The following is a 112,263-nucleotide window of genomic DNA, read 5'->3' on the forward strand; positions in this document are numbered from 1 at the left end:
TTGTTGGGGGTCTTCTTGCGTTTACGGGTATATCTCGCGAACCGAATTACTGCTGTTCGGTTCGCGGGCGAAGCGCATACGCCGGCACCAATTGATCCGGAACCCGAAGATCCGGCCGGCCATCGGCGTACTGCACGGTGAACGTCACCTTGCCCAACCAATCCCCGTCCACGGTCGGCACCCAATGCGTGAGCAACCCCGGGCGCTCACCACGCATGATCACCCCTGACCCATTGATGTGCCTGGGCGTGCCCGGATCGCGAATCACGATCGCGTCCAACCGAACCCACACCGGCTTCGGTTTCTCCACCGCCGTCCGGTAGTAGTGGCCCATCGCATTCGGATATGCCAACTCCGGCTCCGTGCCCTCGGTACGCTGCGGCTCATCACTCGAACCCATGTTCGAATCTTAGCGGATAGAGCATCCTTAAACCGACCGGCCGGTAGTGCGAGTTGGGGTTAGCCGAGCGAGCCACGAAGTTCTCGAGGACAAGGTCGCCGAGGATGTCGAGAACAGTCGGCGGGCTCCGTTCCTAGATGTAGAGCGGCCGTACGACCGCGCCTCACCCGACTGGAAAGGACCGCCGACATGGCCGTCGCCGAAGACCTCGACCGCGCTATCGACTCGCAATGGGACTGGGTCGCCGAACAGACCCGCACCTACATGGCCTCGGGCGGTACCGAGGGACACGAGAACAACGGTGTGCACATGCTCGTGCTCGCCACGACCGGCCGCAGAACCGGCCAGCCGCGCCGCAACGTCCTGATCTACGGCCGCTCAGGCGACGATCTCGTCGTCGTCGCCTCCAACGCCGGCGCCGACGACAACCCGGCCTGGTTCAAGAACCTCCTGACCGACCCGAGCGTCGGCGTCCAAGCCGGTACCCACCGTTTCACCGCTCACGCCCGAGTCGCATCCGCGGCCGAGCGCGCGACCCTCTGGCCCCAGATGGCACAGATCTTTCCCCTCTACGACGAGTACGCCCAGCAGACCGACCGCATCATCCCGATCGTCCTGCTCACCCCGGAAACCGAACCTCGCTCGGATGCCCGCCAGTGACGACGTCCCGAGCGCCAGCAGCTTTCCGCGGCGATGGCTCAACGGCGGTGGGATATCGAGCTCGGTGAGTAGTTCTCGGACGTGGTGTTCGATTCGGTCGCGGATGGGCCGGACGGCGTCGATGCCTTTGCCTGCGGGGTCGTCGAGTTTCCAGTCGCGGTAGGAGACGCCGGGGAAGTAGGGGCAGGTGTCCCCGCAGCCCATGGTGATCACGACGGTCGAGGTCTCGACGGTGTCGGGGGTGAGGATTTTCGGGGCTTGGTCGGCGATGTCGATGCCGATCTCGGCCATCGCTTCGACGGCGATCGGGTTGATGGTGTCGGCCGGCGCGGTTCCGGCGGAACGGACTTCGATCGCGTCCCCTGCGAGGTGGGTGAGCAGTCCGGCGGCCATTTGCGATCGTCCGGCGTTGTGGACGCAAACGAACAAGACACTGGGTCTGGATGACATTGGCGGACAGTGCCTTTCAGTCGGCAGCGAGGTGGTGCGGAATGACGACGTTATCGGCGGCAACGGCAGTCCGGGGGTAGAGGATCGCGATCAGGCCGAGCCCGATCAGCGCGCCGATCAGTTGAGCGGCGACGAAACCGGGCGCGGAAGCAGGCGCGATCCCGGCGAAGGTGTCGGTGAAAATCCGCCCGAGGGTGACTGCGGGGTTGGCGAAGGAAGTGCTGCTGGTGAACCAGTAGGCAGCGCCGATCCAGGCCGCGACCGCCACCGGAGCCAGGACGGCGCGACCGGTGCGGGCCAGGGCGAAGACGATGACGATCAACCCGGCGGTGGCGACGATTTCCCCGAGCAGGTGCCCGCCGGTGAGGCGATGGTGAGTCGAGATCTGAACGGCGGCCTGGTCGAACATGACGTTTGCGATGACCGCCCCGGTGATCGCTCCGAGGCTCTGCGCCGCGCAGTAGGCGGTGAGGTGTAGTCCGGTCAGCCCGGTGCGGGTGTGGCGTCCGGCGAGCCAATCGGCCAGGGAGACAACGGGGTTGAAGTGAGCGCCGGAGACCGGGCCGAGGATCAGGATCAGCACGCCCAGGTCGAAGACGGTGGTGGTGGAGTTCTCCAGCAGCTGCAACCCGGTGTCGTGCGGTGAGAGCTGCTGGGCGGCGATGCCGGAGCCGACGACGACCGCGACCAAGGTGGCGCTGCCGAGGGCTTCGGCGGCCAGCCGCCGCGTCAGCGGCGGTGTAGTGGTCTTCATGCCGGGGTTGCGGCCAGGCCGGTCGGGATCAAGGCGTCGGAAAGTCGTTGCAGTGCAGCGGGAACGACCCGGTAGTAGACCCAGGTGCCGCGCCGCTGTGAGGTCAGCAGGCCTGCCTCACGCAGCACCTTCAAATGGTGGGAGATGGTCGGCTGCGAGAGCTCGAAGGCCGGTGTCAGCTCACAGACGCAGACTTCTTCACCGCCCGCAGCCGCGACCAGCGACAGCAGCCGCAACCGGACGGGATCACCCAGCGCTTTGAACGTGGCTGCCAGATCGGCGGCGGCAGCGGGGTCGAGTCGTTCGGAGACGGTGGTGCAGCAGCCGGTCGTGGAGGCGATCACCGGAAGTTCTTGTTTCGACACTCATCAATATTGACAGATATCTATTCAGCGCGCCAGACTTGCATCGACAGTCATCGATACAACCCGGTCATTGGGGCATCAACCTCCGTTCCGGGTGTTCCGAAAGGGAGTGTTTCCATGTCCGAGCCGATCAACGAACTGCGCGAGACTGTGCGCGAACGGTATGCGGCCGCCGCGGTGGCGGTCGCCGACGGCGGGACCGCCGAGGACTGCTGTGGCGGCAGCGATTGCTGTGCGACCGGGGCGATCGAGGTCGATGAGAACTTCGGCGCGAGCCTGTATGAGGCCGGCGACCGGGATGCGCTGCCGATCCAGGCGGTCGCCGCGTCACTGGGTTGCGGGAACCCGACCGCGGTCGCGGACCTGCGCGAAGGCGAGACCGTGCTCGACCTCGGCTCCGGTGGCGGGATCGACGTGCTGCTGTCCGCGCGCCGGGTCGGGGCGAGCGGCAAGGCGTTCGGGGTCGACATGACCGATGAGATGCTCGCGCTCGCACGGGCGAATGCGGCCAAGGCCGGGGTCGGCAATGTCGAGTTCGTCAAGGGAACGATCGAAGCGATCCCGTTGCCCGACAACACGATCGACGTGGTGATCTCCAACTGCGTGATCAACCTCTCGACCGACAAACCCGCCGTATTCGCCGAGATGGCGCGCGTGCTCGCACCAGGTGGACGGATCGGAATCTCCGACGTCGTCGCCGAGGACACCCTGACCCCTGACCAGCGTGCCGAGCGCGGAGACTACGTCGGCTGCATCGCCGGAGCGCTGTCGTTCGCGGAATACCGCGCCGGCCTGGCCGAGGCCGGGTTCACCGATATCGAGATCATCCCGACCCATTCCGTCGCCGACGGCATGCACTCCGCGATCGTGAAAGCCGTGAAACCCATCGACCAACCAGCCTCCCCGGAACCTGCGGCCTGCTGCGGGCCGACCTGCTGTTCCTAGACCTGTTGCGGCGCCGGTTGTATCGCGGCCCGGCGCCGCATCGGCGACAGACGTTGTGCTCGGTCACGCGTGGCAGATAACGGTCGAAATGTGAGCTGATCGAAAATCCGCTGTCGGGATTTCGACCACCGCCCTCTGACCGGGGTGCGAGGGTCTCGATGATGTGTATTGCAGGTAACGGACCACTCGGCCTGCCTCTCGGCGGTTGCTGAAATGTCGGTGGCGCGGTTTTCTTGATCAGGCAATTCGATCGCGAGGGGGTTCGATGCAGCTGAAAATATCGTGGCGAAGAGCGCCGAGCATCTTCACCGATCCGCCCATTCCGCTCGCGACCGAGCAAAGGCGACGCGGCCTGGAGAGCGCGCGCCAAGCCGCCCGGGCGGCCCAGCAGTCGCTGACATTGACAAAGAAGAAGCAATACCGGCGATATCGCCGTGGCGCAGGCAACGCCTACCTCGACTGGCCGCGCTGGAAGGCGGCTTACCTCCGCGAATACAACCGGCGCATAACACTGCACCCCGCCCAGGCCCACCACTACATCGGCAGCAGCATGGGCGGCCCCTGAAGTCGAGCGATTCAGTCCTTGTCGCGCGCGCCGGGTTCGCAATGCAGCAGCACCTGGAAGCCTCTCGATGCAGGCGAAGTGACCCCCGTTTCCGTTGAAACCAGCCCTGATGGTTCAGCTAGTTCCTGGTCGCTGATCTCGTTTGGTGATGTTCATGCCCGCAGCGGGTGTGGATTTCGGGATCGTTGTCGTCGCCGTTCGACCAGGTCGAGTTCCGGACCGGGGCGATGGAGTTCCAGGTGATGGACAGGTCGGCGAACTTCTGATGAGTGATCTCGGCTTGTTCACCGTCGAAGTTCATCAGCACCGGGCAGTCGGCGAACCATTCGTCCGCATCTTGATCCCATGCCAGCCAGCCACCGGAGAAACGTCGCCCGACCAGCGCTACTAATCGTGGGCCATGAGCTGACTCGATAGCGGCGCGCCCGGTGACCCATTCTGGCTGGTACTGCTGGATTCCGAAGTAGGCCACCGCTCGATTATCGGCGAGCCGCGACTGTCAGCCGGTCGGCGCAGACGAAACGGGTGTGTCACGTAGTTGCCGAACAGTCTCGTCTCGCCTGGCTGCGGGCATCATCCCGCTACTGGCTGAGTTCGAGCAGGAGTTTGCTGAGTTCGACGGGCATCGTGATCATGCAGTCGTGGCCGGTGGGTAACTCGCGGATCTGGGCGGGTGAACCGTTGGGTTGGGTGGCGGGGACGGGGCGGCGGGTGATGCCGGCCGGGGTGGCGCCGACGCAGTGGATGTGGGTGCGTGGGATCGATTGTGCGGCAGGGTTGTTCAGGTGGACCGGTTGCTGGAGGCAGCGCACGGGTTGGTCGGAGAGCATGGTGCGCAGCCAGGCTACGTCGGCGGGGTCGGTGACTCCGAACAGGCCGAGGGGGAGTGGGTGTTCGGGGAGCGGCGGGATGCGCCAGCCGCTGCCGGAACTGGCGGCGAGGTCGATCAGGGTTTGGCTGATGGGTTGGACGTCGACGGCGGTTTCGCCGTCTTCCGGGACCATCGCGTCGAGGTAGACGAGGTGTCCGATGCGGTCCGGAACCTGGTTCGCCACAGACGAAATGACCAGCCCCGCATAGCTGTGGCCGACCAGAATCACCTCGCTGAGGTCCTGCTCGCCGATCAGCGTGACGATGTCGTCGACGTGCGTATCCAGGCCCACCTCGGGGCCGAGCAGGTGCGCTTTGTCGCCGTAGCCGGTCAGCGACGGCGCGAGCACCCGGTGCCCGTCCGACTCCAGCAGCGGAACCACCCGCTCCCAGCAGCGTCCGCTGTGCCAAGCGCCGTGTACCAGCAGAAATGTTGACATGGTTGGAACGATCTCCTTTGCCGAGTGCGCCAGCAGACTGGCGGTCACCATTCATAACTCGGTACTCTTTGAGAACCATGACCCATGGTGATCGCTCGACATGTCCCGGGCAATAAGGCACATTTTTGTGCTCGGGTTCCTTGGAGGTAACCGATGACCGAGCCGGACAACGCATGCCGGGCCCGGGTGGTGCTCGGCATCGTCGGCGACAAATGGTCGTTGCTGGTCGTGCGCAATCTTCGAAACGGTCCGCGCCGCTTCACCGAACTCAAACGCGAGATCGACGGCATCAGCCAGCGCATGCTCACCGTCACCCTGCGCAGCCTGGAACGCGACGGCATCCTGACCCGCACGGTCCACAACGTCATGCCACCGCACGTCAGCTACGAACTCACCCCGATGGGCCTGACCCTGCGCGAAGCCACCGCACCCCTGCTGGAGTGGAGCATCGCGCATCTGGAGCGCATCGACGCCGCCCGCGCCGAATACGACGGTCGCCCCGCGACCGGTTTCGAGTGAGACGGTCAGGAACTCTCGCGCGCCGTGGCGGCGAGGGATCCGAGCAAAGTCAACGCTTCGCGACTCGGTGAACCAGGGTCGGCGTGATAGACGACCAGTGCTTGCCCAGGGCTGGAGCGGACGTCGAACGTTTGCATTGTGAGGGTGATCGGACCGACCGCGTGATGGTCGAACCGTTTGCTCTCCAAGGCTTTTCCGCGGGCGTCGTGGGTGGTCCACAGTTCGGCGAATTCGGGACTTCGGTCGAGTAATTCGGTGAGGACCTGCTGGATGCGCGGATCGTTGGGCGCCTCGCCGTAGCCGAGGCGGAAGCCGGCCACGGAATTGCGGGCGACGATCTGCCAATCGACGTAGAAGGTTTTCGCGGCAGGGTCGGTGAAGACGACATGCATCAGATTGCGGGAATGGGTCCAGTCGTGGAAGAGCGCGTCGGCGATCTCGTTGGAGGCGAGGACGTCGTTGGCGCGGTTGTAGACGATGGCCGGGTTGTCCGGCCAGGCGTCCATGAGCTGGAGCAGGCTCGGATCGACGCGAACGGGAACGGCGGCCGCGAGGGCGCGCGGACTGAGCCCGGCCAGCCGGAACAGATGCCCGCGCCCGTCCTCGTCCAAGCGCAGCGCGGCGGCCAGTGCGTCGACGACCTGCGCCGACGGACCGCGTTCGCGTCCCTGCTCGAGCCGCACGTAATAGTCGACGCTGAGTCCGGCCAGCAGCGCGACCTCTTCGCGGCGCAGGCCCGGTACCCGCCGGAGCCCGGTGGTCGCGAGGTTCACCTCGGCGGGTCGTACCTGGGCGCGGCGGGCGCGCAGGTAGTCGCCCAGCTCGGTTGGTGCCATGTCCGCATCGTAGGCCGGATCGCGCCGCCGTCCCTGGGTGCGTTACTCCCACGAGAACGGCTGCCTGCCACCGCGACCACGTTCCGGACACGCTGGTCGACGTGGAGAACAAGCAAAGCGAAACCATGTCCATCCCGGCCGGCTGGGATCTGACCGGCCGCGTCGCCGTCGTCACCGGTGCGGCCCGCGGCATCGGCCAGGCCACCGCCACACTGTTGCGGGCCCGGGGCGCGCAGCTGGTCGTCACCGACCGCCTCGACGCGGTCGAGCAGCTCGCCCAGCACGATCCCGAGCACGTCGCCGCGCTCGTCGGCGACGTCTCCGACGAGGAATTGGCCCGCGCCACAATGCGATTGGCGGTCGAGCGGTTCGGTCGACTCGACATCCTGGTCAACAACGCGGGCCGCACGCTGAACAAGCCGATCACCGAAACCAGTGTCGAGGAGTTCGATTCGATCCTCCGGATCAACGCGCGCGGCAATTTCGTGCAGGCGCGCGAGGCCTTCCGAGTGATGGAGCAGGGGAGTGGCGGGTCGATCGTGTCGATCGCGTCGGTCTCCTCGGTAGTCGCCTTCGCGACCCAAACCGCCTACGCCGCCTCGAAGGGCGCACTGGCGCAGATCACCCGGGTGCTCGCAATCGAAGGCGGGCCCAAGGGAATTCGCTCCAACGCCGTGCTGCCCGGGGTGATCGATACCGACATCATGGAGGGCGTGGTCGACAACGGCCGCGAGATGCTCGCCTCGTTCGGCTCGGCGCATCCGATCGGCCGGATCGGCAAGCCCGAGGAGATCGCCGAGACCGTCGCGTTCCTCTGCTCCGACGCGGCGGGCTTCATCACCGGTGCGCTGCTGGCCGTCGACGGCGGCTGGACCGCGCAGTGACCGCGCCGCCCGGTCGGCTCGCGGGCAGGGTCGCGCTGATCACCGGCGCGACCGGCGGCATCGGTCTCGCCACCGCGGAACTGTTCGCCCGCGAGGACGCGCAGCTGGTCGTCACCGACATCGACAGTGCTGCGGTGGAGGCGCTCACCGAGCGTCTTCGCGCCGACGACGCCGATGTCATAGGCGCTGAGCTGGATGTTTCCTCGGCCGAGCAATGGGCGCGGGTCATCGAGTCGACCCGTCGGCGGTTCGGCGGTCTCGACATTCTGATCAATGTCGCCGGCGTCGTGGACTGGGCTGGGGTCGAGGCTGCCGAGCAGGAATCCTGGGACCGCGTGATCGCGGTCAACCAGACCGGGACCTGGCTCGGAATGAAAACAGCCATGCCCCTGCTGCGCGCGTCCGGCGCCGCCTCGATCGTCAACACGTCATCGGTACTCGGCCTGATCGGCAGTGGCGGAGCCGCCGCCTATCACGCGTCCAAGGGCGCGGTCCGGCTGCTGACCAAGACCGCCGCCGTCGAATACGCGACCCGCGGCATCCGGGTCAATTCCGTGCACCCGGGCGTAATCGCCACTCCCATGATTCAGGGAATCCTCGACGAACAAGGAGACCAGCAACCCGACATCGTGCGCACACCCATGCGCCGCGCCGGCCTCGCCAGTGAGATCGCGTCGGCCATGCTGTTCCTCGCCAGTGCCGAATCCTCTTACGTGACAGGCGCTGAACTCGTGGTGGACGGCGGACTCACCGCTCATTGACGGTGACCGACCCCGCCGAGTGCGCGGCGGGGTCCAGTCCTCCCGATGAACGCGAAACTACTTGTCGGCAATGAACTTTCCGCCGACCGCGTATCCGTCGGCCGGGTACTCCTCGATCCAGACGTGTACCGACTCGGCGGGCGACTTGTAGGCGTCGACGAAGGCGTCGGTGATCCGGCGGACCAGCTCGCGCTTGGCTTCGTCGGTCTTGGGCAGTTGCTGGACAATGACATTCGGCATTGCGATCCCTTTCTCGGTGCCTGCTCCTCGTGTGGGCGGGCCTACCGACAAATCTGCTGCACAGCGCGGCCTTGTCCAAGAGCCGGTTCGCGCACGCAGCGATCACCGATCGTGATCGTCGAATTCGCAGGCGGCGAGCAGGATCTCCAGCGCGGGTGGTGCTGCGGCGGCCCGCACGATGAGCGCGGTTTCCAGCGAAAGGCCCGGTGCGGCAAGCGAACTGAACACCACCCTGGTGCTGCGGAGTTGCCGCGCGTGGGCGGCGTAGACGACGGTCCAGCTGGTATCGGAGCCGATCAGGGCCAGGGTGTCCGACAGCGCGGAGCTGACCGGTCCGGGCACCGGCTCGAATCCGGCCTCGTGGCAGGCGTCGACGACGAGGTCGACCAGCGGTGCGTTGGCGCGACGTTCGGTGAGCCGCAACGGATATGGCGCGAGATCGGCCAACGCGAGTTCGGCGGCGCCGGCCAGCGGATGCCGCGCCGAGATCGCGACCAGCAGCGGATCGTCCCACACCGGGATGCGCCGCAGCGCGGGATGATCGATCCGGCCGCGGAGGAACGCGGCGTCGAGCCGCCCGTCCAGCACCTGTTCGACGCGCTGCCGGGTGGACGCGGACACCGTCTCGACCCGCACCTGCGGCACCAGGCGTTCCATGATGCGATCGAGATGATCGCCGAGTCCGGTGCTGGTGCCGAGCCGCAGCGTCGCGCCCGGGACGAACCCGGTGATCGACGCCTTCGCGCGGGCGGCCGCGGCCAGTGCGTCCCGCGCGCCGGGCAGGAATTGCGCGCCGGCCTCGGTCAGCACGACCCGGCGCGGCGACCGGTCGAACAGTTCGACGCCCAGCTCGCGTTCCAGCTGACGAACCTGCTGGCTGACCGCCGATTGCACGATGTGCAGCCGCTCGGCGGCTCGCCCGAAGTGCAGCTCCTCGGCCACGGTGACGAAGTACCGGAGTTGACGCAATTCCACCGGCCCGACCCTACGGGCCGGGATGACCGCGCCGCCGCCACGCCGCGGTCACCGGTTCGACGGATCCAGCGCGGTCGCCCGGATGGCGTCGGCGACGGCCCGGAAATCCTTGCGCAGAATGTGCGAGTGGTTGCTCGGCACCTTCGCGCTGACCTGGATGTTCGGGTTGCGATCGAGCACAGGATCGAGCGAGGCGCGCGCCGCTTCCATCTCTTCCTCGCCGCCGCCGAGGTTGGCACCGGTGGCCAGGACGTAGCGCATCGGGCAGGTCACCTCGTCGAGGACCGGGGCGAGCGCGGCGTGCAGCTCGTTGGCCTCGATGTTGATGTCGGCGTGCTGCTCGGCGGACATGCGCGCGGCCAGGCCGAACGGGCGGGCCAGCGGCAGCAGGAAACGCATCTTGTGGAACAGCTTCCGGATCCGCTCGCGGCCTTCCTCGCCGGTCAGGCCGTAGGGCAGCGCGCCGTCCACCGACACGACGCCCAGCACGCGGTCCGGATGGCGCTCGGCCCAGTGCGCCGCGAGCAGCGCGCCGTAGGACCAGCCCACGATGATCGGGCGCGCCACGCCGGTCGCCGCGAGGACGGCGTCGATATCGCGCAGGCAGGCTTCGAAGGAGTAGTCCGCGGACTGCTTGGACTTGCCGCGGGCGCGCTCGTCGAAGGTGATGTGGCGGTATTCGCCGCCGAGCTCGGCGATCACCGGCCGCCACGGGCGCTGGTCGGCGTAGGAGCCGTTGAGGTAGATGACGGCCTGGCCGGAGCCGCGGGTGTCGGTCACCGACAGTGCGGTGTCGTCGACCGCGACCATTCCGGTCCAGGTCGAGGCGGTCGAGGTGTTCGCTGTGTTGGTCATGGGAATACTGTCGCGAGCCCGGCTGATACCGACCTGACGCTGACCTGACACGGCGACTGACACCGATCGGGCCGGGTGGTCAGTACGGCGCGGGCACGTCGATGACGAGTTCGGACGGGCTGGGGTTCGTGCTCACCTGGACCGCGACCCGGCCCGAGCCGGGGAGGGTGAAGAAGGCTGCGTTCCAGCCGTAATGGCCGTCGTGCTCGGTGGTCTTGGTCTCGGTGATGCTCGCACCGGAATCCAGATTGCTCATCGTGACCGTGGTGGTGACCTGGCAGTCGTTTCCGCCACCCGGCGTGGCGGACAACGAGCCGAACGGATTGTTGGCGGCGTCGGGCGCGAAATTCACCGTCACCCTGGCCGAGCTATCGATGAAATCCGCGAACTCACGGGCTTGCTGACCTTGGCTGGCCGACACCTCGGCATTGACCGTGCCCGCGCAGCCGGGTCCGACGTCGGCGTGCGCCGCGTCGAAATGCACCGGGTCCGCGGACGCCGGACCAGCGGACATTGCGATCGTGACCATCGGCAGGATCGACATCGCCGCAACCTTCAGAATGCCTCGCATCATGACTCCCGTCCTCAGCAGTGGATCGATCGGATCGTGCACTCGATATATCCAGCAATCATCCAGCAACGTTTCACGCTAGCAGAGCCGATCCGACGCCATCAATTAGTCCGAAGTCCCGCAGGCGTCACGACGAGCTTGCCCGTGGCCTGATTGTTCTCCATGTATCGATGGGCCGCGACGATATCGTCCAGTTCGAAGACGCGGTCGATATTCGGCCGATAAACACCGGCCTCGACCTCGTCGATGATTCGCTGCAAAACCGTCGCGTTGCCCTTCAGGCTGTTGCTGTGGAATGCGGTGAGTTTGGTGGCGGACGGGATCATCGCGATCGGTTCGAAGTCCTGGATCGACCATCCGCTGAGCGAGCCTGCCACGCAGACCGTTCCGCCGGGACGGACCAGGTTCAACGAGTTCACCGCGGTGTGAGCGCCGACCAGGTCTAGGACGTAATCGGGGCCCTCCGACCAGATCGTGTGCAGATCGATGGCCAGTGACGTTCCGTCGTCGACGAGCGGGTGGTCGACGCTCAGTGCATCAATCCGGTCCGGTCGACGCGTCGTCGCGGCGGTTTCGACACCGTGCGCGGACGCGATCGACGCGGCCGCCAGCCCCACCGACGAGGTCCCGCCGCGAATCAGCAGCCGTCCGTTTCTCGCGATGCCCAGCGCGTCCAATGCGCCGTGCGCCGTCAGATATGTCTCGGGCAGTGCGGCCAGCACGTCCCAGGGCAATGTCGAATCGACCGGCATCAGTAGGGAATTCGGCAGCAACGCATACTCGGCGTAACCGCCGTCGAACGCCCGGCCCATTTCGCCCATCACCGCCGCGACTGTCGCCCCTTCCGGCAGCCGGGGGTCGGTGGAGGCGGCCACGGTGCCCACGCATTCGATCCCGAGCACGCGCGGGAACAGCACGGTCGGGGAATGTCCCTGCCGGGTCCGCAACTCCGAGCGGTTCAGGCCCGTGCCTTTCACCTGCACCAAGCTCCAACCCTCCCGAACCGCGGGCACCGGCAATTCGCGGAGTTCCAGTACCTCGGGGCCGCCGGCTCCGACACATACGGCGGCTTTCATCGTCATATCGCGCATGCCTTCACTCTCGCGACAAGGCGGTGCGGCGGGCCACCGATAGGATGCCAAGTTATGCCCGTTGGCCGCCAAGCTCCGTCGATGTCGCGGTTGTGGCCGTCGGGCGGCGCTCATCTGTGGCCGTCGGGCGGAACGAGTTCGGTGCATTCCCATCCGCGTGGGCATCTCGTTTATGCCGCTCGCGGCGTCATATCGGTGCACACCGAACGCAGTACGTCGATCGTTCCGGCCAATCGCGTCGCGTGGACTCCGGCCGGGATCACGCACTATCACCGTGCGCACGGCGACACCGATATGCGGATCGAATTCCTGCCCGGTTCGCTGGCCGCGTTCGTGCCGGACCGTCCCGTCGTGTTCCTGGCATCCGAGCTGGCCCGCGCAATGCTGCTGAATCTCACCGGCCCGCGCAATGACGACCGCGACGACGATCGCGCCGCCCGCGCCCGACTGCGCCGCGTGCTCGTCGACGAACTACGCGAGGCCGACGAGCAGCCGCTGCAACTACCGGAACCGCACGACGACCGATTGCGCGCCGTCGCCCAGCTGCTGTACGAAAACCCCTCGGACAACACATCATTGGCGGAACTCGGGCACACGATCGGGGCCAGCGGTCGCACCCTCAGCCGCCTCCTGCGCAACGAACTCGGCATGACCTTCTACGAGTGGCGCACTCAGCTGCGCATCTATCACGCACTCATCCTGCTCGCCGACGGCCACGACACGACCCGGGTCGCCCACGCGTGCGGGTGGGCGAACCCGAGCGGTTTCATTACCGCCTTCACCGGCATCATCGGCACCACGCCGGGTCGCTACCGTGCTGCGGGACTGAGCGGAAACCGTTGAGCCCTAACGGAACCCATCCACCCTCGGTAGGTCGAATTTCCCTCGCCCCGCAGTGAACAGCCGAGCCGGACTTCGCCGCCCAGCCGTCGGTGGTCAAGTCTCCAATGGCACAACGCAGTTGGTCGGCGCGAATCGTCACACGCGCTTCTGGAACCCGGCGGAGGAAAGGAAGTGTCCGGCGGCAACGAAACCGGAAGAGCGCCGCCGCTTTCGGCTCGCCGGACTGCCGAACCACTGGCCGGCGGCGTGCTCGAACTCGGCACGATCAGGGCCCTGATCGCCCACCCAGGCCACGATGCCGTCAGGTCGGATGAGTACGGCACCTGCCCCGAGATCGTCGTGCGCCGATCCGGCAACATATCGAATCCGATTCTCCCAGAGCATGACCGAATCGTGCAGCGACCGGTCGACAGTGAAATCGAGCACGACGCCGCGCCCGTCCTGCATCAGGTCGCCGAGCCGAGTGCCGTCCGCCGGCCGGAACTCCGGGGCGCTGCGGCCGACCAGCGGATGCTCGCTGCCGAGGTCGTAGCGGATCGATGAGCCAGACAACTTGCCGAACACGTAAGTCGTGCCATCCCGGGTTCCCAGCAGGTCGCGAACCACCTGCTGAACCGCCTGCCGATACGGATCCGGCCGCATGACCGCTGCCTGCGCGCGCGACCAGTCAAGTGCCCAGGCCCCGATCGGATAACGCTCGCCGGTGTAGGTGTCGAGCAGTCCGTCCGGCGCGGACCCGTGCACCGTCGCCGCCAACTTCCAGCCCAGGTTCATCGCGTCGCCGAGGCCGAGGTTGAGTCCCTGTGCGCCGAGCGGAGAGTGGATGTGCGCGGCGTCGCCCGCGAGCAGGACACGGCCCTGCCGGTAGGTCGTCGCCTGCATCGCTCGATCGGTGAACGTCGAGGTGAGGTGGACGTCGGTCAGCGTGACATCGGTGCCGGAAATCCGGCGCAGCACCGTCTGGAGATGGTCGAGCGACGGCTGTTGCGAGCGATCGAACGCGCCGCCGTCGAAGTCCATCATGCCGATATAGTCCGTCGCCGGGGTCCGGAGGTACATGCCGGTCGGCGTCGGGTTGAAGCCGAGGTTCAGCTTCTCCGGATCGGCAATAGTCGCGAGCGCTACGTAGCCGGTGAGCTGCGGCTCGGTGCCGACGAAGGCGAAACCGGCGAGCCCACGCACAGTGCTGCGACCGCCGTCGCAACCCACGACCCAGCGTGCCGCGTATTCGTCCGCGCCGGCCCGCACGACCACGCTCTCGTCGTCCTGCGCGAGGTCGGAAACCGTTGCGCCGCGTACGATCTCGACGCCGAGCCGCCCCGCCCGCTCGGACAGCACCGATTCGACTGCTTCGAGGCTCGTCAGTACACCGTGCAGCGCCGGGCTCGGCAGCCGGAACGGCAGCGCGGTGACGTCGACGTCGGCCGGGTCGAGCATCAGGCCGGCGAAGTGGCCGACGCTGCGCGGGGCCGCGGATTCGCCGGTGCCGGGATCGGCACCCGATGCCTCCAGCAGCGGGGACAGCATGCCGCGGCGATAGAACATCTCGACCGACGCGGCGGACAACCCGCGCACCCCAACGGGATTCGCTTTGAACGGGTTCCGCGTCTCTGTCTCCCGCTCGAGCACCAGGACCGAACAGCCCGCGCGGGCCAGTTCACCGGCGAGCAGCAGGCCGACCGGCCCGGCGCCCACGATCACCACGTCATGCACGCGAGTTCGCCGTTCCGGCATCATCGTTGAAGAAGTCGGTCATGCGCTGGGCCGGGTCGCCGCTGTCGAACAGGCCCTCGAAGAACTCGACGGCCTCGGTGGCGATCTCGGTGCTGCGCGCGAACATGGCCTGCTCGTACTCGGCGAGCGCGGTCTCGACGCTATCGGGATGTGCGGCAAGGGCTTTGCCGAGTTCGGCACCGTCGAGCATGGCCAGGTTGGCGCCTTCGCCGTTGGGGGCGCAGAGGTGGGCGGCGTCGCCGACCAGGGTCACGCCCGGCAGTCGATCCCATCGGTGGTCCAGCGGCAGCGCATAGTGCGGGCGGTGCACCGGGGCGGTGTCGGTCTCGGTGATCAAGGCGGTGAGTTCCGGTGCCCAGCCGTCGAATTCGCGCGCGATCCGGTCGGTGGCCGCAGCCGCGTCGGCGAAATCGATGGTGGCGAACCAGTCCAGCGGCCGGGCGAGCACCGCGTAAGTGTGTACGGTGTCGCCTTTTTCGTGGTGCGCATGGATCTCCGTGCCCGGGGTGGGCGCGAACATCCCGCCGCTGCCAACGGCTTTCGCGGCCGCCGGGTGGCGGGTGCCGGCCTCGAAAAGGTAGGTCTCGACGAAGGATGTGCCGGTGTATTCAGGTGTGGCGGGGGAGAGCAACGGCCGGACTCGTGACCATGCGCCGTCCGCGCCGACCAGCAGATCGGTGACGATGCTGCTGCCGTCGGCGAAGGTCACTTCGTAGCCGCCTTCGCCGAGCGCGCGGACATTGCCGACTTTGCGGCCCCACTCGACCGTGCCTGCGGGGAGCGAGTCGAGCAGCATCTGGCGAAGCTCGCCGCGCTGCACCTCGGGGCGCCCGCCCGTGCCGTCGTCGGGCTTGTCCAGCAAGACGGTCCCGTTCTGATCTAGGACCCGGATCGCCTGGCGACCCGCCAGGATGATGTCGCGGAACTCGTCCGTCAGCTCGGCCGCCTCGATCGCGATCTGGCCGTTGTAGTCGTGGATGTCGAGCATGCCGCCTTGCCGGCGCGTGGTCGGGGAGGCTTCGGCCTCGTAGACCGTGGCCGGAATGCCGTGGACGTGCAGGACGCGGGCCAGCGTTAGTCCGCCGAGCCCCGCCCCGATGATCGTGACCGGTGTCGTCATGGTGGATCCTTTCCGAAAGTCGCGATGGAACGCCGTTCCATGGGATCCATGTTGGAACAACATTCCAGACGTGTCAAGATGGACCTCGTGGCGACCAAGAAGCAGCGCACCGAACGACGCACCGACGCGCTCTCGAAAGAGCGGATCGTCGAGGTGGGCATCGAGCTGCTCGACGCGACCGGCGAGAGCGGTCTGACCTTCCGCGCGCTGACCGAGCGCCTCGCCACCGGACCCGGGGCGATCTACTGGCATGTCGCGAACAAAGGCGAACTGCTCGCCGCCGCCACCGAGGCCGTCGTCGCCACCGCGCTGGCCGCCGAACCCGCCGCGTCGCCGGACTCGCCGCCCGACGCGATCCGCGCCGTCGCCCTCGGCCTGTTCGACGCCATCGACGAACACCCTTGGCTGGCAACACAACTCGGCATGCAGCTGTCCCGCAGCCCCTCAGGTCCGGTGACGCCACAGATCCTCGAAAGCATCGGCCGCCAGGTCCGCGCCCTCGGCGTGCCAGAGGACAGCTGGTTCAGCACGGCAACCGCGTTGATGCACTACATCTTCGGCGCGGCAGGCCAGTACACGTCGAATGCCCGAGTCCTCGGCGCCGGCGTCGACCGCGCCGAATTCCTCACCGCCGTATCGAATGCCTGGGAAGAGCTAGATCCCGACACCTACCCGTTCACCCGGGCCGTCGCGAGACAAGCGCGCGACCACGACGACCGCGACCAGTTCCTCGCCGGAATCGACCTCATCCTCGCCGGCATCACCGCACTCCACCTGCCCGCCGCCCCCTGAGTCACCGGCGTCGCTACCCTTGGGAGGCGAGCCAATGCTGTTCCAGCACACCGAGTTCCGTGCGGGGCGGGTCGCCGTAAGCCCATTCCCGGGCGATGCGATGCCAATTGCCGCCCGCTCGGAGTTTGCCGAGGAGGGCGAGGGTGCCGTATTCGACGCGGCGGGCGAAGGCGTGTTCGGCGGGGGCGTATTCGCGGCGCCAGTTCTCGAAGTGGCCGCGGCGGGGGTCGATGAGGGCGAGGATGGAGGTTGCGGCGGTGTCTTCGGCGATCTTGATTTCGGCGTCGGTGAGCAACCAACCGGAGACTTCGTACAGCAGGCGCAGGCACTCGTCCGAGGTGGCGGGTGAATCATGTTCCAGCAGTCCGTATTCCACGAACAGGGCGCGCAGGTCCGCGCTGCGGTACTCGGTTGCCGCTCGGATGCAGGCGATTTCGAATTCCACCGCCGTCTCGTCCATGTGCTTGAACAGGCCGAAATCGAGGAAGATGACCTTGCCGTCGCGGGCGAGCAGGATATTGCCGGGGTGCGGATCGCCGGTGAAGCGGCGTTCGCGCACCATCGATCCCAGGTAGAAGCGAAGCAGGATTTCGCCGACGCGATTGCGCTCGCTGTCGGCCATCGCGACGATCTCGTCGAATCGGTGACCGTCGACCAGTTCGGTGACCAGCACACGGGCCGTGCACAGCTCCGGAAAGACTTCCGGGATGCGAATGAACGGATGGTCGCGATAGGTCTCCGCGACGACCCGGTGGTGTTCGGCTTCGATCCGATAGTCGATCTCATCGGCGAAATGGCCGGCGATTTCCCGATAGATGGCGTGATCGGCCAGCGCGGGGGCGACGGTGCGCACCATGCGCATCACCAGCGTGAGGTTCTTCAGATCGGCCCGGATCGCGATATCGATTCCCGGGTATTGGACCTTGACCGCCACCGCCCGGCCGTCCGCGAGGCGGGCGCGATAGACCTGACCGATCGATGCCGCGCCGATGGGCTGTTCGTCGAATTCCGCGAACACCGTATCCAGCGGGCGTTCGTAGTCGGCCTCGATGACCGCCCGCATCCGCGCGAACGGAACGTGCGGTGTCTGGTCGCAGAGCACAGCGAGTTTGCGCTGGAACCGTTCCCGCTGTCGCGGCGGCACCGCGTCGGTGCCGAATACGGCCAGCAGATCGAACATCGACAGCAACTGCCCCGCCTTCATGGCCAGACCCTTCATGCTGCCGAGCACGGTGACGATGTCCTCGGCCGCGTCGACCAGCGCGCGTTCGGTCCGGGCGAGATGCTCCTCGTCGCTATCGCGCACCATCGACAAGGTGACGCCGACGCCACGCACGGCCTGGTCAGCGACCAGTTTGCCCAGCTTCGCCCCGCGTCGAACCCTGGAGGTGGGGATGTCCTTCGCCACCGAGACCCCTTCCGCGACGGTCGCCCGACATCAGCAGACGTGGGCGTCGACTAATTGTGCTGTAGCCCAGGGGTGAGCACCGCCATCGCGGTCTCGATATAGCGCCGTCGCTCCGGTTCGCCCTCGCCCTGCAAGGTCCGCATGACCGGTGGGATGGTCAACGCCATCAGCATCCAGGCGACGTCGGCGGTATTCAGCTGGTCGCGCAGCACGCCGGAATCGACTGCGCGCGAAAGGAAACGGTCGACGGCGGCGGCGAGGATGCCGCCGAGCCCGAGCAGCCGGGCATTGAGTTCGTCGTCGATGCCGGGCAGTTCGAACAGCAGCGCCTGCATCAGCGCCGGGTCGGATTCGGCGATGCGGCACATCCGATCCACCGCTCCGGACCAGGTCTGCACCAGCCGGCCGACGGTGACCTCCTGCTCGACCGTGCCGGGTTCGAATACGTCGCCGGCGATCTCGGTGAGCAGCCGGTCGAGGCCGTAGTCGACGACATCGTCGAGGATTGCCCGCTTGCTGTCGAAGTATCGGTAGAAGGTGCCGTAACCGATGCCGACCTCGCTGGTGATGTCCGCGGTGGAGGCGGCCGCATAGCCCTTGGTCGTGAAGACCTGGTAGGCGGCCTCGATCAGCTCGCGTCGCCGCCGCTCGGTGTTCTGTTCGTCGCGTGGCCGGCCGGGACCGCGGACGCGCTTGGCTGGTTCGGTCATCCAGCACATCGTATGCGGCTGCGCACGCATTTCCCGCGACGCGGCGCTGGTTCCGCTACCCCTTGCGCCACCGTCTGAGACGGTTTAGTTTAGTGACGTACTTGTCGATTAATTGACCGCTGGTGAACCAGCCCAGCTGTACCGGTCCGACGCACGACAACGAGGGAGTCTCTCGATGGCCCAACCCTGCCGCCAGCAATTACGCGATGACTTCGTCAGCTGCCACCGGACTCGGAGATGGTCATGAGCATTGCTTCGTTCCTGCACACTCAGCACGCCCAGCCGCCGGTTGACGATTCCGTCTTCGACACCGCCGCGCTGGTTTTCACCATCGAGTCCGTGTTCGAGGCGCCGCGGCAAGCGGTGTGGACCGCGCTCGATGACGACCGCGCGTGGAGTTGGCTGCCGTTTCCGTGCGTCGGGGTGCGCTACCCGTCATCGGCACGCGGGGTCGGCGTGGTCCGGGAGATGGGATCGGTGTTCGCGCCCTTGCGTTTTCTGTGGGTGGAACACGAACGGTTCTGGCGCTACGAACCGAATCAGCGCATCACCTTCGGCGTCGTGAGCGGGAACTGGAGTCAGTATCTGCTGGTCCGGCAGTACGCCGAGAACATGACCTTCGCCGATATCGGCAGCGGCCGGACCAAGGTCGTCTGGACGGTCGCGGTCACCCCTCGGCTGCCGCTGCGATTCTCGACGTGGTTTCCGCCTATCTGGCGGGCGGCTTATCGAATCGGCGGGGTGGGCCCGCTGTTCCGGCGGCGTGTGGCCGCGGTCGCACGTACCGGCGGGGCATCGACGCTATCGATCACCACGAATGGAAAGACTTCGGCCGGGCCGAGTAGCCGACGGTCCGAGGAAGGTGCCAAATGAGCGAAAGCATGGAATTCACCCCGCAATACGAGGTGGTCGTGATCGGCGCGGGCCTCGGCGGCATCTGCGCCGGGGTGAAACTGCAAGAGATCGGCATCGACAACTTCCTCATCGTCGACCGCATCGCCGGTCTCGGCGGTACCTGGTACAGCCACAGTTATCCCGACGCCGGATGCGATATCCCCAGCACCACCTATCAGTTCTCGTTCGCGCGCAAACCCGACTGGGACCGGTTGTTCGCCAAACGCGACCAGATCCTGGCGTACCTGGAGCAGGTCGCGGCCGACTATGATCTGCCGCGCCGAATGCGGTTCCACACCACCATCGTTCGAGAAGAATGGGACGACGACCGCGCGCTGTGGCGGCTGCACACCGAATCCGGGGAGACGATCACCGCTCGCTTCGTGATCAGTGCCGTCGGCGCGTACATCAACCCGAAAACCACTCCGGACATCCCCGGACTCGCTTCCTACGCGGGTGTTTCCATGCATCCGGCGAACTGGAATCACGAATACGATTTCACCGGTAAGCGGGTCGCGATCATCGGCGTCGGCGCGAGCACCATGCAGATCGCGCCGAAGCTGGCGCAACAGGTTCAGCGGCTCGACATCTATCAGCGGACCCCGCAGGTCTATCTGCCGAAACCGGATTTCGTCCTGCGCCCGTGGATGCAGCGGTTGCTCGCGCTGCCCGGTGGTTCCGCGGTCGCCAACGGCATCGCCCAGGTCACGGTCGACGCGCTGTTGCGGGTCGCGGTCTTCACGCCCGCGCCGCTGTGGCGCGCCGCGTCCCGACTGGTCGACTTCGCCGGGCGCAACGCCTACGCCGGTTGGGTGCGAATCAAGGTGAAGGACAAGAAGATCCGACAGGAATTGCGCCCCGGATTCGGCATCGTCTGCATCCGCGGCGGTGCGGGCGGCGACTACCTGCCGACGCTCAATCGGGACAATGTCGAGCTGATCACCGCGGGCATCGCGGAAATCACACCGAACGGCATCCGCAGCGCCGACGACGCCGAACGCGAGATCGATGCCCTGGTGCTCGCCACCGGTTACGAGGTCTTCTCCGACCCGGAAAGCTACAAACCCGGAACGGTCATCGGGCGCGACGGATTCGATCTCGGCGTCTTCTACAACACCGAGGAACTCAAGGCGTATTACAGCACCTCGGTGGCCGGCATCCCGAACCGCTTCATCATGGTCGGTCCCTACTCCTGGACCGGGACCGCGTTCCACTATTTCGTCGAGAACGCCATGCGCCACATCGCCACCGTCATCGACGAAACCCGCAGCCGCGGCGCCACCACCGTCGAGGTTCGCCCCGAAGCCCAGGAGCGATTCCATCGAGAAATGCTCCGTAGCGGCCGAAATCTGTCTTTCTACCTCGAAAACCGGTGTGCGGGCTCCAACAGCTACTTCGTCAACTCCCAAGGAAAGTCTCCGTACATCCGCCCGTGGTCGTTGCTGAAGACCTATCGCAAGGCAGTCCGCTTCGATCGGGACGACTACAGCTACCGCCACGTCGTCGAATTCGACGATGCCACGGATGCACCGGCTGTTGAACTCGCCCGGGGCTGAAATGCGCTGGCGGGCATAGGTTCCCGCGAGGCGTGGTCAGCGCCAGCGGAATCGGAAGAAGTTTCCGAGGCCGTTGCGCCGCCAGTCGCGAATCATTCTCGGTGTCGGCAGCCAGAACGTGTCCACTCGAGGAAGCCCGCGCCGCGTCGTCTCGACGAGGCCGAAGCGACGCAGGTTGCGGGTTACCCGCAGAAGCGGGAATTCGGGCTGGTAGTCGTATTCCAGGCGTTTCCGGCCGAGGAGGTCGGTGATCAGGTGCGACATCTGTTCGGGTGCCCGGGTTGTGCCCTTGATCTCGGGATGCTCGCTGCGCCATTGGTCGGCGGCCTCCTCGGAGGCGAAGAAACTGTTGTAATCGCACCAGCCGACGACCCGGTGGGGCATCTCGCGCAGCGGGTATCCGAGGTGCACGCGAAGGGTTTTCGGTTCGTAGTCCAGCAATATTCCGTCGCGACCGATCAGGCGAACGGGTCGGCCGGTCTGCCGGCATACGGAGTCCACGATCACCTCCGATCCGGGGAACTGGCCGGATATCGCACAGGCCTCGACCGCGCATTCGGCGAACCAGCGCTGGACGCCGTCGACGGTTATCCGATAGTGGTTCGCGAAGGTGGCGAACGGGCGCGCGTAGACGAGTTCACCCGCCGGCGGCTGCGGGGTGGCCAGCGGTTCGTCCTGGAAGACGGGGCTGCCGGCATGTTCGTCGTCTTGTCGCGCGACGCAGATCGCGCCTTCCAGATCCCGCAGATCCGCAGCGAGTTGCTGGTCGGATACCGCGAACTGTGCACGCAGTTCGGCGATCGCCGGTGCGGTTCCGGTGCTCCGGACCTGGTCCATGATTCGATGCCGGATCGCTCGTGCGCGGGTACTGAGTTCTGCCATGGCGGCCTCCTCGATGGTCAGGATTGTTCGCGGAAACCCATGCCGTGCATGACGGTTCGTACGTGGCCGCGGAAGAGTTCGTCCGGGTCGGCGATCAGCGCGGCGATGCTGCCGAACGTTTCACCGGCGATGAAGCCGAGGACGGAGGCCCAGGCGTTGACCAGGATGCCGGGGACCGGGGTGGGCTCCATCGAGTCGCCGCCGAGTAGCGGGCCCGCCGCCAGCGCCGGAACCAGGGTGGCCGTGGGATCGGCGGCGCCTTGCGCGACCGCGGCCAGGTATGGCGTCGCGACCGCGGCCATGAGCCGGCCGGCGGCCGGACCGGTCTCCTCGGGGTGCGCTTGGTAGCCGGGGATCGGGGTTCCGTTGATCAGGGCGAACTCGGCGGGGTTGGCCAGCGCCCAGCGCCGGGCCGCCGCGCAGCCGGCGCTCCACTGTTCGGCGGGCCCGGTACCGATCTCCTGTGCGGCGGTCATCGCGGCCGTGAGCGCGTCGTATGAGTCGACGCACAGGGCGGTGATCAGCGTCGACTGGTTGTCGAAATAGCGGAACAGCGCGGCGGGGGACATGCGCATCTCCCTGGCGATGCCGCGCAGCGACAATCCGCCCGTGCCATCGGTCGCGAGTTGTTGCCGCGCATGGGATTTGATCTCGGCGATCGTCGCGGCCCGGCGTTGCGCCCGCCTGGTCGGCGGCGTGTGGTCGGCGGTGGTCTCCGGCACGGCCTGTTTCCTTCCCGCGGGTAGTTACCGCATGATTGCGCGTGTGTACAGTGATCACTGTACGCTATGTGATCACTGATCGCATTTATCGATCTACGGGAGGTATCACGCAGGTGGGAAGGGGTGCTGTGAAAGAAGATGTGCGCGCAATGGTGGCGCGGGAGCGGGCAGAGCTGGCGGACCTGCTGGGCACGCTCACCGACGAGCAGTGGAATACCGAGTCGCTGTGCGGCGGATGGCGGGTTCGCGATGTCGCCGCGCATCTGCTCTACGAGGTGACGCCGCCGCTGACCTATGCGCTGGAGACGCTGCGGGCCGGTGGATCCTTCGACCGGATCAATGCCCGCTATGTCGAGAGCTGGCGGGACAGGCCGATCGATGAACTGCTCGCGGCCTTCGAGACGACCCGCCGCGGCGGATTCCCGACCCGGGTTGCTCCTCGAATTGCCCTCGCCGACACGTTGATTCATCACCAGGACATCCGGCGGCCGCTGGGTCTGGCCCGGACAGTGCCGGCCCCGCGCCTGCTGACGTTGCTGCGTCATCCCGACCCGTTCTTGCGTCCGGGGGCGCGCATGCGCGGATTGCGTTTCGCCGCAACCGATGTGGACTGGAAGCACGGGAGTGGGCCCAGCGTCGAAGGTCCGGGTGAGGCCATCGTCTTGGTCGTGGCCGGTCGGCCGGCCGCGTTGGCCGACCTCCAGGGTACGGGCGTCGACATCTTGCGTGGGCGTCTCGGGTGACCTGTGCTGCCCGCCCGATGGTGGTGGTGCGCAGCGGGAATTGTCCGATCGACGTGCGGACTCGGTGTGTCAGAATTCGCGGATGGGTGGTCCCGTGATCGACGTCGCTGTAGGTAGTGACATCGGCAAGCGCTATTCGGCGAACTTCGATGTCACCTATCTGCGTGCGCAACCGCTGCTGGCGGTGGTGGCGGACGGTATGGGGGATGGGCCGGGTAGCGCGGCTGCGGGGCGGACTGCCGTCGAGATGTTCGTCGACCATGTCGCACGTGCGGAAGATCCCGGGCCGGACACGTACCGTGCTGCGGTCGCCGCAGCCGATGCTCAGGTGAACCGAATCGGCCAGGAGTTACGGAGTTTGGCGGGATGCACGCTGACCGCCATGGTGGCAACGCCGCATGGCTACAGCATCGTGCAGATCGGTGACTCGCGCGTGTACCGGTTGCGCGACGGCCTGCTCGAACTGTTGACGACGGATCACACGATGGCTTGGCTCGGTGCCGTGCACGGTTGGTATCCGTTCGATTCTCAGCAGGCCGCGGCGGCGCGGTATCACCTGACCCGGTACGTCGGACGCGGCGGCGCTCCGGAACCCGACGTGCTCAGCGTGACGCTGCGACCCGGCGACCGTTATCTCCTGTGCAGCGACGGTGTATCCGAGCAGGTCGGCTACGACGATCTCCGGATCTTCCTCGGCCGCAACGCGGCAGCGCAAGCGATCGTCACCGATCTGCTGAAAGCCTGCGACCGAGCGGGCGGAAACGACAACGCTTCGGTCATCGTGCTCCGCGTCGACTGATCGACCGAAATCGGTTACCGCTGAACAGTTCCGGGTTCGATCACGCGATCTCGGCGGGCGCGGCCAAAGCGGCCTGCATCGCGACACCGTCTACATAGGAATGCTTTTCGCGCACCGCGCCGTTCTCGACCAGCACCAGATCGGCGAGATCCACGTCGACGGCGGCGCCGGTGATCGAGGTCCCGGTCAACTTCCACTGCACGACCCAGAAGTCCTCGCCGACCCGCAGATTGATCTGCTGGAACGTGAGATCGGGTACCAGCGCGAAGGTTTGGGCCGCCGAGGCGCGAATCTCATCGCGCCCGCGCGCCGGTTCACTACCCGAGTGCAGATGGAAAATCGAGTCGGGAGTGTGCAATTCGACGATCCGGTCGGGATCGCGATCGGCCCAGCAGGCGTGGTAGCGCTCGAACAGATCTCTGATGGCTGCAGACATGAGCAGAAGTCCCTCGCAAGATACAAACAGGATGACTGTATGTAAAGGTAGAATCGGTCGCCCCGTGCCGTGCCGGGATCGATGACGAAATCCGGTGCTGCCCTAGACTTCAACGTCGCCATGAACGCAGACCGCCGAACCCAAGCCGAACGCTCGGCCTCGACTCGTGGCGCGGTCATCCGCGCGGCGCGCGAACTGTTCGGCCGGCACGGATATGGCGCGGTCAGCACGGTCGCCGTCGCCGAGGCCGCAGGTGTCAGCCGCGGCGCGCTCTACCACCAGTTCGGTGAGAAGCGCGACCTGTTCGAGGCGGTCTTCGAGGACCTCGAACGCAGCCTGGTCGAGGTGATCGGCACCGCCGTCGCCGAGGCCCGCGCCGCCGACCCGGTCGCCGGCCTGATCGTCGGCTGCCTGGCCTGGCTGCAAGCCTCGACCGCCCCGGAGGTGCAACGGATCGCCCTCCTCGACGGCCCCGCCGTCCTCGGCTGGCGCCTGTGGCGCGAGATCGAACTCCGCCACACCATCGGCCTGGTCGAAAACGCCCTGGCCGGCGCCATCGCCGCCGGCCGCATCCGCCCCCAACCCGTCCGCCCCCTGGCCCTGCTCATCGTCGGCGCCCTCGACGAAGCCGCCCAATACCTCGCCCACTCCGAAGACGTCCCCACCGACACCCGCGCCCTCCACGCAGTAATCGAACAACTCATCTCCGGCCTAGCCGTCGACCCCGAACCTCGACAGCGCGGCTGAGGCTGCGCCAGGGAACGCTCGACGTACTGCCAAGGAATGGGCCGATGACTGCCAACGTTCCGGATTTACTTTTTGCCGTAACACGCGAGGGATAAAGTCCGTTGTGTTACAACACATTTGCCGCAGAAGGCGCTGGAATTTCAGGTTGCCGCGGCCTATCGGGAGGGTTTATATGCATATCAAAGCTCGGCGGCTCGCGCTGTCGGCAATTGTCATTGCGGCGTCGGCGATCACCTTGGGTTTTCCCACTGCGACCGCGGCTGCCGATCCAGGACGCTGCGGAGTTTCCGTGTCGAGTGGGATCGATACGGGGAAGCAGGTCGCGAGTTTCATCTATCTCATGCGTAACGACTGCTCGGTGGGTGCGAATTTCCGGGTCTACCAGTACACGCTCGGTCGGGACGCGCAGGCCGGGAACGGTCAGACCTGCAAGTGGGTCAACGCCCACGACACGGCGACCTTCTGGGATCCGGTCGGTGACCAGACATGGCAACCGCTCAGCTGCTGAAAACTGATCCACCCCAGAAGGAATGACAGTGAAAAACATCAAGCGCGTAGCCGCGTCGGTTGCCGGGATTACGGCAATCGCTGGAATCTTCGTCATCGCCGCACCGACCATCGCCCAGGCGGATCCCGGTCGCTGCGGGGTCTCCGTAGAAGGTCCGGCCAACTCCGGATCCCAATGGGCATACTTCGTTCGGAACGATTGCTCCAGCAATATTCAGGTCAAGGTTCACCTTTACAACCTCGACAAAGACACCTCGTGCCACTGGATTGTGCCCGGTGAAACGGTCGCCTTGTTCTCGAACTATATCGATAATAACTGGCAAGCGGTCGCTTGCTGAGGCCGATCGACCGCTGAGGATGCGTCGAGCTCGTCTCCGGCCGGCTCGACGCATCGGAGCGCCATGTCCAAGCGCTGACGGAGTACATCAAGGGTTGGCAGCCGTGATCCTGGCATTGGCAATGTGAGGTGAGCTTGTGTCGCTCTCACCACGCCAGTAAACGAATCACGGTGAGCGGGACCGGTCCGCAATGCGGGGCGCGCTTCTATCGTGGGCCACGCCACATATAAGCCGCCACGCATGACTAGCGCAGGGGACCAACCGATGACTGTGACCGACGAGTACCTGCAGAACAACGCTACCTACGCGAGCACCTTCACCGGGCCGCTGCCCTTGCCGCCGGCCAAGCAGGTCGCGGTGGTCGCGTGCATGGACGCCAGACTGAATGTCTATGGCGCGCTGGGTATCAACGAGGGGGAGTCGCACGTCATCCGCAACGCGGGCGGCGTGATCACCGCGGACGAGATCCGGTCGCTCGCGATCAGCCAGCGCCTGCTCGGCACTCGCGAGATCATCCTGATCCACCACACCGACTGCGGCATGCTGACTTTCACCGACGACGACTTCAAGTCCTCGATCCAGCAGGACGTCGGGATCAAGCCGGAGTGGGCCGCCGAGGCGTTCTCCGATCTGGAAACCGATGTGCGGCAATCGATTGCCCGCATCGTCGCCAGCCCGTTCGTGCCGCACAAGGACTCCATCCGCGGCTTCATCTTCGACGTGGCCACCGGCAAGCTGAACGAGGTGCTCGCCGACTGATCCGCACGCACGTCACGAGATCCGGGTCCACGGACCCGGATCTCGTCGTTTCACCACCCGACACGCCGCCCGGACACGCGCTCCCGACATGTCGGCTGCGTGACACGCGGCTGAACATGTGCCGCACGGCACCGGCCGTGATCGGCCGAACTGTCGCCCAGAGCCCCCTGAGCTGCACGAACGCTACCGGCCGGTAGACAAATCGGGCACCGAATATGGTTGCTATTGCGCTCGGATGTCCCTATCCTCAAGCGCGTGTCGATTCCCGCCGCCCGCCTCAGCGCAGCGCTCAATGTCGCAGACCGCGACAGCGCTGGGCTAATTCCGCTTACCGCGATGGTGGCGGCGCGGCGACTTCTCCTCGTAGTAACCCGCCGTAGCGGGGTCTGATTCGGACCGGCCCCCTCGCTGCGGGCTGAACGACTTGTTAGTGCTGGTCCCCTCTGTCAACTGAGCCACGACATTCCTCGGGAAGACCTACTTTCAAATGACAATCCTCACTCTCGATACCCATGCCTTCCATGCTGCCGCGCCCAAGGGCCTCCGGCACGAAAGCGCCGAACTCACCCCGGCGCAATTCCACGACCGCTACTGCGAGCACACCGGGCCGATTCGGCTCGGCGACTGGTCGCCAGCGGGTAGCCGCACCGCCGATTTCGCGGTGACGCTGGAATTCGCCGACCACCTGCGCACGGTCGTCGCGTCCGGCAGCCTCGTGGCGGCGATGACCTCGGCCCTCTACGAGGAGGGCTACCACGTCGAAATCCTGCAGTTCCACCAGCGTCGCACCAGCGAAGGCACCGCGACCTTCGTGCAGTGCGAATGCAACGGCAGGCGGGGCTGGGGTGCGGCACTGGCCGACGACAGCTCCGAATCGACCGTTCGCGCGATGATTGCCGGCGTCAACAAGCTCGGTAGCTGACCGACAACAAAAGGGCCGTTCCGCTCGGTTGAGCGGGACGGCCCTTTTCGGTTCGGCGAGATTACTGCTCGGCGCCGGCCTGCTGCTCGGCGAGCTGCTTGCGCACCTCGTCCATGTCCAGCTCCTTCACCTGGGTGACCAGGTCTTCCAGCGCGGCGGGCGGCAGGGCGCCGGGCTGCGCGAACACCAGCACGCCCTCGCGGAAGGCCATGATGGTCGGGATGGAGCGGATGTTGGCGGCGGCCGCGAGCCCCTGCTCGGACTCGGTGTCGACCTTGCCGTGCACGACATCGGAGTGCTTCTCCGAAGAGGCCTCGAAGGTCGGCGCGAAGCTCTTGCACGGGCCGCACCACTCAGCCCAGAAATCGACGAGTACCACGTCGTTTCCGGTGACTACCTCATCAAAATTCTGCTGGGTCAGCGTCTGGGTGGCCATGACGTCCTCTCGTATACGGTGTGCCAGCTACAACGCCGACAGTTCCCTATATCTTCCACGGCCGAAGGCGCGCGGACATTACTCACCCGCGATCATCGACCGTCCTTACTAGGGTTCTTCCCCGGCAAGCGCCGCCTGACACCCCGGGATCCGATCTCCAGAAAATAGCCATCCGCGAACACGCGGTGGGCCGGTGCGCCGACCCGCTCAGCGCGGCGCGAAGATGAGGCAGTGAACGAGTGTGGCGTGCGACCCATGACAACAGGGCCGAAGTCGTGACCGAATCGGCATTGCGGCTCGGCCTCATCGACGGCGACGGCATCGGACCGGAAGTCGTCCGCGCCGCTCGGCAGGTCGTCGACGAGGCCGTCTCGGCGGCCGGCGGCGCGCCGATCGACTGGGTGCCGCTGCTCATGGGCCACCGGGCCATCGAGGAACACAGCGACCCGCTGCCGGAATCGACGCTGACCGCGCTCGACGGCGTGGACGCCTGGATCCTCGGCCCGCACGACAACGCCGCCTACCCGGCCGAACACCGCACCGCGGTCGCGCCGGGCGGCGCAATTCGCAAGCGGTTCGGGCTCTACGCCAACATCCGCCCGGCCCGCGCGTTCACCGGCATCCGGGCGACCGCGCCGAAAATCGACCTGGTCATCGTGCGAGAGAACAGCGAAGGCTTCTACGCCGATCGCAACATGTTCGCCGGATCGGGCGAGTTCCGCCCGACCGAGGACGTCGCCATGATGGTCGGCGTGGTGACCAGGCAGGCCTGCGAGCGGATCGCCCACGAAGCGTTCCGGCTCGCCTCGGCCCGGCGCAAACGGCTGACCATCGTGCACAAGGCCAACGTGCTGCCGATGACCATGGGCCTGTTCCGCGACGTCTGCTATGAAATTGCCCACGCCTATCCGGGCGTCGAGGTCACCGACGAACACGTCGACGCCACGGCCGCCCATCTGGTCCGCGCCGCCGCCGACTACGACGTCCTGGTGACCGAAAACCTCTTCGGCGACATCCTCTCCGACCTCGCCGGCGAACTGAGCGGTTCGCTCGGCCTGGCCGCCTCGCTCAACTGCTCGGCCACCCACGCCATGGCACAGGCCGTGCACGGCGCGGCGCCCACCATCGCGGGGCACAACCGGGCCAACCCCGCCGCGCTGCAACTGTCCTCGGCAATGCTGTTGCGTTGGTTGGGGACTCGCGATAGCAAAAGCACACTGCTGCACGCCGCGGAGCGGGTAGAACGAGCCGTCGCGGCCACGTTCGAAGCGGGCATCGCCACCGCGGACCTGGGCGGACTGGCGTCGACCAGCGAGTTCACCGAACAAGTTTGTGCTAGGGTCCACCGCCGGTAGTCAGAGTGTGCTAGCCCGGAGTGTTCAGCAAGGAACGGATGAAAGTTCCGTTACTGTCCAGCACGAAGCGTCTCGGTCGCTTAGATTGCCAACGGGTGGTGACACCCGGGTTTCTTGAATCCGAAATGTGGAGGGCTGCTGTGTCTGTTCGATCGGTTCTTGGCAGGCGCGCCCTGCAGGCGGTGTGCGTACTCGCCGTAGGCGCACTTGCCCTGACGGGCTGTAGTAATTCCGAAGACTCCGGACCAGCGGTCGAGAAGGTGAAGGTCGACAAGGTCGACTCCATCGCGGCGCAGCTCCCCGACAAGATCAAGCAGTCCGGCAAGCTCGTTGTCGGCGTCAACGTTCCGTACCAGCCCAACGAGTACAAGGACCCGAGCGGCAAGATCGTCGGCTATGACGTCGACTTGATGGATGCCGTCGCCGCCACCCTGGGTGTGAAGGCCGAGTACCTCGAGTCCGCCTTCGAGAAGATCATCCCGACGATCCAGGCCGGCACCTACGACGTGGGCATGTCCTCGATCACCGACACCAAGGAGCGCGAAGCGCAGGTCGATTTCGCGACCTACTTCAACGTGCGCACCCAGTGGGCGCAACAAAAGGGCAAGCCGATCGACCCGGACAACGCCTGCGGCAAGCGGGTGGCGGTGCAGGCCACCACCATCCAGGACACCGACGAGCTCCCGGACAAGAGCAAGAAGTGCGTCGCCGAAGGCAAGCCCGCCATCGACATCAAGTCGTTCGAGGAGCAGAGCGCCGCGACCAACGCGCTGGTGCTCGGCCAGGTCGACGGCATGGCCGCCGATCTGCCGGTGACCGTGTACGCGATCCAGAAGAGCGACGGCAAGATCGAGAAGTCCGGCGCGGCGTACGGTGCCGCCCTCTACGGCTGGGCCACGCCGAAGGGCTCGCCGCTGGCCGCCGTGTTGCAGAAGGCCGTGCAGAGCCTGATCGACAACGGCAAGTACCTGGAGATCGCCAAGAACTGGGGCGTCGAGGAAGGCGCACTCACCAAGTCGGTCGTCAACGGCGCAACGAGCTGATCGATGACGTCGAACGAAACCATGCCGGAGCCCGGTGACCCCGGGCCCGGCGGGGCAGACCTATCCCAGGAACCGGAACCGATCAAAGCGGTTCCGCTGCGCAGGCCCGGCCGGTGGATCGCCGCCGCGGTCATCCTGGTTCTCGTCGGACTCTTCATCTACGGCGCCGCGACGAACGACGCCTACCAGTGGTCGACCTACCGCAAGTACCTGTTCGACAGCAGGATCGTCAACGGTGCGGTGGTCACCCTCGAACTGACCGTGCTCGCCATGGCGATCGCCGTCTCGCTGGGCACGTTGCTCGCGGTCATGCGGTTGTCCCCGAACCCGGTGCTCCGCGCCGCGGCCTGGGTGTATCTCTGGATCTTCCGTGGCACACCGGTTTTCGTGCAGTTGGTGTTCTGGGGCCTGTTCCCCTCGCTGTACAAGCACATCGTGCTCGGCATCCCCTGGGGCCCGCACCTGATCGACCTGGACGTGCAGAGCATGCAGGCGGCGTTCACCTTCGCGGTGATCGGCCTCGGCCTCAACGAGGCCGCCTACATGGCCGAAATCGTCCGTGCCGGAATCAATTCCGTCGGTGAAGGGCAGCGCGAGGCGTCGACCGCGCTGGGCATGTCCTGGAGCCTGACCATGCGCAGGACCGTGCTGCCACAGGCCATGCGGGTGATCATCCCGCCGACCGGCAACGAGCTCATCGGCATGCTGAAGACCACCTCGCTGGTCACCGCACTCCCGCTGAGCACCGACCTCTACGGCCGCGCCCGCGAGATCTACGGGGTGAACTTCCAGCCGATTCCGCTGCTGCTGGTCACCGCGACGTGGTACCTCGCGATCACCAGCGTGCTGATGGTCGGGCAGTACTACCTGGAGCGCTACTACTCGCGCGGCCTGTCCCGGCAGCTGACCGGCAAGCAATTGCAGGACCTTGCCGACGCCCAGACGATTGTGAAGGCGAAATGAGCACGGACAGCGTCAAAGACGCTCAACCCATGATCCTCGCCGACCGGGTCTGCAAGAACTTCGGCGCATTGCAGGTACTCAAAGGCGTCTCGCTGGAGATCGGCCGCGGCGAGGTGCTGTGCGTGATCGGGCCTTCCGGCTCGGGCAAGTCCACCTTCCTGCGCTGCATCAACCACCTCGAAGAGGTCAACGCCGGCCGGCTCTACGTGGACGGCGAACTCGTCGGCTACGAGGAGAAGAACGGCAAGCTCTACGAGCTGCACCCGCGCGAGGCCGCCCGGCAGCGCCGCGAAATCGGCATGGTGTTCCAGCATTTCAATCTGTTCCCGCATCGCACGGTGCTGGAGAACGTGATCGAGGCGCCGACCCAGGTCAAGAAGGTGCCCAAGGCCGAAGCGGTGGCCAAGGCGCAGGAGCTGCTCGATCGAGTCGGCTTGGCGGAGAAGGCGAATGCCTATCCGGCGCAGCTGTCCGGCGGGCAGCAGCAGCGGGTCGCCATCGCCCGCGCGCTGGCCATGGACCCCAAGTTGATGCTGTTCGACGAGCCCACCTCGGCGCTCGACCCTGAACTGGTCGGCGAGGTGCTCCAGGTCATGCGCGAGCTGGCTCAGTCGGGTATGACCATGGTCGTGGTCACGCACGAAATGGGTTTCGCGCGTGAGGTTGCCGACAAGCTGGTCTTCATGGACGGCGGTGTGATCGTGGAGGCAGGTGCGCCGCGCGAGCTGCTGGCCAACCCGCAACACGAACGCACTCGAGCATTCCTGTCCCGGCTGCTCTAGGGCGGCCGTTCCAGGGGCCTGTACGTCTCACCGAGCGTCCATGCGGTCCGCGGGGTCCAATTTGCCCTTGCGAACCGCATGGGCGCTCTGTGCGTCTCACAGGGCGTTGCGAGCCATGTGACGGATTCAGGTGGTGGGGCGCGAAGTACTCGCTTTGCCGCCCAAGGCGATACGTAGTTGGCCCAGCAGCACTTTGGCGGCCGGCCCTGCCGGACGGTCGGTACGCCAGACCAGAGCGAGTCGCCCGCGCAGCTCGGGTTGCGTGATCCGGATCGTGCGGACGCCGAACGCTTTTGCCTCGTCCGGCGTGAGCCCGGGCACGACGGCGGTGCCGAGGCCTCGGGAAGCGAGTTGGAGCAGCAGCGGGGGAGCGGCGGCTTCGAACGCGACGTTCGGTACGAATCCCGCTGCCGCGCAGGAGCGTTCGAAGACGCCGCGGAGTCCGGTGCCGGGCGGCAGGCAGATCAGCGAGTGATCGCGGAGTTCGATCAACGGGATGTCCTCGCCGAGCGTCCGATCGCCGGCGGCGACCGCGGCCACCACCGCGGTTTCCAGCACCACATCCACTCCGATGCCGGAATCCATTGGTGCCCCGGTCATTCCGATCAACGCGACGTCCAACTCGCCTCGGCTCAGTGCGGCGAGCATCTGTTCCGAGGTGTCCTCGGTGAGGCTGATGCCGACCTCCGGATGGTCGTCGTAGAAGTCGGCGAGGACGGACGCGACGTCGAGCTCCTCGGTCGCGGCGCCGGAGATCAGCCCGACCCGCACATGCCCGCGCAGCAGCCCGGCGAACTCGTCCACGGTCTCGGTGATGCGCTCGGTCGCGTCGAGCGCGGCCCGTGCGTGCTTCAACACCGCCGCCCCGATCTCGGTCGGTGTCACCGTGCGCCCGCCGCGATCGAGCAGTTGCTGCCCGAGCTCGCGTTCCAGCTGACGGATCTGCGCGCTCAACCCGGGCTGCGCCAGGTGCAGGCGGGCGGCGGCCCGGGTGAAGTTGGCTTCCTCCGCCACGGTGACGAGATAGCGGAGCTGACGCAGTTCCATAACTGATGATTCTAGCTTCCAGAAGAACTATCTGTTGTACTTCTAGATCAGCGCGGAGCATCGTCGAAGGCATGGCAAACAACGCAGAAAACCTCACCGACACCTTCACCGGCCCCGTCTTCCGCCCGGGTGACGCCGGATATGACGAGGAGATCGCCGGCTTCCAGACCGCCTACGCGCACCGGCCCGCGCTGGTCGTCGGCGCGGTGCACGCTGAGGATGTCCGCGCCGCGGTGGAATACGCTGCGCGCCAGGGTCTTCCCGTCGCGGTGCAGGCGACCGGGCACGGGCTGTCGGTCGCGGCCGACGGCGGCGTGCTGATCAGCACCCGCCGCATGACCACCCTCGAGATCGACCCCGACACCCGCACCGCCCGCATCGGCGCCGGAGTCCGCGCCGGCGCCCTGGTCGAGGCGGCCGCGGCACACGGACTCGCGCCATTGAACGGCTCCTCGCCGTCGGTCGGCGTGATCGGCTACCTGCTCGGCGGCGGAATCGGCCTGCTGGCAAGGGAATTCGGCTACGCCGCCGAGCAGGTCCTGGCCGTCGAACTGGTCACCGCCGACGGCCGGGTGCGCAGGCTCGTCCCCGGCGACGAACTGTTCGGCGCGGTCCTCGGCAGCGGCGGCAACTTCGGCGTGGTCACCGCGCTCGAGCTGGGCCTGCTGCCGGTCACCGAGGTCTACGGCGGCCAGCTCATGTTCGACACCCCGCTGGTCGAGCAGGCGCTGGATGTCTGGAAGCAGTGGACCACAACGGTTCCCGACGAACTGACCTCAACCGTCGCCATGCTGGCTTTCCCTGACATCCCGCAGGTCCCCGCCCCGCTGCGCGGCCGCTACGTCGCCTCGTTCCGCATCGCGTTCAACGGTCCCGCCGCGGAAGGCGAGCGCCTGGTCGCTCCGCTGCGCGCGGTGGGCGATCGCCTGAAGGACGACCTGCGGACGATGCCCTACACCGAATCGCACACCATCCACAGCGACCCCGACCACCCGCACGCCTACGCCGCGACCAACGCGCTGCTCAGCGAGCTGAACGGAGAAACGTTGTCCGCCTTGCTCGCCGCCGCAGGCCCGAACTCCGGCGCCGACGCGGTCGTCGACATCCGCCACCTCGGCGGCGCACTGAGCCACCCGAGCCGGACCGGCACCGTCGTCGACCATCGCGACGCCGCCTACATCGTCCGCGTCATCACCGACCCCGACGACGACACCGCCGCCAAGGACAAGATCCGCACCGCCCTCGCCCCGTGGACCATCGGACACAGCCTCAACTTCCTCTACGGCGCGGGCGCCGACGCCGACGAGGCTCAGACCCGGGCCGGCTACACCGCCGACACCTACCCCCGCCTCGCGGAACTGAAGGCAAAGTACGACCCGCACAACATGTTCCGCTTCAACCGCAACATCCGCCCGGCCGCCCGCTGATCCGTCGCCCCGGGAACCTCTCCTCCAGCGAGGTTCCCGGGGGGTTTTTCGGTAGTGCCTCGGCCACCGCTCGTCTGCTATCTTCGTGATATCACTTTGATACTTGGAGGATGTCATGAAGCTTCGGCCCGCATTACACGTCAACGGCTTCTTGGTGCTGGTGACGTGGCTGGTGCTCACCCTCGTCTTCGGTGGCGCGGCCGCGCTCGGCTACGTCGCGATGGCGCAGAATCACAACGTGCCCGCGCTGGTCGGCGCGATCGTCGCCAGCTTCCTGGTGCTCGTGCTGCTGCTGTCCGCGACCGGCCTCATCGTGGTCAACCCGAACGAGGCCCAGGTCGTCCAGTTCTTCGGCCGGTACATCGGTTCGGTGAGCGAGCCCGGCTTCTTCTCCGTGCTGCCGCTGACCGACCGCAAGCGAATCTCGTTGCGCGTGCGTAACTTCGAGACACAGAAGCTGAAGGTCAACGACGCCGACGGCAACCCGGTCGAGATCGCCGCCGTCGTGGTCTACCGCGTGATCGACAGCTTCAAGGCCGCGTTCGCCGTCGACGACTACGAGGAGTACGTGCAGACCCAGTCCGAGGCCGCGGTCCGCCACCTCGCCACCACGCACCCCTACGACTCGCACGACAACACCCGCACCAGCCTGCGGGACGGCGCCGAGGTGGCCGAGGAACTCACCGTCGAACTGCGCGAGCGCACCCTGCTGGCCGGCATCGAGGTGCTGGAGGCCCGCATCACCCACCTCGCCTACGCGCCGGAGATCGCCCAGGCGATGCTCGTTCGTCAGCAGGCCGCCCAGGTGGTCGCCGCCCGCACCCAGATCGTCGAGGGCGCGGTCGGCATGGTCGGTCTCGCGCTGGACAAGCTGACCGAGCAGGGCGTGGTGGAACTGGACGAGGAGCGCCGCGCCACCATGGTCTCGAACCTGCTGGTCGTCCTCTGCGGTGATCGAGCCATCCAGCCCGTCGTGAACACCGGCTCCCTCTACAACTGAGCGGCGACGCCATGGCTGAGCGCAAGAAGCTCCTGCTACGGCTCGACCCGGCCATTCACGAGGCGATCGCCAAGTGGGCGGCCGACGACCTACGCAGCATCAACGCCCAGATCGAATACGCCCTGCGGCTGGCGCTCGAGCAGGCCGGCCGCAAACCGAAGTAGCCCTTGATCCATCGGCATCGAATTCGCACCCTCTCTCCGGATTCGCACTGACTTCAGCGCCTTGAAGCGAGTGCCGATCCAGAGAGAGGGTGCGGACTTTCCTGACCGGAGGGGGTGGATACGGTGGGGTGTGCCGATTTCGTTCGATACCACCGGGCTTCAGCCGATCGACAGCAACTCGTGGCGCGATCCGGGTACCGGGGACATCGTGACAATGAACTATTTCGACCTGGTTCCGGATCTGCCTGCGCCATTGGACGACGTGGACGTGTTGCGGCGCGGGCTCGCGGAACGGTCCGCCGAATCCGGGTGCCTGATCGAGGCTTTCGTCATCTGGGTCGACCACGAGCCCGCATTGCTGCGGATGGAGAAGTTCCCGCTGCCGAATCAGCAGCACGGTCTGGCATTCGTCGCGTCGATCATCGTGCCGAAGGACCGGTGCAGCGCGGTCTTCCAGATCCTCTGCCCGGAGACCGGCACCACCGGCGTCCGCGAGGCCGTACTGATGACCCAGATCGGCTACGAAAACATGTTCCCGCCGCACCCGTACGCGCCGGGCCTCAGCGGCCGGCTGCCTTACCACGCCGCCGACGAAATCCGCTGGGACGACCAATTCCCCGACCATCCTTTGACCCGAGCCCGCCGCTGGGTAACCCGCACGGTCCCCACCGCCCGCCTGGCCCCCGGCTTCGCCGCCCTACCCCCCTTCGCCGGCCCCCTGCGCACCTGACTTCCGAGCCGTCGTAAGTCGCCGCACGCCTTTTGATTTCCCGCACCGAAAATCGCATGCAAATTTCGGTGCGGGAAATCAGAAGCCGTGCGTCTGTTTGGCTATGCGGGCTTCTCGGTGATGAAGATGGCGGTGCCGGGGAAGATTTCGCCGCGTAGTGGGCTCCACTGGCCCCATTCGCGGTCGAGCCATTCCGGCCAGTCCGGTTCCACGATGTCCACCATCAGTAGCCCGGCTCCGACGATCTCGCGCACGCGGTCGCCGACTGTGCGGTGGTGTTCGACGTAGGTCGGTTCGCCTTCTGCGTCGACCTCTACATACGGCGTGCGATCGAAGTAGGGGATAGCGGCGGTCAGCCCGGCCGGACCGGGATCGTCGGGGAAGATCCACCGCATCGGATGGTTCACCGAGAACACCCACCGGCCGCCGGGGCGCAGCACCCGAGCCACCTCACTCATCACCTGAGCCGAATCGGCGACGAACGGGATCGCGCCGAATGCCGAGCAGGCGAGGTCGAAGGATTCGTCGGCGAACGGCAGCGTCTCCGCGCCCGCCTGGATCAGCGGCACCTGCGGCCCGCCGCGTTCCATCGCGGCCCGGCCCCGCTCCAGCATCCCCATCGAGAGGTCGAGCCCGACCGGATGCGCTCCCTGCCCGGCCAGCCAGCGCGCGCACGGCGCCGAGCCGCAGCCGATCTCCAGGATCCGCTTGCCCGCGAGCTCGCCGAGGAAGTGCATGTCGCCCTCGTGCAGTCCCTCCGGGCACCAGACGAATTCGCCGTCTGGGGAATCCACGCCGAGGAAATCCGCGTGCGTCTCGTGGTACTGCCCGGCGTCGGCATCCCACCAGCGGCGACTGGCCTGCTGACTAGCGGCGGAGCCGATTCGGGCGCGCGAAGTTCCCGCGGTCCCGAGCAGTGTGTTTGCATATGCATGGCGATCTTCCGACACGCCGTCAGCGTATCCCGGTGTGGCGACCGGACCGGTTTGCCCGGCCGGACCAAGGTCGCGTACGCTGAACGCGCGAGTGCCTTAGGTACAGCCGTACCGGAGTCAATCACCCGCTGAGTTTCATGTGCGTTACGTGCGGTACGTTCCTAGTGTCCGTCTTCACACCAGCGCGGTGAATTCGCCAGCGTACCGAAAGTTCCAATGTCCGCAACCGACCACAATCCGTCCGGAGCAAACCGACATATGCCCACCACCGTCACCTCGCCGCAGGTAGCCGTCAATGACATCGGCTCCGCCGAGGATTTCCTCGCCGCCATCGACGCCACGATCAAGTACTTCAATGACGGCGACATCGTCGAAGGAACCATCGTCAAGGTCGACCGCGACGAGGTCCTGCTCGACATCGGTTACAAGACCGAAGGCGTCATCCCTTCCCGCGAACTCTCCATCAAGCACGATGTCGACCCGAATGAGGTCGTTTCCGTGGGTGATGAGGTCGAGGCTCTTGTTCTCACCAAGGAGGACAAGGAAGGCCGCCTGATCCTGTCGAAGAAGCGGGCTCAGTACGAGCGCGCGTGGGGCACGATCGAGGAGCTCAAGGAGAAGGACGAGGCCGTCAAGGGCACCGTCATCGAGGTCGTCAAGGGCGGCCTGATCCTCGACATCGGTCTCCGCGGCTTCCTGCCTGCCTCGCTCGTCGAGATGCGTCGGGTCCGCGACCTCCAGCCGTACGTCGGCAAGGAGATCGAGGCCAAGATCATCGAGCTGGACAAGAACCGCAACAACGTGGTCCTGTCCCGCCGCGCATGGCTCGAGCAGACCCAGTCCGAGGTCCGCAGCGAGTTCCTGCACCAGCTGCAGAAGGGCCAGGTCCGCAAGGGTGTGGTCTCCTCGATCGTCAACTTCGGTGCCTTCGTGGACCTGGGTGGCGTCGACGGCCTGGTGCACGTCTCCGAGCTGTCCTGGAAGCACATCGACCACCCGTCCGAGGTTGTCGAGGTCGGCACCGAGGTCACCGTCGAGGTGCTCGACGTCGACCTGGATCGCGAGCGGGTTTCGCTGTCGCTCAAGGCGACTCAGGAAGACCCGTGGCGTCAGTTCGCCCGGACCCACGCGATCGGCCAGATCGTGCCCGGCAAGGTCACCAAGCTGGTTCCGTTCGGTGCGTTCGTGCGCGTCGAAGAGGGCATCGAGGGCCTCGTCCACATCTCCGAGCTGGCCGAGCGCCACGTGGAGGTCCCGGACCAGGTTGTCGCCGTCGGCGACGACGCGATGGTCAAGGTCATCGACATCGACCTGGAGCGTCGCCGGATCTCGCTGTCGCTGAAGCAGGCGAACGAGGACTACCACGCCGAGTTCGACCCGTCGAAGTACGGCATGGCCGACAGCTACGACGACCAGGGGAACTACATCTTCCCCGAGGGCTTCGATCCCGACACCAACGAGTGGCTCGAAGGCTTCGACAAGCAGCGCGAAGAGTGGGAAGGCCGGTACGCCGAGGCCGAGCGTCGCCACAAGATGCACACCGCTCAGATGGAGAAGATGGCGGCCGACGCCGCGGCCGAGGCCGCTAACGGTGGCGGCTCCTCGAACTACTCCTCCGAGAGTGGTTCGCAGGCTTCGTCTTCCTCCTCCTCCAGCTCGTCCGAGTCGGCCGGCGGTTCGCTGGCCAGCGACGCGCAGCTGGCTGCTCTGCGGGAGAAGCTCTCCGGCAACGCCTGATAGGCACGTGTGACGAAGGCCCCGGTCCACTGGACCGGGGCCTTCGCCCGTTTCGGGGTGGAGTTGGCGTTTTCCGGAGTGGGCTCCCGGTATTCTGAACGGTGATGTCCGATGCCGCTGTTGAGCTTCCGTCCACGTCCTGGGAGCGCAGGAAGATCGAGGCGATGAGCCGGATCCAGCGGGTCGCGCTGGATCTCTTCGACGCGCACGGGTACCGGAACGTGACGATCGAGCGGGTCGCGGCCGCGGCCGAGGTGTCGCCGAGCTCCGTCTACCGCTACTTCGGCACCAAGGAAATGCTCGTCCTCTACGACGAGGCGGACCCGAAAATCCTGGACGCGGTCCGCACCGCAGGCGGAACCACCGCCGTCGAACCCGCGGACCTGATCGCCGTCGCCCGGATGCTGCTGCCGCTGCTGACCGAATCGCTGCTGACCGAGGAGGCGGAGCACCGGATCCGGCAGCGGCTGCAATACACCGCGGCGATCCCGGAGATCAAGGCCGGCCAGACCAAGCAGATGCGCGAACTCGAGGATCAGTTCCGGACGTTGTTCGCCGAACGAACCGGCTTCGACCCCAACGAGTTACGCGTGCGGATGGCCGCGGCCACCGCAGTCTGGGGTTGCGTGGCGGCGCTGGACCATTGGGCCGGAAAGGGTTTCGCCGGACGGCTGAAGGCGGTCTACACCGAGGCCATCATCTCGATCATCGATCAGATCGAGATGATGTTCCGGTAGTCGCCCGGAGCTTCGGCAGCCACCAGTTCCAGCGGCCGAACAGTCGCATGAACGCGGGCACCAGCACCAGGCGCACCAGCACCGCGTCGATTGCGATGGCGACGGCCAGCGCGAAGCCGATCTGCTTGAGCTCCAAGACATTCGCGGTCACGAAGCTGGCGAAGACGGCGACCATGATCGCGGCCGCCGCGGTGATCGGCCGGGCCGTGCGTTGCAGACCGTCGGCGACCGCCGCCGCGTTGTCGTGGTGCACATCCCAGTGCTCTTTCATCCGGCGGATGAGGAACACCTCGTAGTCCATCGACAGGCCGAACAGCACCGCGAAAACCAGCATGGGCAGGTAGATCTGGAGGAACCCACTGCTGTGGAAGCCGAGCGCGGACTCGCCGATGCCGTGCTGGAAGACCGCGACCGTAATACCTAGGGCCGCACCGGTGGCCAGCAGATTCAGCAGAATTGCCTTGAGCGCCAGCACGATACTGCGGAACGCGACGACCAGGAAGGCGAGCGAGACCGCGAGCACCAGGGCGATCACCCACGGGAATCGGCCGGTAATCCGTTGGGACACATCGACGAACAATGCCGTCGTGCCGCCGACCTTGACCTCCGCGTCGCCGAGAGACGCTGCGCGGGAACGTAGATCGGTGACCAGGTCGGTGGCGGCCGTCGAGCCGAATGCCGCGCGGGGGACGACGGCGGCGAGCATCCGGCCGTCCGCGTACTGCGGCAGCACCGTGGCGATCCGGTCGTCGTGGGCGAGTTCGCCGATGAACCGATCGGCCTCGGCGCGGGCGTCGCTGGTCAGCGGCGACGCGTCGGCGCCGGTCGCGACCACCTCGATCGGTGCGAGCAGACCCGGGATGAAGTTCTGTTCGACGAGGGCGATCGCCTGCCCCGAGGGACGGTCGGCGAGCGCGTCGGTCCCGACGTCGACGCCGTAGCGAAGGCCGGTGAGCGGCGACGCCGCTGCCAGCAAGAGTGCGACGCCGACCGCGCCGAACAGCACGGGCCGTGCCATCACGAGGTGCGCCCACCGCGCCCAAGCGCTGGACGCCGTTGTCGATCGAACCTCCGCCGGCCGCAGTCGTTCGGGCAGCGCACCGCGATTCACCGCCGGGCCGAGCGTCGCGAGCAGCGCGGGCAGCAACGTGAACGCGCCGGTCATCGTCGCGATCACCGCGGTGACCACGCCGACGGCGATCCCGTTCAACATCGGCAACCCGACCACCGCCAGCGAGCACAGCGAGATCATCACGATGAGTCCCGACGCGAGAACCGTGCGTCCGGTGGTGTCCATCGCCGCGCCGACGGCTTCCTCGATCGCGTTGCGATCCCGTCGGTTTCGCACGCCCCGCCGAGTCAGTTCCTCGTTGAATCGGCTGACGATGAACATCGCGTAGTCGATCGCGGTGCCGGTGGCGATCATCGTCGCCACCGACAGCACCAGGGAGTCGAAGGCGAGAAACGTCGTCAGGCCGAAGAGCACGCCGACCGCGATCGCGATCCCCGCCGCGGTCACCGTGATCGGCAGCAGCGCGGCGGTCAGCGCCCCGAGCGCCAGCACCAGCAGCACCGTCGCGACCGGAATGCCGAGGGTTTCGGCGCGCTGTAGATCGCTGGTCTCGATCTGCATCAACTCGTCCTGAATCGGTGCATACCCGGTGAGCATGACCTGGACCTGCGCCCCGGGCCCGGTCTCCACCGCAGACCGCAACCCCTGCACGATCCGCACCCGCTCGGCGATCTCCCCATCCACGCCGACGATGCCGAAAGCCGTTCGCCGATCAGCGGATATCTGCGCGGCATTCCCATCGAACGGCCCGATCGCCCCCGCGATCCCCGGCGTCTGCCGGGCAATACCGACAACCCGATCGATCGCCGCACGGAACTCCGGCGTATCGACGCTGCCCGCCTCCGAGTGAAAAACAATCAAATCCTGTTCGATCCCGAACCGCGAAAAATGCTCCGCGACAAGCTGATCAACCGCTACCGAATCCGACCCCGGCACAGAGTAATCAGGCGTCCCCAGCCGCGAGTGCAGCGCCGGATAAGCAGCCCCACACACCACCACAAGCAACAACCAAACCCCCAACACAACCTTCCGACGCCGGGCCATCACAACACCCCACCGCCCAGCCGCCCCCCACCGCCGCGTCGGATGTTCCGCCCGTTCGAGGATCGCCGCCATCGCCCCTCCAGAGTCCACTACCTGATAGTCACTATCAGATTCTGTGGGCAAGCATACGAACGCCGGAGGAAAATTAGCAAGGGACTGTCACTTACCCGACCTAGCCGAGAGGTCAACACGACGCCCGCACACCGCCGCAGGTCGACTATCGAGCGGCGCGAGCCAGCCGCACACCTCCTGATCTCCCGCACACCGCCTCGCCGCCCTGACACCCGTGCGTATGCCAGAAGGTGTGCGGCAGTAGTTGGCCGAAGCCGTGTGTGATGGCTGCCGCCAGCGGTCTCGGCGCCGATTGTCGAGCGGGCGTGGATAGCCGCACACCTTCTGATTTCCCGCACACAGACTTGCCGCCCTGACACGCGTGCGTGTGTCAGAAGGTGTGCGGCTGTGCGAAAGGCCTGCGGCCAGTGCGGATAGTCGCCGACCTGGGTGCTGGTCGAGCGCCTTTGGTGTCGGCCGCACTCTTCTGATCGCCGCACGCGGACTCGCCGGGCTCAGCCGCATGCCTTCTGATCTCGGCACGCAGACTTACCGGGCTGACGCGCGTGCGCGTGTCAGAAGGTGTGCGGCAGTAGTTGGCCGAGGCCGTTCGCGGTAGCAGCCCCGGCCCCGGCGCCGAGCGGGCGCAGGCAGCCGCACACCTTCTGATTTCTCGCACACAGACTTGCCGCCCTGACACGCGTGCGTGTGTCGGAAGGTGCGCGGGTGTGCGAAAGGCCTGCGGCCCAGTGCGGATAGTCGCGACCTGAGTGCTGGGCAAGCGCCTTGGTGTCGCCTGCATTTCTTCTGATCGCCACATGCGGACTCGCCGGGCTGACACGTGTGCGCATTTCGGAAGGCGTGCGGCTGTAGCAGCTGGGCTAGCGACGTCGAAGATCACCGCCGGTCGCTCCAGTCTGGATCGCCAGCAGCAGAGTTAGCCGCACGCCTTCTGATTTGCCGCACTGGGACTCGCCGGCCTGACACGCGTGCGTATGTCAGAAGTAGTGCGGCTGCGCGTGGATCACCTTCCCCGCTGGGCCCGCCGGCGGTGGGGGCGGTGGATTCCGCTGCGGGACGGTTTGGTTGTGCCGCGTCGTACCACCGGTGTGGTGGCCGGGGGTTCTGCCTGCTCGTTCGGGGCCTTGACCTGTGCGGTGGTGAGTGCGACGACCTGGATTTGCTCCAAGCGCAGGCCCAGGCCGGCGAGGCGGGCGATTACGCCGAGGCGGTGTTCTGGTAGGCCGGGGCGAATCGGGAGCGGTTCCCGTCTTGGCCTGCGGAGGACGTAAGTCCGGCGGTCGGCGTCGAATTCGATCGGGGCGCCGTCGCGCACCGCGCGGTAGGCGTCCAGGTCCAACTCGAGATGCCGGATCGGGTCGATCATCAAGGCGTCGATCAGCCGTTCGGCATGTGCGAGGCGCATGTCGCGGTCGGGCGGATCGAGGTATTCCACCCGCTCGGTGACCCGGCGCCGGTAATCGTCGGCGGCGGAGCGCAGCAGGTGCCGATGCCGTTCGATCTCAGCCGCCAGCTCAACCAGCCGGTCGACGTCGATCTGCATCGGGTCACGCGGGTCGGGCATCGAAGCTGGAACGTCAGGCATTGCGCCTCCTCGGTCGAGTTGCCAATTACCTTGGGCAGCAACTCGATCGACGTCCGACCTGTATCTATTGTGGCAGAGGGGTACGACAGGTTTCAGTAGCCGACGGTGAACCGGCGCTGGAGGAAGCGCGGCTGCTCGACCTCGTCGAGGAGTGCGACGGCGAGATCCTCGGCGGACAGATCGCCGGCGCCGCCGAGGAGCAACTGGTCGCCGCCGACGCGGAAGCGACCGGTGCGCTCACCGGGTTCGATCCGGCCAGAGGACGGGCTGAGGTAGGTCCAGTGGCGATTGGACAGCCGGTAGACATTCAAGGCCGACCGCAGCGCACGCACCACCTCGACATACTCGGCGGGAACTTCGAGATCCTCGGTGAGGGTGCGGACGAACGCCTCGCCGGTGTCGACCAATTGCATGCCGGGGGAGATCTCCAGACTGCCCGCGCCGCCGACGGAGATCACCCGGGTCCGCGGATGACGCTCCAGCGCGCTGACCATCGCCTCCGCCCCGACGACGAAATGGTGTGCGTTGGTGATGGTGTCGGCGATGCCGTGCCCGGCGTTGACCGCGCTGATCACCACATCGAGACCGCCGATCGCCCCCGCGATGCTGTCCGCGTCGAGCCAGTCCGCCACCTTCCAGGACACACCCCCTCGCTCGGCGGGGAACCGCGAGGCATCCCTGCTGAACGCGGTCACCCGATGCCCGCGCCGCGTCGCCTCCGCGACGGCCCGACCGCCGATGACACCCGTCGCCCCGAAAATCCCGATCTCCACGATCCACTCCCTAAACATTGTTCAGTTACTACACGCCGTTCAGTAACGACACGGGAGATAGTAGTCAAACGCTGTAGAGTGTCAACCGTGGTGGAGGTCGTGCGGAGTCGCCGAGAACGCATGCGCGAGCAGGCGTCCGGTGAAATCAAGGACATTGCGCTGCGGTTGCTGGCCGAGGGCGGCCCGGACGCGATCTCGTTGCGCGCCATCGCCCGCGACATGGGCATGACCGCCGGCGCGATCTACGGCTACTACGCCACCCGCGACGACCTGATCACCACCCTGATCTCCGATGTCTACAACGCACTGGTCGACCGGGTCGAGGCGGCCCGCGACGCGATCCCCGCGGGCGACCCGGGCGGGCGCATCGTTGCCTGGGGCGAGGCGGTACGCGATTGGGCGATCGCGCATCCCGCCGAGTTCCGGCTCGTCTACGGCGACCCGGTCCCCGGTTATCAGCCGCCGCCGGGTGGCCCGGCCGCTGTCGCGGAAGCCCGTGCCTGCACGGGCCTGGTCGGCCTGACCGCCGCCGCCTGGCCGCACGCGGAACAACGCCAAACCCTCGGCGACACAACGTGGTCCGAGTTCGACCCGGGTCTCGTCGAGCACGTCCGCGGCGATTTTCCCGATCTGCCACCCGCGGCCCTCGCCCTCGCGCTGCGCATGTGGGGCCGCATGCACGGCCTGGTCGCGCTCGAGGTCTACGGCCACCTGGTGCCCCAATCCCGTGACCCCGCAAAGCTTTTCCACGCCGAGATGCTGGACCTCGTCCGCTCGCTCGGGCTGTAGCCGGTGAGCGATCTCGTGGCCACCGCCGGGAAACTGGCGCCGGTGGCGCTGGTCTTCGGCGCCGGAGTGGTCTTCGCGCGGCGCAAGATCATCGGTGCGGAGGTGTCGAAGGCGTTCTCCGAGTTCGCCTTTCTGTTCGCGATCCCGTGCTACCTGGTCGGCTCGCTCTACTCGAGCGATCTGGGCCGGCTGTTCGATCCGCGCGCCATCGCCGCGTATCTCGTCACCGCGCTGCTCGGCATGGTGGCCGTCGGGTGGTGGTCGCGGCGGGTGACCGGGGCCGATGCGCGCGGCGTCGCGCTGCGCGTCATGGCGGGCGTGCAGGTCAACACGACCTACTTCGCGATTCCGGTGTTCGTGCTGCTGTTCGGCGATGTCACGCCGATCTTCCCGATCATTCTGTTGCAGGTCTGCGTGCTCACCGTCGTCGTCATCGCGGTGATGGAATTCGGTGCCGGACAAGCGGATCCGGACAAGCCGGCGAGCGGCGCGGTGCTGCGCGGGGTGCTCGCGGCACTGGCGACGCCGATCGTCGTGGCCTGCTACCTCGGCATCGGCGCGAACGTCGCGAAGGTGCCGGTGCCACGCTGGCTGCTGGACGCGCTGTCGTTCGCCGGCAACGCCGCCGCGCCCGTGGCCTTGTTCGCCCTCGGCCTGCACCTGGGCGGAACCGGACTGCGGATGCGCGGCGCGCTGCGCGACGAATACGCGCTGATCGCGTTCAAATGCCTGGCGTTCCCGCTGCTCGCCCTGCTGATCTGCAAATACCTGTTCGATATCCGCGGCAGCTGGCTGACGTATCTGGTGCTGATCGCCGCCATGCCCGCGCCGCAGAACCTGTTCATCTTCGCCCAGCGCTACGACACCGACGTCGACCTCGCCGCCTCGGTCGTCGCGAAGACTTCGCTGCTGGCACTCGTACTGTTGCCTGTGTGGTTGCTGGTCGCCCGCTAGCCGCACTCAGAGGCCGAGATAACCCACGGTCGCCGCGAACATGATCCCGGTGAACAACGGCCAGAACAGAATCTTCGGCAGCAGGTTGTCCCGCCAGGCGATCGCCTTGCCGAAGGCGCCGTGCAACAGCATCGTGGCGTTGAGCGCGACGAGCAGGGTCATCACGTACAGCGTGAAATACCAGTACTCGATGTAGGAGATGCCGGCCGCGCCGATCTCCGTGCGGGCCGCGTTGTCGTTGACCGCGACCACGAGCACGGTGGACACGGAGAAGGTGATGATCGCGAACGCGGTGAACCCGGAGATCGGCCGCCGATCCGGGTCGGTGGTGATCACGAACAGCGACAGGAACATCAGCACGGCGAGCAACAGCACCGGCACGATCCGCCCGAGCAGCGGTCCGAGCAGGCCGCGGCTGACGCCGACATTGAAATACAGCTCGTCGGTATTGGCCAGGCCGGGATGGGCCAGCATGCTGTATTCCTGGCGATTCAGGCTCCACACCGTGTAATCGGGTTCCCAGTCGCCGAACACCAGACCGGGGTCCAGGCCGTTGAGCGCGCGCGCGTCCCACGGCGGGAACGATTCGAACGACGGCACCAGCTGGACCTGATGGATCATGTCGACCGGGCGCATCCGCAACCAGATGTCCTGGTGATCGAGCGGATAGTCCTCGTAGTTGAACTGCTGCCGGATGACCGTCGAGAACGACCAGACGACCACGCGCCAATCGCCGAGCGGATACTCGAAGACCTTCTTCGGGCAGTGTGGATCCTCGGCCTCGAGCAATTGGACGCCGATCTCGATCTCCGCCGGGAAATCTCGGGGGATGTGCTGCCAGATGTGCCCGGTGGCCTTGACGTTGTGCGCGTTGACGAATTGCAGCGAGTTCAGCAGCACGCCGGTCGACAGCCGCGGGACTGCCTGATCCTGCGGAAGATGCGGGATCACAACCTTTTCCGCCTCGGCATAGCTGGACACGGTCGTGCCCACCTCCGCGACCGGCGCGTGCCTGCTGCCCGCGTGCGTCCAGGAGTACACCGTGCCGGCCGCGAGCAGCAGGGACACGGCGATGGCGGTCAGCCACAGCAGCGGCTTCCCGCTCGGCACCAAGCGTGAGATCGCATCCCGGATCGGCACAGCCAGGAGATTAGCTCGAGGTTAGCCGTTGCTGTGGTATCCGCCTCGTCGGCGGGTATGTCGCGCCCGGCTCGGTGCATGTGTCCGATTTCACTGATAATGCTAATGAAAATCATTACCAGTAGTCTACGATGCTGAACATGGCTTTATTTCGGATCGGGATGTGCGCTGCCGCAACGGCATTCGTAGTCGGGTTGACGGCGTGTTCGGCGCCGGGGCAGACGTCGGGGGATCCCGAGCAGTTCGTGGTGATCGATACCGAGGAGCTGGGCGACTTCAGTCCGCTGCTCGGGCAGGGGAAAAACGGGGAATCGAAGATCTTCGAGAGCCTGTATCGGGTCGAGGAGGGGGTAACCGATCGGATACCGGCGGCCGTGCCGGTGCTCGCGGCCGGACCGCCGGAGCCGGTGAACGGGGATCTGTCGCGGTGGATCGTGCATACCCGGACCGGGGTGACCTTCTCCGACGGCAGCGCGTTCGGTCCGGAAGACGTTGTGGCGACCTATAACTCGCTGATCGATCCGCTGTTCGCCGCGCCGATCGCCGCCGACTACGACTTCCTGCGCAGCGCCAGGCAGACCGGGCCGGACACCGTCGAATTCGAATTGACCGGCGCGTACGCCGATTTCGATCATCGGCTGTTCCTGGCGATCGCCCCGGCGGAGGCGTTCGCCCAGCCGGGGCCGGCCGACCGGGCCGAACTCAATCGGCATCCGATCGGGACGGGGCCGTATGTGCTCACCGAATCCCGGCCGGACCAGGTGGTACTCACCGCGCGCGATGACTACTGGGGTGAGCGGGCACGGGTGCGCAAGTTCGTCATTCGCCGCAGTGATGACGACAACGCCAGAGCGACTCAATTGCGCGACGGCGCCGACGGGACGGTGCTGCCGCCGGAGTTGGCGGACGCGGCGGCCAAGGACGGCTATCGGGTCGTCCCCGCGGTGGCGAACGATTGGCGCGCAATCACTTTGCCGTCCGGGAACCCGGTGGCCGGCGATCCCGCGGTCCGTAAGGCGTTGAACTTCGCGGTGGACCGGCCGGGGATGGTCGAGCACATCCTGGGCGGTCACGGCGCGGCCATGTCCACCCTGATCAACCGGGTCTACGGCGATATCTACGATCCGGCACAGGATTTCGGCTACGACCGGGCCGAGGCCGCGCGCCTGCTGGACGCGGCCGGCTGGCGCGTCGGCGCGGACGGCATCCGCGAACGCGACGGCCGCCGGGCGAGCTTCGAGATCGCCTACTACCCAACGGAAGTGCTGCGCCGCGATCTGACGATGGCGGTGGTGTCCGACGCGAAGAAGATGGGCATCGAGATCACCCCGGTCGCGGTGGACAAGAAGCGGATGACCCCGGAGTACCTGGCGCAGACCGCGTTCATGCTCGGTGGCGGCGGCCAGCCGTACACGGTGGACAGCCAGCTCTACACCAAACTGCACTCCCGCTACGCCGCGCCGGGCGTCGGCTCCAAGTGGGACAACGCCTCCGACTACGTGAACCCGAAGATCGACCAGCTGCTCGATGCCGCACGCGGAGAAGTGAATCCGCAGCGACGGACCGAGCTGTACCGGCAGGTGCAGGCCGAATACCACCGCGACCCGGCCATGCTCGCGCTGGTCACCACGAACCACGTCTATGTCATGCGGGACAACGGCTGGCGGGTGACCCCGACCGCGCTCGAGCCGCACTCGCACGGTGTCGCCTGGGGCCCGTGGTACGGGCTCGCCCGCTGGACCCGGTGATGGGCGGCAGAGCAGCCAGGTTGATCGTTCGCCGGCTCGCCGTCGCGGTTCCGCTCGCCGGGCTGGTCTCGCTCGCGGTGTTCGCGCTCGCCGCGGCCAGCCCGTTCGACCCGCTCGACGGATACCTCGGCGCGCACGGCGACGGGTTCACCGAGGTGCAGCGGGCGGCGCTGCGCGAGCGACTGGGGTTGCAGCGCAACTGGTTCGAGGCATGGTGGTCGTGGATCGGCGATCTCGTACACGGTCGGCTGGGTGAATCACGATCGTTCCGGCAGCCGGTCACGCAAGTGCTGGCCGAACGGTTGCCGTGGAGCTTGCTGCTCGGCGTGCTCGGGGGAGTGGTGGCGCTGGTGCTCGCGGCGATCCTCGGCGCCTGGGCGGGGCTGCGGCGCGGCGGGTTCGTCGATCGGACGATCAGCGCGGCCGCGGTTGTGCTGCAAGCGGTTCCGCCGTTCGTGCTGGCGCTCGGTGCGGTCCTGCTGTTCGCGTTGACGTTGCGCTGGTTCCCGGCCGCAGGATTGACCGATCCTGGAGGCGGCGTCACTGCTGGTTCGACCGCCCGGCATCTCGTGTTGCCCGCGCTGCTGCTCGGGGTGACGCAACTGCCGTGGCTGGTCCTCGGCCTGCGCGAGACGGTGGCCCGCACCCTGGACAGCGACGCGGTCAAGGGCGCGAGGGCCCGCGGATTGCCCTGGCGGGTCATCGCTTTCCGGCATGTGCTGCCGGTCGCGGTCGTGCCGTTCCTGGCGCTGTGCGGTGCGCGGCTGCCGGAACTCGTGGTCGGCGCCACCGTGGTCGAAACCATCTTCAGCTGGCCGGGATTGGGCTCGGCGACCGTGGAAGCGGCACGCAGCGTGGACTTTCCGCTGCTGGCCATCCTGACCGTGCTGATCACCGCCCTGGTGCTGCTCGGCAACCTGGCCGCCGACGCGGCCGCGGTGCTCATCGATCCGCGGATCGACGCCGATGGGTAGGGCGCGGCCGATGCTCGTGCTCGCGGTCGGGGTACTGGTGATCGCGGTGCTGTACGCGACGTTGGTGCCGCTGCTGCGGCCGGTGGACGACGTGCTGGTGGACTTCTCGATCAGCAGGCGACCGCCGAGCCTCGAATTCCCGTTCGGCACCGACAGTGCCGGGCGCGACGTGTTCGTCCGGGTGGCGCAGGGCATGCGGATCTCGTTGCTCATCGCGGCGACCACGGCGCTCTGCTCGGCGATCCTCGGGGTGCTGATCGGGGTGAGCGCCGGGGCGTTCGGCGGTTGGTGGGATCGGATCGCGATGCGGCTGGTCGACGCGGTGAACTCGCTGCCGAGCCTGTTGCTCACGTTGCTGATCGTGGCCATGTACCGCGGCTCGGTGCTCGCCATCGTGATCTCGCTGGTGCTCACGCACTGGACGTCGATCGCCCGGGTGGTGCGCAGCGAGGTGCTCGCGCTGCGGCACGCCGAATTCGTGCAGGCGGCTCAGCTGCGTGGATTGCCGCGGTGGCGGATCATCCGGCGGCACTTCGTTCCGGTGGCGATGGGGCAGGCGCTGATCGGGGTGGTGTTGCTGATCCCGCATGCCATCTGGCACGAGTCGACGTTGTCGTTCCTCGGGGTCGGGTTGCCGCCGCATCGCGCGTCGCTCGGCACGCTGCTGTCCGACGCGCAGGCCTCGATCCTGTTGGGCGACTGGTGGTTGCTGATCTTCCCGGCCGGTGTGCTCGTGCTCGTCACGCTCGCGGTGTCGCTGCTGGGCAGACATTGGCAGCAGAAGGTGCAAGTGCTCCAGGAGGTGGCCGCGTGAGTTCGGCTGAATGCCCTGTCCATCAGGAGGTTTCGCGATGACGCTCACCCTCCGGCAGGTCACGGTGCGTATTCCGCTGACGCCCGGTCGTTCGGTGCACGCCGTGACCGCGGCGGATTTGGTGGTGCGGCGCGGGACGGTGCACGGGCTGATCGGTGAATCCGGTTCCGGCAAGTCGATGTTGGCCGCGACCGTCACCGGGCTGCTACCGAAGCACGCGCAAATGACGGGCGAGGTATCGCTGGAGCTCGACGACCGGACGCTGACCACCCGGGAGATCTGGGGGTCGCGCGGCCACACTGTGGCCTGGGTGCCGCCGTCGGCGATGACCTACTTCACGCCGGTCCGGCGGATCGGACCGCAACTGGCCGAGACGATCCGGTACCTCGGCACCACGCATGATCCGGCCGAACTCGTCACCCGGGTCGGGCTCGAACCCGCTGCGTTGCAGCAGTATCCACACGAACTCTCCGGCGGCATGGCACAGCGCGCGGCGATGGCGTTCGCCCTGGCGGGTGATCCCGCGTTCATCATCGCCGACGAGCCGACCTCGGCGCTCGACGCCGAGCGGGCGGCGGCGATCCTGCGGCTGCTCGGCGATTTCGCCGCGGACGGCGGCAGCGTCCTGCTGGTCACGCACGATCTCACCGCGTTGCGGAAGTCCGGGATATGTACGGACATCTCGGTGATGCACGCGTCCCGGATCGTCGAGACCGGCAGCGCCGGAACAGTTCTCGACGCCCCGGGAGAGCAGTACACGAAAGACCTGCTCGCCGCGCTGCCGGAGAACGGGTTGTCCCCACTGCCGTACACCACGCCGGAACTGGTGAACCTGCCCGCCGACTACCGATATGGCCCGCCATGAACCAAAGATCACTTGCCGCACAAAACATTTCGGTCCGGCTCGGCGGACGTCGAGTACTCACCGACGTATCCCTCGAGATCGGTCACGGCGAGGTGGTCGGCCTGGCGGGGCCTTCGGGCACCGGCAAGACCACCCTCGCCCATGTGCTCTCCGGACTACGCAGACCCGACCGCGGCCGCGTCACCGTCGACGGCGTGCCGCTGCCCAGACGGCGAACCGGCCGGATAGCGATGCTGTTCCAATCCCCGCGCCGCTCCTGCGACCCGCGACTGAAGCTGCGCCAATCCATCGCCGAACTGGCTCGCGGACCGGTGGATTGGGACTCCGTCGCCGGATCCGTCGGCATGACAACTGATCTGCTCGATCGCTATCCCGCGCAGGTCTCCGAGGGGCAGCTGCAGCGAGCGGCGGTCGCCCGCGTCCTCGCCTCGAAACCCGACTACCTGCTCTGTGACGAGATGACCTCGATGCTCGACCCGGCCACCACGGCCACCGTCGCCCGCACCGTGACCGGCCTGGCCGCCACCGGCGTCGGGGTGCTGTTCATCAGTCACGACCTGTCCCTGCTCGCCGTGTGCACGGATCGGATCGTGCACCTGGGCGACAACCCTTCGCACGATTCGCACCACGACATCGGAGTTCTATGAGTAACGCACTGCACATCCTCACTCGCACCGATCTGGCCGACATCGACCTGCCGCCCGCCGAGGTAATCGATCTGGTCGAGGACGGCTACCTGGCGTTCGCACACGGCGAGTCCCGCTGCCCGGTGAAGCTGATGCTGCCGATCCCGAAGCCCGAACGCGACGCGGTGTCGTATTCGATGCTCGGCTACGACAGTTCGCTCGAGCACCTCGGCTTCAAGACGTCCTACCGGCAGGGTAGCGAAAGCGCGGACAAGTACTACACGACGATCAGCCTGTACGACGACACGACCGGATTGCCGTTCGCGTTCATGGATTGTCAGCGCGTCGGCGCGGCGCGGACGCCGGCGACCACCGCCATCATCGCGAAACACTGTGCCCGCGCGGATGCCCGGAGCGCGCTCATGCTCGGCACCGGCATCCAGGGCCGGAACACGTTGCCGTACTTGCTGACCGCGCTGCCACAGCTCGAGCGGCTGAGGTTGTTCGGCACGCATCCTGAAGGCCTCGCGGAAAGCGTTGCCGCGCTGCACCGGTGGTTCCCGGACCGGGAGATCGAACTGGTCGACGATGTGCCGGCCGCGGTCGCCGAGTCCGACATCGTCGTAGTAGCTTCCGGCCGGGCCGCGCATCCCAAGGTACGCACCGAATGGCTCCAGCCCGGTGGACTGCTGATCTCGGTGGCCAGCAAGGGCGTCGAGAGCGGCGCCCTGCGCGCGGCCGACTACGCGATCGCCACCAGCACAGGACAACTCGGCGTCACCGGTACCCGGCTGGCAGGACCGGACGGACGGCCGGAGATCGATGCCGAACTGCCGGACATCGTGGCGGGCAAGGCCGCAGGACGATCCAGCGCCGATGATCGGGTGTTCGCGTTCGCCAGCGGCATGATCATCACCGATATCCCGGTCGCCCATGCGCTGGCGACCCGCGCGGTCGCGGCGGGACGCGGACAGCGGGTGGAACTGTGGTCGTGAACACCGCACTGATCGAACTGCCCGCGCTGGAACAGGAATGGCAGCGGCGGGTGCGCGCGGACCGGCAGCTGCTCTTCGACATCCACCACGCGGTCGGCGGGCCGTTCCACGTCGTCTATCCGGAACAGTTCGCCGACAATCTCCGGTCCTTCCAGAAAACGCTTGCCGGACACGGGGTCAGCGGCCAGATCTACTACGGCAAGAAGGCGAACAAGGCGGGCTGCTGGTTACCGGCGATCGCCGACCTCGACGGGGCCGTGGATGTCGCGAGCGAGCCCGAACTCGTGCATGCCTTGGCCAATGGCATCAGAGGTCGCGATATCGGGGTTACCGGCGCGGCCAAAACCGATGCGCTGCTACGCCTTGCCGCCAGACACGACTGCGTGATCGCCATCGACGCCCTCGACGAATTGGCGCGGCTCGCCGAGATCGCCCGCAGCGCGGGCCCGGTGCGGATTCTGCTGCGGCGGTTACCGCCCGATGCACCGCACAGCCGATTCGGTTTCTCGGCAACCGATCTCGATACCGCGATCGAGTTGTGCGCACGATTGCGGCCCCAGGTCGAACTGATCGGGTTCTCGTTCCACCTGGACGGCTACGCGGTCGCACCGCGGGCCGAACTCGCCTACGACCTGATCCAGTTGTGCGCCAAGGCCAAAGCGCAAGGGCTGCCGATCACCACGATCTCGATCGGCGGCGGCTTCGCTTGCCGTTATCTCCAGGACGACGATTGGAACGCCTTCCTCGCTCATCAGAACGACGAGTGGTTCCACGCGGGAAAGCAGTTCGAGAAGTTCTATCCCTACGCGCAAGGCCCCACCGGCGCGGACATGCTCGACGCCATCCTCACGACCACATTCGACCGGCAGACGCTCGCGAATCATTTGCGCAGCAACAATATCCAGCTGTTCATCGAACCCGGCCGCGCACTGCTCATCGACGCCGGCTTCACCGTGTTCCCGGTCCTCGGCTACAAACAGAACGCCGACCACGGCATCACCACCGTGCACGGACTCAGCATGAGCGTCTCCGAGCAGTGGAAGGGCAGCGAGTTCCTCCCGGACCCGATCCTGGTGCCGCGCAACCCGAATCCCGCCGCAGCGCCGATCGCCACCTGCGTCGGCGGGGCCAGCTGCATGGAGTACGACGTCCTCACCTGGCGCAAAGTCCCGCTCCCGCAGCGCCCGAGCCACGGCGACCTGCTGCTGTATCCGAATACCGCCGGCTACCAGATGGACAAGAACGAGAGCGAATTCCATCAACTCCCGCTACCGCCGAAGGTAGTCATCACCCACGAGGAGGGCCGGTTCCGGTGGCGCTTGGACAAATGACCGCGCATACGTTGCCCACCCAGCTGCCGCGGCTGCGCGAGAACGTGGTCCGCTCGGCCTCCGAGCTGATCGGTTCCACCCCGTTGCTCGAGCTCATCCGCACCGGCACCGGCACCCGGCTGCTACTGAAGCTGGAGCAGTTCAACCCGACCGGCTCCGCGAAAGTCCGCATGGCCCGGGAAATGGTGCTGCAAGCCGAACGCAGCGGCGAACTGCGCCCCGGCGGTCACATCGTCGAACCGACCTCCGGCAACACCGGCACCGGACTGGCCCTGATGGCCCTCGAACGCGGCTATACGTTCACCGCCGTCGTGGACGACCACGCCGCCAAAGACAAGCTCCGCGCGATGAAAGCGATGGGCGCGCAGCTGGTTTCGGTCGACAGCGGCGCCACCGGCGGACCGAGCACCGTGGAACGCCGCCGCATCGCCGCCGAAATCGCCGCCCGCACCGGCGCCTACCGCCCGGACCAGCACAACAACCCGCACAACAACGCCGGCTATCACGCCTTGGCCGCAGAACTGCTCTCCGACCTCACCACCGACGTCGACTTTCTGGTCGGGGCCGTCGGCACCGGCGGATCCCTTTGCGGCACAGTCGAAGAACTCCGTCGGCTCGGCTCCCGTGTGTACGCGCTCGGCGTCGAACCCACCGGCTCCATCATCTTCGGCGGCGTGGGCGGCAGCTACTGGCAGACCGGCGCGGGCAGCCCCGCCGGATTCCCGGTGGGCGGCAACGTGAAATACGACGCCATCGACGAGGACTGCCGGGTCCGCGACATCGACGCGTTCGCCACCGCCCGGGTGGTCGCGCGCCGCACCGGCATCCTGGTCGGCGGCACCGGCGGGGCCGCGATCCAGGTGGCGCTGCGCCGCCTCGTGCACCTGCCCGCGAGCAGCACGGTCGTCGTGCTGGTGTGCGACGCGGGGGAGAAGTACCTCGACACCGTCTACGACGACGACTGGCTGCGCGAGCGCGGCCTCTACGACGAGGCCGCCCAGCAGCGAATCACGCGGCTCTGCCGGGCATATGACGAATCGGTGCGGCTGGCGGCCGTCGAGCGGGCGGGAGCGTAGATGGACGTGCGACAGTATCGAGCCATCCTCGCGCTGGCCGCCCCGATCGCCGGTATCCAGCTCGCCCAGGTGGCCTTGACCACCGTCGATCTGGCCATGATGGGTCTGCTCGGCATCGCCGCCGTCGCGGCGGGTGGCCTCGCGCTGCTGCTCTACAACCAGTTGCGCACGATGTGCGTCGGCATGATCACCGGCGTCGGCAACATGATCGCCCAGGCGGTGGGGAGCAGCGAAAAGCGCACCGGCCGTGCCGATATCGACGACCAGGCGCGCGCCGAGATCCGCGGGCTGGTCCGCGCCGCCGCACTCGTGGCCACGGTGACCGCGACGGCGGGCGCGCTCATCCTGATCACGCTCGGCTACGCGCTGCGCTGGCTCGGCCAGGATCCCGAGGTACTCCGGTTGGCTCGTCCGATCATGTGGACCCTGGCACCCGGCCTGATCCCCATGCTGTGGCTGAACGTGTTGCGGCAGTTCGCCGTCGGCCTCCGCCGGGCGGGTTCTCTGCTGCGCGTGACGCTCCTCTCGATCGGCGTCAACGCGCTGCTCAACGCGCTGTTCATCTTCGGCTGGCTCGGCGTGCCGAAGCTCGGCCTGGCCGGAATCGGCTTGTCCACCACGCTCGTTCAGCTCTGGACCTTCGGCCTCTACCTGCGCACGGTCAAACGCGATCCGCTGCTCGGCGACCTGCTGTCCCTGCGGGCGTGGCGGGCCGACCGGGCGACGGTCACCCGCATCATCCGGATGGGCACCCCGATCTCGTTGACCTACGGTGCCGAAGCGGCGATCACCTCCGTCGCCGCGGTACTGATGGGCAGCTTCGGCCCGGTCGCGCTGGCCGCGAGCAACATCGTCAACCAGCTCGCCTACATCGTCTACCAGGTCAATATCGGTCTGTCCCAAGGCTCTTCGATTCTGGTGAGCCGCACCATCGGCCAGGACGATCGAAAGGCGGTGGCCGGCATCGCCCGCCGCACCTTCACCCTCGGGTTCGCCTTCATGACCGTGGTCGGCCTCGGCTATGTGCTGTTCCCCGGTGCCGTGCTCGCGCCGTTCCTCGGCTCGCATCACGACGACACCGCCGTCATCGCGGCGGCCTCGACGTTGTTGTGGTTCGCGATCATTCAGCAGTACTGCAAGGGCTCACAGAACCTGTCCATCGGCCTGCTGCGCGGCATCGGCAACACCAAGGCGGGGATGCAGAGCACGCTGATCGGCTATTTCGCGATCGGCGTGCCCGCGATGATCGGATTCGGGTTCGGACTCGGTTGGCGCGCACCGGGTATCTGGCTCGGCCTGTGCCTGGGCTTCGGCGCCACGGCGTGCTTGGTGTGGCGGAGGTTTCAGCGCGGCGTCGCCGACATCGTCACGCCCACGCGGGAATCCGTGTCATCGATTCGGTGAAAGCGGGCAAAAGGGGTGAAACACTCAGAACGGCGCGACATTTCGGCTAGCAACTATTCAGGAATCGCCGCCCACATCGTGGTTCTGCTCACTTCCCGACTCGGCTAAACGATCTTTCTCTGCGGTGTCGCAGCACGTCGGGTATGGTCGGCGCGGATCGCGAAACTCTGCTTAACAGCCCAGGCGGAAAGGTCGGCCGAAGAGATGTGCGCAGCGGGGCCGTTCAGCGGACTCAATCGCAGACAATTCCTAGCGAAGGCGGCAGCGGCCGGTGCGGTGGGCGCGTTGGCCTCGTGGGCCAACCCGATCATCGAGCGGGCCTATGCCGCCGACCCCGCCGGGATGGGCGGACTGGGCGATATCGAGCACTTCGTCCTGCTGATGCAGGAGAACCGCTCGTTCGACCACTACTTCGGCAGCCTGTCCGGCGTGCGCGGCTTCAACGAGGCCTCGCCGACCTGGCAGCAGTACGGCTGGACGCCGGGCACCGGTCCCGGCCCGGAGGGCTTCGTGAATCCGTTCCGGCTCGACACCACCCGCGGCGCCAGCCTGGACGGCGAATGCATCAACGACCCGGACCACTCCTGGGCCGGCATGCACCAGGCTTGGAACGGCGGCCGCAACGACCGATGGATGCCGATGTCGGTGGCCAGCGTCGGCCCGGCGAACGCGCCCGCGGCGATGGGTTACTACCTGCCCGAAGACATTCCGATCCACACCGCGCTCGCCGACGCCTTCACCCTCTGCGACAACTATCACTGCTCGGTGCTCGGCCCCACCGATCCGAACCGGCTGTACTGGATCAGCGGCACCATCGATCCGGACGGGCTGGCGGGCGGTCCGCTGGTGGAAACCCCGGCGATGATCCCGCAGCATGTCTACAGCTGGCGCACCTACCCGGAGAACCTGTCCGAGGCCGGGGTCAGCTGGAAGGTCTACAACAACCGCGATGTCGGCCCGCTGTCCTCGGTGATCCTCGACGGCATGCTCGGCTGCTTCACCCAATCCGCCGACCCCAACTCGGAATTGGCGCGCCGCGGCCTGGCCCCGGTGTACCCCAACGACTTTCAGGCCGACGTCGCCAACGACACGCTGCCCGCCGTCTCCTGGGTGATCCCGTCGCTGCTGAACTGCGAACATCCCGCGCTGCCAGCGGCTTTCGGCGCGTTCGGGATCGTGCAGCTGCTCGACATCCTCACCTCGAACCCGAAGGTGTGGGAGAAGACCGCGCTGATCATCAGCTACGACGAGAACGGCGGCTTCTTCGACCACGTCGCGCCGCCGACCCCGCCGCCGGGCACCCCGGGCGAGTTCCTCACCGTGCCGCTGGACCGCGTGTCCGCCGCGAAGGGCATCGCCGGTCCGATAGGTTTGGGCTATCGCGTTCCCGCGCTGGTGATTTCGCCCTACACCCGCGGCGGGCTGGTCGCCTCGGAGACCTTCGACCACACCTCACAGCTGCGACTGCTGGAAACCAGGTTCGGCGTGGAGGTGCCGAACGTGACCGCGTGGCGACGCGGGGTCACCGGCGATATGACCTCCACGTTCGATTTCGGCACGGCCCCGGATATCGCGAAACCGGTGCTGCCGGATCCGAAACCGAAAATGGATGCCGCGGTCGCCCAATGCGGCCCGAATATCGCGTTGGGTACGGCGACCACCGGGATTCCCTATCCGGTGCCGCCGAATTCGATGCCGACACAGCAACCCGGAAGCCGGCGCAAGCCGAGCGGGTTGATTCGGGCATGAGAGTGGCCCAGCCCTGGCGGGGGCTGGGCCACTTCTCGAACGGATGAGGTCAGCTTGCGGTGGCGGGCACCCACCGGACCGACGGGACGACGGAGCGTTTTCGCATCGCCGCGAAGCTGTGTCGGGCCGGGCTGATCAACGCGGTGAACCAGGTACGGCGGTGTTCGGCCAATGCTGCCGCGACGGCGGGGATGTGGACGCAATGCACGGTTCCCGCCATGCCCAGGCGGTGGCGAGCCGTCTGGTTAGTTCTGGTGCCCAATGGTGTTCCTTTGCTTGCTGGTACTGGCGCCTCGATCGCCAGGGCGAAGATTAGCCGAACGAAAGTGCCACGCAGAGTATTTTGCGCAAGTAATTGCCTCGGCGTGTCGGAAAGTTGTCGACGCTCTACCCGGTCCGGCCGGAATTGTTGCGAATCGGTCTCGGCCGCGTCACGGATCGGGCAATTGCGGCGGCGGGAGGTGGAAAGCGCGGCCCGGTTGGGTATTCCGGCTGATTGTGTCGTCGCAGTGGAACGCCGGTGTCGGCGGTACCGACGCGCAGTATGACGGGTGAGTGGGCGGCGAGTCCGCCGTCGGCGGCGGGATGCGAGACTTGTCGAATGTTGCGGATCGGCCTCACCGGAGGCATGGGAGCGGGCAAGTCGACGGTGGCGCGAATTCTCGCCGACCTCGGCGCGGTCATCATCGATTCCGACGTGATCGCCCGGGAGGTCGTCGCGCCGGGCACCGAGGGCCTCGCGGCGCTCGTCGAGGCGTTCGGCCCGGAGATCCTGGCCGCCGACGGCAGCCTGGACCGGCCGGCCCTGGCGGCCAAGGCTTTCGCCGACGACGAATCGCGCGCGACGTTGAATTCGATTACCCATCCGCTGGTCGGTAAGCGCACCACCGAACTCATTTCCGCGGCGCCCGGCGACGCCATTGTCGTGCAGGATATTCCGCTGCTGGTCGAAAACGGTTTGGCGCCATTGATGAATTTGGTCCTGGTCGTCGATGTCGACGCGGAAACCCGGTTGCATCGCCTGGTCGAATTCCGCGGCGTAGCCGAGGCCGACGCGCGGGCGCGGATTGCCGCGCAGGCCACCGACGAACAGCGCCGCGCCGTCGCCGACGTGTTGCTCGACAACCGCGGGGAGCCGGACGCGGTCGACGGCGCGGTGCGGCAGCTGTGGCAGGAGCGGCTGGTGCCGTTCGAACACAACCTGCGCACCGGAACTCCCGCGCGGCGCAAGGAAATACGGGTCGTGCCCGCGAATCCGGAGTGGCCGGTGCAGGCGCAGCGGCTGATCGCCCGGCTGTGGGTGGCGTGCGGCGCGGCCGCGTCGCGGATCGATCACATCGGGTCGACGTCGGTGCCGGATCTGCCGGCCAAGGACGTGATCGATCTCCAGATCACCGTCGCCGACTTCGCGGCCGCGGACGGATTGCGAGATGCGTTGGGCGCGGCGGGTTTCCCGGTCCGTCCGGAGGTCACCGAGGACTGCCCGCGGCCGACGCCGCAGGATCCGGCGGGCACGGACGTGTCGCTGTGGACCAAGCGCTACCACCAGAACGCCGACCCGGGCCGGCTCGCCAATATCCATGTGCGCGTGGCCGGTTCGCCGGGCCAGGAGTACGCGCTGCTGTTCCGGGACTGGCTGCGCGCCGACGCCGAGGCGCGGGCCGAATACCTCGAGGTGAAGCGCGCGGCGGAGGCGAAAGCGGCCGGGCTGGTCGGCCCGGAGGCGATGACCGCCTATATCGACGTCAAGGAACCGTGGTTCGCCGCCGCCTACCCGCGCATGCTCGCCTGGCGGGATCGCTAGCCGCGCAACGGTTTTGCCGCGCTTTACCGCCAGGTGAGGGTGACGCCCAGCGACTCGAGCCACTGCCCGAGGCTGTAGTCGTGCGCGGCGATGCCGTCGATCGCGCCGGCGGCGGTCTCGATGGCGGCCTGCGCCTGGGCAGCGGTGACCAGCCCGGCACCGAGCGCGGCGAGCAGCTCGTCGACGTCGAGCAGGTCGGTGCCGCGCCCGGAGCGCACGATGATGTCGAGGTAGTGGTCCACCGACTTCCACCGGTCGGGCGCCACCTGACCGAACTCCCCGAGATCGAGGTAGAAGTCCTGGTCCCGCTGGTGCTCGGGGTGGTAATGGAAGACGGTGGCCCGCAGCGCCAGGTCGGGCAGTAGCCACGATTCGACGTAGTGGAACTGTTCATGGTCGGAGGTCCGCGCCATGTACAGGCCCCACGGTTCGACGTGGTACTGCTCGACCGGCCGCACGAATCCCTTCGGATCCGTATTCGTCAGGTCCGCGAGATCGAAGTACTCGACCTTGGGTCGATGCACGTCAACGGAGGATGCCTGGGTCATGCATTCAGAATCTACCGCCGTGCCGCCGGAGTCGAGTGGCCTGACGGTTACATCCAGGTGAGCGTGATGCCCTGGGTGGCCAGCCAGTCCTCGACGCAGTGGTCGTTGGCGGCGAGTCCGTCCAGGGCCGCGGTCGCGCACTCGAAGGCCCGGTGCGCCTGCGCGGTGTCCACCAATCCCGCCGCGTGGGCGGCCAGCAGGTCGTCGACGCCGAGCAGTTCGACGCGGTGACCACGGTGTACCTCGATGTCGAGGTAGTGGTCGACGGCCTTCCAGCGTTTCGGCGCGACCTGGGTGAACTCGCCGATATCGAGGTGGAAGTCGTGGTCGATGTGGTGCGCGGGGTTGCGCCGGGCGCAGGTGACCCGCAGTGAGAGGTCGGGCAGCAGCCAGGACTCCAGGTAGTGATGGTGCGGCACCGGCACGATGCGCGCCATGTACACGCCCCACGGCTCGTGGTGGTAGCGCTCGACCTGGCGGACGAAGCCCTTGCAATCGGTGCTGGTGAGTTCCGCGAGATTGAAGAACTCGACGTGCGGCCGATGCGGCGGGTGACCGGGCGGTAAGGCGGTGTTCGGCGGGGCGGCGGCGTTGTTGTTCAGGCCCGGCACCGCTGCGCGAAGGTGTCGGGCGATAGATCCTGCGAAGCCGGTGGTCGGCACAGTATTGAGCAATGGAATCAGACCTCTCATGGCTCTTTTAGTCCTTCGCCACATCCGAACATGTTGTCCGAACAACCAAGTCAGAGTACACCCGGGTATTGGCAGTTGGGCGGAATGACGCGATATGTTTTTGGATACGAAATGTGTTGCCGCAAGGGACATTTCGGACACGTAACAGCGCCTGAGAGTGAAACGGTATTGCTCCGGTAAAGCGCGGATTATCTTCCGGGAATGTCGCGCGGCCATCCGCGGTTTAAACATCGGGATGCCGATGGTGACGTCGGCCCGATATCCCTTCCACCGGGCGTGCGGTGACCACCGCCCACACGACCGGAGAAACTTGTCGGTGGCTGGGCTTAGGCTGGTGAGCATGGCATTCGCAACCGAGATTCCGACGGAAGGCTACGCGGAGAGGATCGCGGCCGAGACCCCGCTCGCCCACTCCGAGCATCGGCCGGTCGGCGAGATCGAGCGCAGTGACGCGCGCTTCGAGGTGGTCAGCGAGCACGTGCCCGCCGGTGACCAGCCGGCCGCGATCGAGGAGCTGGAACGCCGGATCAAGGCGGGGGAGCGCGACGTCGTGCTGCTCGGCGCCACCGGCACCGGCAAGTCGGCCACCACCGCCTGGCTGATCGAACGGCTGCAACGCCCGACGCTGGTGATGGCCCCGAACAAGACCCTCGCCGCGCAGCTGGCCAACGAGCTGCGCGAGATGCTGCCGAACAACGCCGTCGAGTACTTCGTCTCGTACTACGACTACTACCAGCCCGAGGCGTACATCGCGCAGACCGACACCTACATCGAGAAGGACAGCTCGGTCAACGACGACGTCGAGCGGCTGCGGCACTCGGCCACGTCGAGCCTGCTGTCCCGGCGCGACGTAGTGGTGGTCGCGTCGGTGTCGTGCATCTACGGCCTCGGCACCCCGCAGTCCTACCTCGATCGCTCGGTGCAGCTCGAGGTCGGCAGCGAGATCGACCGCGACGCGCTGCTGCGCCTGCTGGTCGACGTGCAGTACACCCGCAACGATATGGCGTTCACCCGCGGCTCGTTCCGGGTGCGCGGCGACACCGTGGAGATCATCCCGTCCTACGAGGAGCTCGCGGTCCGCATCGAGTTCTTCGGCGACGAGATCGAGGCGCTGTATTACCTGCACCCGCTGACCGGTGACGTGGTTCGCCAGGTCGACATGCTGCGCATCTTCCCGGCCACCCACTACGTGGCAGGCCCGGAACGGATGGAACGCGCGGTGCGCGACATCGAGTCCGAGCTGGAACAGCGGCTGGCCGAGCTGGAACGCCAGGGCAAGCTGCTCGAGGCCCAGCGGTTGCGCATGCGCACCCAGTACGACCTGGAGATGATCCGGCAGGTCGGGTTCTGCTCCGGCATCGAGAACTACTCGCGGCACATCGACGGCCGCCCGGCCGGATCGGCGCCCGCGACGCTACTCGACTACTTCCCCGACGACTTCCTGCTCGTGGTCGACGAGTCGCACGTGACCGTGCCGCAGATCGGTGGCATGTACGAGGGCGACATGTCGCGCAAGCGCAACCTGGTGGAGTTCGGCTTCCGGCTCCCGTCCGCGGTGGACAACCGGCCGCTCACCTGGGAAGAGTTCGCCGAGCGGATCGGCCAGGCAGTCTATCTGTCGGCCACCCCCGGCCCGTACGAACTCGGCCAGGTCGGCGGCGAGGTGGTCGAGCAGGTCATCCGCCCGACCGGCCTGGTCGACCCGCAGGTCGTGGTGAAGCCGACCAAGGGCCAGATCGACGATCTGGTGCACGAGATCCGGCAGCGCACCGAGAAGGACGAGCGGGTGCTGGTCACCACGCTGACCAAGAAGATGGCCGAGGACCTCACCGACTATCTACTCGGGCTCGGCGTGCGGGTGCGTTACCTGCACTCGGAGATCGACACCCTGCGCCGCGTCGAACTGCTGCGGCAGTTGCGCCTCGGCGAGTACGACGTGCTGGTCGGCATCAACCTGCTGCGCGAGGGTCTCGACCTGCCCGAGGTGTCGCTGGTCGCGATCCTCGACGCGGACAAGGAAGGCTTCCTGCGCAGCAGCACCAGCCTGATCCAGACCATCGGCCGCGCGGCGCGCAACGTGTCCGGCGAGGTGCACATGTACGCGGACAAGATCACCGACTCGATGCGGCACGCGATCGACGAGACCGATCGCCGCCGGGCCAAGCAGGTTGCCTACAACACGGAGAAGGGCATCGACCCGCAACCGTTGCGCAAGAAGATCGCCGACATCCTCGATCAGGTCTATCGCGAGGCCGACGACACCGAGGTCGAGGTCGGCGGCTCCGGCCGCAACTCCAGCCGCGGCCGCCGCGCGCAGGGCGAACCCGGACGCGCGGTCAGCGCGGGCGTCTACGAGGGCCGCGACATCAAGTCGATGCCGCGCGCCGAACTCGCGGACCTGGTCAAGGAACTCACCGCGCAGATGATGAACGCGGCCCGCGAGCTCCAGTTCGAGCTCGCCGGCCGGTTGCGGGATGAGATCGCCGATCTCAAGAAGGAACTGCGCGGCATGGACGCCGCCGGATTGAGTTGAGCGGCAGCGTCCTTCGCGGGTCAGCTCTGGGTGGCCAGCCACTCGTCGACGCGGCGCTTGGCCTCTTCGACGGAGACGTCCTCGACCTTGGTGATGACCGCCCAGCGATGCCCGAACGGGTCGATCACCACGCCGAAGCGGTCCCCGGTGACGAAGGTCTGCGGTTCTTCGGCACTGCGGGCGCCGTGCTCGACGGCCCGCTTGATCACCGCGTCGACGTCGGGGCAGTAGTGCACGATCGAGGTGTGCACCCACTCGCCGTTCGGGGCGAGCACGTTGTTGTCCGGGATGGGCATGCCCACCTGCAAGGTCGAGTCGCCGATCTTCAGTTCGGCGTGCGCGGGCTGCCCGTCGGGCAGATCGTTGCGGGTGATCACCTCGGCGCCGAAGACGGCGGAGTAGAAATCGATGGCCTTGTTGCCGTCGCCGACCGCGAGAAAACAGGTGATGGAGTGGTAGCCCTCGGCAATGGGGTTCACGGTGTTCGTCATGTCATCAATCCTGGTCGGGCGGCCGCTGTCGGTCTTGTAAGAACGCGACACGGTGCCCGGCCGGAGCGAGACCATGCCCGGCCGCACTGATTCCGAGCTGCCCCGCAACCCGGCCGCCCCCGCCGACACCACCGGCATCCTGCACCCGGACGAGCAGGCCAAGTACCGGTCGCTGGCCCGGCTGCCCGCCGGACCCGCCGTAGACCGGTTCGTTGAGTGGTACTGGGCGGTGCGCTGGGACCTGCGCGGCCGGCCGCCCTATCAGGCCGAGGTGCTGTCCTATCCGAGCGTGAACGTCACCTTCGAGCGAACCGCCACCGGCACAGGCAGTTTCGTCAATGGCGTGTGCACAACCAAGTTCACCCGGGAACTCAGCGGCGCGGGCGAGGTGTTCGGCGTCCGGTTCCGCGCGGGCGGCTTCGGCGCCTTTACCGGACTCGACGTCGGATCCTTCCGCGACGCCACCGTCGCCCTGACCGACGTCATGCCCGATGCGCACGGCCTGGCCGACCGCGTGCTCGCCGTGGACACCGACGAACAGCGCCGCGCCATCGTCGAGGACTTCCTCGCCGCCCGCCCCGCCGCCGACGATCCGACCTACCGCCTGGTGCTGCGCATCATCGACGCGATGGCGCAGGACCAGGAGCTGACCCGGGTCGACCAGATCACCGACCGATTCGACATCCCGACCCGCACCCTGCAACGCATGTTCCGCCGCTACGTCGGAGCCGGCCCTAAATGGGTGTTGCGCCGCTATCGCCTGCAAGACGGCGCCGAACTACTCGCCCGTGGTCGCATCGAAGATCTCGCCACATTGGCCGCGGAACTGGGATACTTCGATCAGGCGCACTTCTCGCGCGAGTTCACCGCGGAAGTCGGAATGGCTCCACTGGAATACGCCAAGAATTCGCTACGCTCGCGCAACGAGGTCACGGCGAAGGTCATCCCGACCAGGATGTAGTTGCGGAGCCGACCGTATTCGACCATTCGACCACGGCCCGGGGGATAACTCCCGGGTTGCTTAGTTGAATGTTGCACTACCTACTGTCAGCCAAAAAAGGAGCTGGACATGGATGTCGTGGTGTTGATCGGACGGGTGTTGTTCTCGGTGTTGTTCCTGAGCTCCGCGCTCGGGCACTTCATGCAGACCGAGCAGATGGCCGGCTACACGGCGAGCAAGGGCGTGCCGATGGCGAAGCTGTCCGTGCTCGGTTCGGGCGCGCTGTTCGGTCTCGGCGGGCTGAGCGTGCTGCTCGGTGTGTGGGCCGACCTAGGGTCGCTGATCCTCGCGGCGCTGCTGGTGGTGACCGCGGTGCTGATGCACCAGTTCTGGAAGGAATCGGACCCGCAGGCCAAGCAGGGCGAAATGATCAACTTCAACAAGAATCTGGCGCTGGCCGGCGCCGCGTTGATGCTGTTTGCCTTCTTCGCCCATGTCGACGAGCTCGGATTGACCATCACCGGACCGCTTTTCGACCTCTGACCCCGCTCGCCGCGCTAATATTGCGCGTTCTTTTACTTGCAGGGAGAGGAAGGCATGGACATCATCGGAGCGATTCTCGGCTTATTCTGGGCGAACTACCGGCAGTGGCCGTAATGGCACGGTAGTCCCAGGCTCCAGCGGCCCGTCGCGGTGCGTGATTTACGCGCCGAGGCGGGCTGATGTCTGTCCGATCCGCCCTGGTGTGTGACGAATATCCCAGGGGGACAAGACCGTTCGGCGCGGTTGTGCTTGATCACAGTTTCGTGGCCGGACAATTGTGTCTGCCCAGCTTGCCGATGCCCTTCCCGCATTTCCTGGCGAACGTGTGGCGCCAATGCCAGGACACCGGCAATGTGATGTGCTGCGATTTCTGTTAATTCCGGTCTGTTTGCCGCTAGGGTCGACCCAAGTCGCTGCGCCGGGGCACGTCTTGGTGGTGCACCCGGGCGTAGGCACCCTGACACAGTTGGAGGAGAGAATGACCGCCTACCGGACCATTGTTGTCGGTACTGATGGCTCGGACTCGTCGTACGTCGCCGTCGAGAAGGCCGCCGCGCTGGCTGGAGTGTCCGCCGCGACTCTGGTCATCGCGTGTGCTTACTACCCGACCGACGATCGCGACGTGGCCGCCGCCGCGGATGTGCTCAAGGACGAGGCCTACCAGGTACGCGGGTCCGCCCCGACCAACGAGATCCTGCGCACCGCGCGGGACAAGGCCGTCGCCGCCGGCGCGAAGGACATCGTCGAGCGCGCCGTGGTCGGCGAGCCGGTCGAGTCCCTGCTCACCCTGCTCAAGGACGTCGACGCCGACCTGCTCGTAGTCGGCAACCGCGGCCTCAACACCCTCACCGGCCGCCTGCTCGGCTCGGTGCCGTCGGACGTCGCCCGCAAGTCCCGCTCGGACGTCCTGATCGTGCACACCGTCCGCTAGTTCCCCTCAGCACGACAGACCAAAGGCGCCCTTCCATCGAGACATTCACTCGACGGAAGGGCGCCTTGGTTTGCGTGGCCGCCGGAAGAGGGACTTCGGTCGGGCGCGGGGTCAGGCCAGGGAGGCCAGCACCTCGGGCAGGTCCTCGCTGTGGATCACGCCGAGACGCTGGGTAGCGCGGGTCAGTGCGACATACAGATCGTTGAGCCCGCGCGGTGATTCGTCCAGGATCGCTTGCGGCTCGACCAGATACACCGCGTCGAACTCCAGGCCCTTCACGTCGTGCACGGTCAGCACCCGCACCGATTCATCGGCCAGCTCGGCCAATTCGTCGAGCAACGTGTGCGGCGCGATGACCGCGGTCGTGCCCGGACCGGTCTCGCCGGCCACCAGTTTCGCCACCTGATCGCGGACTTCGCCTGCGGTGACCCGGTATCCGCGCGGCGGGTTCCCGCTGTCGCGGACCGAGCGAGGTGCGGACGCGGACGGATCGATCGCGGCGAGTACATCCGCGGCCACGTCCATGATCTCGGCCGGCGTGCGGTAGTTCACGGTCAGCTCGGTGAGCTTCCACCGCTTTGCCACATACGGTTCCAGCACCCGCTGCCAGGACGACGCGCCCGCCGGGTCGCCGGTCTGCGCGACGTCGCCGACCACGGTGATCCAGCGATTCGGGATGCGCCGCATCACCATTCGCCAGGCCATCTCCGAGAGCTCCTGCGCCTCGTCCACGATGACGTGCCCGTAGGTCCAGGTGCGGTCGCCCGCGGCGCGCTCGGCGGTGGTCTGCCTGGTGCGCACGTCTTGGCGTTCGGCGAGCTGGCTCGCGTCGATCAGGTCGTAGGCCATCAGGATTTCCGGGTCCAGCTCGTCTTCGAGATCCTGTGGCGCGGAACCGGTCAGGATGTCGAGCGCGTCCTGCGCCTCGGCCAGCTGGGCCCGCCAGCGGCGGCGGGAGCGTTCGCGTTCCTCGGTGTCGTCCACGCCGAGCAGCTCGGCCAGTTCGTCGAGCAGCGGCGCGTCGGCGGCGCTGAACTCGCCGTTGTCCGGGCGGACCAGCTCGGCGCGGTCCTCGGCCGAGAGGGTGCCCGCGGCGCGGTCGAGGCGCTTGGGGTCGGCCAGCAGATCGGCGAGCACGTCCTGCGGGGACAGCAGCGGCCACAGTTTGCCGATGGCCTGCTGGATCTCCTGGTCGGCCCGCATCTCGTCGCGGATCTCGGCAATGTCGGTGCGGCTGAGCAGACTTGGGCCGCCGGACAGATCCGAGCCCATGGTCTCGGCGAGCTGTTCGGTGAGCGCATCGATGACCGCGCTGGTGAAGATCGGCTTGGCCAGGTTGTGCGGCCGCCGCGAGGACCGGGCCCGCCCGCGCGCCCGGGTGGCGATCTTGCGATCCAGCGTCACCTGATAGCCGTCGAAGCTGAGCCGCACCGGTTCGGTCGGCACCTCCTGCCGGTCGCGCACAGCCTGCTTGAGCACCTCCAGAATGTCCAGCGAGCCCTTGATCTCGCCCGACCGCAACGAATCCTCGCGCGTCGCCTTCACACCCGGGTACAGGTCGCCGATGGTGGACAGCAGCACGCCGGTCTCGCCGAGCGAGGGGAGCACCTGGCCGATGTAGTCGAGGAAGGTGGCGTTCGGCCCGATGATCAGCACGCCGCTCTTGGCCAGCTGCTGCCGGTAGGTGTAGAGCAGGTACGCGGCGCGATGCAGCGCCACGGCGGTCTTGCCGGTGCCCGGCCCGCCCTGCACCACCAGCACGCTCTTGTGCTCCGAGCGGATGATCGCGTCCTGCTCGTGCTGGATGGTCTCGACGATGTCGTTCATGTGCCCGGTGCGGGCCGCGTTCAGCGCGGCGAGCAGCGCGCTCTCCGCGCCGACGCCGGCATCGCCGTCGGCCGCGCCCGCCTGCCGGGCGGCGTCCAGATCGAGGTATTCGTCGTTGACCGCGGTGACCTTGCGGTTGCGCGAGCGGATGTGCCTGCGCCGGGTCACGCCGTCCGGTGCGGCGGTCGTGGCCAGGTAGAACGGGCGGGCCAGCGGGGCGCGCCAATCCAGCAGCAGGGTCTCGTAGTCGTCCTTCTCGTCGAGGATGCCGAGCCTGCCGATATAGCGATACTCGTCGGCCAGATCGATCCGGCCGAAACACAGACCGTGTTCTGCCGCATCGTATTTGGCGAGATCCTCGTTATACAGCTGGCTGAACGACTCGCGCTCGCTGCGCGCCTGCGGGGTGCCGCCGGATTCCAGCAGCACGGTGCGCAACCGGTTGCGCGCGTAGTCGCGCATCTCGTCGAGCCGGTCGTACAGCACCGACAGGTACTTCTGTTCCTGTTCGGTCTCGCGGGTCAGCTCGGGCGCGCCGGCACTGGCGGCACGATCCTGAGTGAGGTCGGGCAAACTGAACTCCTTCACCGCGATGAGCCGAGCGAACGCTACACACGCAGGGCAATAGCCGCGCGAACGTTCGGAAAACAAGGTTGTCGAGTCTACTGCGATTGCGGCGTGGTCGCCGTAACCGCAGGTGTAACCGGTGACGTGCGCCGAAAAATCCTCCGACGATCATGGACCCGACCGTCAGGACGCGTGTGTGCTGTTCGGCCGGCGGCCCAAGCTGACCGAACCCTCGCGGTGCCCGGACGGCTTGGCCCGGTACATCGCCAGGTCAGCGTCGTGCAGCACGGCCTCGGGGGTGCGGCGGTCGCCGACGGTGAGCGGGGTGACGCCGATCGAGGCGTTCACTTCGATCCGGTGCCCGCGCGCGATGATCGGCTCGGCCATGGTCGAGCGCAGCCGGGCGACCAGCGCGTCGATGTCCACCCGCCGGGTGCCGCCGGAGAGCAGCACCAGGAATTCGTCGCCGCCGAGCCGGCCGACGATGTCGTCGCCGCGCAACGCGCGCTGCAACCGTTGCGCGACGATCTGCAACACCGTGTCGCCGATGGCGTGCCCGAGGGTGTCGTTGATCGCCTTGAACCCGTCCAGGTCGATGAACAGCACCGTGGACACCGGTAGGTCCTCGCTGGTGGCGAGCGCGCCGGCCAGCTGCGACAGGATCAGCGAGCGATTCGCCAGCCCGGTCAGCGAGTCGTGGGTGGCCTGGTATTCCAATTGCCGCCGGCTGGCCCGGAATTCGGTGATGTCGGCGAAGGAGGAGACCGCGGACGAGCGCCGGTCGCCGGGGTTGAGCAGGCGGCTGCTACCGGAGAGCCAGCGGCGCTGCCCGTCGGCCCGGTCGACGCCGAACACGTAGCCGGTGATGGTCTCGCCGGTGGCGAGGGTGCGGGCGATCGGGTGCCGGGTCGGCGGCAGCGGCTGGGCGTTCGCGTCGAGCAGGGTGATCGGCAGCGACTGGATGGTCTTGCCGATGAGCGCGTCCTCGGAGTCCTCGTTGCCGAAGATCCGCATGGCCGCCGGGTTCGCCGACTCGATGCGGCCGCTCGGGTCGATGACCACCACGCCTTCCTCGAGTTGCGAGACAACCGTGGTGAAGTGCTGTTCGGCCAAGCGCTGGGCGGCTTCGGCGTGGCGCTGGGCGGTGAGGTCGTGGATGACCACCTGGTAGGCGAGATGGTCGTGCCAGGCGGTGAGCACCGACACGGTCGTCACCGGCACCACCTCGCCGTCCATCCGGATCAACAGCATCTCGGTCGGCTCGGAGGCGGCGCCCTTGGTGGTGAGGTGACTGATGCGCTCCAGCATCCCCGGGATGGAGCTGGGATGGACGAATTGAGTGAGCGGCTTGCCGATCAGCTCGTCGGCGCTCTCGGCGGCCACCAGGCGCACGGTCGCCGGATTGACGTAGACCACGATGCCGCGCTCGTGCACACAGATCCCGTCGGGCGTGTGCTCGACCAGAGAACGGTAGCGCTCGGCCAGCTGCTCGGCGGCGTCGACCGCAGCGGCTACCTTGTCCTCACCCACTCGAACCCCCGATCGTCGACCCGATTATGGCCATTGGAACATGGGATTATTCTGGTATCGACGTGCAGAAGATCACAGCGTCGAGGCTATTGCTTCGATCACAGTTCGGGCACTTAATCGGGCACTGTCTGGTGATCATTACAGAACCGGTTTTCTAGTTAATATCTGGCCGATTGTGGTTCGGCCAGAGGAATCGGTGAAGGAGCGATGCTATGCCGGGCGCCAACCCGAACAACCGACAACAGCATCAAGATCATATGACGTTCGCCGGGATCGGTGCCGTCAGTGCGTACGGCTGGGGACGCGACGCCCTGTGGCAGGGGCTGCTCAGCGGGAAGTCCGCGGCCTCCGTCCAGTCGGGGTACGGACCCGACCGCGACGAGGATGCCTGGGTCTCGCTGGTGCCGGACGGCGGCGACCACGCGGTCAGCACCAGCCGGTACGGGCGGGCCATGCACGAGTCGGCCAGAGAGGCGATCACCGATGCGCTCGGGCGCGGCTGGCAACCGGGCCGGACCGTCGGTCTGCTGCACGCGATCGTGCTCGGTGACGTGGTCAATTGGCGCGACTTCTACCTCGTCGATCACGGCCGTCGCCGGCCGCGCGACTACCTGCGGCTGATTCCGTCCACCCCGGTCTCGGTGCTCATGCAGGAATTCGGCTTCCACGGTCCCGCGATGAACGTGTCCGCGGCATGCAGCTCGGCCAACGTCGCGTTGATCACCGCGCAGCTGTGGCTGGACGCGGGCATCGCCGACGACGTGGTGTGCGTCGCCACCGATATGTCCGCCACCCCCGACATGGTCGATCACTTCGTCCGGCTCGGCGCCTCGGTGGCCGACACCGAACCGCTCGACGCGTGCCGCCCGTTCCAGGAGGGCAGCCGCGGCTTCGGCATCGGTGAGGCCTCGGTGGCATTCGTGCTGAGCCGTTCGGTGCAGCGGCCGTACGCGGCGGTGCTCGGCGGCGGGATGACCAACGACGCCTATCACGTGGTGTCGGTCGACCCGACACACGAGCAGATCTTCGAGTGCACGCGCCGCGCCCTGGACAATGCCGGTGTGGTCGCCGACGACGTGCGCTATTTCAACGCGCACGGCACCGGCACCCGGCAATGCGACGAAGCGGAACGAGATCTGCTGACCAATATGTTCGGCGATCAACCGCACGTCTACGCGCTCAAGCCGCTGGCCGGTCACTGCCAGGGTGCGGCCGCGGGCGTGGAGGTAGCCGCGGCCGCGATCGGCTACGACCGCGGCATCGTGCCCGCCGCCCCGATCGTCGCGTCCCCGCATCCGCGCCTGCTGGACGGGCCACAGCCGTTCGAGGGCGGCATCACCGCGAAATTGTCGCTGGGCATGGGCGGCAACAACTCCATGGTGCTGCTCGGGCCGGCCGGCTGAGTTCCTCACGGCAGCGGCACCGACCAGCTCAGCCGGGTGCCCGGCATGGCCTCGTCGTCGGCCGGCTTTCCGGCCGCGCCGATGACGAACTGCCCGTCCGCCTTCTGCGCGCGCTGCTCCAGGTTGCGTAGTCCGCTGCGCACCACGTGGTTCGGGATGCCCCAACCGTTGTCGGTGACCACGATGGTCAGATCGTCGTCGACGCTGATCTCCACCGCGACAGTATCCGCCCCGGAGTGCCGGACCGCATTGCTGACGGCTTCGCGCACGACTGCCTCGGCGTGATCGGCCAGCTCCGCCTCCAGCACCGAGAGCGGGCCGGTCACCGAAAACGTCGACCGCAGCGTGGTTTCGGCGGTCTGCTGCCGGATCGCGTGCTCGATCCGCTGTTGCAGCGGGTTACCGTTGCCGCCGTGCAGGTCGAAGATCGAGGTGCGGATCTCCTGCACCACCTCTTGCAGGTCGTTGACCACGGTCGAAAGGCGTTGTCGCACTTCGGGAACGGTAGCCTTCGCGACCGCTCCCTGCAGGGTGATGCCGACCGCGAACAGGCGCTGGATGACGTGGTCGTGCAGGTCCCGGGCGATCCGGTCGCGGTCGGCCAGGATGTCGAGGTCGCGCATCCGCTGCTGCGCGTCGGCCAGCTGCATGGCCAGCGCCGCCTGGTCGGTGAACGCGGCGGTGAGCTCGACCAGCTCGTCGGAGTACGGGGCGGCGCCGCCCGGCCGCACCGTGGTCAGCACGCCGAGCGTGCTGTCCGGCGTACACAGCGGCAGGATCAGCAGCGGTCCCGCGTCGGGCAGGTCTAGGCCGACGTTGACCGCGCTCGCGTCGTCGAAGCGCAGCGGGGTGCGGCGGGTGAACGCCTCGCCGAGCGCCGTTGCCTCGGTGTTCACCAGCTTGCCCGCGTATCCCTCGCCCGGCCCGCACCACTGGGTGACCGACAGCGCCGCCGGCTCGTCCGCGTCGTCCGGGCCGGTCAGGAAGGACTGGTGCGAGCCGGTCAGCGTGCGCGCGTGCTCGACCACGTGCGCGAGCACCCGGTCGGACTCGGTGCCGGCCAGGAACTCGGTGGCGATGTCGCGGGTCGCCGCGATCCAGGCCTGCCTGGTGCGGGCCGATTCGTAGAGCCGCGCGTTGTCCACCGCGATGCCGGCGGCGGCCGCGAGCGCCTGGACCAAGACGTCGTCATCGTCGGTAAACGGCTGCCCGCTTGCCTTTTCGGTCAGGTAGAGGCTGCCGAACACCTCGCCGCGGATCCGCACCGGCACCCCGAGGAAGGTGTGCATCGGCGGGTGGTTGGGCGGAAGGCCAACGGAGTCAGGGTGTTTGGAGATCTCCTCCAGCCGCAGCGGCTTGGACTGGTTGAACACCACGCCGAGCACGCCGTGCCCCTCCGGCAATCGTCCGATGGCCCTGCGGGTTTCGTCGTCGATCCCCTCGTCGATGAACTGCACCACCTGCTGGTCGTGCCCGCGCACGGCGAGCGCGCCGTAGCGGGCGTCGACCAGGCTGATCGCGGTGCGCACGATGGTGCGCAGGGTCTCGTCCAGGTCCAGGCCGGAGGTGACGGCCAGCATCGCCTCGACCAAACCGTCCATCCGGTCTCGGGAGTCCAGGATGAGCTCGACGCGCTCCTTGACCTCGCTGAGCAATTCACGCAACCGCAGTTGCGAGAGGGTGTCGCGCACGGAATAGGGGTCGTTGCCGTGGTCCTCGCTCATATCGGGTTCCCCTTGTGGTGGGCGCGCGAACTGCGCCTTGCGCCAGTCTAGTTCGCCCTTCGGGGACTTTCGGCCCTGTTCGCCACGGCATTGCGATGGTGACATGGGGCTACGGGATCTGAATATCGAAGGCAGGGCGTGTCGCATGAAGTCGTCGGGGCTGTTGAATTCTTCGTCAGCACAACACTGGCTCACCGCAAGCGATCTCGATCTAGCGGTGACTACCTTCGGCGCGGTGCCGGACGTGGACGTGACGAGGGCAGTCCGGGCGATCGGCCGGGTGTTGCGCAGGCACCACCTCGACGCGGCGACCAGGGTGCGGGTCACCGCGCCGGCCGAGGCGGGCGCGGCGACCGTGGTGCAGGCCAACATTCGCTGTCGCAATATCGCCACGCGCGTGCAGGTGACGGGCCCGGGCGGGTTCGCGGTCACCTTCGCCGCCGAACGGCTGGACCGGCAGCTGGCCCGGCTCGCGACGACCCAGTCCCGGGATTGGCCCGATCCCGCGCGTCCACCGCTGGCCGAGGTCACCGAGCCGCGCCCGATCGTGCGGCGCAAGCAGGTCGACCTGCTCACCGGCTCGCCCGCGGAGGCGACGGCGGTGATGGACGTGATGGACTACGACGCCTACCTGTTCACCGATGCCGAGTCCGGCACGGAGGCGGTGGTGGCCTGGGGTGATCCGCTCGGCGTCCGGCTGTTCCGCCAGGACGCCGATGTGCGCATCCCGCCGACGGTGAATCTGCTTCCGCTGACCGCGGATTCGGCTCCGGCACCCATCCTCGACGAGGAGCGCGCCGCGCATGTGCTCTGTCATCATGGACTGCCGTTCCTGTTCTTCACCGAGCAGCACAGCGGTCGCGGCCGGTTGCTGTACCGCCGCTACGACGGCGACCTCTCGATCGTCGAACCGGCCTGAACCTCAGCTCAGCGGCGCCGACCAGTGCACCCGCGTGCCACCGGTCGGCGCCGGTTCGATGCTGCACCGGCCCTCGGATTCCGCCGCCCGCTGCGCGAGATTGGCCAGGCCGCTGGCGATTACATCGTCCGGGACGCCGGATCCGTTGTCCTGCACCAGGATGGTCAGCTCGTCGGCGACGGTGATCTCGATCGTCACCGCGTCCCCGCCGGAGTGCCGCACCGCATTGCTGACCGATTCGCGCACAACGGCTTCCGCGTGATCGGCCAGCGCGGGCCCGACCACCGACAGCGGTCCGTCCACGCGCAGCCGCACCCGGATCGGGGTCGCCGCGGTCTGCTGCCGCACCGCGTCCTCCAGGCGGCGGCGCAACGACGCGCCCGCGCCGCCGTGCAGATCGAAGATCGTCGTCCTGATCTCGTGCACGATCTCCTGTAGCCGATCGATCTCGTCCGAAAGCCGTTGCCGCACTTGCGGATCGTCGACCCGCGCGGCCATGCCCTGCAAGCCGAGACCGACCGCGAACACCCGCTGGATGACGTGGTCGTGCAGATCGCGCGCGATCCGGTCGCGATCGGCGAGCACGTCGAGTTCGCGCGCCCGGCGCTGCGCCTCGGCCAGTTGCATGGCCAGCGCGGCCTGATCGGTGAACGCCGCGGCCAGCGCGCTGAGCTCGTCGGAATACGGCTCGGCGTCGACCGCGCGCACCACGATCAGCACGCCGAGCACGACCCCCGCGGTCTGCAACGGCAGGATCAGCGCGGGCCCGGTGGCGTCGATCGGCGCGCCGAGATCGACGTCGCGCGCGTCGATCAGCCGGACGGATGCGCGCTCGGCGAAGGCCTTGCCCGCGGCGGTGCCGGTGAGCCGCACGACCTGCCCCTCATCCGGCTCGTCGGCCCTCGACCATTGCGCCACAACGAGTTCCGTGGCCTCCTCGGGTGGGATGCCCGACTCGACCACCGCCAGGATCGCCTGCTCCGACCTGGTCAGCGTGCGCGCGTGCTCGACCACCTGGGCGAGCACCCGGTGCGGTTCGGTGCCCGCCAGGAACTCGGTGGCGATGTCCCGGTTCGCCTCGATCCAGGCCTGCCGGGTGCGCGCCCACTCGTAGAGCCGCGCGTTGTCGTCGGCGATCCGGGTCGCGGTGTCCACGATGGTGCGCAACGTGTCGAACACGCTGTGCGGCACGTCCGGCATGCGCGGAGTCAGCGCTCGCCGAGTTTGCTGGCCAGCACCGCGGCCTGGGTCCGTCGCTCCATGCCGAGCTTGGCCAGCAGCCGCGACACATAGTTCTTGACCGTCTTCTCCGCCAGGAACATCCGGGCCGCGATCTGCCGGTTGGTCAGCCCCTCGCCGAGCAGCGCGAGCAGCTTGCGTTCCTGCTCGGTGAGCCCGGCCAGCGGGCCGTCGTCGTCGGGCACGCCGTCGCGCAGCCGGGCCCGCAGCGCCGCCGCGGCCCGGTTGTCCAGCAGCGAACGGCCCGAGCCGACCGTCTTGATCGCGGCGGCCAGTTCCATCCCCTTGATGTTCTTCACCACGTAGCCGCTGGCCCCGGCCAGGATCGCGTCGAGCATCGCCTGCTCGTCGGTGTAGGAGGTGAGGATCAGGCAGCGCAACCCGTCCACCTCGGCGAGCAGGTCGCGGCACAGTTCGATGCCGTTGCCGTCGGGCAGCCGCACGTCGAGCACCGCGACATCGGGGCGTAGCACCGGGATTCGGGCCATCGCCTGCGCGACGTCCCCGGCCTCGCCGATCACCGTCAGCTCGGGATCACCCTCCAGCAGATCGATCAGACCGCGCCGGACGATCTCGTGGTCGTCGACCAGAAATACCTGGAGCACGTCGGCCTCCTTGTCGTCGCCTACCGGACGAAAGCAGCCCCCCACGAATACCACGGGTAGACAACGAGGTTCTGGGTAAGCTCGCAATGAAGTCAACCAGAGGGGCCGTGGGCAGCGGAGCCATAAGGCTCATATGTGCGTGGGAACTCGAGCGATGACATATTCAGCGACACTAGATTTCAGTGCGATCTTCGGAGCGCCGCGCGCCTGTCCGGGCTGCGGTGGCGAGACCTCCGATCAACTACCCGATGCCCTGACGCGGTGCGGCGGCTGCGGCGCGCACTGGGGGCCCGCCGAGGAATGGGCCGATGTCGAAGAACGCAGGCGGCCATGAGAATCGGGCAGATCGTCCCGCCCTGGGTTCCGGTGCCGCCGCCGGCCTACGGCGGCACCGAGGCGGTGGTCGGTAATCTCGCCGTCGGTCTTGACCGGCTCGGTCACGACGTGCACCTGTTCACGGTGGGCGAATCCACCTGCCCGGTGCGCCGATACTCGCTCTACGAGCACCCGACCACGCAGATCGGCGTCGGTGAGGCCGAGCTGATGCATGTGCTCGCCGCCTACGAGACCCTCGCCGACGCCGACATCATCCACGACCACACCTCGCTCGGCCCGTTCGTCGGCGCGCTGGAGCACTCGCCGCCGGTGGTGGTCACCAACCACGGGCCGTTCTCCGAGATGCGCCAGGAACTGTTCCGGTCGATGGCGCGCCACGCCAGCATCGTCGCGATCTCCGAGGCGCAACGCCGGATGGCGGGCAGCGTGCCGATCGCCGAGGTGATCCATCACGGCATCGACCTCGACGCGCACCGATTCGGCCCTGGCGGTGGCGGTTACGTGATCTTCGTCGGCCGGATGAACGAGACGAAGGGCGTGCACCGGGCGGTGCAGATCGCCCGGCTGGCCCGGCGCAAGCTGCTCATGATCACCAAGATGCGCGAACCGGAGGAGCGTCGCTACTACACTGAGCGGGTGCGTCCACTGATGGGCCCCGACGATCCCGAACCGCGCGAGGAAGCCACCGAGCGCCGGGTCGACCTGGTGCGCCACGCCGACGCGTTGATCAATCCTATCGAATGGCCCGAGCCGTTCGGCCTGGTCATGGCCGAGGCATTGGCCTGCGGCACACCGGTTCTCGCGTTTCCCAACGGCGCCGCGCCGGAGATCGTCGAGGACGGCAAGACCGGCTTCCTGTGCCGCGACGCCGGCGAGATGGCAGACGCGCTCGACCGACTGCACACCATCGATCGGCGGGACTGCCGCGCGGCGGCCGAGCAGCGGTTCGGCCGGCTGCGCATGGCCCGCGATCACGAGCGGCTCTATCGCCGCATCGTGGCCGAGCGGACGACCCGGGTCATGGCGCCCACCACGGTGGCGTGAGTTTGCCGAGGCAGGCGGCGTGAGCCATCCCTGGGGCGACGGCTCGGACACGGAGGCGCCGACGGCGATCAACGCCGGGGTCACGCTGGTCGAGGGCTCGACCTTCTGCATCAGCGACACCAGCGGTGCGATCAGCCCGAATCGCCCGGCGGGCCTGTTCGTCCGGGACACCAGGGTGCTCTCGCATTGGCGGCTGACCGTCGACGGCCTGGAACCGCAACCGCTGACCGTACGCTACGACGAGCCGTACAGCGCGACGCTGCTGGCCCGGACCGCGCCGCGGGCCGGCACCGCGGACAGCACCGCGCTGGTGATCATCGGCAGGCACGTCGGTGACGGGATGCGCGAGGACCTGGTGGTGCGCAACCTGTCCGGCGCTCCGCTCGACTGCGCGATCAAGCTGGAACTGGACGCCGATTTCGCCGATCTCTTCGAGGTGAAGGAGGGGCGCACCGGCCACGACGTGGTCACCGCGGCGCGTGCGCTGGACAACGCGGTGCAGATCAGCCGGGCCGAGTTGGGGGTCGCGGTGACCGTCAGCGGCAGCGGGGCAACGGCGGAAGGTCGCGAATTATGCTGGGAGGTAACACTTCCCGGGCGCGGCGAATGGTCCGCCTGCATCGAGTACCTGCCCGCCCTCGGCACCGACACCACGCCACCGCGTTATCCGTGCGGCATACCTGTGAGCCGCAGCACGCCCGCGCAACGCCTGCGCGAGTGGTACGCGAACTCGCCGACCGTGCAGACCGACGACGAAACCCTCGCCGCGGTCCTGCAACGCACCCTCACCGATCTCGGCGCGCTGCGCATCTTCGACCCCCACCATCCCGAGCGCGCGGTGGTCGCGGCCGGCGCGCCCTGGTTCATGGCGCTGTTCGGCCGGGACTCGTTGCTCACCTCGTGGATGGTGCTGCCGCTGGACCGCAGGCTCGCGGTCGGCACCTTGCAGAGCCTGGCCGATCTGCAGGGGACGCAGGTGCAGGCCGCGACCGAAGAGCAGCCGGGCCGGATTCCGCACGAGGTGCGGTTCGGGCGGGCGGCGACGCTGCTGCTCGGCGGCGGCACCGCCTACTACGGCACCGCCGACGCGACTCCGCTGTTCGTGATGCTGCTCGGCGAGCTCTATCGCTGGGGACTGGACCCGAAGATCCGCGATGACCTGCTGCCGCATGCGGATCGCGCGCTGGACTGGATCGAGAAGTACGGCGACGCGGACGGCGACGGTTTCGTCGAATACCGGTGTGCCGCTGATCACGGCCTGGCCAATCAAGGCTGGAAGGACTCCTGGGACGGGGTCAATTTCGCCGACGGCACGCTGCCCGAGGCGCCGATCGCGCTCGCCGAGGTGCAGGGCTATACGTACGCGGCGTACGTCGCGCGCGCCACGCTCGCGGCCGGTACCGGCGACCACTCGACCGCGGAACGGTGGCGGGCCAAGGCCGCGCAGCTGAAAACCGCCTTCAACGAGGCGTTCTGGTTGCCCGATCGCGGCTGGTACGCGATCGGCCTCGATCGGGACAAGCGGCAAATCGACGCGCTCACCTCCAATATCGGGCACTGCCTGTGGACCGGGATCGTGGACGACGACAAAGCCGAGCGGGTCGCCGACCATCTGCTCTCGCCGGAAATGTTCAGCGGCTGGGGGATCCGCACGCTGGCTACGTCAATGGGTGCTTACAACCCGGTCAGCTATCACAACGGCTCGGTCTGGCCGCACGACAACGCGATCTGCGCCGCGGGCCTGATGCGCTACGGGTTCACCGAGCACGCGAATCAGGTGGTATCGGCCATGCTCGACGCCTCGACCCGGTTCGGTCATCGGCTGCCCGAACTCTTCAGCGGGTTCGACCGGGCCGAATTCGACGTCCCCGTCCCGTATCCGACGTCCTGCTCGCCGCAGGCGTGGGCCGCTGCCGCGCCGCTGTTGTTTTTGCGTACGCTGTTGAGACTGGAACCCAGCGTTCCGGAGGGGGTGCTGTCGGTCGCGCCGGTGGTCCCCGCTCGCTATCTCCCGCTGCGGGTCGGCGGGCTGCGGGTCGGCTCGGACGTGCTGTCGGTCACCGTCGACCCGGAGGGCTGGCAAGTCCGCGGCTTGTCCGGTGACCTGCGGCGGAGCTAGCACCCACCCCTGCGGGCAACCTCCGCAATATTGCCGGCGTCAGCGCTGTTGTAGCTGGTACGCGTCGCGCGAGCGAAACTTGTCGGTGGGCGCGTTTAGCATGACGGCCGGATACGTCTGGAAGCCGTTTATCGGTTCACTTGAACACGATGAGAAGGGAATCACCTGGTGGCGGAACGCCTGACTGTGCGCGGTGCTCGGGAACACAACCTGAAGGGGGTCGATCTTGACCTGCCTCGCGACAGTCTCATCGTGTTCACCGGACTCTCCGGCTCGGGCAAGTCGAGCCTGGCGTTCGACACGATCTTCGCCGAGGGACAGCGGCGCTACGTGGAGTCGCTGTCGGCATACGCGCGGCAATTCCTCGGACAGATGGACAAGCCGGACGTCGACTTCATCGAGGGGCTCTCGCCCGCGGTGTCGATCGACCAGAAGTCGACCAACCGGAACCCGCGGTCGACCGTCGGCACCATCACCGAGGTGTACGACTACCTGCGCCTGCTCTACGCGCGGGCCGGCACCCCGCACTGCCCGGTGTGTGGCGAGCTGATCGAGCGGCAGACGCCGCAGCAGATCGTCGACCAGGTGCTGGCCATGGAGGAGGGCATCAAGTTCCAGGTGCTCGCGCCGGTGGTGCGCACCCGCAAGGGTGAATTCGTCGATCTCTTCGAGCAATTGAACACCCAGGGCTACTCCCGGGTCCGGGTCGACGGCGTGGTGTATCCGCTGACCGACCCGCCGAAGCTGAAGAAGCAGGAGAAGCACGACGTCGAGGTGGTGGTCGACCGCCTGGCCGTCAAATCGAATTCCAAACAGCGCCTCACCGATTCGATCGAGACCGCGCTGCGGCTGGCCGACGGCATCGTGGTGCTCGACTTCGTCGACCGCGACGAGCACGCGCACGACCGCGAGCGCCGCTTCTCCGAGCGCCTGGCCTGCCCGAACGGGCATCCGCTTGACATCGAAGACCTGGAACCCCGGTCGTTCTCGTTCAACTCGCCCTACGGCGCCTGCCCGGACTGCTCGGGTCTCGGTATCCGTAAAGAGGTCGACCCGGACCTGGTGGTGCCCGATCCGGCACTCAGCCTGAACGACGGCGCCATCGCGCCGTGGTCGCGCGGGCAGACCGCGGAGTACTTCACCCGGCTGCTGTCCGGGCTCGCGTCGTCCATCGGCTTCTCTATGGACACGCCGTGGGAGCGGTTGCCGCTCAAGGCGCGCAAGGCCGTGCTCGAGGGCAGTTCCGATCAGGTGCACGTCTCCTACACCAACCGGTACGGGCGGAAGCGTTCGTACTACGCCGATTTCGAGGGCGTGATGCCGTTCCTGCAGCGGCGCATGGAGAGCACCGAGTCCGAGCAGATGAAGGAGCACTACGACGGGTACATGCGCGACGTGCCGTGCCCGGTCTGCAACGGCGCCCGGCTGCGCCCGGAGATCCTCGCGGTCACCATCGACGCGGGCGGCGACAACAAGTCGATCGCCGAGGTCAGCGATCTGTCCATCGGGGAGTGCTCCAAGTTCCTGAACTCGCTCACGCTGGGGGAGCGCGAGGCCGCGATCGCCGGGCAGGTGCTCAAGGAGGTGCAGGCGCGGCTCGGGTTCCTGCTCGACGTCGGGCTGGAATACCTGTCCCTGTCCCGGGCCGCGGCGACGCTGTCCGGCGGTGAGGCGCAGCGCATCCGGCTCGCCACGCAGATCGGTTCCGGTCTGGTCGGCGTGCTCTACGTGCTCGACGAACCGTCCATCGGCCTGCACCAGCGGGACAACCGGCGGCTCATCGAAACCCTCACCCGGCTGCGCAATCTCGGCAACACGTTGATCGTGGTCGAGCACGACGAGGACACCATCCGCGCCTCGGACTGGGTGGTCGACATCGGCCCGCTGGCCGGCGAGCACGGTGGTCGCGTGGTGCACAGCGGCACCTACGCCGACCTGCTCACCGAACCCGAATCCCTCACCGGCGCTTACCTTTCCGGCCGGGAGCGGATCGAGCTGCCGCTGGTTCGCCGTCCGATCAACAAGAAGCGCCTGCTCACCGTGGTCGGCGCGACCGAGCACAACCTGCGCGACATCGAGGTGGACTTCCCGCTCGGTGTGCTCACCGCGGTCACCGGCGTCTCCGGTTCCGGCAAGTCGACACTGGTCAACGACATCTTGGCGACCGTGCTGGCGAACAAGCTGAACGGCGCCCGGCAGGTGCCCGGCCGGCACACCAGGATCAAGGGACTCGACGATCTGGACAAGCTGGTCCAGGTGGATCAGTCGCCGATCGGCCGCACCCCGCGCTCCAACCCCGCCACCTACACCGGCGTGTTCGACAAGATCCGCACCCTGTTCGCGTCGACCACCGAGGCGAAGGTGCGCGGTTATCAGCCGGGTCGATTCTCGTTCAACGTCAAGGGCGGTCGCTGCGAGGCGTGCTCCGGCGACGGCACGCTGAAGATCGAGATGAACTTCTTGCCGGACGTGTACGTCCCGTGCGAGGTGTGCCACGGTGCGCGGTACAACCGGGAAACCCTCGAGGTGCACTACAAGGGCAAGACCATCGCCGAGGTCCTCGACATGTCCATCGAGGAGGGCGCGGAGTTCTTCGAGCCGATCAGCTCGATCCACCGCTACCTCAAGACGTTGGTAGAGGTCGGCCTCGGTTACGTCCGTCTCGGTCAGAGTGCTCCGACCTTGTCCGGCGGCGAAGCCCAGCGCGTCAAATTGTCCGCGGAACTCCAGAAGCGTTCGACGGGTCGCACCGTCTACATTCTCGACGAGCCGACCACCGGTCTGCACTTCGAAGACATCCGCAAGCTGCTCAAGGTGATCAACGGTCTGGTCGACAAGGGCAACACGGTGATCGTCATCGAACACAACCTGGACGTCATCAAGACCGCCGACTGGGTCATCGATATGGGCCCCGAGGGCGGCTCCGGCGGCGGCACGGTGATCGCCGAAGGCACTCCGGAAGATATTGCCGCCGTAGCGGAAAGCTACACAGGGCAGTTCCTGCGCGAGGCGCTGGAACAGGCGGACGCACCGAAGGCTTCGAAGGCGCCCGCGAAGAAAGCAGCCGCCAAGGCAACGGCGGCCAAGGCTCCAGCCAAGAAGGCACCAGCAAAGAAGGCCGCCGCCAAGACCCCGGCCGACAAGCCGACCGAAGCGCAAGCAGCAGCGAAGACCGCCGCAAAGCGCCTGTCCCGCAAGGCAGCCGCCTTGCGCTGATCGCCCGGCGACACGCAAACGCGCCTCGGGTACCTACCCGGGGCGCGTTTGCGTTCACTCAGCCCTATCGATCACCGCCCGAAACTCTTCGGCATCCGGACCGGACACGCTGTAGGTGATGCTGACCGGTTGCGCCGAATTGAACTTCTCGTGCACCGGCCCGGGAACGATCGAGCGCACCAACTCGACAAGTTCCGGATAGGCCAAGGCCTCCTGCGGTGCCGTCGGATCGAAATCATTGATCTGACCTCGCCGCAACGGCTCCCCACCGACCCGCGGCCAGTGCACCTCCAACACCGACGGTCGTCCGTCGAGCAGCGCACTCTGCACGTCTTCGGGACTGAGCACATTCCGGCCGTTGGCAGCGGCCACCGCTGCGGCGCGTCGCAACAGATGGACGATCGCCGGGCTGGCGCCGTGGATGGTGGCACTGACTTCATTCGTCATGGTCACCACGCTATCGTCCATATTTGCTGTCGCCACCGGTATCGAACACCTCCATCGGCGAGCCATCGGGCATGGCGTAGAACACCGTTCCGACGCACCACAGCCGAGTCGTCCGGCCGGGTGCCGGGCAGCTCACCTTGTCGTTGTTGGTCACCGGCTGCTCCGCACATCGGATGACCACCCCGCCTGCTTCCTCGCATTGTTGAATGGTGACCGCTTCGGCCGGACCGATCGCGACCATGAGCGCGGAGATGGAGCGCGAATTGCGTTGCTGTGATGCCACTTTGCCACGCAGGGTTGCTGCCTGATTTGTACGATCCGGTCGCCTCGTCCGAGACTCGCCGTTGCGCGGGCCGCCCGCGACGCCGACTGCGTCTGGATAGACACGCGAGCACCTCGTCATGGCTTGGTTATTTGACTGTGTTAAAGGTGCACATATTCTTTGTGCTGTGTGTACACCTGGCGCTAGGTATTCGAACAATCAATCAAGTGCGCGATGGGCTTTGGGGTGAATTGAGGTTCGGTATCTCGGTAATTGCTTTCGCAGGAACGTGATTGGGGAAGGGTGGGCCTGGGGTTTTGTCTTTCCCCAGTCGGGGGCGCTCTTGGTGGCAATGACGTGTGATTCTATTTGCAAGTATGAACTTTAAACGTAGAGCTGGGGCTCGTCGTCTTGTTACCGTCGTAATCGCAATAGTGGCAGCGGGTTTCGTTGCGGTGCCTGGTTCGTTGGCGGAGCCGCCTACTGCTCCGGCGCCGCCGGGGATGTTGGCGCCGCACACGGAACCGATTCCGCTGCAACCGGATCAGCAGTCGCGGATCTATTTCAAGATTCCGGCGGCGAACGAAATGGTGCGGATGCAGACGCATTTCGTTGTTCCGGCGAAGCCGGCGCGGGTGGGGACGATGTTCCTGTGGCCCGGTCTGGAGCCGCGTGAGGGTGGCCGAAATTACTATCCGCTCGGGCTCGGTGTCCTGCAACCCGTGCTCACCTGGGGTGATGCTTGCGCTCCGGTTCAGCAGCCGCCGACCTATTCGACCTGGTGGATTTCCGGACAGTACGTCAACGTGTACTCCAAGGATCCGCGCTACGCCGACTGTCACTCCGGTCGCGCGATGTCGGTGAAGGTGGGTGAGGCCCTCGACATGGACATCGCGCTCGATCAGGCCACCGGCGTCTGGACCCAAACCATCACCGGCCAATCCGGAACGGTCCGCTACTCGATCAACCTGCGTGCCCAAGCCCAGAACATGGCCCTCTTCGCCATCGAACCCTGGGACAACGCCAGAATCCCCAACCGCCTCGTCTTCACCGACACCACCATCACCTTCCGCGACGCCGCCCAACAAGCCTGCCTGACCCCCGAACTCACCTACACCGGCACCGGCGGCACCCTCACCCCACCCACCACCACCGACGGCCGCCGCTGCCACATCGACACCGTCACCGTGAACCCACCCCGCACCGCCGACTGACGTCGCGGCAGCCGCACACCTTCTGACATCCGCACGCGTGTCAGTGCGGCGAGTCGGTGTGCTGGAAATCAGGAGGTGTGCGGCGCGACGGTAGTCGGGCTCTGTCTCGTCTTATCCGCAAACTTCCCTATTGAGATCTTCAATAGGGGAGTTTAGGGTATTTTGGTGACTGATCGCGTCTACTCGGTGGAGCAGGTGGCTGAGCGCCTGGGGCTGCATGTGCGCACGATCCGCAACTACGTGCGGGACGGGCGACTCCAGGCGGTGCGGATCGGGAAGCAGTATCGGATCGCGGAGGCGGATCTCGAGGCGTTCACCGGGTTGCCGGTGCCCGCGCCGGTGCGGGTGACGGTGGGGCGGCAGCGGCACACCGAGGTGTCGAGCATCGTTCAGGTCGAGGCGATCAGCCGGGAGCTGGCCGACCGGGTGACCACGCTGCTGATGGCCGCGGCGAACACCCGTTCCGGCGAGGGCGATCCGTTGCGGATCGAGACGCTGTACGACGCGGAGCGGGCGCGGCTGAAAGTCATTGTCCTGGGCGGTCTTGCGGACACAGCACGGTTGTTCGACTACATGGAAGGGGTGCTCGCGTCATGAGCGAGCGGAACATTGTCACGGCGGACTCCGAGCGTGGGGGAGGAGGCAGCCTGACCACGATCTACAAGTCGGAGCGCGGCGCGCGAAAGGTCCAGCAGCGCTACGCGGAATTGCTGGCGGAGTGGCCCGTACCCGCTGAGCATCGGCGGGTGCCGACCCGCGAAGGCGAGACTTTCGTCGTGGTCTCCGGCCCGGAGAACGCGCCGCCGCTGGTGCTGCTGCATGGTTCCGGCGGGAACACCGCGAATTGGCGTGGCGATATCGCTTCCTGGGCAACGCATTTCCGCACCTACTCCGTCGACATCATCGGCGAGCCCGGCGCCAGCGCGCCGTCCCGGCCACCCCTTGATTCCGATCGGGTCGCGCTGTGGTTCGACGACGTGCTGGAAGGTCTTGGGCTGAGCAATATTTCGCTCGCGGCGATGTCCCTCGGCGGTTGGGTGGCGCTGGACTACGCCATCCGCAGGCCTGGCCGGATAACTCGGCTCGCCCTGCTGTGCCCCGCCGGTATCGGCGCACAGCTGATGGGCTGGCTGCCAAAAGCGTTGTTCCTCCGCCTCTTCGGTCGCCGCGGCGTGCGCCGCACGGCCGCCATCGTCACCGGCCTGGACATCCCGTTGGCCGAGAAAGTCCTCGACGACGTGGTCCTGACCTTCGCCGAGTTCAAACCGCGCACCGAGCGCCTGCCCATATTCTCCGACGACGCGTTACGCACCCTGACCATGCCGATGCTGGTCATCGTCGGCACCCGCGACGTCATGCTCGACTCCGCAGTCACCGCCGACCGCATCCGCCACTGCGCCCCCCACGCGACAGTCCACGTCCTCCCCGACGTCGGCCACGCAATCCTCGGCCAAACCGACACCATCTCGCAGTTCCTCCTCGAGCACCAGCCCATCCGGTAGCCCGCACAACGCCGCGCACCCACCGTCCAGCCGCGCACAAATTCGTCGGCAAATCCGTGTGCGCCGAGCAAATCCGTGCGCGTCGAGTCAATCGCTGCGCGGACAGGTCGGCGTGCGGGCGAGGCGGCAGCGCACTGCGCCGCGCACGGATTATCTAGCCGCTTGTGAATTCGCGGGCAAAATGTTGCGCGGCAGGCCAATCCGTACGCAGCGGGGAGCGGGTGCGCGGAGGCAGTGCGCCGCGCACGAATTGGTCTGCCGCGCAACGATTTGCCAGCAAATCCATAAGCGGCTAGGCAATTCCTGCGCGGCGGGTCCGGCTGGGGGTGATAGGTGTGCGTCGATTGGTGTGTTCGGGTGACTTGTTCGCCCTCGCGCCGGCGTCGCGGCCGGTGCTACGTATGCGCTCGGCTTATCGGCGCGCTACTAGGTGGGTGGGTGCGGCGTGGGGCTTGGTCTGCTGCGGTGTCCGTTCAGGGGCGAAGCGAACCGACGGGTCAATGCTGCGCGGAGACGATCGGAGTCGGAGTGCTCGACTCCGATTGGAGGCCCGTGCCATGTATCTGACCGGCTTGGGCGGCTGCGCCGCGGCGGGATTGCGCTATCCGTTGGCGGGGATGGGCATTGGTGTGCCGAACCAGTGGGTCAGTGCCGCGCGCAAGCGGTCTGGGGTGGACTGGTCGGCGTCGTCGGCGGCCCAGGCCACGTAGCCGTCCGGTCTGATCAGTAGTGCTGTGGCGGGTGCGTCGGGGCTGGTTGCGGCGACGATGTCTACTCGGTCGCGCCACGGGTTCGTGACATCGGTGAAGCTCGGGGTGTCCGCGAGCGTGAGCAAGACAGGTCGTGCCTTGCGCAGGAGGTCGGCGACTCGTTTTGTGCCATCGGGGGTTTCGAGGGTTAGGTCGGGGACCATTCGGCCTGCGAGTGGGTGGGGGTCTCCGGTCTCGTAGCGAGTGTCGGAACCTGACATCAATCGGGCGATGTATTCGGTGTTCTCCGGCCGCTCCAGTAGTTCGCCGAGCAGGGTGCGCATGGCGGTGACCTCGGGGCCGGGCGCGAAGAGGGCGGTTTGGGCGAGGGAGCTCATCATCACGCGAACTCCGACCGGGTGTCGCTCGGAATGGTAGGTGTCCAGCAAACCTGCTGGTGCCCAACCGTTTATCTCCGCGGCGAGCTTCCAGCCCAGGTTGGCCGCGTCTTGCAGGCCGAGGTTGAGGCCGGGTCCGCCCATTCCGGAATGCACGTGCGCGGCGTCGCCGAGGAGGAACACATTGCCCTTCCGGTACCGCTCGGCCTGCCGGGTGTTCTGATTCGCGATGCGGCGCAACGCATGTGGGCCCGGCCCGCGGGGCGCTTCCAGCGGCAGGTCGACGCCGAGCACCCGACGCACGCTGTCGCGCAGTTCCTCGATGGTCATCGGGGTGCCCTCCGGCACCGGTTCCACGCCGAACTCCATGCTCGCGATGAGCGGCCGACCCGGCTCCAGCTCCGCGAAGACGAACCCGCCGCGTTCTAGTCGGTTGTGCCCGAAGGGAAGTCGGCCGAAGCCGGGAACTTCGATGCCGCCGTCGCTGGTCCGCAACTCGTCCGGCAGCCAGACATGCCCTATCCGCCCGATGTCGCCGGCCGACGTGTGGCCGGGGAAGTCGATGCCGACCTGTTTGCGGACGAAACTCTTACCGCCGTCGGCACCGATCAGATATCGGGCCCCGAAGCGATAGTCGCCGTCGGGCCCGGTCACGTCGATATCGACGCCATCGTCGAGCTGGGTCAGGCCACTGAGCCGGTGCCCCCATCTGATGTCCACGCCCAGCCCGGCTGCCCACTTCTCCAGCAGCCGAACGAGTTTCGGCTGCGGAATACCGAGCAAGGTCATCGGATTGTCGGCCAGCTCGGCGAACGACAGCGGCAACCCGCTGAAGAAGTAGGCGGGCAGCGGCTGCGGCGCACCGGGCGCCCCGCCGAACTCGTGGTAGAGCCCACGCATGTCCAGCAGTCGAATCACCTGCCCGACAAGGCCGTTCGCCTTCGGCTCAGCGCTGGGCGCGGATAGCTCGTCGAGCACGACGGCGTGCACGCCGGCCAGTGCGAGTTCGCCGGCGAGCATCAGACCGTTCGGTCCGGCGCCGGAAATGACTACGTCGACAGAGTTTTCGGGCATGGCGAATACACCTCTTGTTCGATGGTGGGTTTCAGTGCCGTGTGAGCGCTGTCAGGTCAGCGCGGAGGTTCGGGTAGTCCGGCGGCCACGTCGGCGAGGGCCTGACGCAACAGCGTGGTGATGTGGACCGGCGGGTCGGCATTGGCGTAGGCGACCATGGCCGCCTCGGCGATGGTGGCAACGGTGCCGGCGACCAGGCGCGGATAGATGTCGCGTAGCGGGTCGGTGCCGGTGCGTTCGGCGATCAGCTCGAGCCAATCGTCGGAGATCTCCTTGAACAAGGCGTGCCGCAGCTCCGGCACGTTGAACAGCTTCCGGATCTCGGCCAGTTGCGCCGGACTGGGCAGGGTGAACTGGACGCCGTCGGCCTCGAGCGGCTCGAGCATCGCGGCGGTGATCGCGGTCCAGAGCGGTTCGTCCGCCGGACGCTCCCGCAATATCGCGAGGCTGCGCCGGACGCGCACCGACTGCCGATAGACGATCGCGTCGTGCTTACCGGTGAAGTAGTTGTTGAACGTGCGCACCGATACCCCGGCCCGCGTCGCGATGTCCTCGCGGGTGACGTGCTCCAGTCCTCGCTCGAAAGCCAGTTCCAGCGCGGCGGTAGACAACGCCATCCGGGTGTCGAGCTTCTTGCGTTCGCGCAGACCGAGCACTTCGTCTTCCGGCATGACGACAGCCTACCGAAAAAACATGCCCGGTGGGCAAAATTTCCTATCGGGAAAAAAATTAACGGCAGCGCGGCCCGGCGGAGACCGGTCAGCGCTGCCGTGCGGCGATGCGAAGGATCAGTAAACCGGCCCGGTGTACTTCTCGCCCGGCCCCTTACCCGGCTCATCCGGATGCGCCGACGCCTCCCGGAACGCGCGCTGCAACGACTGCAACCCCTCACGAATCGGCCCGGCATGCGGCCCGAGATACTCAATCGACGCGGTGACCAGCCCGGCCAGCGCGGTGATCACCCGGCGCGCCTCGTCCAGATCGCGCCGCGTGCTGGTCTCCGGATCCTCGTCCGCGAGCCCGAGCTTCTCCGCGGCCGAACTCATCAGCATCACCGCGGCCCGGCTGATCACCTCGACCGCGGGGATGTCGGCCAGTTCGCGCACGGAGTTGTCGAGCTCTTCTGTCATGCTCATCAGGCTAGCGACGCGACCTGCGCCCCCGGGAATCGGCCGAGCTCGACGCGCGGGCACCGGGCCGATTCGGCGATAGCCGAACGCAATGTTAGACTTTCCGCTGACGACCGCCCCTGGTTGTGTCTTCTTCCAAGATTTCGAGCCTGGGGCCGATAAGTGGAGCCCGACTCCCACCGTTGCCGACGAGCGATCGTCAGGTCAAACGGTCCGGTCACCCGCCTTCTCGAAGGCGGGTTTCTTGTGCGTGGTTCTCTCGCGAGAACCACGCACGAGGTCGCACGCGAGGTTTTGGCGTGCGCTGACCGGTCGACTCGGGCCCCGCAGCGGAATACCGCTCCGGGGCTTTTGTGTTGAAAAGGGGTTGCAGTTATTGCGCGCGGTCGTCCTGACGACACCGCTTGACCTAGGAGGCCCCATCAGCACTGAGACCCGCATCAACGATCGCATCCGTGTTCCCGAGGTCCGGCTCATCGGACCCAGCGGCGAGCAGGTTGGGATCGTGCGTGTTGAAGATGCACTACGCGTCGCCATGGAGGCAGATCTCGATCTCGTCGAGGTCGCTCCGGATGCACGTCCGCCGGTCTGCAAGATCATGGACTACGGCAAGTTCAAGTACGAGACGGCGCAGAAGGCGCGCGAGTCTCGGAAGAACCAGGTGCAAACCGTGATCAAGGAGCAGAAGCTCCGCCCGAAGATCGACGACCACGACTACGCGACCAAGAGGGGCCATGTCATGCGCTTCCTCGAGGCCGGGTCGAAGGTCAAGGTCACCATCATGTTCCGTGGACGTGAGCAGTCCAGGCCCGAACTGGGCTACCGGCTGTTGCAGCGCCTCGCGGCGGACGTGGCTGACTTGGGGTTCGTCGAAACCTCGGCCAAGCAGGACGGTCGCAACATGACCATGGTCCTCGCGCCCCACAAGGGTGCGAAGACGCGAGTGAAGGCACAGCAGGAGTCCGCAGCTCCGCGGCAGCAGCAGCCCGCTGCGCAGCCGAGCCCCGCGCCCGCTGAGGCCGTCGCCGCAGACACGACGCCCGCCGCGGCTCCGGCCGAGCAGGCCGACCCGCCGCAGTAATACCGATAAGAGCCGGCGGTCCGCAAGGGCCGCCGGGACGAGACAGATAGAGGAATCCATGCCGAAGATGAAGAGCCACAGCGGCGCCTCGAAGCGATTCAAGGTGTCGGGCCGAGGCAAGCTGCTTCGCCAGCAGGCGAACCGTCGCCACCTGCTCGAGCACAAGTCGACCCGCCGGACTCGTCGTCTGGATGGCACGGAGGCCGTCGCGTCCGTCGACGTCCCGCGCGTGAAGAGGCTGCTCGGTCTCTGAGAGACCAGCAGCGATTGCTTGCCGGTCGCTCGAAAGAGCCCGTGAGCAACCCGCGTTCCGGATTCCGGACGCCGACCCACTGACCAACCTCCGGGTGCCGCATGCGCCCCCTAGATCGACAAAGGACTGACCCATGGCACGCGTCAAAAGGGCCGTCAACGCTCAGAAGAAGCGTCGTTCCATCCTCGAGGCCTCCAAGGGCTACCGCGGCCAGCGCTCGCGCCTGTACCGCAAGGCCAAGGAACAGCAGCTGCACTCGCTCACCTACGCCTACCGGGACCGCCGGGCGCGCAAGGGTGACTTCCGCAAGCTCTGGATCGCCCGCATCAACGCCGCGGCGCGCCTGAACGACATCACCTACAACCGCTTCATCCAGGGCCTCAAGGCCGCGGGTGTCGAGGTGGACCGCAAGATCCTCGCCGAGCTCGCCGTGTCCGACGCCGAGGCGTTCGCCGGTCTCGTCGCGATCGCCAAGGCCGCCCTGCCCCAGGACGTCAACGCGCCTGCCGCGTAAGTCACCGGGTGACAAGCGAATATCTTTCGGAACGACCCGCGGAAGCGCTCTCGGAGCGCAATCCGCGGGTCGTTTCCGCTGTCAAGCTGCAACGCTCTGCGCAGCGGCGTAAAGCCGGGCAATTCCTTGCCGAAGGCGCGAATTCCGTTGCGGCCGCACTGGATACGGGACGGGTCCAGGAGCTGTTCTACTCCGCCGGGGCCGCCGCTCGTGAGCACGAGCTGGTGTCGAGCGCCGCGGGCATGGGTGTGCGGACCACCCTGGTCAGCGACCGTGCGGCGCAACAGCTCGGTGAAACCGTCACCGCGCCAGGACTTGTCGCGGTGTGCGCGCTGATCGACGTGCCGTTGGCCGACGTCCTCGCGACGCAGCCGCGGATGCTCGCCGTGCCCGTCGAGATGGCCGAACCCGGCAATGCCGGAACCCTCATCCGGGTCGCCGATTCCGTCGGCGCCGACGGGGTGGTACTGGCCGGTGACTCGGTCGACCCGCACAACGGAAAGTGCGTGCGCGCCAGCGCCGGCAGCCTGTTCCACGTCCCGATCGCCCGGCATCGCGACGTCGGCGAAACGCTGGATTCCCTTGCCGCGGCAGGCATCACGATCCTGGCCACCGCCGCGAACGGCGAGGTCGACCTGGACGACGCCGACGACCTGTTCACTGAACCGGTCGCCTGGCTGTTCGGCAACGAGGCGCACGGACTCGACCCCGCCGTAACCCACCGCGCCGACCACCGCATCCGCATCCCCATCCGCGGCCGCGCCGAAAGCCTCAACCTCGCCACCGCAGCCGCCATCTGCCTGTACGCGAATTCCCGCATCCGCTACGCGAAGTAACCCCCCGCACCACTTCTGATTCCCCGCACCACGACTCGCCGCGCTGACACGCGTGCGTGTGTCAGAAGTGGTGCGGGTGTGGCTTAGTCGCGGAGTTGGGTGCAGTCGTTCAGCATCTCGACTGCCCAGGGGGTTGTTACGGCGTCGGGGCCTGCGACCTGGATTGCGCTCAGGACGGTGAGCAGCATGCCGGTGGCCATGAACTCGCGGGTCTCGTGGATCTCGGCGCCGGTGAGGTCGCGGACCAGCTGGTAGATCTTGCCGAAGCGGGCGCGGACCTCGTCGCCGATCGCAGCGTCCCCGCTGGCCGCGAAGCCGTGCAGGAACAGTTGCAGCATTTCCTTGTCGGCCAGGAAAATGCCGAAGCCGTGGCCGAGGGCGTGTAGCGCCTCCTCCGGCGTCGCGTCGGAGGCCGCCTCCGCGCGGGCCTCCCGGAACACCTCTTCGATCCGATCGCACACCCGATGCAGCGCGCTGACGAACAGGTGCTGCTTGGTGCCGAACAGCCGGATCACGTACGGCTGGGAAACCCCTGCGCGCCTGGCGATTTCGTCGGTGCGAGTGGCCGCGTAGCCGGATTCGGCGAAGGCGGAGACGGCCGCTTGCAACACCTGCTCGCCACGCTCGGAGGCGGTCATCCGGACTCTGGTCGGACTCGACATCGTGCTCCATTCCGTTCGCCCCGCCCCCTGCGGTATTGACATGTTATCAGTCGATGCATACTCTTCGGTCATTAGTTATCAGTCGATTACAACTAAGGGCCGGTCATGACCGAAACTCTCGAACCCGCCGTCTCGCCGGCGACCGTCGAGCCCGCCACACCCATGAGCGGCCGCGCGGTCGCGGCCGTACTCGCGGCCGTCGGCATCCCGATGTTCATGGTCACGCTGGACAACCTCGTGGTGACCAACGCGCTGCCGGTGATCCGCACCGAACTCGGCGCCTCGCTGTCGGACCTGCAGTGGTTCATCAACGCCTACACGCTGTCGTTCGCCTCGCTGCTGCTTACTGTCTCGGCGATCGGTGACCGGCTCGGCCGCCGCCGGATCTTCCTGGCCGGCATCGCGCTGTTCACGGTCGCGTCGGCGGCGTGCGCGCTGGCCACCGAGCCGTGGATGCTGATCGCGGCCAGGGTGGTGCAGGGCTTCGGCGGCGCCGCGGTGATGCCGCTGTCGCTGACCCTGCTGTCGGCGGCCGTGCCGGAGCGGATGCGCAGCGCCGCCATCGGAATCTGGGGCGGCATCGCCGGACTCGGCGTCGCGGTCGGGCCGCTGGTCGGCGGCGCGGTGGTGGACGGGTTGAGCTGGCAGTGGATCTTCTGGCTGAACGTCCCCATCGGCCTGGCCGTCGTCCCGTTCGCGGCCCGGGCGCTGCGCGAGTCGTACGGCGGCACCAGGCGGCTCGACCTGATCGGCCTCGTACTGTCGGCGAGCGGTGTGCTCGCGGTGGTGTGGGGCGTGATCCACGGCGCCGACGACGGCTGGACCTCATTCACGGTGCTCGGCAGCCTGATCGGCGGCGCCGTGCTGCTGGCCGGGTTGATCGCGTGGGAGCTGCGGACACCCGATCCGATGCTGCCGCTGCGCCTGTTCCGCTCCCGGGCCTATCGGATCAGCAACGCGACGAGCTTCACCTTCGCCATGGGCGTCTTCGGGTCGATCTTCTTGCTGGCGCAGTACTTCCAGGTGGTGCAGGGCTACAGCCCGCTGGAATCGGGCATCCGGACCATGCCGTGGACGTTGGTGCCGATGGTGGTCGCCCCGATCTCGGGCCTGCTCGTCGACCGGATCGGCGCGCGCACGCTGCTGGCGTCCGGTCAGCTGCTGCTGGCGGTCGCGCTCGGCTGGATGGCGGCGATCACCACCGTCGACATCGGCTACGGCGCCTTCGTCGGACCGTTCCTGCTCGCCGGCATCGGCATGGGGCTCACCCTGCCGCCGAGCGCCTCGGTCGTCATGGCCAGCGCCGCCGAGGACGATCGGGCCATGGCCTCCGGCACGAACAGCACCCTGCGTGAAGTAGGCGTCGCGCTCGGCATCGCCGTCCTCGCGTCCGTATTCGCCTCGCACGGTTCATATCTCAGCCCGCAGGCCTACGTCGACGGCCTCGTCCCGGCCATCTGGGTCGGCGCAACCATAGTGGCGGTCGGCGCGGTCCTCTCCCTCCTGCTCCCCGCCAAGATCACCCAGGTCTGACCGGGAAGACCCCGATGCCTGCCGCGCCAGGGGAGCGGCAGGCAAAGGTCTGCGGCGTTCGGCGACCGCGTCGTCACGGACCGGCAGACCATCGACCGCGGCCGATCCGCGTAGCCAGGCCGAGGGGAGCCGGCTACGCGGATCGGTCGCAGTTCGTCGTCGGGGAACGGTCGCAATGTCACCGCTGACATGCAGCGCAATCGGCTCGCCATCGCCGACCGGGGAATCCGGGTGAATCGGCGATGACGCATCCAATAGGATTCCACCAGCAGCAATGTGGGTAGGGAATGAGCCGTACCCGCGAACCGATCCCCAGGGGAGAGTCGAACCATCGTGGCCGACGACAACGACGCAGTCGAGCAGAACGCGACGCTGACCGAGGAGGCACTGGCCGCGGCGGCGGCGGCCGCCGAGAAGGCGTTTGCCGCTGCGGCCGACCTGGATGCGCTCGCGGTCGCGAAAACCGAGCACCTCGGCGGCAAGGCGCCGCTCGCGCTGGCGCAGCGCGCGCTGGGCAGCATTCCGAAGGCGGAGAAGGCCGACGCGGGCAAGCGGGTCAATGTCGCGCGCGGCCGGGTGTCGGAGGCGTTCGAGACGCGGCGCGCGGCGCTGCTCGCCGAGCGGGACGCGGCGGTGCTGGTCGCCGAGGCGATCGACGTGACGCTGCCCGCGCGCAGGCACCCGTTCGGCGCCCGGCATCCGATCACCGTCATCTCCGAGCAGGTCGCGGACGTGTTCGTCGCGATGGGCTGGGAGGTCGCCGAGGGTCCTGAGGTGGAGACCGAGCACTTCAACTTCGACGCGCTCAACTTCCTGCCCGACCACCCGGCCCGCACCATGCAGGACACCTTCCACATCGCCCCCGAGGGCTCGCGCCAGGTGCTGCGCACGCACACCTCGCCGGTGCAGGTGCGCTCGATGTTGGAACGCGACCTGCCGATCTACGTCGTGTGCCCCGGCCGCACCTTCCGCACCGACGAGCTCGACGCTACGCACACCCCGGTGTTCTCCCAGGTCGAGGGCCTGGCCGTGGACAAGGGCCTGACCATGGCGCATCTGCGCGGCACGCTGGACGCGTTCGCCCGGGCGCTGTTCGGCCCGGAGACGCGAACCCGCATGCGCCCCAACTACTTTCCGTTCACCGAACCCTCCGCCGAGGTGGACGTCTGGTTCGCGGACAAGAAGGGCGGCGCGGGCTGGGTCGAGTGGGGCGGCTGCGGCATGGTGAACCCGAAGGTGCTGATCGCCAGCGGGATCGATCCCGAGGTGTACAGCGGGTTCGCGTTCGGCATGGGCCTGGAGCGGACCTTGCAGTTCCGCAACGGCATCCCGGACATGCGCGACATCGTCGAGGGCGACGTGCGCTTCACCCTGCCCTTCGGCATCCGGTCCTGACCCCACCCTTCGATCGAGAGAGCGAAACGTCAAGTGCGAGTAGCGCAATCCTGGCTGACCGACATCATCCAGCGCACCAACCCCGACTGGTCGGTGACGCCGGAGGAACTCGACGCGGGGTTCGTCCGTGTGGGTCTGGAGGTCGAAGAGGTCGACAAGCTCGAGCGGATCACCGGTGACATCGACCGGCCGCTGGTCGTCGGCCGGGTCGCCGAGATCACCGAGCTGACCGAGTTCAAGAAGCCGATCCGCTTCTGCAAGGTCGACGTGGGCAACCCCGATCTTCAGGAAATCGTCTGCGGCGCATCCAATTTCGCCGTCGGCGACCTGGTCGTCGTGGTGCTGCCCGGCGGTGTGCTGCCCGGCGGGTTCGCGATCTCCTCGCGCAAGACCTACGGCCACGTCTCCAACGGCATGATCTGCTCGGTCGCCGAACTCGGTATCGGCAAGGATCATGCGGGCATCCTGGTGCTCGAGCCGGGTACCGCCGAGCCGGGCGCGGACGCGAACGAGCTGCTGGGCCTGGACGATACGGTCATCGAGCTCAACATCACCCCGGACCGCGGCTATTGCTTCTCGGTGCGCGGCCTGGCCCGCGAACTCGCCTGCGGTTTCGATCTCGACTACGCCGACCCGGCCGTCCGCACACTGCCGGACGACGAGCCGGACGCCTGGTCGATCACCCTCGAACCCGACTCCAAATGCACCCGCTTCGCCGCGCGCCGGGTCACCGGCATCGACCCGAAGGCGGTGAGCCCCTGGTGGTTACAGCGCAGGCTGCTGCTGTCCGGGGTGCGCCCGATCTCCCCGGCCGTCGACGTCACCAACTATGTGATGCTCGAACTCGGCCAGCCGCTGCACGCGTTCGACGCCGCCAAGCTGTCCGGCGGCCTGGTCGTGCGCACCGCGAACAAGGGCGAGACGCTGCGCACCCTCGACGAGGTCGAGCGCACCCTCGACGCCGAGGACGTGGTGATCGCCGACGATTCCGGCGTGGTCTCGCTGGCCGGCGTGATGGGCGGCGCCACCACCGAGGTCGGCGCCGAAACGACCGACATCCTGCTCGAGGCCGCCACCTGGAACCCGCTGCTGGTCTACCGCACCTCGCGCAGGCACAAGCTGGTGTCCGAGGCGGGCAAGCGCTACGAGCGCGTGGTCGACCCGGAGATCAACGTCGCCGCGCTCGATCGCGCCGCCACGTTGCTCGCCGAAATCGCCGGTGGCGCAGTCGAATCCGCGCTCTCCGATGTCCGCGTCCCGGTGCCGTCCGCGCCGCCGATCCGGATGGACATCGACCTGGCCGACCGGGTCGCCGGGGTCATCTACCCGACCGGCACCTCCGCGCGCCGCCTCGCCCAGATCGGCTGCACCGTCGAGGTCGCCGTGGACGAGACCACCGACCACGGTCAGCTCGAGGTCACCCCGCCGAGCTGGCGCCCCGACCTGGCCCAGCCCGCCGACCTGGTCGAAGAGGTGCTGCGGCTGGAGGGGCTCGAGCAGATCCCGTCCGTGCTGCCCACCGCGCCCGCCGGGCGTGGCCTCACCGCCACCCAGCGTCGCCGCCGCGCGGTCGGCCGGGCGCTGGCCCTGGCCGGCGCCGTCGAGGTGCCCGCGTCGATCTTCATGTCCGGCAGCGTGTTCGACACCTGGGGCCTGGACGCCGACGACCCGCGCCGCACGACCACCCGGGTACTGAACCCGCTCGACGCCGAGCGCGCCGAACTGGCCACCACCCTGCTGCCCGCGCTGCTGGAAGTGGCCTCCCGCAACATCTCTCGCGGCGCGCGCGACCTCACCATCTACGGCATCGCGCAGGTGGTGCTGCCCGGTGACAACGTGCACCCGGTCGAGGCGCTGCCGGTCGATCGTCGTCCCACCGACGACCAGATCACCGATCTGCTCGACTCGCTGCCCGCCCAGCCGGTGCACGTCGCGGCCGTCCTCACCGGTCGTCGCGAACCGCGTGGACCGTGGGGTCAGGGCCGTCCGGCCGAAGCCGCCGACGCGTTCGCCCTCGCAGACGCGGTCGCCGACGCGGCGGGCGTCACCATCGAACGCCGTCCGGCCGCGCACCTGCCGTGGCATCCGGGCCGGTGCGCCGAACTGGTCGTCGACGGAAACGTCGTCGGCTACGCGGGCGAACTGCACCCCGCCGTGCTGGAGCGCTCCGGCCTGCCGCCGCGCACCTGCGCCGTCGAACTCGACCTCGACGCCCTGCCGCTGCTCGAATCCCGCCCCGCCCCAACGATTTCCCCGTTCCCGGCGGTCTTGCAGGACGTCTCGGTCAGCGTCGAGAAGACCACGCCCGCGGCATCCGTGGAATCGGCCCTGCGCTCCGGCGGCGGCGAACTCCTCGAAGACATCGCCCTGTTCGACGTCTACGAGGGCACCCAGGCGGGCGAGGGCCGCAAGTCCCTCACCTACGCCCTGCGCTTCCGCGCCACCGACCGCACCCTCACCGAGGACGAAGCAAGCGCCGCCCGCGACGCCGCTGTCGCCGCGGCCGCTGACGCCGTCGGCGCCGTCCTGCGCGGCTAGCTCGCCGCGCACGAATCGCACTGCCGCGCACGAAATCGCTAGCGATTTCGTGCGCGGCTGGGTAAAGGGTGCGCGGCGGTTGCGCTGATCATTCAGCGTCGGGGTGGTGCGCGGAGGCCGTCGTGCTGCGCACGGAGTGGGCTGCGGCGCACGGGTTTGTCTGTCGCGGGTGGATTTGCTTGCGATTTTGTGCGCGGTGGTGTGGGGCGTGCGCGGGAGCGCAACTTGTGCAGTGGTCGAGGGTGGGTGCGGATGGCGTCAGGCCCGGAAGCTGATGCTTCCGGGCCTGATTCATGCCGTGAGGGCTAGCTGGTGCGGCACGCCTGGTCGAGGGCCGACATGGCGTTCTGCAATTCCTGGTCCTGGAGCACGGCGCCGAGTTGGTCGTCCGATGCCGTGGCCGCCTTGTTCATGTATGGCACGGCGCCCGCGATGGCGGTCTTCACCGGGCCTTCGTCGGCATTGGCCGCCACCGCGTCCAACTTCCCGGCCGCGGTGCCGAACGCCGCCTTCACCTCTGCCGCGGACCCGCCGCCGTTCGCCTTGGACGCGTTGATCCCGGTGGTCAGCTCGTTGGCCGTCGCGCTGACGGACGCGCACGTGTCCGCATCGCTCACGGCACCCGCGGGCCCGGCAGCGGCGGTGAAGCCGGCGAGCGCCGTCACGAGAGTCACAGTCGCGAGAATCGTTGTCCGCATAAAAGACGTTCCCTTTCGTCGGTTGACAATCCCCGCCTTGTATACCCGCTCCGGCAGCATCCGAAGCGGCCCGATTTCGGCGAGTCGCACAGCTGCACGGTCGTGCAATTCGGTCAGGCGGGCTCGGGAAGCACGCGCTGCTCGGCCGCCGAAATGCGCTCGACCACTGGTTTCTGTGCGACGACAAGCAGCGCGGCACCGCCCGCGAGGACCGGAACCGCGTACGCCGACATCGCGGCGAAACCCAGCGATGTCCACATCGCCAGCATGAACACCGCGAGCAGTCCAGCGGTCCCCGCCGCGGTGATCCGGGGGACCAGTCCGGCCACCAGCGCGATACCGAGGCCGAACTCGAGAATCGTCGCCGCGACGGCTGCGGGGGAGGCCAGTCCACTGACGAAGCCGGGCAACAATGTTCGCGTGTAGTCGACGAAAGCGTCGAACGATCCCCACGAAACGCCGGCGTCACCTGGCCCGCCGAGCAGCCCGAATCGATCGGCCACCGAGCCGAGCAGCAGTAACCCGAGCACCACCCGCACGACGACGCTCACCACCCGAACCCGTCCGAGCGTCCCGACCTGAACCGCGACGACCGCAACCGCCGTCGCGGTGATCCAGCCGAGCGATCCGTCGAAGAACAACAGCCAGGCCAGTTCGGTGACCAATGCGGCGCAAGCAAAACCCAATGCGGCAGTACGCATATCAGAACCCTTCGAGATAGTAAGGTGCCTTACCAACACTAAGAGCGAGAGGGAAAATGGTCAAGCGCCTTACTAATCCGTTGGTCGACCGTCCCGCACCCCTGGGCAACCTGCTTTCCGCCGCCGCGCGCACCCTGGCCGCGGAACTCGACGCAGGCATCGCCGCAGCGGGTTTCGACGATGTCCGCGCGGCGCACGCCCCGGTCTTCCAGCTGATCGAACCGGACGGTACCCGGCTGACCGCGCTGGCGGAGCGGGCCGGCATGACCAAGCAGGCGATGGGCGAACTGGTCCGTCATCTCGAAGGGCACGGCTACGTCGAGGTCGACATCGATCCCGCCGACCGCCGCGCCCGGCTGGTCCGCCTGACCAAGCGCGGCTGGGCCGTGGTCGACGCGGGCGTCGCGGTGGTCGAGCGGTTCGACCGCCATCTCGACGAGATCGTCGGCGCCGACGAGGTCGCCCGCCTGCGCGGCACGCTGCTGCGGATCATCGGCGGCGCGGGCTCGAGCTACGCCACCGAACCGCAGCATCCGAAAGTCATGCGGGTCGAGTGACCAAAACCGGCGGGGGAGGGGTAAGAACGACATCATGCGACACCCGGCCAGTCCGATCCTGAACGCGCTGACCTATCTGCCCGATCGGCAGATCGTGCAGACGCCCGCCGTCCTCGGCATGTCGTACACCGACCTGTCGATCAGCACCGCCGACGGCGAAACGCTGCACGGCTGGTGGGTGCCCGCGCCGAAGTCGATCGGGCACATCCTGTTCGCGCACGGCAACGCCGGCAATGTCGGCGATCGGATCGCCCTGTTCGCGCTGCTGGTCGAGGCCGGATTCGATGTGCTCGCGTTCGACTATCGCGGCTACGGGCAGAGCACCGGCCGCCCCACCGAGCACGGCACCTACCTGGACGCCAGGGCGGCTCGGCGGGTATTGCTCGAACAGCCGGGCGTCGACCCGAATCACGTTCTCTACCTGGGGAAGTCACTCGGCGGCGGGGTCATGACGGAACTGGCGCTCGCGCATCCGCCCGCCGGGCTGATGCTGATGTCCACCTTCTCCGGCCTGCGCGACGCCGCCAGATCCGTCTATCCGTTCCTGCCGGGCCCGCTCGTCCCCGACGCGTACCCGAACGAGAAGCGCATCCGCTCGCTGCGCGCCCCGGTCCTGATCATGCACGGCGACCAGGACGAACTGCTCCCGCTGCGGCACGCCGAACGCCTGTACGCCGCCGCCCGCGAACCGAAGAAGCTGAAGGTGTTTCCCGGCGCGGGGCACAACGATCTGCTCATGGTGGGCGGCTCCGCCTGGTTCGAGCTGGTGCGTGACTGGGCCGGTGCGATCGTCCGGGCGTGAGGTCCGCGCCTGCGTAGCCTGGTGATATGACTGAAAACAGCGAGATCGCCGCCCGTTTGGCCGCGCTGTCCGACCGCGAATTGGCGGGTGTACTGCTGGTCGCCACCGCGGAACGCCCCGGTTTCGAGGTCGTGCACGCCGCCCTGCTCGGCCTGCTGGAAACCGGTGATACGACAACTGTCGGCGGTGTGACTCCTACCACGATGCCCGCGTCGGTGCATGACGCGCCGCCGCTGCACGACGTATCCGGCCAGGTCGGAGGCGGTTCTGCGGTACCCGCGGTACCGGTACCGCCGACCGGTATCCCGGCACCGACTGAGACAGGCGGATATTCGCCCTCCGGTGTCCCTACTTGGGGGTCAGTTCGCGATAAGGTCGAGCAGCGCTTCGGCACCGCGCAGGGCATGGGCGAGCTGGATCAGCAGACCCCGGCGGGCCGCAGCGTCGACGAGCAATGGGACGCGCGCGAGCAGGCGGCGCGTGAACGCCTGGATCAGATACGGAAGTCGTTGCGCGGCAACGATACCGAAACACACGGACCGTAACCTGATCCGGCGCACCGGACTACGACTGTGATGGGTGGAACACGATGACGGAGCCGCGCGAGATTGCCGAACGGCTACTCGATGCCCAGGTGGAATTCCTGCTCGCCGAGGTCAGCGGTGATCGATTCGCGGAAGTTGTTGCCCGCGATGTCGATTCGGTGCTCGGCGTCGCGGACACGCTGATCTTCCGCGACATCGTCGAGGTCGATCAGGCCAAGCAGACCGTCGCGACCATCATCGATCTGATCGGCGGCAGCCCGGTGATCGCGGACATGGTCGGGGTTTTCGCCGATTCGATCTACGACAACATCGCCGCCAACAACGACTACACCCTCGGCCAGGTGGTCGACCGCGAGCCGGTCGAGGCATTGCTGGAGAAGATCTTCGGCATGCACCAGGCACAGGAGCGGATCCTGGACCGGCTCACCGAGAGCCCGCTGGTCGCCACCGTCGCGTCGAAGTTCGTGGACAAGCTGATCTCCGACTTCATGGAGGCGAACAAGCAGATCGCCGGCAAGATCCCCGGCGTCTCCTCGCTGATCTCCATGGGCCAGTCCGCGGCCAAGACCGCGAAGAAGGCGACGGAGAGCACGTTCATCGGCGACATGGCAGGCAAGGGCGCGGTTTTCGCGCTCAAGCGAACCAACAACGCGATCCGCGAAATGCTGCGGGACGCACCGGTGCACGACGCGGCCATGGAATTCTGGGATCTGCACGCCGACGAGCCGGTCAGCGGCCTGCGCGATTATCTGTCGCAGAAGGACCTGAACGAACTGGTGCTGATCTGCTACGAAATCGCAGTCACCACACGGGAGAAGGAATACTTCGGGCTGCTCGTCGACGAATGTGTCGAGGTGTTCTTCGCGAAGTACGGCGATTACACGCTCGCGGCCATGTTGCCCGAGCTGGGACTGTCCGCCGCCGACATCAGCGCTGAAATCTTGCGCTACGGTCCCGCGGTCATCGAGGGCGCCAAGCGAAACGGCGTGCTGTCCACGTTGATTCGCGAGCGGCTCGAGCCGTTCTACACCTCGGAGAAGGTACTCGCCATTCTCGGCGGCGCGTAACCCCCCATCCTTCGCTAGCTGAGTGGTTGCCGGCCGGGCGCCACTCACCTGCGCGCACGGTGCGGCGGGCCGGTGTGAGCTGCGCTCGCACGAGGTGCGCACGGCGCCGCGACTCCGCTACTATCCGAGGGCATTTCGGGCCGGCGCCCGGATGCCGGCTGATCGTCCTGATGTCCCCGCCGAGCAGGGTGGGACATTAAGTTCTGCTTCAAGCTTGTAGCACTTATCTGTCCCAAACTGGACAGTTGGCGGCAACAGGTTGCAGCACGGGTTGAAAAGTATGAACAAAGTTCCCTATTCGGGGTTCTCGAGTTGACGCCGGACCGGGCATATGGGATTTTGCTCGGAGACTTTCCGTGCGCTCGTCGTGGAGCTGTCACGGCCGGCTTTTCGGAGGAGTAGCAGGTTGGTGCGTTCACGTCTACGGCAACCAAAGCCCGGGGACACACCGGATCTCACTATTGCGGTTCCCTCCGCGTTGCCCAGCGGGAGAATTTCGGCCATCGCGCGGCCGCGCACCATCGGCGGTCAGCTGACCCGAATTCTGGCGCTCGCGCTGATTCTGGTGCTCGCGTTGCTGGGAGTCACTGTCTATCGCGAACTCTCGGACTACCGCGAGGCCGACGACACGGTGAAGGCCGTCTCGCTGGCGCTGAACGTGCAGGACCTCACCAACCAGATCCAGCGTGAGCTCGGTCTGAGTAACGGCCTGCTCGGCGGCGACAACCGCCTGCAGCAGCCGTTGCTCGATCAGCGCGGCAAGGTCGACGCCGCGCTCGGCTCGCTCACCAGCGCCGCCGCCGGGGATGCCCCTGGCGCGGACCAGGTTCGGGCCGCGCTCGGCCAGCTGAATCTGCTGGCGAACACGCGCACGCAGATCGACTCGCGCCGGGTCAGCCGCCAGGTGGTGTTCCAGTTCTACACCGACGCCGTCACCGCGCTGAACCGCCTCGCGCTCGGCCTCGACCAGGCCCGCGACCCGCAGATCCAGCGCGGCCTGCAGGCCCTGTACGCGCTCGGCGCGGCCAAGGAGGAGGTCGACAAGGAGCGCGGCTTCCTCAACGGCGTCTTCACCGCGGGCCGGTTCAACGGCGGCGAGTACGTGCAGTTCATGGAGATCCGCTCGACCAAGCTCGCGGGCTTCACCGCGTTCTCCCGCTACGCGACCAAGAGCCAGCAGGCCAAGCTGGACGCGGCGCAACTGAGCGAGAATGCCACCAAGGCAGACCAATCCGAGAGCGTCGCGATCGCCTCCAGCGACGGGCCGCTGGTCCGCGAGGTCGATCCGATGACCTGGTGGACGCAGATGTCCAGCGTCCTCGACGAACAGCGCACCGTGCAGCAGGCCGTCGGCGACGACGTGCAGGCCCGTGCGGACAGCCTGCGCGCCGCCGCGGCCACCAAGCTGATCGCCTTCCTCGTCGCCTCGGCCATCGCCATCGCCGCGATGATCGCGCTGGTGATCACCTCGGTGCGGGCCATCGTGCGCCCGCTGGCCGCGCTGGCCGGTGAGGCCGACGACGTGGCCTCGCGCCGACTACCCCAGGTCATCGAGGCGTGGTCGCGGGCCGACGACAGCCGGCCGGAGGCGCCGATGCCGGTGCTGGCGCCCGCGGGTGCGAGTACCGAAATCGCCGCGCTGGCAGGCGCGCTGAACCGCGTGCAGACCACCGCCTTCGAGCTCGCCTCGCAGCAGGCGCTGGTCCGCCGCAACACCACGGAGTCGATGGCCAACCTGGCCCGGCGCAACCAGAACCTGGTGCGCCGCCAGCTCGGCCTGATCAGCGAGTTCGAACGCGAGGAACTCGATCCCAAGGGTCTGTCCAACCTGTTCGAGCTCGACCACCTCGCTACTCGCATGCGCCGCAACGCCGAAAGCCTGCTGGTGCTCGTCGGCGAGGCGAGCCCGCGCCGCTGGGCACAGCCGATCGCGCTGAGCGACGTCATCCGCGCCGGCCTGTCCGAGGTCGACGACTACCGCCGGGTGGTGCTGCGCCGGGTGGACGACGTGATGATCACCGGCGCGGTGGTCAGCGAGCTGGCGCACATGCTGGCCGAGCTGATCGAGAACGGACTCGCGTTCTCCCCACCGGATCTCGAGGTCGAGATCTACGGCCGCCGGGTGCCGCACGGGTACCTGCTGGCCGTGGTCGACCACGGTGTCGGCATGCCGATGGACCAGCTGGCCCAGTCCAACGCCAGGCTGCGCGGCGAGCAGGACTTCATCGTCGCGCCGACCCGCTACCTCGGCCACTACGTGGTCGGTCGCCTGGCCGAGCGGCTCGGCATCGACGTCGAGCTCAATGTCTCGCCGGTCAGCGGCATCGTTGCCCGGATGTCGCTGCCGCTGGAAATCCTTGTCCAGGAACAAGATCGACGCCCGGCCGCGGTGCAGGCGAAGATCTCCGGCACCGGGCTGGAGCGGTCCTGGGGCGCCGATTCGGAGTCGAACAACGTGCCCGAACTGGAGCCGGCGCCGAATGCCAACGGCGCCATGACCTCTCCGGCCGTGATCCGCGGCAACGCGCCCGAACCGATTCCGCCGAGCCCGCGCGGTCCCGCGCATGCGGCGCCCGCCGTCTCGGCGAGCGAGCAGAACGGTGCGGACCGCCGGGCCGAGGGTCCTTGGACCGCGGCGCAGCGGGCGGTACCGCGCAACGACCAGTACAACGGTCCGCAGCATGCCGCGCCGAGCGCCCCCGCGCCCTCCGCATACTCCCAATTCGTGTCCCCGCCAACGGTTTCCACGCCCCCGCCGGCGCCGCCGCAGCAGTCGGACAACCTGACCGACACCGGAACCTGGCGACTGCCCGATTCGCCGGACGGTCACTACGGTGTGGCCGAAAGCCTGTACAGCGGAAACGGATCGGCCGGCTCGGGCTCCGCGCAGCGCACCACGCGTAACGGACTTGTCAAGCGCAACAAGAAGTCTCGCACCGCGGGCACCGCGCCGGGCGCCGATCCGCGGCGCGACGCCAACGGCGCCGCCGAACGTCCGGATCGGGCGCCGATTCCGGAGCGTTCGCCGGATGAAACCCGTAGCATGCTTTCGTCGTTCCGGGCCGGACACGAGCGCGGCGCCCCGCCGCCGCCGTCGACCACCCGTCCCTATGTCGGTGCCCGCGACCACGACACCCGCGCCGACGATCAGGCTCAGACCATCGCAGAGGAGAACCGGTGACCACTCACTTGCCGAGCGCCGACCCGCACACGTTCAACTGGATGCTCGCGAACTTCGTCCGGGAAACCGACGGTGTCCGCGACACCGTCGCGGTCTCCTCGGACGGATTGCTCATCGCGATGTCGGATGGCCTGGACCGCACCTCGGCGGACCGCCTCTCGGCCATGGTTTCGGGGCTGGCCAGCCTCGCCAAGAGCGCGTCACGCAGTTACTCCTTCGACGGACTCAAACTGATCATGATCGAGATGAAGCGGGGCTTCCTGCTCGTCTCGGCCATGGGTGACGGCAGCTGCCTCGGCGTAATCGCCGACGGCAGTTGCGATGTCGGCCTTGTCGGCTACGAAATGGCCGTGCTGGCCGAACGCGCCGGGTCGCTCCTTGACCCGACGTTGATATCCGAGTTGCGAGAGACGTTGCGAAGATGAGAGATCCTGACCGGCCGAGGCTGCCGGACCCGCGGATGATCCCGATGAATCAGATGTTCGGGTGGTTCGATCCGGACCGCCCAGGCCAGCAACAACCACCGGCCGAAGAACTTGTCGACAGTGATGAACAGTTTGTGCGTCCCTTTGTCGTCACCGCGGGGCGCACTACGCCGTTGATGGACGGTTTGCGCATCGAAACCCTGGTGCAGGCGCCGCCCTCGGCGCTTTCCGCACCGCTGCAATTCGAACAGCGCACCGTGGTGCAGCTGTGTCAGCAGCCCCATTCCATCGCCGAAATCGGTACCGCGCTGCGTGTTCCGGTCGGTGTAGCGAAGGTCGTCGTGAGCGACCTCGTCGCCGGTGGGTACGCGACCGTGCGCGAGGCCGATCAACTGTCCACCGCTGCCATCGAGAGGATCAGGGACCTTGTACGGGCACTCTGACATGAACACTGCGCCGCCACCGCCGACGATGCCGTCTTCGGTGAAGATCGTGATCAGCGGCGGATTCGGTGTCGGCAAAACAACATTCATCGGCGCGATCTCCGAGATCGAGCCGCTGGTCACCGAGGCGGCGATGACCGAGGTGTCGCTCGGCATCGACGATCCGGGCCGGCGCGCGGAGAAGACGCAGACCACGGTCGCGCTCGACTTCGGCCGAATCACGTTGGACCGCTCGCTGATTCTGTACCTGTTCGGCACGCCCGGCCAGGATCGCTTCGTCTTCCTCTGGGACGACCTGGTGGACGGCGCGCTCGGCGCGGTGATCATGGTGGACACCAGCCGGATCGGGGACTGCTACCCGGTGCTGGACTACTTCGAGGAGAAGCAGACGCCGTTCGTGGTGGTGGTCAACCGCTTCGACAACGGCGTGCACTTCGACCTCGGCGAGGTACGCGAGGCCCTGGAGCTCGACGACTGGATCCCGGTCCTGGAATGCGATGCGCGCGACCGTGAATCGGTCAAAGACGTGCTCGTCGCCCTCCTGGAGCAGGTCCTGTTCCATCGACTATCGGTGCAGGGACTGCCTGCCTGACGTTCTCCATCGAACGGGACACGACCACGGCAGCCGTCGACCACGGGGCCGGGTCCTGTCCCGTTCGGCGTCTAAGGTGGCGGGGGTGGGTGAGCAGAAGGAGCGGATGCTCCGCGGGGAGTTGTACCGGGACAACGATCCTGAGCTGGAGGCCGAACGCGAGCGCGCGCAGCGGTTGTGCGACGAGTTCAATCGCAGCGAGGCCGGCGAACGGGCGGGGCGCGAGGCGACGCTGCGGGCGTTGCTCGGGAAGTTCGGCGAGGGGTCGTGGATCAGGCCGCGGTTCCAGTGCGACTACGGCTATCTGATCGAGATCGGGACGAACAGTTTCCTGAATTTCGATGCGATCCTGCTGGATTGCGCGCCGATCAGCATCGGCAACGACGTATCGATCGGGCCGCGGTGTCAGTTGCTGACCGCGTTGCACCCGATGGAAGACCACGAACTGCGCCGGCAGCGCTGGGAGACCGCGGCGCCGATCCGGATCGGCAACAACGTGTGGTTCGGCGGCGGGGTCATCGTGTGTCCGGGCGTGACCGTCGGGGACGACACCGTGGTCGGTGCGGGCAGCGTGGTCACCCGGGATCTGCCGCCGAAGGTGTTCGCGGCGGGCAACCCCGCGCGCGTGATCCGCGAGCTCTGAGCCTGTCGTAGCCCATAGTTAGCCTGGGGGAATGTTGCGGACTCTGGCCATCGAGAACTACCGGTCGTTGCGTCAGCTGACCATGCCGTTGGGGCAGCTCAATGTGGTGACCGGAGCCAACGGCAGCGGCAAATCCAGTCTGTACCGGACGCTGCGGCTGCTGGCCGACTTCTCCCGCAACGGGGCCATCGCCGCGCTCGCGCGCGAAGGGGGAGTGGCCTCGACCCTGTGGGCGGGTCAGGGCGGCATCGGCGACCGAACGTCCAAGAGCGATCCGGTCGGCGTCCGGGTCGGATTCGCCGGGGAGGACTTCGGGTACGCCGCCGAACTGGGCATGCCGGTGCCCGATGCCACCTCGATGTTCAACCTCGATCCGGTGATCAAGGCCGAAGCGGTGTGGGCCGGGCCGGTGCTGCGCCCGTCCACCTTGCTGGCCGAGCGCGGCGGCCCGGTGGTGCGCCTGCGCGACGACGACGGCGGCTGGGCGATGGTGCCGCACACCGTGCAACCGTTCGACAGCATGCTCAGCGAACTCGCCGATCCGCAGAGCGCGCCGGACCTGCTGGTGCTGCGCGAACGCATCCGATCCTGGCGGTTCTACGACCATCTCCGCACCGACGCCGACGCGCCCGCCCGGGCGCCACAGGTCGGCACCCGCACGACGGTCCTGAGCCACGACGGCGCCGACCTCGCCGCGGCGCTGCAAACCATCCGCGAGATCGGCGACGTCCACATCCTCGCCCAGGCCGTCGATCGCGCGTTCCCCGGCAGCGAGGTCGAAATCATCGACCGCGACGGCAGATTCGAGCTCGCGCTCTATCAGCGCGGCCTGGTCCGCCCGCTCGGCGGCGCCGAGCTCTCCGACGGCACCCTGCGCTATCTGCTCCTGGTCGCCGCCCTGCTGACCCCGCGCCCACCCGAACTCCTGGTCCTCAACGAGCCCGAAACCAGCCTGCATCCCGAACTGCTGGCCCCGCTCGCCGAGCTCATCGCCACCGTCTCCGAGCACACCCAGGTCGTGGTCGTCACGCACGCGCAACCGCTGGTCACCGCGCTGACCGCGAGCGCGCCGGAACTGCACACGCTCGAGCTGGTCAAGGAGAACGGCGCGACGACCATCGCGGGTCAGGGCCTGCTCGACCAACCGCCTTGGTACTGGCCGAAGCGCTAGCCAGTGGTCGGCTTCCGGCGATAGTTCCGGTCTGTGATGACGGACACGCCCCCGGCCGATGAGTTCGCCTCGGTCTCGCCGTCTGTAGTGATGTCCCGCCTACTTAAGGAGAACTAACAATGAGCAACGGCAAAGATCTCGCACTCACCCATGTCGGAATGCTCGTCGGCGATCAGGACAAGGCGCTCGAGTTCTATCGCGACGTGCTCGGCCTCGAGGTCCGCCAGGACATGCCGTTCCCCGGCGGCCGCTGGCTGACCGTCGGACCGGCCGATCAGCACGGCCTGGAATTCATCCTCGAGGTGCCGGAGATGAATCCGGACGCGGTGGCGCGCGAGGCGGCGCAGGCGCGACTGAAGAACGGCGCGGCGGGCACGCTGATCTTCACCGTCCAGTCGGCCGACGACACCTTCGCCCGGCTGCGCGACGCCGGCGTCGAGGTCACCCAGGAACCGATCACCCAGCCCTACGGCATGCGGGACTGCGGCTTCCGCGACCCGTGGGGCAACCACCTCCGGTTCTCCGAGGTCCTCGGCTGAGTCACCCGAAACGCGTTGACCCCCTGGGTTTCCCAGGGGTCAGCCGGCGCGGGTCAGCACCGCGACCGGCAGCTTGCGTGACGTGAGCGCCTGGTAGGTCTCGAAATCCGGATACTGGGCGACCAACTTGCGCCAGTACCCGGCGTATTCGGCCGGATCGGTGATCACCCGCGCGGTCACGTCCCAGGTTTCCCGGCCGACCCGCACCTGCCCGCCGCCGGCCGCCACCAGATTGCCCCACCAGGCCGGCGCCTTCGGGTTGCCGCCGTAGGACCCGGTGACCAGCAGATCGTCGCCGTCGCGGACCAGCATCAGGATCACCGGGCGCGGCTCACCCGTCTTGCGCCCGGGCACGGTCAGCTGGAATACCGGGCGGCCCATGAACTTTCCGAGCACCGTGCCGTTGAATCGTTGATACACCGCGTTGTGCAGGCGGCTCTGCCAGCGACTGATCGCGTTCAGCCGGGTGCTGCCGAAATGCGCGAATCGGCCGCTGAGCGTGAGCGCGGCGGAACTGTCGGGGTGGTGCTCGGCCATGGTCGTCCTCCCGTGCTGCGACGCCGTGCCATGGCCCGCGGCGACACGATGTGGGCGGCGTCGCATACCAACGGGGACCGGACGGCAATACTGTCTGATCATGGGTGAATCGACGAGCGAGACGCAACACGACGCCATCCGGCCGCTACGCGACGACATCCGGTTTCTCGGCGGGGTCCTCGGCGACGCCATCCGCGACCACGAGGGTCCCGAGGTGTTCGACCTGATCGAGCGGGTGCGCATCGAGGCCTTCCGGGTGCGCCGCGCCGAGGTCGAGCGCAGCGCGGTGGCGGAGATGCTCGACGGGGTCGACATCGCGGTCGCGCTGCCGCTGATCCGCGCGTTCAGCTACTTCGTGCTGCT

Annotated in this window: 114 protein-coding genes and 1 pseudogene (1 of these 115 only partly in view); 71 read left to right on the forward strand and 44 right to left on the reverse strand. The window is 67.2% G+C overall.

Going from position 1 to position 112,263, the window contains the following annotated elements; genetic code table 11:
• Nucleotides 1-46 precede the first annotated feature (46 nt).
• Nucleotides 47-400 carry a hypothetical protein gene (locus tag F3087_RS40800; protein WP_150407540.1) on the reverse strand — a complete coding sequence of 118 codons (354 nt, stop codon included), beginning with the start codon at nt 398-400 and terminating at the stop codon, nt 47-49.
• A 264-nt stretch (nt 401-664) separates the two neighbouring features.
• On the opposite strand from F3087_RS40800, the gene F3087_RS40805 reads away from it, so the two are divergent.
• The gene (locus F3087_RS40805) at nt 665-1,060 is read left to right on the forward strand and encodes a nitroreductase family deazaflavin-dependent oxidoreductase (RefSeq protein WP_263407280.1); all 396 of its coding nucleotides are present in this window, start codon (nt 665-667) and stop codon (nt 1,058-1,060) included.
• Between the two features lie 57 nt (nt 1,061-1,117).
• On the opposite strand, the pseudogene F3087_RS40810 reads toward F3087_RS40805, so the two are convergent.
• The 3 genes and pseudogenes from F3087_RS40810 to F3087_RS40820 all read right to left on the reverse strand — a co-directional run.
• Nucleotides 1,118-1,510, reverse strand: a pseudogene (locus F3087_RS40810) (arsenate reductase ArsC); the annotation flags it as partial.
• A 16-nt stretch (nt 1,511-1,526) separates the two neighbouring features.
• Entirely contained in the window at nt 1,527-2,264 is a 738-nt protein-coding gene (locus F3087_RS40815) for an aquaporin (RefSeq protein ID WP_150407542.1), read from the reverse strand.
• Nucleotides 2,261-2,629 carry an ArsR/SmtB family transcription factor gene (locus F3087_RS40820; protein ID WP_150407543.1) on the reverse strand — a complete coding sequence of 123 codons (369 nt, stop codon included), beginning with the start codon at nt 2,627-2,629 and terminating at the stop codon, nt 2,261-2,263. Before F3087_RS40820 ends, F3087_RS40815 begins: the two co-directional genes overlap by 4 nt.
• Nucleotides 2,630-2,746: 117 nt before the next feature.
• On the opposite strand from F3087_RS40820, the gene arsM reads away from it, so the two are divergent.
• Together arsM and F3087_RS40830 are read left to right on the forward strand one after the other, a co-directional pair.
• Complete coding sequence (gene arsM / locus F3087_RS40825) at nt 2,747-3,574, forward strand: arsenite methyltransferase (protein ID WP_150407544.1); 828 nt, start codon at nt 2,747-2,749, stop codon at nt 3,572-3,574.
• Nucleotides 3,575-3,839: 265 nt separating this feature from the next.
• Nucleotides 3,840-4,139: a hypothetical protein gene (locus tag F3087_RS40830; protein WP_150407545.1), complete on the forward strand. Its 300-nt coding sequence runs from the start codon at nt 3,840-3,842 to the stop codon at nt 4,137-4,139.
• A gap of 118 nt (nt 4,140-4,257) precedes the next feature.
• Here F3087_RS40830 and F3087_RS40835 read toward each other — a convergent pair whose 3' ends face one another.
• On the reverse strand, nt 4,258-4,611 hold the full coding sequence (locus F3087_RS40835) for a hypothetical protein (RefSeq protein ID WP_150407546.1): 354 nt from the start codon (nt 4,609-4,611) through the stop codon (nt 4,258-4,260).
• A gap of 109 nt (nt 4,612-4,720) precedes the next feature.
• Nucleotides 4,721-5,449, reverse strand: coding sequence for an alpha/beta fold hydrolase (locus F3087_RS40840; protein ID WP_150407547.1), 729 nt, complete (start codon nt 5,447-5,449; stop codon nt 4,721-4,723).
• A 153-nt stretch (nt 5,450-5,602) separates the two neighbouring features.
• Here F3087_RS40840 and F3087_RS40845 point away from each other — a divergent pair, with 153 nt between their 5' ends.
• Nucleotides 5,603-5,968: a winged helix-turn-helix transcriptional regulator gene (locus F3087_RS40845; protein ID WP_150407548.1), complete on the forward strand. Its 366-nt coding sequence runs from the start codon at nt 5,603-5,605 to the stop codon at nt 5,966-5,968.
• A 5-nt stretch (nt 5,969-5,973) separates the two neighbouring features.
• On the opposite strand, the gene F3087_RS40850 is transcribed toward F3087_RS40845, so the two are convergent.
• Nucleotides 5,974-6,804: a helix-turn-helix transcriptional regulator gene (locus F3087_RS40850; protein ID WP_150407549.1), complete on the reverse strand. Its 831-nt coding sequence runs from the start codon at nt 6,802-6,804 to the stop codon at nt 5,974-5,976.
• A 101-nt stretch (nt 6,805-6,905) separates the two neighbouring features.
• Here F3087_RS40850 and F3087_RS40855 point away from each other — a divergent pair, with 101 nt between their 5' ends.
• Both F3087_RS40855 and F3087_RS40860 read left to right on the forward strand, forming a co-directional pair.
• Nucleotides 6,906-7,688: an SDR family NAD(P)-dependent oxidoreductase gene (locus F3087_RS40855; RefSeq protein ID WP_223885734.1), complete on the forward strand. Its 783-nt coding sequence runs from the start codon at nt 6,906-6,908 to the stop codon at nt 7,686-7,688.
• Nucleotides 7,685-8,449 carry an SDR family NAD(P)-dependent oxidoreductase gene (locus F3087_RS40860; RefSeq protein ID WP_150407550.1) on the forward strand — a complete coding sequence of 255 codons (765 nt, stop codon included), beginning with the start codon at nt 7,685-7,687 and terminating at the stop codon, nt 8,447-8,449. The genes F3087_RS40855 and F3087_RS40860 overlap by 4 nt, the downstream gene beginning before the upstream one ends.
• 57 nt (nt 8,450-8,506) lie before the next feature.
• On the opposite strand, the gene F3087_RS40865 is transcribed toward F3087_RS40860, so the two are convergent.
• The 5 genes from F3087_RS40865 to F3087_RS40885 form a co-directional block, all read right to left on the reverse strand.
• A complete protein-coding gene (locus F3087_RS40865; protein WP_040738949.1) occupies nt 8,507-8,689 on the reverse strand; it encodes a 2-hydroxymuconate tautomerase family protein in 183 nt (60 codons plus the stop codon).
• A gap of 102 nt (nt 8,690-8,791) precedes the next feature.
• Complete coding sequence (locus tag F3087_RS40870) at nt 8,792-9,664, reverse strand: LysR family transcriptional regulator (RefSeq protein ID WP_150407551.1); 873 nt, start codon at nt 9,662-9,664, stop codon at nt 8,792-8,794.
• Between the two features lie 48 nt (nt 9,665-9,712).
• Nucleotides 9,713-10,519: an alpha/beta fold hydrolase gene (locus tag F3087_RS40875; RefSeq protein WP_150407552.1), complete on the reverse strand. Its 807-nt coding sequence runs from the start codon at nt 10,517-10,519 to the stop codon at nt 9,713-9,715.
• A 79-nt stretch (nt 10,520-10,598) separates the two neighbouring features.
• The gene (locus F3087_RS40880; protein ID WP_150407553.1) at nt 10,599-11,093 is read right to left on the reverse strand and encodes a hypothetical protein; all 495 of its coding nucleotides are present in this window, start codon (nt 11,091-11,093) and stop codon (nt 10,599-10,601) included.
• 98 nt (nt 11,094-11,191) lie between these two features.
• The gene (locus F3087_RS40885; protein WP_150407554.1) at nt 11,192-12,181 is read right to left on the reverse strand and encodes a zinc-binding dehydrogenase; all 990 of its coding nucleotides are present in this window, start codon (nt 12,179-12,181) and stop codon (nt 11,192-11,194) included.
• A gap of 81 nt (nt 12,182-12,262) precedes the next feature.
• Between F3087_RS40885 and F3087_RS40890 the strand changes: the two genes are divergently transcribed.
• A complete protein-coding gene (locus tag F3087_RS40890; protein WP_223885735.1) occupies nt 12,263-13,024 on the forward strand; it encodes a helix-turn-helix domain-containing protein in 762 nt (253 codons plus the stop codon).
• A gap of 135 nt (nt 13,025-13,159) precedes the next feature.
• Here F3087_RS40890 and F3087_RS40895 read toward each other — a convergent pair whose 3' ends face one another.
• Complete coding sequence (locus F3087_RS40895) at nt 13,160-14,728, reverse strand: FAD-dependent monooxygenase (protein WP_263407279.1); 1,569 nt, start codon at nt 14,726-14,728, stop codon at nt 13,160-13,162.
• A 1-nt stretch (nt 14,729) separates the two neighbouring features.
• Nucleotides 14,730-15,878: an FAD-dependent oxidoreductase gene (locus tag F3087_RS40900; RefSeq protein WP_150407557.1), complete on the reverse strand. Its 1,149-nt coding sequence runs from the start codon at nt 15,876-15,878 to the stop codon at nt 14,730-14,732.
• Between the two features lie 78 nt (nt 15,879-15,956).
• Between F3087_RS40900 and F3087_RS40905 the strand changes: the two genes are divergently transcribed.
• Nucleotides 15,957-16,670: a TetR/AcrR family transcriptional regulator gene (locus F3087_RS40905; protein ID WP_223885737.1), complete on the forward strand. Its 714-nt coding sequence runs from the start codon at nt 15,957-15,959 to the stop codon at nt 16,668-16,670.
• 13 nt (nt 16,671-16,683) lie between these two features.
• On the opposite strand, the gene F3087_RS40910 is transcribed toward F3087_RS40905, so the two are convergent.
• On the reverse strand, nt 16,684-18,078 hold the full coding sequence (locus tag F3087_RS40910) for an ABC1 kinase family protein (protein ID WP_150407558.1): 1,395 nt from the start codon (nt 18,076-18,078) through the stop codon (nt 16,684-16,686).
• Nucleotides 18,079-18,128: 50 nt separating this feature from the next.
• A complete protein-coding gene (locus F3087_RS40915) occupies nt 18,129-18,788 on the reverse strand; it encodes a TetR/AcrR family transcriptional regulator (protein WP_191094394.1) in 660 nt (219 codons plus the stop codon).
• A gap of 243 nt (nt 18,789-19,031) precedes the next feature.
• On the opposite strand from F3087_RS40915, the gene F3087_RS40920 reads away from it, so the two are divergent.
• Both F3087_RS40920 and F3087_RS40925 read left to right on the forward strand, forming a co-directional pair.
• A complete protein-coding gene (locus tag F3087_RS40920) occupies nt 19,032-19,661 on the forward strand; it encodes an SRPBCC family protein (RefSeq protein WP_191094395.1) in 630 nt (209 codons plus the stop codon).
• Nucleotides 19,658-21,238: a flavin-containing monooxygenase gene (locus F3087_RS40925; RefSeq protein ID WP_150407561.1), complete on the forward strand. Its 1,581-nt coding sequence runs from the start codon at nt 19,658-19,660 to the stop codon at nt 21,236-21,238. Before F3087_RS40920 ends, F3087_RS40925 begins: the two co-directional genes overlap by 4 nt.
• 36 nt (nt 21,239-21,274) lie before the next feature.
• Here the strand turns inward: F3087_RS40925 and F3087_RS40930 are convergent, their stop codons facing one another.
• Both F3087_RS40930 and F3087_RS40935 read right to left on the reverse strand, forming a co-directional pair.
• The gene (locus F3087_RS40930) at nt 21,275-22,120 is read right to left on the reverse strand and encodes an alkylmercury lyase family protein (RefSeq protein WP_150407562.1); all 846 of its coding nucleotides are present in this window, start codon (nt 22,118-22,120) and stop codon (nt 21,275-21,277) included.
• 17 nt (nt 22,121-22,137) lie between these two features.
• Entirely contained in the window at nt 22,138-22,842 is a 705-nt protein-coding gene (locus tag F3087_RS40935) for a TetR/AcrR family transcriptional regulator (protein WP_150407563.1), read from the reverse strand.
• Between the two features lie 149 nt (nt 22,843-22,991).
• Between F3087_RS40935 and F3087_RS40940 the strand changes: the two genes are divergently transcribed.
• Both F3087_RS40940 and F3087_RS40945 read left to right on the forward strand, forming a co-directional pair.
• On the forward strand, nt 22,992-23,585 hold the full coding sequence (locus tag F3087_RS40940) for a maleylpyruvate isomerase family mycothiol-dependent enzyme (protein ID WP_150407642.1): 594 nt from the start codon (nt 22,992-22,994) through the stop codon (nt 23,583-23,585).
• Nucleotides 23,586-23,667: 82 nt separating this feature from the next.
• Entirely contained in the window at nt 23,668-24,384 is a 717-nt protein-coding gene (locus tag F3087_RS40945; RefSeq protein WP_150407564.1) for a PP2C family protein-serine/threonine phosphatase, read from the forward strand.
• A 40-nt stretch (nt 24,385-24,424) separates the two neighbouring features.
• Here the strand turns inward: F3087_RS40945 and F3087_RS40950 are convergent, their stop codons facing one another.
• A complete protein-coding gene (locus tag F3087_RS40950; protein ID WP_150407565.1) occupies nt 24,425-24,820 on the reverse strand; it encodes a nuclear transport factor 2 family protein in 396 nt (131 codons plus the stop codon).
• Nucleotides 24,821-24,940: 120 nt separating this feature from the next.
• Here F3087_RS40950 and F3087_RS40955 point away from each other — a divergent pair, with 120 nt between their 5' ends.
• The 5 genes from F3087_RS40955 (at nt 24,941) to F3087_RS40975 (ending at nt 28,093) form a co-directional block, all read left to right on the forward strand.
• Nucleotides 24,941-25,567 (forward strand): TetR/AcrR family transcriptional regulator, encoded by a 627-nt coding sequence (locus F3087_RS40955; RefSeq protein ID WP_150407566.1) that lies wholly within the window; start codon nt 24,941-24,943, stop codon nt 25,565-25,567.
• A 289-nt stretch (nt 25,568-25,856) separates the two neighbouring features.
• Nucleotides 25,857-26,075: a hypothetical protein gene (locus F3087_RS40960; protein WP_150407567.1), complete on the forward strand. Its 219-nt coding sequence runs from the start codon at nt 25,857-25,859 to the stop codon at nt 26,073-26,075.
• A 28-nt stretch (nt 26,076-26,103) separates the two neighbouring features.
• Nucleotides 26,104-26,412, forward strand: coding sequence for a hypothetical protein (locus tag F3087_RS40965; protein WP_191094396.1), 309 nt, complete (start codon nt 26,104-26,106; stop codon nt 26,410-26,412).
• A gap of 264 nt (nt 26,413-26,676) precedes the next feature.
• Nucleotides 26,677-27,171 carry a beta-class carbonic anhydrase gene (locus F3087_RS40970; protein WP_150407569.1) on the forward strand — a complete coding sequence of 165 codons (495 nt, stop codon included), beginning with the start codon at nt 26,677-26,679 and terminating at the stop codon, nt 27,169-27,171.
• Between the two features lie 487 nt (nt 27,172-27,658).
• Nucleotides 27,659-28,093: a 2-isopropylmalate synthase gene (locus F3087_RS40975; RefSeq protein WP_150407570.1), complete on the forward strand. Its 435-nt coding sequence runs from the start codon at nt 27,659-27,661 to the stop codon at nt 28,091-28,093.
• 61 nt (nt 28,094-28,154) lie between these two features.
• Here F3087_RS40975 and trxA read toward each other — a convergent pair whose 3' ends face one another.
• A complete protein-coding gene (gene trxA, locus F3087_RS40980; protein WP_150407571.1) occupies nt 28,155-28,529 on the reverse strand; it encodes a thioredoxin in 375 nt (124 codons plus the stop codon).
• 275 nt (nt 28,530-28,804) lie between these two features.
• Between trxA and F3087_RS40985 the strand changes: the two genes are divergently transcribed.
• From F3087_RS40985 to F3087_RS41000, 4 genes are all read left to right on the forward strand, one after another.
• Nucleotides 28,805-29,884 (forward strand): isocitrate/isopropylmalate dehydrogenase family protein, encoded by a 1,080-nt coding sequence (locus tag F3087_RS40985; RefSeq protein ID WP_223885738.1) that lies wholly within the window; start codon nt 28,805-28,807, stop codon nt 29,882-29,884.
• A 125-nt stretch (nt 29,885-30,009) separates the two neighbouring features.
• Entirely contained in the window at nt 30,010-30,927 is a 918-nt protein-coding gene (locus tag F3087_RS40990; protein ID WP_191094397.1) for an ABC transporter substrate-binding protein, read from the forward strand.
• Between the two features lie 3 nt (nt 30,928-30,930).
• Nucleotides 30,931-31,890 carry an amino acid ABC transporter permease gene (locus F3087_RS40995; RefSeq protein WP_150407573.1) on the forward strand — a complete coding sequence of 320 codons (960 nt, stop codon included), beginning with the start codon at nt 30,931-30,933 and terminating at the stop codon, nt 31,888-31,890.
• A 29-nt stretch (nt 31,891-31,919) separates the two neighbouring features.
• A complete protein-coding gene (locus F3087_RS41000) occupies nt 31,920-32,672 on the forward strand; it encodes an amino acid ABC transporter ATP-binding protein (RefSeq protein WP_150407644.1) in 753 nt (250 codons plus the stop codon).
• Nucleotides 32,673-32,798: 126 nt separating this feature from the next.
• Here the strand turns inward: F3087_RS41000 and F3087_RS41005 are convergent, their stop codons facing one another.
• Nucleotides 32,799-33,719 (reverse strand): LysR family transcriptional regulator, encoded by a 921-nt coding sequence (locus tag F3087_RS41005; RefSeq protein WP_150407574.1) that lies wholly within the window; start codon nt 33,717-33,719, stop codon nt 32,799-32,801.
• 71 nt (nt 33,720-33,790) lie between these two features.
• Between F3087_RS41005 and F3087_RS41010 the strand changes: the two genes are divergently transcribed.
• The 4 genes from F3087_RS41010 to F3087_RS41025 all read left to right on the forward strand — a co-directional run bounded on the left by F3087_RS41010 (nt 33,791) and on the right by F3087_RS41025 (nt 37,040).
• A complete protein-coding gene (locus F3087_RS41010; RefSeq protein ID WP_150407575.1) occupies nt 33,791-35,146 on the forward strand; it encodes an FAD-binding oxidoreductase in 1,356 nt (451 codons plus the stop codon).
• Nucleotides 35,147-35,261: 115 nt separating this feature from the next.
• Complete coding sequence (locus F3087_RS41015) at nt 35,262-36,146, forward strand: SPFH domain-containing protein (RefSeq protein ID WP_150407576.1); 885 nt, start codon at nt 35,262-35,264, stop codon at nt 36,144-36,146.
• Nucleotides 36,147-36,157: 11 nt separating this feature from the next.
• Nucleotides 36,158-36,310: a toxin-antitoxin system HicB family antitoxin gene (locus tag F3087_RS41020; protein ID WP_150407577.1), complete on the forward strand. Its 153-nt coding sequence runs from the start codon at nt 36,158-36,160 to the stop codon at nt 36,308-36,310.
• Between the two features lie 130 nt (nt 36,311-36,440).
• Nucleotides 36,441-37,040 carry a hypothetical protein gene (locus F3087_RS41025; protein ID WP_150407578.1) on the forward strand — a complete coding sequence of 200 codons (600 nt, stop codon included), beginning with the start codon at nt 36,441-36,443 and terminating at the stop codon, nt 37,038-37,040.
• A gap of 101 nt (nt 37,041-37,141) precedes the next feature.
• Here the strand turns inward: F3087_RS41025 and F3087_RS41030 are convergent, their stop codons facing one another.
• Nucleotides 37,142-37,990, reverse strand: coding sequence for a class I SAM-dependent methyltransferase (locus F3087_RS41030; protein WP_150407579.1), 849 nt, complete (start codon nt 37,988-37,990; stop codon nt 37,142-37,144).
• Nucleotides 37,991-38,233: 243 nt separating this feature from the next.
• On the opposite strand from F3087_RS41030, the gene rpsA reads away from it, so the two are divergent.
• Together rpsA and F3087_RS41040 are read left to right on the forward strand one after the other, a co-directional pair.
• Entirely contained in the window at nt 38,234-39,712 is a 1,479-nt protein-coding gene (gene rpsA, locus F3087_RS41035) for a 30S ribosomal protein S1 (RefSeq protein WP_150407580.1), read from the forward strand.
• A 104-nt stretch (nt 39,713-39,816) separates the two neighbouring features.
• Complete coding sequence (locus tag F3087_RS41040; RefSeq protein WP_150407581.1) at nt 39,817-40,449, forward strand: TetR/AcrR family transcriptional regulator; 633 nt, start codon at nt 39,817-39,819, stop codon at nt 40,447-40,449.
• Here the strand turns inward: F3087_RS41040 and F3087_RS41045 are convergent.
• From F3087_RS41045 to F3087_RS41055, 3 genes are all read right to left on the reverse strand, one after another.
• Complete coding sequence (locus tag F3087_RS41045) at nt 40,418-42,637, reverse strand: MMPL family transporter (protein ID WP_223885750.1); 2,220 nt, start codon at nt 42,635-42,637, stop codon at nt 40,418-40,420. The two genes, F3087_RS41040 and F3087_RS41045, sit on opposite strands and share 32 nt — an antisense overlap.
• A 1,003-nt stretch (nt 42,638-43,640) precedes the next feature.
• A complete protein-coding gene (locus F3087_RS41050) occupies nt 43,641-44,222 on the reverse strand; it encodes a hypothetical protein (protein WP_150407583.1) in 582 nt (193 codons plus the stop codon).
• 92 nt (nt 44,223-44,314) lie between these two features.
• Nucleotides 44,315-44,995 (reverse strand): NAD(P)-dependent oxidoreductase, encoded by a 681-nt coding sequence (locus F3087_RS41055; protein WP_150407584.1) that lies wholly within the window; start codon nt 44,993-44,995, stop codon nt 44,315-44,317.
• 87 nt (nt 44,996-45,082) lie between these two features.
• Here F3087_RS41055 and F3087_RS41060 point away from each other — a divergent pair, with 87 nt between their 5' ends.
• Nucleotides 45,083-45,784 (forward strand): TetR/AcrR family transcriptional regulator, encoded by a 702-nt coding sequence (locus F3087_RS41060; RefSeq protein WP_223885739.1) that lies wholly within the window; start codon nt 45,083-45,085, stop codon nt 45,782-45,784.
• 3 nt (nt 45,785-45,787) lie between these two features.
• On the forward strand, nt 45,788-46,738 hold the full coding sequence (locus F3087_RS41065) for an AEC family transporter (protein ID WP_150407585.1): 951 nt from the start codon (nt 45,788-45,790) through the stop codon (nt 46,736-46,738).
• A 6-nt stretch (nt 46,739-46,744) separates the two neighbouring features.
• On the opposite strand, the gene F3087_RS41070 is transcribed toward F3087_RS41065, so the two are convergent.
• Nucleotides 46,745-47,878 carry a hypothetical protein gene (locus F3087_RS41070; RefSeq protein ID WP_150407586.1) on the reverse strand — a complete coding sequence of 378 codons (1,134 nt, stop codon included), beginning with the start codon at nt 47,876-47,878 and terminating at the stop codon, nt 46,745-46,747.
• Between the two features lie 140 nt (nt 47,879-48,018).
• On the opposite strand from F3087_RS41070, the gene F3087_RS41075 reads away from it, so the two are divergent.
• The 10 genes from F3087_RS41075 to F3087_RS41120 all read left to right on the forward strand — a co-directional run bounded on the left by F3087_RS41075 (nt 48,019) and on the right by F3087_RS41120 (nt 59,460).
• On the forward strand, nt 48,019-49,626 hold the full coding sequence (locus F3087_RS41075) for an ABC transporter substrate-binding protein (RefSeq protein WP_223885740.1): 1,608 nt from the start codon (nt 48,019-48,021) through the stop codon (nt 49,624-49,626).
• On the forward strand, nt 49,626-50,600 hold the full coding sequence (locus F3087_RS41080) for an ABC transporter permease (protein ID WP_191094398.1): 975 nt from the start codon (nt 49,626-49,628) through the stop codon (nt 50,598-50,600). Before F3087_RS41075 ends, F3087_RS41080 begins: the two co-directional genes overlap by 1 nt.
• Nucleotides 50,593-51,414, forward strand: a complete 822-nt coding sequence (locus F3087_RS41085; RefSeq protein ID WP_150407587.1) for an ABC transporter permease — start codon at nt 50,593-50,595, stop codon at nt 51,412-51,414. The genes F3087_RS41080 and F3087_RS41085 overlap by 8 nt, the downstream gene beginning before the upstream one ends.
• A gap of 37 nt (nt 51,415-51,451) precedes the next feature.
• The gene (locus tag F3087_RS41090; protein WP_191094399.1) at nt 51,452-52,279 is read left to right on the forward strand and encodes an ATP-binding cassette domain-containing protein; all 828 of its coding nucleotides are present in this window, start codon (nt 51,452-51,454) and stop codon (nt 52,277-52,279) included.
• On the forward strand, nt 52,276-52,926 hold the full coding sequence (locus tag F3087_RS41095; RefSeq protein WP_150407589.1) for an ABC transporter ATP-binding protein: 651 nt from the start codon (nt 52,276-52,278) through the stop codon (nt 52,924-52,926). Before F3087_RS41090 ends, F3087_RS41095 begins: the two co-directional genes overlap by 4 nt.
• Entirely contained in the window at nt 52,923-53,900 is a 978-nt protein-coding gene (locus F3087_RS41100; RefSeq protein ID WP_150407590.1) for an ornithine cyclodeaminase, read from the forward strand. Before F3087_RS41095 ends, F3087_RS41100 begins: the two co-directional genes overlap by 4 nt.
• Nucleotides 53,897-55,231: an alanine racemase gene (locus F3087_RS41105; protein ID WP_317983961.1), complete on the forward strand. Its 1,335-nt coding sequence runs from the start codon at nt 53,897-53,899 to the stop codon at nt 55,229-55,231. The genes F3087_RS41100 and F3087_RS41105 overlap by 4 nt, the downstream gene beginning before the upstream one ends.
• Nucleotides 55,228-56,307 (forward strand): PLP-dependent cysteine synthase family protein, encoded by a 1,080-nt coding sequence (locus F3087_RS41110; protein WP_150407648.1) that lies wholly within the window; start codon nt 55,228-55,230, stop codon nt 56,305-56,307. Before F3087_RS41105 ends, F3087_RS41110 begins: the two co-directional genes overlap by 4 nt.
• Complete coding sequence (locus F3087_RS41115; protein WP_150407592.1) at nt 56,308-57,711, forward strand: MATE family efflux transporter; 1,404 nt, start codon at nt 56,308-56,310, stop codon at nt 57,709-57,711.
• Between the two features lie 204 nt (nt 57,712-57,915).
• Nucleotides 57,916-59,460, forward strand: a complete 1,545-nt coding sequence (locus tag F3087_RS41120) for a phospholipase C (RefSeq protein WP_150407593.1) — start codon at nt 57,916-57,918, stop codon at nt 59,458-59,460.
• A 49-nt stretch (nt 59,461-59,509) separates the two neighbouring features.
• Here the strand turns inward: F3087_RS41120 and F3087_RS41125 are convergent, their stop codons facing one another.
• Nucleotides 59,510-59,722 carry a hypothetical protein gene (locus F3087_RS41125; RefSeq protein ID WP_150407594.1) on the reverse strand — a complete coding sequence of 71 codons (213 nt, stop codon included), beginning with the start codon at nt 59,720-59,722 and terminating at the stop codon, nt 59,510-59,512.
• A 339-nt stretch (nt 59,723-60,061) separates the two neighbouring features.
• On the opposite strand from F3087_RS41125, the gene coaE reads away from it, so the two are divergent.
• Nucleotides 60,062-61,264, forward strand: a complete 1,203-nt coding sequence (gene coaE / locus F3087_RS41130) for a dephospho-CoA kinase (RefSeq protein ID WP_150407595.1) — start codon at nt 60,062-60,064, stop codon at nt 61,262-61,264.
• A gap of 23 nt (nt 61,265-61,287) precedes the next feature.
• Here the strand turns inward: coaE and F3087_RS41135 are convergent, their stop codons facing one another.
• Both F3087_RS41135 and F3087_RS41140 read right to left on the reverse strand, forming a co-directional pair.
• Nucleotides 61,288-61,812: a DUF402 domain-containing protein gene (locus tag F3087_RS41135; RefSeq protein WP_150407596.1), complete on the reverse strand. Its 525-nt coding sequence runs from the start codon at nt 61,810-61,812 to the stop codon at nt 61,288-61,290.
• A gap of 47 nt (nt 61,813-61,859) precedes the next feature.
• On the reverse strand, nt 61,860-62,504 hold the full coding sequence (locus F3087_RS41140) for a DUF402 domain-containing protein (protein WP_150407597.1): 645 nt from the start codon (nt 62,502-62,504) through the stop codon (nt 61,860-61,862).
• A gap of 340 nt (nt 62,505-62,844) precedes the next feature.
• Here F3087_RS41140 and uvrB point away from each other — a divergent pair, with 340 nt between their 5' ends.
• The gene (gene uvrB / locus F3087_RS41145; RefSeq protein ID WP_223885742.1) at nt 62,845-65,037 is read left to right on the forward strand and encodes an excinuclease ABC subunit UvrB; all 2,193 of its coding nucleotides are present in this window, start codon (nt 62,845-62,847) and stop codon (nt 65,035-65,037) included.
• 20 nt (nt 65,038-65,057) lie between these two features.
• Here the strand turns inward: uvrB and F3087_RS41150 are convergent, their stop codons facing one another.
• Entirely contained in the window at nt 65,058-65,528 is a 471-nt protein-coding gene (locus F3087_RS41150) for a VOC family protein (RefSeq protein WP_150407598.1), read from the reverse strand.
• A gap of 73 nt (nt 65,529-65,601) precedes the next feature.
• Here F3087_RS41150 and F3087_RS41155 point away from each other — a divergent pair, with 73 nt between their 5' ends.
• From F3087_RS41155 to F3087_RS41165, 3 genes are all read left to right on the forward strand, one after another.
• On the forward strand, nt 65,602-66,489 hold the full coding sequence (locus F3087_RS41155; RefSeq protein WP_150407599.1) for a helix-turn-helix domain-containing protein: 888 nt from the start codon (nt 65,602-65,604) through the stop codon (nt 66,487-66,489).
• Between the two features lie 108 nt (nt 66,490-66,597).
• The gene (locus F3087_RS41160) at nt 66,598-67,011 is read left to right on the forward strand and encodes a DoxX family protein (RefSeq protein ID WP_150407600.1); all 414 of its coding nucleotides are present in this window, start codon (nt 66,598-66,600) and stop codon (nt 67,009-67,011) included.
• A 478-nt stretch (nt 67,012-67,489) separates the two neighbouring features.
• Complete coding sequence (locus tag F3087_RS41165) at nt 67,490-67,942, forward strand: universal stress protein (protein WP_150407601.1); 453 nt, start codon at nt 67,490-67,492, stop codon at nt 67,940-67,942.
• Nucleotides 67,943-68,053: 111 nt separating this feature from the next.
• Here the strand turns inward: F3087_RS41165 and F3087_RS41170 are convergent, their stop codons facing one another.
• A complete protein-coding gene (locus F3087_RS41170) occupies nt 68,054-70,342 on the reverse strand; it encodes a HelD family protein (protein WP_396897615.1) in 2,289 nt (762 codons plus the stop codon).
• A gap of 177 nt (nt 70,343-70,519) precedes the next feature.
• Nucleotides 70,520-71,866, reverse strand: a complete 1,347-nt coding sequence (locus F3087_RS41175; protein WP_150407602.1) for a diguanylate cyclase domain-containing protein — start codon at nt 71,864-71,866, stop codon at nt 70,520-70,522.
• Between the two features lie 257 nt (nt 71,867-72,123).
• Between F3087_RS41175 and F3087_RS41180 the strand changes: the two genes are divergently transcribed.
• Entirely contained in the window at nt 72,124-73,269 is a 1,146-nt protein-coding gene (locus F3087_RS41180; RefSeq protein ID WP_150407603.1) for a beta-ketoacyl synthase N-terminal-like domain-containing protein, read from the forward strand.
• 5 nt (nt 73,270-73,274) lie between these two features.
• Here the strand turns inward: F3087_RS41180 and F3087_RS41185 are convergent, their stop codons facing one another.
• The gene (locus F3087_RS41185; protein ID WP_150407604.1) at nt 73,275-74,993 is read right to left on the reverse strand and encodes a sensor histidine kinase; all 1,719 of its coding nucleotides are present in this window, start codon (nt 74,991-74,993) and stop codon (nt 73,275-73,277) included.
• A gap of 217 nt (nt 74,994-75,210) precedes the next feature.
• Between F3087_RS41185 and F3087_RS41190 the strand changes: the two genes are divergently transcribed.
• On the forward strand, nt 75,211-75,912 hold the full coding sequence (locus F3087_RS41190) for a sigma 54 modulation/S30EA ribosomal C-terminal domain-containing protein (protein ID WP_223885743.1): 702 nt from the start codon (nt 75,211-75,213) through the stop codon (nt 75,910-75,912).
• Between the two features lie 3 nt (nt 75,913-75,915).
• Here F3087_RS41190 and F3087_RS41195 read toward each other — a convergent pair whose 3' ends face one another.
• Together F3087_RS41195 and F3087_RS41200 are read right to left on the reverse strand one after the other, a co-directional pair.
• Nucleotides 75,916-77,112: a sensor histidine kinase gene (locus tag F3087_RS41195; RefSeq protein WP_150407606.1), complete on the reverse strand. Its 1,197-nt coding sequence runs from the start codon at nt 77,110-77,112 to the stop codon at nt 75,916-75,918.
• A gap of 8 nt (nt 77,113-77,120) precedes the next feature.
• Nucleotides 77,121-77,756, reverse strand: coding sequence for a response regulator (locus F3087_RS41200; protein WP_150407607.1), 636 nt, complete (start codon nt 77,754-77,756; stop codon nt 77,121-77,123).
• A gap of 330 nt (nt 77,757-78,086) precedes the next feature.
• On the opposite strand from F3087_RS41200, the gene F3087_RS41205 reads away from it, so the two are divergent.
• The 3 genes from F3087_RS41205 to uvrA all read left to right on the forward strand — a co-directional run bounded on the left by F3087_RS41205 (nt 78,087) and on the right by uvrA (nt 84,471).
• Entirely contained in the window at nt 78,087-79,136 is a 1,050-nt protein-coding gene (locus tag F3087_RS41205) for a glycosyltransferase family 4 protein (RefSeq protein ID WP_150407608.1), read from the forward strand.
• A 19-nt stretch (nt 79,137-79,155) separates the two neighbouring features.
• Nucleotides 79,156-81,255 (forward strand): amylo-alpha-1,6-glucosidase, encoded by a 2,100-nt coding sequence (locus tag F3087_RS41210; RefSeq protein ID WP_150407609.1) that lies wholly within the window; start codon nt 79,156-79,158, stop codon nt 81,253-81,255.
• A 168-nt stretch (nt 81,256-81,423) separates the two neighbouring features.
• Nucleotides 81,424-84,471, forward strand: coding sequence for an excinuclease ABC subunit UvrA (gene uvrA, locus F3087_RS41215; protein ID WP_150407610.1), 3,048 nt, complete (start codon nt 81,424-81,426; stop codon nt 84,469-84,471).
• 54 nt (nt 84,472-84,525) lie between these two features.
• Here the strand turns inward: uvrA and F3087_RS41220 are convergent, their stop codons facing one another.
• On the reverse strand, nt 84,526-84,918 hold the full coding sequence (locus F3087_RS41220; protein WP_150407611.1) for a hypothetical protein: 393 nt from the start codon (nt 84,916-84,918) through the stop codon (nt 84,526-84,528).
• Nucleotides 84,919-84,928: 10 nt separating this feature from the next.
• On the reverse strand, nt 84,929-85,201 hold the full coding sequence (locus tag F3087_RS41225) for a hypothetical protein (RefSeq protein WP_150407612.1): 273 nt from the start codon (nt 85,199-85,201) through the stop codon (nt 84,929-84,931).
• A gap of 434 nt (nt 85,202-85,635) precedes the next feature.
• Between F3087_RS41225 and F3087_RS41230 the strand changes: the two genes are divergently transcribed.
• The 3 genes from F3087_RS41230 (at nt 85,636) to F3087_RS41240 (ending at nt 87,896) form a co-directional block, all read left to right on the forward strand.
• Nucleotides 85,636-86,394, forward strand: coding sequence for a hypothetical protein (locus tag F3087_RS41230; RefSeq protein ID WP_150407613.1), 759 nt, complete (start codon nt 85,636-85,638; stop codon nt 86,392-86,394).
• Nucleotides 86,395-86,559: 165 nt separating this feature from the next.
• A complete protein-coding gene (locus F3087_RS41235; RefSeq protein WP_150407614.1) occupies nt 86,560-86,991 on the forward strand; it encodes a helix-turn-helix domain-containing protein in 432 nt (143 codons plus the stop codon).
• Nucleotides 86,988-87,896 (forward strand): alpha/beta fold hydrolase, encoded by a 909-nt coding sequence (locus tag F3087_RS41240; RefSeq protein ID WP_223885744.1) that lies wholly within the window; start codon nt 86,988-86,990, stop codon nt 87,894-87,896. The genes F3087_RS41235 and F3087_RS41240 overlap by 4 nt, the downstream gene beginning before the upstream one ends.
• A gap of 601 nt (nt 87,897-88,497) precedes the next feature.
• On the opposite strand, the gene F3087_RS41245 is transcribed toward F3087_RS41240, so the two are convergent.
• The 3 genes from F3087_RS41245 to F3087_RS41255 form a co-directional block, all read right to left on the reverse strand.
• Nucleotides 88,498-90,057 (reverse strand): FAD-dependent monooxygenase, encoded by a 1,560-nt coding sequence (locus F3087_RS41245; RefSeq protein ID WP_150407615.1) that lies wholly within the window; start codon nt 90,055-90,057, stop codon nt 88,498-88,500.
• A gap of 56 nt (nt 90,058-90,113) precedes the next feature.
• Nucleotides 90,114-90,728, reverse strand: coding sequence for a TetR/AcrR family transcriptional regulator (locus F3087_RS41250; RefSeq protein ID WP_150407616.1), 615 nt, complete (start codon nt 90,726-90,728; stop codon nt 90,114-90,116).
• A 117-nt stretch (nt 90,729-90,845) separates the two neighbouring features.
• Nucleotides 90,846-91,187, reverse strand: coding sequence for a DUF1844 domain-containing protein (locus F3087_RS41255; protein ID WP_150407617.1), 342 nt, complete (start codon nt 91,185-91,187; stop codon nt 90,846-90,848).
• A 367-nt stretch (nt 91,188-91,554) separates the two neighbouring features.
• On the opposite strand from F3087_RS41255, the gene infC reads away from it, so the two are divergent.
• The 4 genes from infC (at nt 91,555) to F3087_RS41275 (ending at nt 93,871) form a co-directional block, all read left to right on the forward strand.
• On the forward strand, nt 91,555-92,268 hold the full coding sequence (gene infC / locus F3087_RS41260; RefSeq protein WP_191094400.1) for a translation initiation factor IF-3: 714 nt from the start codon (nt 91,555-91,557) through the stop codon (nt 92,266-92,268).
• 58 nt (nt 92,269-92,326) lie between these two features.
• Nucleotides 92,327-92,521: a 50S ribosomal protein L35 gene (gene rpmI, locus F3087_RS41265; RefSeq protein ID WP_040689021.1), complete on the forward strand. Its 195-nt coding sequence runs from the start codon at nt 92,327-92,329 to the stop codon at nt 92,519-92,521.
• Nucleotides 92,522-92,654: 133 nt separating this feature from the next.
• A complete protein-coding gene (gene rplT / locus F3087_RS41270; protein WP_107655317.1) occupies nt 92,655-93,035 on the forward strand; it encodes a 50S ribosomal protein L20 in 381 nt (126 codons plus the stop codon).
• Nucleotides 93,036-93,043: 8 nt separating this feature from the next.
• Complete coding sequence (locus tag F3087_RS41275) at nt 93,044-93,871, forward strand: TrmH family RNA methyltransferase (protein ID WP_150407619.1); 828 nt, start codon at nt 93,044-93,046, stop codon at nt 93,869-93,871.
• Nucleotides 93,872-93,954: 83 nt separating this feature from the next.
• Here F3087_RS41275 and F3087_RS41280 read toward each other — a convergent pair whose 3' ends face one another.
• Nucleotides 93,955-94,533: a TetR/AcrR family transcriptional regulator gene (locus F3087_RS41280; protein WP_150407620.1), complete on the reverse strand. Its 579-nt coding sequence runs from the start codon at nt 94,531-94,533 to the stop codon at nt 93,955-93,957.
• 105 nt (nt 94,534-94,638) lie between these two features.
• Here F3087_RS41280 and F3087_RS41285 point away from each other — a divergent pair, with 105 nt between their 5' ends.
• The 3 genes from F3087_RS41285 to pheT all read left to right on the forward strand — a co-directional run bounded on the left by F3087_RS41285 (nt 94,639) and on the right by pheT (nt 99,999).
• Nucleotides 94,639-96,066 carry an MFS transporter gene (locus F3087_RS41285; RefSeq protein ID WP_150407621.1) on the forward strand — a complete coding sequence of 476 codons (1,428 nt, stop codon included), beginning with the start codon at nt 94,639-94,641 and terminating at the stop codon, nt 96,064-96,066.
• Between the two features lie 333 nt (nt 96,067-96,399).
• Nucleotides 96,400-97,461 carry a phenylalanine--tRNA ligase subunit alpha gene (gene pheS, locus F3087_RS41290; RefSeq protein WP_150407622.1) on the forward strand — a complete coding sequence of 354 codons (1,062 nt, stop codon included), beginning with the start codon at nt 96,400-96,402 and terminating at the stop codon, nt 97,459-97,461.
• A gap of 33 nt (nt 97,462-97,494) precedes the next feature.
• Nucleotides 97,495-99,999: a phenylalanine--tRNA ligase subunit beta gene (gene pheT / locus F3087_RS41295; protein ID WP_150407623.1), complete on the forward strand. Its 2,505-nt coding sequence runs from the start codon at nt 97,495-97,497 to the stop codon at nt 99,997-99,999.
• A gap of 305 nt (nt 100,000-100,304) precedes the next feature.
• Here the strand turns inward: pheT and F3087_RS41300 are convergent, their stop codons facing one another.
• Together F3087_RS41300 and F3087_RS41305 are read right to left on the reverse strand one after the other, a co-directional pair.
• Entirely contained in the window at nt 100,305-100,673 is a 369-nt protein-coding gene (locus tag F3087_RS41300) for a hypothetical protein (protein WP_150407624.1), read from the reverse strand.
• A 137-nt stretch (nt 100,674-100,810) separates the two neighbouring features.
• Nucleotides 100,811-101,398 (reverse strand): hypothetical protein, encoded by a 588-nt coding sequence (locus F3087_RS41305; RefSeq protein ID WP_150407625.1) that lies wholly within the window; start codon nt 101,396-101,398, stop codon nt 100,811-100,813.
• Nucleotides 101,399-101,454: 56 nt separating this feature from the next.
• On the opposite strand from F3087_RS41305, the gene F3087_RS41310 reads away from it, so the two are divergent.
• From F3087_RS41310 to F3087_RS41360, 11 genes are all read left to right on the forward strand, one after another.
• Nucleotides 101,455-101,955 carry a MarR family winged helix-turn-helix transcriptional regulator gene (locus tag F3087_RS41310; protein ID WP_150407626.1) on the forward strand — a complete coding sequence of 167 codons (501 nt, stop codon included), beginning with the start codon at nt 101,455-101,457 and terminating at the stop codon, nt 101,953-101,955.
• A gap of 34 nt (nt 101,956-101,989) precedes the next feature.
• A complete protein-coding gene (locus tag F3087_RS41315; protein WP_150407627.1) occupies nt 101,990-102,757 on the forward strand; it encodes an alpha/beta hydrolase in 768 nt (255 codons plus the stop codon).
• A 26-nt stretch (nt 102,758-102,783) separates the two neighbouring features.
• Nucleotides 102,784-103,302, forward strand: a complete 519-nt coding sequence (locus F3087_RS46315) for a hypothetical protein (RefSeq protein WP_191094401.1) — start codon at nt 102,784-102,786, stop codon at nt 103,300-103,302.
• 44 nt (nt 103,303-103,346) lie between these two features.
• The gene (locus F3087_RS41325) at nt 103,347-104,369 is read left to right on the forward strand and encodes a hypothetical protein (protein ID WP_150407628.1); all 1,023 of its coding nucleotides are present in this window, start codon (nt 103,347-103,349) and stop codon (nt 104,367-104,369) included.
• Between the two features lie 478 nt (nt 104,370-104,847).
• Nucleotides 104,848-107,550, forward strand: a complete 2,703-nt coding sequence (locus F3087_RS41330; protein WP_223885745.1) for a sensor histidine kinase — start codon at nt 104,848-104,850, stop codon at nt 107,548-107,550.
• Nucleotides 107,547-107,975, forward strand: a complete 429-nt coding sequence (locus tag F3087_RS41335; protein WP_223885746.1) for a roadblock/LC7 domain-containing protein — start codon at nt 107,547-107,549, stop codon at nt 107,973-107,975. The genes F3087_RS41330 and F3087_RS41335 overlap by 4 nt, the downstream gene beginning before the upstream one ends.
• A gap of 44 nt (nt 107,976-108,019) precedes the next feature.
• Complete coding sequence (locus tag F3087_RS41340) at nt 108,020-108,418, forward strand: DUF742 domain-containing protein (protein ID WP_223885747.1); 399 nt, start codon at nt 108,020-108,022, stop codon at nt 108,416-108,418.
• Nucleotides 108,419-108,446: 28 nt separating this feature from the next.
• Nucleotides 108,447-109,010 (forward strand): GTP-binding protein, encoded by a 564-nt coding sequence (locus F3087_RS41345; protein WP_150407655.1) that lies wholly within the window; start codon nt 108,447-108,449, stop codon nt 109,008-109,010.
• An 85-nt stretch (nt 109,011-109,095) separates the two neighbouring features.
• The gene (locus tag F3087_RS41350; RefSeq protein ID WP_150407630.1) at nt 109,096-109,653 is read left to right on the forward strand and encodes a sugar O-acetyltransferase; all 558 of its coding nucleotides are present in this window, start codon (nt 109,096-109,098) and stop codon (nt 109,651-109,653) included.
• Between the two features lie 31 nt (nt 109,654-109,684).
• Nucleotides 109,685-110,824, forward strand: a complete 1,140-nt coding sequence (locus F3087_RS41355) for an AAA family ATPase (protein WP_150407631.1) — start codon at nt 109,685-109,687, stop codon at nt 110,822-110,824.
• Nucleotides 110,825-110,943: 119 nt separating this feature from the next.
• Nucleotides 110,944-111,363: a VOC family protein gene (locus F3087_RS41360; protein WP_150407632.1), complete on the forward strand. Its 420-nt coding sequence runs from the start codon at nt 110,944-110,946 to the stop codon at nt 111,361-111,363.
• A gap of 39 nt (nt 111,364-111,402) precedes the next feature.
• Here the strand turns inward: F3087_RS41360 and F3087_RS41365 are convergent, their stop codons facing one another.
• Nucleotides 111,403-111,900 (reverse strand): nitroreductase family deazaflavin-dependent oxidoreductase, encoded by a 498-nt coding sequence (locus F3087_RS41365; RefSeq protein ID WP_191094403.1) that lies wholly within the window; start codon nt 111,898-111,900, stop codon nt 111,403-111,405.
• 100 nt (nt 111,901-112,000) lie between these two features.
• Here F3087_RS41365 and ppc point away from each other — a divergent pair, with 100 nt between their 5' ends.
• Nucleotides 112,001-112,263: the 5' portion of a phosphoenolpyruvate carboxylase gene (gene ppc / locus F3087_RS41370; RefSeq protein WP_150407634.1), read on the forward strand. 2,509 nt of this gene lie beyond the right edge of the window; the window shows 263 of its 2,772 coding nt (coding positions 1-263); its start codon is at nt 112,001-112,003; its stop codon lies beyond the right edge, outside the window.

Origin of the sequence: Nocardia colli, assembly GCF_008704205.1 — a bacterium.
GTDB lineage: Bacteria > Actinomycetota > Actinomycetes > Mycobacteriales > Mycobacteriaceae > Nocardia > Nocardia colli.

What these genes read in the sequence shown, in the direction of transcription:
- F3087_RS40800 (WP_150407540.1), bottom strand. Translation starts at nt 400, where the DNA reads ATGGGTTCGAGTGATGAGCCGCAGCGTACCGAGGGCACGGAGCCGGAG.
- F3087_RS40805 (WP_263407280.1), top strand. Translation starts at nt 665, where the DNA reads ATGGCCTCGGGCGGTACCGAGGGACACGAGAACAACGGTGTGCACATG.
- F3087_RS40815 (WP_150407542.1), bottom strand. Translation starts at nt 2,264, where the DNA reads ATGAAGACCACTACACCGCCGCTGACGCGGCGGCTGGCCGCCGAAGCC.
- arsM (WP_150407544.1), top strand. Translation starts at nt 2,747, where the DNA reads ATGTCCGAGCCGATCAACGAACTGCGCGAGACTGTGCGCGAACGGTAT.
- F3087_RS40830 (WP_150407545.1), top strand. Translation starts at nt 3,840, where the DNA reads ATGCAGCTGAAAATATCGTGGCGAAGAGCGCCGAGCATCTTCACCGAT.
- F3087_RS40840 (WP_150407547.1), bottom strand. Translation starts at nt 5,449, where the DNA reads ATGTCAACATTTCTGCTGGTACACGGCGCTTGGCACAGCGGACGCTGC.
- F3087_RS40845 (WP_150407548.1), top strand. Translation starts at nt 5,603, where the DNA reads ATGACCGAGCCGGACAACGCATGCCGGGCCCGGGTGGTGCTCGGCATC.
- F3087_RS40850 (WP_150407549.1), bottom strand. Translation starts at nt 6,804, where the DNA reads ATGGCACCAACCGAGCTGGGCGACTACCTGCGCGCCCGCCGCGCCCAG.
- F3087_RS40865 (WP_040738949.1), bottom strand. Translation starts at nt 8,689, where the DNA reads ATGCCGAATGTCATTGTCCAGCAACTGCCCAAGACCGACGAAGCCAAG.
- F3087_RS40875 (WP_150407552.1), bottom strand. Translation starts at nt 10,519, where the DNA reads ATGACCAACACAGCGAACACCTCGACCGCCTCGACCTGGACCGGAATG.
- F3087_RS40880 (WP_150407553.1), bottom strand. Translation starts at nt 11,093, where the DNA reads ATGATGCGAGGCATTCTGAAGGTTGCGGCGATGTCGATCCTGCCGATG.
- F3087_RS40885 (WP_150407554.1), bottom strand. Translation starts at nt 12,181, where the DNA reads ATGCGCGATATGACGATGAAAGCCGCCGTATGTGTCGGAGCCGGCGGC.
- F3087_RS40890 (WP_223885735.1), top strand. Translation starts at nt 12,263, where the DNA reads ATGTCGCGGTTGTGGCCGTCGGGCGGCGCTCATCTGTGGCCGTCGGGC.
- F3087_RS40900 (WP_150407557.1), bottom strand. Translation starts at nt 15,878, where the DNA reads ATGACGACACCGGTCACGATCATCGGGGCGGGGCTCGGCGGACTAACG.
- F3087_RS40905 (WP_223885737.1), top strand. Translation starts at nt 15,957, where the DNA reads ATGGACCTCGTGGCGACCAAGAAGCAGCGCACCGAACGACGCACCGAC.
- F3087_RS40915 (WP_191094394.1), bottom strand. Translation starts at nt 18,788, where the DNA reads ATGACCGAACCAGCCAAGCGCGTCCGCGGTCCCGGCCGGCCACGCGAC.
- F3087_RS40920 (WP_191094395.1), top strand. Translation starts at nt 19,032, where the DNA reads ATGAGCATTGCTTCGTTCCTGCACACTCAGCACGCCCAGCCGCCGGTT.
- F3087_RS40925 (WP_150407561.1), top strand. Translation starts at nt 19,658, where the DNA reads ATGAGCGAAAGCATGGAATTCACCCCGCAATACGAGGTGGTCGTGATC.
- F3087_RS40930 (WP_150407562.1), bottom strand. Translation starts at nt 22,120, where the DNA reads ATGGCAGAACTCAGTACCCGCGCACGAGCGATCCGGCATCGAATCATG.
- F3087_RS40940 (WP_150407642.1), top strand. Translation starts at nt 22,992, where the DNA reads ATGGTGGCGCGGGAGCGGGCAGAGCTGGCGGACCTGCTGGGCACGCTC.
- F3087_RS40945 (WP_150407564.1), top strand. Translation starts at nt 23,668, where the DNA reads ATGGGTGGTCCCGTGATCGACGTCGCTGTAGGTAGTGACATCGGCAAG.
- F3087_RS40950 (WP_150407565.1), bottom strand. Translation starts at nt 24,820, where the DNA reads ATGTCTGCAGCCATCAGAGATCTGTTCGAGCGCTACCACGCCTGCTGG.
- F3087_RS40955 (WP_150407566.1), top strand. Translation starts at nt 24,941, where the DNA reads ATGAACGCAGACCGCCGAACCCAAGCCGAACGCTCGGCCTCGACTCGT.
- F3087_RS40970 (WP_150407569.1), top strand. Translation starts at nt 26,677, where the DNA reads ATGACTGTGACCGACGAGTACCTGCAGAACAACGCTACCTACGCGAGC.
- F3087_RS40975 (WP_150407570.1), top strand. Translation starts at nt 27,659, where the DNA reads ATGACAATCCTCACTCTCGATACCCATGCCTTCCATGCTGCCGCGCCC.
- trxA (WP_150407571.1), bottom strand. Translation starts at nt 28,529, where the DNA reads ATGGCCACCCAGACGCTGACCCAGCAGAATTTTGATGAGGTAGTCACC.
- F3087_RS40990 (WP_191094397.1), top strand. Translation starts at nt 30,010, where the DNA reads ATGTGGAGGGCTGCTGTGTCTGTTCGATCGGTTCTTGGCAGGCGCGCC.
- F3087_RS40995 (WP_150407573.1), top strand. Translation starts at nt 30,931, where the DNA reads ATGACGTCGAACGAAACCATGCCGGAGCCCGGTGACCCCGGGCCCGGC.
- F3087_RS41000 (WP_150407644.1), top strand. Translation starts at nt 31,920, where the DNA reads ATGATCCTCGCCGACCGGGTCTGCAAGAACTTCGGCGCATTGCAGGTA.
- F3087_RS41005 (WP_150407574.1), bottom strand. Translation starts at nt 33,719, where the DNA reads ATGGAACTGCGTCAGCTCCGCTATCTCGTCACCGTGGCGGAGGAAGCC.
- F3087_RS41010 (WP_150407575.1), top strand. Translation starts at nt 33,791, where the DNA reads ATGGCAAACAACGCAGAAAACCTCACCGACACCTTCACCGGCCCCGTC.
- F3087_RS41015 (WP_150407576.1), top strand. Translation starts at nt 35,262, where the DNA reads ATGAAGCTTCGGCCCGCATTACACGTCAACGGCTTCTTGGTGCTGGTG.
- F3087_RS41020 (WP_150407577.1), top strand. Translation starts at nt 36,158, where the DNA reads ATGGCTGAGCGCAAGAAGCTCCTGCTACGGCTCGACCCGGCCATTCAC.
- rpsA (WP_150407580.1), top strand. Translation starts at nt 38,234, where the DNA reads ATGCCCACCACCGTCACCTCGCCGCAGGTAGCCGTCAATGACATCGGC.
- F3087_RS41040 (WP_150407581.1), top strand. Translation starts at nt 39,817, where the DNA reads ATGTCCGATGCCGCTGTTGAGCTTCCGTCCACGTCCTGGGAGCGCAGG.
- F3087_RS41045 (WP_223885750.1), bottom strand. Translation starts at nt 42,637, where the DNA reads ATGGCGGCGATCCTCGAACGGGCGGAACATCCGACGCGGCGGTGGGGG.
- F3087_RS41050 (WP_150407583.1), bottom strand. Translation starts at nt 44,222, where the DNA reads ATGCCTGACGTTCCAGCTTCGATGCCCGACCCGCGTGACCCGATGCAG.
- F3087_RS41075 (WP_223885740.1), top strand. Translation starts at nt 48,019, where the DNA reads ATGGCTTTATTTCGGATCGGGATGTGCGCTGCCGCAACGGCATTCGTA.
- F3087_RS41080 (WP_191094398.1), top strand. Translation starts at nt 49,626, where the DNA reads ATGGGCGGCAGAGCAGCCAGGTTGATCGTTCGCCGGCTCGCCGTCGCG.
- F3087_RS41085 (WP_150407587.1), top strand. Translation starts at nt 50,593, where the DNA reads ATGGGTAGGGCGCGGCCGATGCTCGTGCTCGCGGTCGGGGTACTGGTG.
- F3087_RS41090 (WP_191094399.1), top strand. Translation starts at nt 51,452, where the DNA reads ATGACGCTCACCCTCCGGCAGGTCACGGTGCGTATTCCGCTGACGCCC.
- F3087_RS41095 (WP_150407589.1), top strand. Translation starts at nt 52,276, where the DNA reads ATGAACCAAAGATCACTTGCCGCACAAAACATTTCGGTCCGGCTCGGC.
- F3087_RS41100 (WP_150407590.1), top strand. Translation starts at nt 52,923, where the DNA reads ATGAGTAACGCACTGCACATCCTCACTCGCACCGATCTGGCCGACATC.
- F3087_RS41110 (WP_150407648.1), top strand. Translation starts at nt 55,228, where the DNA reads ATGACCGCGCATACGTTGCCCACCCAGCTGCCGCGGCTGCGCGAGAAC.
- F3087_RS41115 (WP_150407592.1), top strand. Translation starts at nt 56,308, where the DNA reads ATGGACGTGCGACAGTATCGAGCCATCCTCGCGCTGGCCGCCCCGATC.
- F3087_RS41120 (WP_150407593.1), top strand. Translation starts at nt 57,916, where the DNA reads ATGTGCGCAGCGGGGCCGTTCAGCGGACTCAATCGCAGACAATTCCTA.
- coaE (WP_150407595.1), top strand. Translation starts at nt 60,062, where the DNA reads ATGTTGCGGATCGGCCTCACCGGAGGCATGGGAGCGGGCAAGTCGACG.
- F3087_RS41135 (WP_150407596.1), bottom strand. Translation starts at nt 61,812, where the DNA reads ATGACCCAGGCATCCTCCGTTGACGTGCATCGACCCAAGGTCGAGTAC.
- F3087_RS41140 (WP_150407597.1), bottom strand. Translation starts at nt 62,504, where the DNA reads ATGAGAGGTCTGATTCCATTGCTCAATACTGTGCCGACCACCGGCTTC.
- uvrB (WP_223885742.1), top strand. Translation starts at nt 62,845, where the DNA reads ATGGCATTCGCAACCGAGATTCCGACGGAAGGCTACGCGGAGAGGATC.
- F3087_RS41150 (WP_150407598.1), bottom strand. Translation starts at nt 65,528, where the DNA reads ATGACGAACACCGTGAACCCCATTGCCGAGGGCTACCACTCCATCACC.
- F3087_RS41155 (WP_150407599.1), top strand. Translation starts at nt 65,602, where the DNA reads ATGCCCGGCCGCACTGATTCCGAGCTGCCCCGCAACCCGGCCGCCCCC.
- F3087_RS41160 (WP_150407600.1), top strand. Translation starts at nt 66,598, where the DNA reads ATGGATGTCGTGGTGTTGATCGGACGGGTGTTGTTCTCGGTGTTGTTC.
- F3087_RS41165 (WP_150407601.1), top strand. Translation starts at nt 67,490, where the DNA reads ATGACCGCCTACCGGACCATTGTTGTCGGTACTGATGGCTCGGACTCG.
- F3087_RS41180 (WP_150407603.1), top strand. Translation starts at nt 72,124, where the DNA reads ATGACGTTCGCCGGGATCGGTGCCGTCAGTGCGTACGGCTGGGGACGC.
- F3087_RS41185 (WP_150407604.1), bottom strand. Translation starts at nt 74,993, where the DNA reads ATGAGCGAGGACCACGGCAACGACCCCTATTCCGTGCGCGACACCCTC.
- F3087_RS41195 (WP_150407606.1), bottom strand. Translation starts at nt 77,112, where the DNA reads ATGCCGGACGTGCCGCACAGCGTGTTCGACACGTTGCGCACCATCGTG.
- F3087_RS41205 (WP_150407608.1), top strand. Translation starts at nt 78,087, where the DNA reads ATGAGAATCGGGCAGATCGTCCCGCCCTGGGTTCCGGTGCCGCCGCCG.
- F3087_RS41220 (WP_150407611.1), bottom strand. Translation starts at nt 84,918, where the DNA reads ATGACGAATGAAGTCAGTGCCACCATCCACGGCGCCAGCCCGGCGATC.
- F3087_RS41240 (WP_223885744.1), top strand. Translation starts at nt 86,988, where the DNA reads ATGAGCGAGCGGAACATTGTCACGGCGGACTCCGAGCGTGGGGGAGGA.
- F3087_RS41245 (WP_150407615.1), bottom strand. Translation starts at nt 90,057, where the DNA reads ATGCCCGAAAACTCTGTCGACGTAGTCATTTCCGGCGCCGGACCGAAC.
- F3087_RS41250 (WP_150407616.1), bottom strand. Translation starts at nt 90,728, where the DNA reads ATGCCGGAAGACGAAGTGCTCGGTCTGCGCGAACGCAAGAAGCTCGAC.
- F3087_RS41255 (WP_150407617.1), bottom strand. Translation starts at nt 91,187, where the DNA reads ATGACAGAAGAGCTCGACAACTCCGTGCGCGAACTGGCCGACATCCCC.
- rpmI (WP_040689021.1), top strand. Translation starts at nt 92,327, where the DNA reads ATGCCGAAGATGAAGAGCCACAGCGGCGCCTCGAAGCGATTCAAGGTG.
- rplT (WP_107655317.1), top strand. Translation starts at nt 92,655, where the DNA reads ATGGCACGCGTCAAAAGGGCCGTCAACGCTCAGAAGAAGCGTCGTTCC.
- F3087_RS41280 (WP_150407620.1), bottom strand. Translation starts at nt 94,533, where the DNA reads ATGTCGAGTCCGACCAGAGTCCGGATGACCGCCTCCGAGCGTGGCGAG.
- F3087_RS41285 (WP_150407621.1), top strand. Translation starts at nt 94,639, where the DNA reads ATGACCGAAACTCTCGAACCCGCCGTCTCGCCGGCGACCGTCGAGCCC.
- F3087_RS41305 (WP_150407625.1), bottom strand. Translation starts at nt 101,398, where the DNA reads ATGCGTACTGCCGCATTGGGTTTTGCTTGCGCCGCATTGGTCACCGAA.
- F3087_RS41310 (WP_150407626.1), top strand. Translation starts at nt 101,455, where the DNA reads ATGGTCAAGCGCCTTACTAATCCGTTGGTCGACCGTCCCGCACCCCTG.
- F3087_RS41315 (WP_150407627.1), top strand. Translation starts at nt 101,990, where the DNA reads ATGCGACACCCGGCCAGTCCGATCCTGAACGCGCTGACCTATCTGCCC.
- F3087_RS46315 (WP_191094401.1), top strand. Translation starts at nt 102,784, where the DNA reads ATGACTGAAAACAGCGAGATCGCCGCCCGTTTGGCCGCGCTGTCCGAC.
- F3087_RS41325 (WP_150407628.1), top strand. Translation starts at nt 103,347, where the DNA reads ATGACGGAGCCGCGCGAGATTGCCGAACGGCTACTCGATGCCCAGGTG.
- F3087_RS41340 (WP_223885747.1), top strand. Translation starts at nt 108,020, where the DNA reads ATGAATCAGATGTTCGGGTGGTTCGATCCGGACCGCCCAGGCCAGCAA.
- F3087_RS41345 (WP_150407655.1), top strand. Translation starts at nt 108,447, where the DNA reads ATGCCGTCTTCGGTGAAGATCGTGATCAGCGGCGGATTCGGTGTCGGC.
- F3087_RS41355 (WP_150407631.1), top strand. Translation starts at nt 109,685, where the DNA reads ATGTTGCGGACTCTGGCCATCGAGAACTACCGGTCGTTGCGTCAGCTG.
- F3087_RS41360 (WP_150407632.1), top strand. Translation starts at nt 110,944, where the DNA reads ATGAGCAACGGCAAAGATCTCGCACTCACCCATGTCGGAATGCTCGTC.
- F3087_RS41365 (WP_191094403.1), bottom strand. Translation starts at nt 111,900, where the DNA reads ATGGCCGAGCACCACCCCGACAGTTCCGCCGCGCTCACGCTCAGCGGC.